Source organism: Streptomyces sp. NBC_01217 (assembly GCF_035994185.1).
Classification (GTDB): domain Bacteria; phylum Actinomycetota; class Actinomycetes; order Streptomycetales; family Streptomycetaceae; genus Streptomyces.
The window spans coordinates 7,846,294-7,961,636 of record NZ_CP108538.1 but is presented as its reverse complement, the minus strand read 5'-3'; the positions used below and the strand labels follow the sequence as shown (position 1 = coordinate 7,961,636).

The following is a 115,343-nucleotide window of genomic DNA, read 5'->3' as shown; positions in this document are numbered from 1 at the left end:
ATGCGATGATGGTGAACGCAGCGCGCAAAAAGGACTCCGGGGAACGAAACGACCTGGAGGCAGGGATGGCGAAGTACCTCGCCTCCGAGTACTGCAAGGAAGTCGTCGAGGACGCCTTCCGGATCCACGGCGGTTACGGCTTCTCCAAGGAGTACGAGATCGAGCGCCTCTACCGGGAGGCCCCGATGCTGCTGATCGGTGAAGGTACCGCCGAGATCCAGAAAATGATCATTGGGCGCCGACTCCTCGAGGAGTACCGGTTCCAGGGGTGATCGTCCCTTTCGAGGTGATTTAGCCGCGAAGAAGATCACACCCTGTCATCCTCAGGCGGTGTCTTCAAGCCGTTCGACTCGGCTGCTGGCTTGCCCAGTTGCGGCTCGCAACCGATAACATCGCCGGAAAAGCCGCCGTCCCCCGTTGCCAGCGCGGCATCATCCGCTACGAAGGTCATCCATGCCCGACAGCCAAACCTCTGCACCACGCGGCGGAGTCCGCCTTGCGCGCGGAGCTTCGCCGTGGCTCCTCCCGACCGTTGCCACCGCGGCACTCAGCCTCACCCGGGCCCGCAGGTCCGGACGCTGGGCCGCGGTGGCCGTGCCCACCACCGCGCTCGCGGCGGGCATGCTGTGGTTCTTCCGCGACCCCGAGCGCGAGATCACCCAGGGCCGGGTCATCTCCCCGGCCGACGGCGTGGTGCAGAGCATCATGCCGTGGAAGGACGGGCGCACCCGCGTCGCGATCTTCATGAGCCCGCTGAACGTCCATGTCAACCGTGCCCCCCTGGCCGGCACGGTGACCTCGGTCGAGCACATCCCCGGTGGGTTCGTTCCGGCGTTCAACAAGGAGAGCGAGAACAACGAGCGCGTTGTCTGGCACTTCGACACCGAGCTCGGTGACATCGAGATGGTGCAGATCGCGGGCGCGGTCGCCCGTCGCATCGTCCCTTACATCCCGCAGGGCACGAAGGTGGAGCAGGGCGAGCGCATCGGTCTGATCCGCTTCGGCTCCCGGGTCGACATCTACCTTCCGGAAGGTATCGATGTCGCGGTCGAGGTCGGCCAGGCCACCACCGCGGGGGTGACTCGAATTGACCGTGATTGACCCTGACACGCAGGCCGGCTGGGTGCCCGAGGCGGAGTCCGAGGAGGACGCCGGCGAGGACATGCCGCTCTCTCTGCGGCTGTCGATAGCGGACACCCTCACGCTCGGCAACGCCACGTGCGGTTTCATGGCGGTGTACTTCACCACCACCGGAATCCTCATCCCGCACCTCACGGGCAGCGACGAGAGCGGCATGGCGCGGCACTCCGCGGCCACCGCCGTGATCCTCATGCTCATGGCCGCGGTGTTCGACCTCTTCGACGGGCTCGTGGCACGCAAGCTGCGCTCCTCACCTATGGGGGCCGAGCTGGACAACCTCTCGGACCTGATCAGCTTCGGACTCGCCCCGGCGTACTTCGTCCTCGTGTACGGCATGGTCGCGGACGACGCATACCAGCGGGTGTCGGCGCTCGCAGCGATCGTCGTACTGCTGGCGGTGGTGCTCAGGCTTGCGAGATTCTCCTGCGTGACCATGAAGGACGGCATGTTCCAGGGCATGCCGAGCCCCTTCGGAGCGCTGACGGTCGTCTCGATCGTGCTCCTGGAGCTGCCCTTCGTACCGACGCTGCTCGCGATCGTCGGAGTGGCGTGGCTGATGGTCAGCCGGGTCGAGTACCCGAAGCCGCGCGGGGTCCTCGCGGTGGCGATGCTCAGCTGGATCGTGGCCGCGATGGGGCTCCTCGCCGCGTGGGCGTTCGACGCCCCCGGCGGTCAGCTGCTCCTCCAGACCGGCTGCGCGCTGCAGGTGGTCCTGGGAGCGGTCATCCCGCTCTTCGCGACGGCACGGCGGGTCAACACCTTCCGCGGCAACCGACGTGAGGCACGGGCGACGCAGCTGCCTTAGTGGTACCGAAGACACATGAGAAGGGCCCCGGGTGTTCCCCAGGGCAGATTCTCGGGGTCCTCGCAACACCTGATGGCTTACGTGGTCGTCAGTAGATCACGCAGACGCTCGGCTGGAGTTTTCCAGCCGAGCGTTTTGCGTGGGCGGCCGTTGAGTTGCTGAGCGACGTGTTCGAGGTCTTCGGGGCTGTGCACGGACAGGTCGGTGCCCTTGGGGAAGTACTGCCGTAGCAGGCCGTTGGTGTTCTCGTTCGATCCGCGCTGCCAGGGTGAGTGCGGGTCGCAGAAGTAGACCGGAACACCGGTGGACACGGTGAACTGCTTGTGCGCGGCCATCTCGCAGCCCTGGTCCCAGGTCAGCGAGCCGCGCAGGTGCTCGGGAAGGGTCTGGATCAGGGGCACCAGCACGTCACGGACTTCCTCGGCGGTGTGCCCGCCGGGCAGGTGGCCGAGCATGACATAGCGGGTGGAGCGCTCGACCAGGGTGACGATCGCGCTCTCGTTGCGGGTGCCGACGATCAGGTCGCCTTCCCAGTGGCCGGGAACCGCCCGGTCTGCGACCTCGGGCGGCCGCTCGGAGATCATCACCATCTCGTCGACGAACCGGCGCGTTCGCTGGTCCGGGCTGCGGTGCGGCTTGCGGCGGGTGCGCCCGGTGCGCAGCGCTGCCGCGACTTCACGGCGCAGTCCGCCACGGGCCTGCACGTAGATCGCCTGGTAGATCGTCTCCGGACTCACGCGCATGCTCTCGTCGTCGGGGAACTCGGTGACCAGAGCGTGACAGATCTGCTCAGGTGACCACTGCTGCTGCAGCTTGTGGGCGACGTAATCACGCAGCGGACCGTCCGTAGCGAGCTTGGACGCCTTGGGCCTCGGACGGCTCTTCGCCCACGCCCGCTGTGCCCGGTGCGGCTGATAGACGCCCTCGACCGAATGGGCGTCGATCTCCCGCTTGACCGTGGAGGCCGGTCGGCTCAGCGCTCGCCCGATCGCCCGCAGCGATTGACCCTCACGACGCAAGTCAGCGATCAACTCCCGCTCCGCCACCGTCAGGAACCGGTGGTGCAGCTCGGCCTCGACCGCCGCAACGGACGGCTCCCGCGATGCGGCACTGGTGGTTGTCACACCGGTCTTGTAATCGATCCGGCGCCCGTCCGGGTGCAGGCGCGCGCCGTTGCTCTTCCTGATACCACGGTCCCAGTCCCGCGCAGTGCGTTCATGGACCCCGACCAGTGCCGCGGCCTCCCGCTGCCGGACCCCGGACGCGCGAAGCCTGTCGTACTCCACTCGCCCCGGATGCCCGGCCGCGCCCGGCTTCCCACGCCCACGCACGCCGGCTTTCCGCGCCCACCCGGCCGCCGTGTGACGGCTCACCCCGACCACCCGAGCAGCCCCCGCGACACTGCCGTTCTCCCGGTCCAGCGCCTCGAAGAACCTCACCTTCAAGCCCTCAAAATCCACGATCCCCGCAACTCCCTGAAGACCAGGGTGTTGCGGGGATCGCTAGAACCCGCCCAGCACCCGGGGCCCTTCTGCGTGTGCCGGTCCTTCTGTGTCAGCCACGTGTCCGGCCTGCGGCGGCGGGCTAAGGTTTCAACAGGGGCGCACCGAAACGCCCGGGAACGTCATGCACCGACACCACAGCGCACCGGACAGCACCCAGGAGCTCCTGATCACCCTCGGGCGCCTGGTCGATCAGGCGTTGGAGAACATCAGGCTCCAGCGGGCCCGGGCAGAGCTGGGCATGGCGCTGCAGCAGCACATGCTCCCCGACTCGCTGCCCGAGTTTCCGGGTATCCGGACCGCGGCCCGGTATTCGCCCTCGCAGGACGGTCTGGCCGTCGGCGGCGACTTCTACGACGCGTTCGCGATGAAGGACGGGGCGGCCGGGATCGCCATCGGTGATGTGCAGGGGCACGGTGTCGAGGCCGCCGCGTTCATGGGTGAGGCCCGTGCCAGTCTCCGGGCCCTCGCCAGCGTCACGGTCGACCCCGGCAAGGTGCTGGCGTGCGCCAACGAACTGCTGATCTCGATGGGCTGTGACCTGTTCACGACCTGCTGTCTGCTGAGCATCGTCCCGCGGACCGGTGAGCTCTGCGTCGCCCGCGCCGGACATGTCCCGATCGTCTGGGGCACCGACGACGGCGACGCGGGCATCTCCCTGGACGCCGGCGGGGTGCCCCTGGGAATTCTGCCGGGCCAGCAGTACCCCGTGACCCATCGGCGGCTGAGGCAGCCCGGGTATCTGGTCCTGGTGACCGACGGGGTCGTGGAAGGGCCGAGGTACGCGATCGACGAAGGGCTGGCCGCGGTGGTCGCCGTGGTCGGTGCTGCGGACGGAGCCGATCCCGGCGAGCTGGCCTCGCGCGTGATCCAGGTGACGGACCTGACCGGTCACGAGGACGACGCCGCCGTCCTCGTCGTCCGCTACGACGGTGTGCCGGACGGCGGCTAGCGGGACATACCTCGTGCCTCGTACGTCCGTTTGATCAAAGTGGCGTCGGCGTGCCTGACCGTTCGCGACGCCCCGACGTGGTGTCTGATGCTGCTGTGGTGGACAGCGCTCGGCTCCGGCAGCACACGACCACGGTCCTGACGTACCTGGCGGTGGTCGTCTGCTACTTCGCGACGGCCCGGCTGGGGCTGCTCCAGCAGCTGGTCCGCGGCCAGGTCACACCGCTGTGGCCGCCGACCGGGATCGCGGTCGCGGCGCTGCTCGTGTTCGGTGTGCCGATCTGGCCCGCGATCGCGCTCGGCGCCCTCACCGTCTTCATCGGGCCTTCCGTGCTGCCCGTACTGGTCATCGCGGCCGGAAACACCCTCTCCCCGCTCTGTTCCTACCTGATACTGCGCCGCGCCGACTTCCACAACGATCTGGACCGCTTACGGGACGCGCTGGCGCTGGTCTTCCTCGGCGCGCTGGGCGGCATGCTGATCAGCGCGACCGTGGGCACCGGCATCCTGGTCCTGGCGGGGGCGCTCCCAGCCAGTGGCTTCTGGCCGACCTGGTCGGTCTGGTGGACGGGCGACGCCATGGGCGTCATGGTCGTCACGCCGTTCCTGCTCGTCCTGCGAAGGTTCCGGTGGCCGCGCGGCATCGGCCTGCCCAGGTGGGCCGAGGCGGCCGCGCTGGTGGCGTGCACGCTGGCCGTCACGCTCGTGGCGACCCAGACGGCCAGAACCTCACTGCTCTTCCTCGTGTTTCCCTTCCTGATCTGGGCCGCCTTCCGCTTCGAGCAGGCCGGCGCCGCGTGCTGCGCGCTGGGCGTGTCCGTCCTCGCGGTCCTCGCCGCCGGGCGGATGACCGGCCCCTTCTCCGACCACGGTCTGCTCACCAACATGATCACGCTCCAGGCGTTCAACGGAGCCACGTCGCTGACAGCTCTGCTCCTAGGGGCGGTCGTCACCGAGCGGAACCGCACCTACCAGGAAATCAAGCGACTCTGTGCGCAACTCTCCGAGAAAGTGGCACATCGGGACATCTGACTCACTCCATCGGCCGTACGGAGCGTGCACATACCCGCGATCCGCAGCAGGCTGAGGGGCGACGGCACCGCGACGAAGGCAACCGGACGCCGAGACTCGGGCGGACGGGCGCCGTAAGAGGTGGAGCCATGCCCCATGTGTCTGCGAATGTCCATGTGTCCCGCCCCGCCGACGAGATCTTCTCGTTCCTCCGGGACCCGCGGAACCTGGCCGTGTGGTCATCGAGCATAGATCAGGTGATCGAGGGCCCGATCAGGACGGAACTCGGCGACGAGTACACCTGTAAGTTCCCTGGCCGACGACGGGCGCACCGCCTCACGTGCACCGCGAGCACGCCCGTCGAGTATCTGGCCTTCCGCGGTGCGCGCATGTGGACCCCGCTCGGCCGCCACTCGCCGGAACTCGAATTCCGGCTGAGTCCGAGCAGGCGGGGAACGATGGTCAACGTCTCGGTCAAGCCGCATCTGGACGGCGGCATGATCATTCTTGCCCCGTTCGTGACGATGGCGTGGCGGCGCGATCTGCCGGTGGAGCTGCGGTGTCTGGCGGAGTTGCTCGCCGATGAGGAGCGGCCTGACGCGGAGGCCGATGACGGGGAGGGGGCGGCGCCCTCCTTGGGGTGACGTGGTGGGGTGGGAGTGCCCCTTCCCGAAACCGGGGATCCGCCCCGGGCTCCGGTCCTCAAACGCCGGACAGGCTGGAATGCACGGCCGTCCGGTGTCCGAGGACCGCTCGCCGCGGGCTACAGCAGGAAGTCGCGCGCGATCGCCTCGGACGCCCGTTCCAGTAGCGGTCCCGCCTGGGCCATGGACACCGCGGGGTCCGGTTCCAGGTCCGTGAGGGCGTACGCGCGGGTGATGCCCGCGCCGGTCAGGGCCTCCGGTGGCAGGGTGAGGCGGCCGCAGACCGCCACGACCTCGACGCCCGCGGCGCGGGCCGCCGCGGCGACGCCTGCCGGGGCCTTGCCGTGGAGGGTCTGCTCGTCGAGGGAACCCTCCCCGGTGATCACCAGGGTGGCGCGTGCCAGCGCGGGGGCGAAGCCAAGGACGTCGAGCATGACCTCGATGCCGGGGCGGAAGCGGGCGCCGAGGGCGACCAGTGCTCCGTAGCCGATGCCGCCCGCCGCGCCTGCGCCGGGCAGCCGGGCGTGGTCCGGGCCCAGGACGGACGCGTAGTGGGCGAGCGCGGCATCGAGGGTCGCGATGTCGTCCTCGGTCGCGCCCTTCTGACGGCCGTAGACCTCCGGGGCGCCCTTCGGGCCCGTCAGCGGGTTGTCCACGTCACTGGCGAGGATCAGGTCCACGTCGGCCATGCGCGGGTCGAGGCCGGACAGGTCCGCCTCGGCCAGGGCTGCGAGGCCGCCTCCACCGGGGCCGACGGGCTTTCCGTCCGCGTCCAGGAAGCGGGCGCCGAGCGCCGTCAGCATGCCCGCGCCGCCGTCCGTGGTCGCGCTGCCGCCGACGCCGAACACGATCGTCCGGGCGCCCGCGTCGAGCGCCGCGGCCAGCAGTTCGCCCGAGCCGTACGTCGTGGCCGTGAGCGGGGCGAACACCCCTGCGGGGAGGTGCTGGAGGCCCGAGGCCTCGGCCATCTCCACCACCGCCGTGGTGTCGCGCAGCGCGTACGCCGCGGTCACCGGATCCCCGAGCGGCCCCGTCACCCGCGCCTCGCGGCGCTCGAACCCGGCGGCAACCGCCGCCGCCACCGTGCCGTCGCCGCCGTCCGCCACGGGCAGGGTCTCCACCCGCACTCCGGGGACGACACGCCGCAGCCCGGCCGTCACCCGCTCCGCGACCTGCACGGCCGTGAGCGAACCCTTGAACTTGTCCGCCGCGACGAGCACGCGTGCGGTCTCCATCACTGCTCCGTCCGCCACCTTGAATCCCTTGCTTTCGAACAGGCAGTCGCGCCGCCCCCGACCCTATCCGCAGCCGATACCCGCTGCCCAGAGCCGTCGTCCGACGGGCTGCGCCCCTACTACGCTGCCCGCGTGACCACCACTGATTACGCCACCTACATCGCGGGGCTCCCCCGCGTACTGGCCGCCGCGGCCACCGTGTTCCGGGACGCCCAGGGGCGAGTGCTGCTCGTAGAGCCCAACTACCGGGACGGCTGGGCGCTGCCCGGCGGAACGGTCGAGTCGGACGAGGGCGAGAGTCCCCGGCAGGCCGCGCGGCGCGAGACGACCGAGGAGATCGGGCTCGACCGGGAGCCGGGGCGGCTGCTCGCGATCGACTGGGCACGCGGCCCGAAGCGGCCACCGATCGCCGCGTATCTGTACGACGGCGGAGTGCTGGCCGAGGCGGAGTTGAAGACGATCCGGCTGCCGGAGGAGGAGCTCCTGTCCTGGCGACTGGTCGAGCGCGACGACCTGGACCGCTATCTGCTCGGCGGTCTCGCACTGCGTCTGAGGGCGGCGCTGGACGTGCTCGACTCCGGTGGCGGCGCGGTGGAGCTGGAGGACGGCCGCCCGGTGGCCGGCTGAGCCACGGACCCGCTCGCGCACGGCCCGTACTCCCGTTGCACACCGCCGTCTTGACAGTTCGTCAGCCAGTAGCCCGGACGACGGCTTCCGGGCACCCGCGTTCATGTGTCATTTGTCCGCAGTGCACGGTCGACCGGCATCATCCGAACTCCACGACAGCGGAGGGATCATGCGTACGCACACGGGACACCTCGGTGGGCTGCCGGCCACGATCGTCGCAGCGTTCGTCTGTACGGCAGTTCTCGCCATGTCATCGACCGCCGCCGCCACCGCGGAACCGGCCGCCGCCCCGGCCGCACACCGCGAGGTGCCGCTGTCGGTCGACGGCGGCGCCTGGCAGTCGGGTCATGTCCAGGGCATGGCCATCGACCGGCGCAAGGGCTTCATGTACTTCTCGATGACCAACCTGCTGGTCAAGACCGACCTCAAGGGCAATCCCGTCGGCTCGGTCACCGGGTTCACCGGCCATCTCGGCGATCTGGACTTCAACGAGAAGGACGGCAGGGTCTACGGCTCCCTGGAGTACAAGGAGGCGAAGTCCTTCTACATCGCGATCCTCGACGTCGACCGCATCACCAGGATGAACATGGACGCCCAGTCCACGGGTGTCGTCTCGACCGTCTACCTCGAAGAGGTGGTGAAGGACTTCACCGCCGACATGAACGGCGACGGCGTCTTCGACGGCGACACGGGCGGTACGCCCGACCACCGCTACGGCTGCAGCGGCATCGACGGCGTCGCGTTCGGCCCGGCCTTCGGCGACCGGCGCGGCAAGCGCGGTGAGCAGCGGCTGACGGTCGCGTACGGCGTGTACGCCAACACGGGCCGCACGGACAACGACCATCAGGTGCTGCTCCAGTACGACATCACGCGGTGGAAGAAGTACGAGCGCCCGCTGACCGAATCCGCCCCGCACACCAGCGGCCCGGCACACGTCGGCGGCAAGTTCTTCGCGTACACCGGGAACACCACGTACGGCGTGCAGAACCTGGAGTACGACGGGTACAGCGGCAACTGGCTGATGGCCGTCTACAAGGGCGCCAAGCCGGGCTTCCCCAACTACTCCGTCTTCGCGCTGGACGGTGCGGGAAAGCCGGTGCGCGGCCCCGTCCGCGGTCAGCAGCGGCCGGAGCGCGGTCTGCTGCTGCCCCTGCTGCGAGAGGGGGCACGCGATGCCGCGACCGGCACGTACGGGTGGCCGGTGCCGGGGCAGTACGGCCAGTACGGGCTGGTCTCGCTCGACGACGGGCGGTTCTACGTCGGGCAGAGCGGCACGGTCCAGGAGGGCGGCGTCACCGAGCAGACCGCCCGCGCCGTGCTGAACACCTGGACGGGTCTGACCCCGTCACCGTTCAGCCCTGTCGGTCCCGCGGCCTGACGGCTTCCCGCGGGCTGCCGGCGCCCGCGAGCCGGACCCCGGCACCGGGGGAAATGGTCTCGCGGGCGGCGGTGGACGCTGCGTACGCTCGTTCCATGACTCTCGTCGCGATCCTCAGCGGCGCCGGTATCTCCACCGACTCCGGCATCCCCGACTACCGCGGGCCCAATGGACTTTGGCGCAAGGACCCGGAGGCCGAGAAGCTCGTCACGTACGACTTCTACATGGCCGATCCGGAGATCCGCCGCCGCTCCTGGCAGATGCGCCGCACCAGCGCGACCTGGGGCGCCGAGCCGAACGCGGCCCACCGTGCGGTGGCGGAGCTGGAGCGGTCCGGCACCCCGGTGCGGGTGATCACCCAGAACGTGGACGGTCTGCATCAGCTGGCAGGTCTTCCCGCCCGCAAGGTCGTCGAACTGCACGGGACCGCGCGCACGGTGGTCTGCACCCGCTGTCATGCCCGCTCCCCGATGGACGAGGCGCTGGCCCGGGTGGAGGCGGGCGAGGCCGACCCGCCGTGCACGGTCTGCGGCGGCATCCTGAAGTCGGCGACGATCATGTTCGGTGAGCGGCTCGATCCGGTGGTGCTGGGCGAGGCGATGTCGATCGCCAAGGCCTGCGAGGTGTTCATCGCGGTCGGTACGACGCTGCAGGTGCAGCCCGCCGCCTCGCTGGCCGGGATCGCGGTGGACAACGGGGCGCGGCTGACCGTGGTGAACGCGGAGCCGACGCCGTACGACGCACTGGCCGACGAAACGATCCGCGAGCCCATCGGTACGGCGCTCCCCGCGCTGCTGAAGCGGCTGAGCTCGGACACGGATACGGGTACGGGCTCCTCCGGTCCTGGCTCCGCGGGCTGAGGGGCCGAGGGGCCCGGGAGTGTCAGAGGGGGGCTGTAGGTTCCCCGCATGACCGAACCTTCCTCCCTCGACTCCACCCGGGCCTCCTACGACACCGTCGCCGTCGACTACGCCGCGCTGTTGGCCGACGAACTGACGGACAAGCCCTACGACCGCGCCATGCTGACCGCCTTCGCCGATCTCGTGAAGGCGGGCGGCGGCGGGCGGGTGGGCGATCTCGGCTGCGGACCGGGCCGCGTCACGGTCCATCTGCGCGATCTCGGGCTGACCGCGTTCGGCATCGATCTGTCGCCGGGCATGATCGCGGTGGCCCGCCGGACGTATCCGGACCTCACGTTCGACGAGGGGTCGATGACCGCTCTGGATCTGGCGGACGGCAGTCTGGCCGGTGCGCTCGCCTGGTACTCCCTCGTCCACACACCGCCGGAGCAACTGCCGGACATTTTCGCCGAGTTCCACCGTGTGCTGGCCCCCGGCGGCCATCTGCTGATGGCTTTCAAGGTCGGTGCCGAGTGCGTGCGTCTGGAGCAGGCGTACGGTCACACGGTGGCGCTGGACGTCTACCGGTTCCCGCCCGACGACGTGGCCGAGCTGCTGGTGAAGACCGGGTTCCGGGTACAGGCCCGGCTGGTCCGCGAGGCTGACTCGCGGGAGGGCACCCCGCAGGCCTTCCTGCTGATGGTCAAGCCCATGGCTCCGTAACGGGCCCACCGCCGGACAGGGGCCCCGGATCGAACATTTGCGCTGCCCCCGTCGGTCGTGGGGTAGAGTGGATGGCTGCGAAGGGGAGTAGCCCCGAAAACCGGTCGTCGACACACTGGAGCCCCCGGGTTCCCGGTGGCCGGGCCCGTGGATCGTCACGGGCGGGCGAGACCTTCGGTCAGGTATGACACGCCCGCGCCCGTGGGCGCTGACGTCATGCCGGGCCGAGTGGTCCTCCGGACAGCCCGAGTGGCGCTTCGCGAAGGCCCGGGGCCCGGCTCTCACAGAAAGCCACCCGGAATGCACCTCGACCCCCTGGCGATTCTCACCGCCTTCGGGCTGATCTTCCTCGCGGAACTCCCGGACAAGACGATGTTCGCGTCGCTGGCCATGGGCACCCGCATGCGGCCGCTGTATGTCTGGTTCGGCACGTCGTCCGCGTTCATCGTGCACGTCGCCATCGCCGTCGGGGCGGGCAGCCTGATCGGGCTGCTGCCCGACTGGACCGTCAAGCTCGTCTCGGCCTCCCTCTTCGCGTTCGGCGCGTTCATGCTGCTGCGCAACGGCGGCGGCGGGGACGGCGACGAGGCAGGCACCAGGACGGTGACCGGCTTCTGGCCGGTCTACTCGACCGCTTTTATGGCGGTCTTCATCAGCGAGTGGGGCGATCTCACCCAGATCACCACGGCCAGTCTGGCCGCGAGCAACGGCACCTGGTCCACGGCGATCGGGTCCGCGGCCGCGCTGATGTCCGTCTCGGCACTGGCCCTGCTCGCGGGGCGGTTCATCGCGAAGCGGGTGCCGCTCAGGACGGTTCAGCGGATCGGCGGGCTCTGCATGCTGGGGCTGGCGGTCTGGACCCTCGTGGAGATCTTCACCGGCTGACGTCTCCGCCGAATCGGCGCGGCTTGCGGACGGGCTCGGGATGTGGTCTTCCCGAGCCCGTCTTCGTCTCCTTCGCGCTCTTCGTCTTCGTCGCGTTCTTCGTGTTCGTCGTGTTCTTCGTGTTCGTCGTGTTCTTCGTGTTCGTCGTGTTCTTCGCGCGGGCGGCGTCAGAAGAGCGCCGGGGCGTCGTCCTGCGTACCGTTCTCGAAGGCCAGCAGCCGCTGCTTGCGGTCGAGCCCACCGCCGTAGCCGGTGAGGCTGCCCGAGGCGCCGATGACACGGTGGCAGGGGACGATGATGCCCACCGGATTCTTGCCGTTGGCGAGGCCCACCGCCCGTGAGGCGCCGGGTTTGCCGAGGATTTCGGCCAGTTCGCCGTACGAGCGGGTCTCGCCGTACGGAATCCGCTGGAGCTGCGCCCAGACGCTGCGCTGGAACGGGGTGCCATCCAGATGCAGCGGCAGGTCGAACTCGCGCAGTTCACCGGTGAAGTAGGCGTCGAGCTGGCGGATCGTCTCGGTGAAGGGACGTGGGTCCGGGTCGCCGAAGGTCTCCTCGGGCGGGCGGTGGCGCTGGCCGGTCATGTAGAGGCCCGCGAGGACGCCGTCGGTGGCGACGAGGGTGAGCGGACCGTACGGACTGTCGACGACCGTGTGCTGCCGGGTCGCCTCGCGCGTATGCGTCGCGGTAATGACTGGACTTCCCAACTCTCTCATGCGGGCAGGTGGTTGATGGGGTGATCGTCCACGGTCCAGAGGTACTGGACCGCGTACGCCCGCCAGGGACGCCAGGCCGCCGCGCGGGCGGTGAGCGCTGCGGGCGTCGACGGGAGGTCGAGCTCCACGGCCGCGCGCCGGATGCCGAGGTCGGTGGGGAGGAAGGCGTCCGGGTCGCCGAGCGCCCGCATCGCGATCACCTCGACGGTCCAGGGACCGAAGCCCGGCAGGGCGGTCAGTTCGGCCCGGGTCTTCTCCCAGTCGCTGTCGGTGCCGAGGCGCAGTGAGCCGTCGGTGAGTGCGCCGAGGAGTGTGGTGAGGGTGGTGCGGCGGCTGCGCGGGAGGGCGAGCTGTTCGGGGTCGAGCCCGGCGAGGGCCCCGGGGGTCGGGAAGAGGTGGGTGAGGCCGCCCTCCGGGTCGTCGACGGGGAGGCCGTGGGCGGTGACCAGACGGGCCGCGTGGGTGCGGGCGGCCGCGGTCGAGACCTGCTGGCCGAGCACCGCCCGTACGGCGAATTCAGCACCGTCGACGGTACGCGGCACCCGCCGGCCCGGCGCCTTGTCGACCAGGGGGGCGAGCAGCGGATCGGCGCGCAGCTGTTCGTCGACGGCCACCGGGTCGGCGTCCAGGTCGAGCAGCCAGCGGCAGCGGCTGATCGCGAGGGTGAGGTCGCGCGGATCGGTGAGGGAGAGCCTGCAGGCGACGTGGTCGGGGTGCGGGGTGAGGGCGACGATGCCGTGTCCGTAGCGGAGGGTGAGCGTGCGGCGGTAGGCGCCGTCGCGCCACTCCTCGACGCCGGGGACGGCGGTGGCGGCGAGGTGGCCGAAGAGGTTGGTGGGGTTGAGCGGGGCCCGGTACGGCAGTCGCAGCGCGATCACGCCCGGAGTGGGTGACGGTGCCGTGGACCGGGCGGCGCGGCTGCGCAGCTCGCCCGGTGCGAGTGCGAAGACCTCACGGACGGTGTCGTTGAAGGTACGGATCGAGGAGAACCCGGCGGCGAACGCGACCTCGGCCATGGGGAGTCCGGTCGTCTCGATGAGCAGTCGCGCGGTCTGGGCGCGCTGCGCCCGGGCGAGGGCGAGCGGGCCGGCGCCCAGCTCGGCGAGGAGCTGGCGTTCGATCTGCCGTGCGGAGTAGCCCAGCCGGGCGGCGAGGCCGGGGACGCCCTCGCGGTCGACGACCCCGTCCCGGATCAGCCGCATAGCGCGGGCGACGGAGTCGGCGCGCGCGTTCCACTCCGGGGAGCCGGGGCTGGTGTCGGGGCGGCAGCGCTTGCAGGCCCGGAATCCGGCCTGCTGGCAGGCGGCGGCGCTTGGGTAGAAGGTCATGTTCTCGACCTTGGGCGGTACGACGGGGCAGCTGGGCCGGCAGTAGATCCGGGTGGTCAGGACCGCCGTGAAGAACCAGCCGTCGAAGCGGGCGTCCTTCGACCGGACGGCCCGCACGCAGCGCTCGGTGTCGGTGTACATGGCTCAAGCATCGGCCACCGGGCACCCGGGGGCTGGCGGGAATCCGACATCAAGCTTGCGCTGCCAGGAACTCGGCCGCCCGCCTTGGAAGTTTATTGAATATGATTTTCATTTTGTATAGCGTGAGCATGTCCACTTCACCTCACCAGGAGGTTCGATGTCCGCCACCCTGACGCGCGCCATACTCTTCTCCGGCGCGGTCGCCGCCACGATCGGACTGGCCGCCGCCCCGGCCCAGGCCGTCCCGGTCACACTCTCCGAGGGCCATGTCGATGTCGTCGACATCGCATACGAGGGCGGCACGCTCGAACTCGGCCTGCACGACGAGACCGGCACCACCCCGGTCGAGCGCGACCCCGCCGAAGTCACCCTGCACGTCAGGCCCGAGGCCGAGACGACCGTGCCCGGCATCGCCGCCTACTCGTTCCTCGGCTCCCCCGGCGACCCGGTGTGGATCCTGCCGCAGACCCAGAACACCGATCTGCTGTACGCCGGCTGGGCCGCGCACGAGGTCCCGGCCGGCGCCTTCCGTAACGACTCCGTACAGCTGAAGCTGACCGCGGTCAGCGGCCCGGCCGATGTGAGCGTGTACGACGTCAGCCAGGGAACCCCCACCAAGCGGTTCGACAGCGGTGACGGGCTCCCCGACACCGTGACCGTCCCCGCGGGAACCCACCACCACACCAACTGGGCCTTCGAGGCCGAGGGCGACTACACCCTCACCTTCCAGGCCACCGGCGAGCTCATCAATGGCACGACCGTGAACTCCGCACCCGTGACCTACCACTTCACGGTCGGCTGACCCCTCCCACCCCGGCGGGCGGCTCCTGAGACGTCAGGCGCCGCCCGCCTTCCGGCGCGCTCCACACTTGGTAATGGAATCCATTTTCATGTAACTTTTGAGCCCGCCCATCGAACCAGGAGACCGACATGGCCGTTCCCAAGCGGAAGATGTCCCGCAGCAACACCCGTCACCGCCGCGCCCAGTGGAAGGCCGTCACCCCGCAACTGGTGCCGGTCACCGTCGACGGCGCCACCTATCGCGTACCGCAGCGGCTGGCCAAGGCCTACGAGCGCGGGCTGCTGCGCCCCGAGGGCTGAGCGCATGACGCACGACCGACTGCCCGTGACCGTCCTGTCCGGCTTCCTCGGCGCCGGCAAGACCACTCTGCTCAACCATGTGCTCGCCAACCGCGAGGGCCTGCGCGTCGCGGTGATCGTCAATGACATGAGCGAGGTCAATATCGACGCCGCGCTCGTGCGCGGTGGCGAGGCGGCTCTGTCGCGCACCGAGGAACGTCTGGTCGAGATGACCAACGGCTGCATCTGCTGCACCTTGCGCGACGATCTGCTGGAGGAGGTCGACCGTCTCGCCCGCGAGGGCCGTTTCGACCACCTCCTCATCGAGTCGAGCGGCATCTCCGAACCGATGCCCGTCGCGGCCACCTTCGCCTTCCCCCGCGACGACGGCGCCACCCTCGGCGATCTCGCCCGCCTCGACACCATGGTCACCGTCGTCGACGCCGCGAACTTCCTCCCGGAATTCCAGGGCGGCGACGGGCTGGCCGAGCGCGGGCTCGACCAGTACGAGGACGACGAACGCACCGTCAGCGACCTGCTCATGGACCAGATCGAATTCGCCGACGTCATCGTCCTCAACAAGCTCGACCTGGTCGACGCGGATGCCGCGGCCCGGCTCCGGGCGGCCCTCACCCGGCTCAACCCGGTGGCCCGGATCGTGCCCGCCCTGCACGGGCGGGTGGACCTCGGCGAGGTGCTCGGCACGGGGCTGTTCGACCTGGAGCGGGCCCAGCAGGCCCCCGGCTGGGTGCGGGAGATCAACGGCGACCATGTGCCGGAGACCGAGGAGTACGGCATCTCCAGCACCGTCTTTCGATCCGGACTCCCCTTCCACCCGGGCCGGTTGTGGTCCTTCGTCACCGAGGGGCTCGACAGCGGGGACTTCGGGCAGATCCTGCGCTCCAAGGGCTTCTTCTGGCTGGCCTGCCGGCCGGGGGTGACCGGCCTGTGGTCGCAGGCCGGAGCCGTCGCGCGCTTCGAGCCCTCCGGAGCTCGGGACGCGGACACCTGCCAGGGGCAGGAGCTGGTGTTCATCGGCACGGAACTGCGCGCCGAGGCCCTGCGGGCGGCCCTGGCGGGCTGTCTCATGGCCGAGGGCGAGGCCCTCCCGTCCGTCGACCCGTTCCCCGTATGGGACACGCACGGCATCGACGACGCCTGCGAGCACGAGCATCCCGGACTCGTGGCTCAGGTCTGAGAGCCGCACATGGCGCAGCCCCGGTGACCGACTCCCGGTCACCGGGGCTGCGCCATGTCGTACCCCTATGCGGGGATCCTCGTCAACTCCCCAGATTCCACAGCGGGTTGGCGACGCCTTGCGACCAGCAGCCCATGCCGGGGAGCGAGGAGCCAGCACAGGATGAACACACCCGTGACCACGAGGACGATCAGACCACCGGCCGCCAGGTTGCAGGCGTACGACAGATACAGCCCGGTCACCGCGGACCCCGCGCCGATCGCGGGGGCGAGGGCCATCATCACGCCGATCCGGTCCGTCAGCAGACGCGCGCACGCCGCCGGGGTGATGAGCAGCGCGAGCACCAGGATGTTGCCGACCGCCTGGAGGGAGATCACCACGGTGACGGTGACCAGCGCGTACAGGACGATGTCCAGCGCGAAGACGGGCAGCCCCGCGGCTTTCGCGGTCTCCCTGTCCAGGCTGACGGTGACCAGCTCCTTGTGTACAGCTCCGGCCACCAGCAGCAGGGTCAGGCCCATCACGCCGACGGTGATCACATCGCCGTCGCCGATGCCGAGGATCTGGCCGAACAGGAACGACTCCAGCGAACCGCTGTAGCCGGGGGCGGTGCTGAGGACGACGATGCCCAGGCCGAAGGCCGCGGCGAAGAACACTCCGATGACGGTGTCCTCCTTCAGCCTGCGGTTCTGGGAGAACACGGCCACCGCGAGCGCGGTGAGCAGACCGGCCACCATCCCGCCGACGACCAGGTTGAACCGGAACACGAAGGCGATCGCCACACCGGGGAACACGGAGTGGGACACGGCGTCGCCGATGAAGGCCATGCCACGCAGGACGACATGGCTGCCGACGACGCCCGAGACGATGCCGCACATGACCGCGACGGCGAAGGCACGCTGCATGAACAGGTGCTCCCACGGACCGGCCAGGAAGTCGATGACGCCGTTCACCGGGCCACCCCCAGGGAGGTCAGCAGCTGATCGGACCTGGCCACACCGAAGGCGCGCAGCCAGACGGCGGGATCCCTCAGGGTCTCGGGCGGGCCGTCGGCGATCACCGTCCTGTTGAGCAGGCACAGCCGCCCGGCCATGTCCGCCGCCGCGGGCAGGTCGTGCGTGGTCATCAGCAGGGCCTTGTCCTCGGTGCGCAGTTGCAGGAAGAGGGAGGTGAGGAGTTCCTGGGTGGGTACGTCAAGTCCGGTGAACGGCTCGTCGAGCAGCAGCAGTTCCGGGCGGAGCGCCAGGGCGCGGGCGACCAGTACGCGCTGGCGCTGGCCACCGGAGAGCTCGCTTATGGGGCGCCGACGCAGGTCCGTCATCGCCACCCGGTCGAGCGCCTCGTCGACGGCCTCGTGGTCGGTACTGCCCGGGCGCCGCAGCCAGCCGATGCGGTGGGTCCGCCCGGTCAGGACGGCCTTCTCCACGGAGAGGGGGAAGTCCCAGGCGAACTCGTGGCGTTGGGGAACGTAGCCGACCGTGCCCCGCCCGCGGTCGGCGGGCCGGCCGCCGAGGCGGATGGTGCCCGTGCGCGGGGTGAGGAGGCCCAGGACGGCGCGGAGAAGGGTGGTCTTCCCGGCGCCGTTCGGGCCGATCAGTCCGACCAGTTCACCGGCCCGCACGGTCAGGTCGATGTTGTTCAGGGCGAGTCGTCCGCCGAGTTCCACCGCCAGGGACCGTATCTCCAGTGCGGGCGTTCGGGGGGTGAGGCGCGCGGTCATCGCTGGTCTCCTTCCGGGCTCGCGCCGCCGGGTGGTGAGGGCTGTTCGGCCCGGACCCGGCGCCACACCAGGGCTCCGGCCGCCGCGGCCACGGCCGTTGCGGCTCCGATGCCCCACCAGAGGGGCGCGGCCGGCCCGTCCGGGTCGTACGGCTTGCGCTCCGCCCGCCGGTCGCCCGATGCGGGCTCGGCTCCGGCTGTGGGTCCGGCTGCGTCTCCGCCCCCGCCTCCGCCTGCGGCGGGCTCGGCAGCGAACGCCTCGGCCGGGTCCTGCGGTCCGACGGAGAACCGGAGGGTGCGCCTTCCGGAATGGTTTCTGCCGTCCTTGGTCCTGGCGCTCATCGTCACGTCGAGGAGGTAGGTGCCGGGCTCGGTGAAGGCCCAGTTGCCGTGGACGTGGCTGTTGACCTCGATTCCGGTCTCCTGCGGGAATTCCTTCCGCCCGTCGAAGAGGATCGTCGGAGTGCCGAAGCTGCCGTTGAGGAACAGCACGAAGTCCCCTGGCCCTTCGACGCCGTTGAGCCGCCAGTTCACCTCCCGGTCGACACTGGCGGCGACCTCGGGCTCCTGGCTGTTCCAGCCCGGCCACAGCACGCCGTCCCGCTGGACCTGCGGCAGCAGCCACACCCGGTCACCGGGGTTTCCGAGGAAGGCGAACTCCTTGTTCTCGGGTACGTCGACCGCCGCGGTGTCCTTGACCTGCAGCACCACGTCGGAGGTGTTGCGCCAGACCGCCGGCCTGGCGGTGTCGTCGCGGATCTGCACGGTCCAGGTGCCGTGGTCGAAGCGCGGGCCCATGTCGATGTGCCCGTCACCGATGACGGTACGGCCCTTGCCGGTCCCCGGTGCGGCGTCGGCCTCGGCGCCCGGGGGCGGCGATTCGGCGGCCGTCGCGGGCAGCGCCGCCGACAGGGCGAGGAGCAGAGCTGCGGGGATCGTTGCCGCGCTTGTGCGTGCTGTTGTGTTCCGCGTCATTTCTTCGTGCCTCCGAGGCAGGAGCGGAGCTCGTCGGCGTTGTGCCGCATCATGTCGGTGTAGTGCCGGGTCCGCTGGTCGAAGGCATCTCCGTACAGCATGCAGACCTTGACGTGCTGGTCCTCGGCCACCTGGTCGAGCACGGTGGCGCGCTGCACCAGATTGGGTTCCATGAACACGGCCGGAACCTTGAGGTTCCTGATGGTCGTCGACAGCTTCTCCACGTCGTCCGCGCTGGGTTCCTGTGCCGGGTTGGGGACGACGAAGCCCGCGACGGTCATGTCGTAGGCCTCGGCGAGATAGCCGAAGGCATCATGCGTGGTGATCAACTGCCGTTCACCGGAGGGGATTTCGGCTATCCGGTCCCGCACGTACGCGTCGACGGCGTCGAGTTCGCCCTCGTAGGAACGGCTGTTGGCCTCGTACGTCTTCGCCCCCTCGGGGTCCTGCTTCTTCAAGGTGTCGCGGATCAGCTGCACATACGCCTTGGCGTTCTGTACGTCCTGCCACAGGTGCGGGTCGATCTCGCCGTGCACATGCTTGCCCAGGACGGCCTGCGGGAGCTGGTGGATCTCCGCGCCGGGGGTCCCGAGGAAGGCGAACCGCTTGTCGCCGGGGACCTTCTCCAGCGCCCGGTTGGGCACGTCGATGACGACATCGCCCGGAGGGATCTCCTCCTGCACTCTGCCCTTGGTGCGCAGATCGGTGAAGGCGGACATCCTCCCGCTGTCGATATCGACCGTCAGGTCGGTATGTCCCTCGTCCAGGATCGTGTCGCCGGGGCCGGCCACGGTGTGCGGGTCGACTCCGACGGCGAACGTGAAGGTGCCCTTGCCGAGCTGCTGCGGCGCGGTGCTGCCGGCGCTCTTCGCGCCGGCGGCGTTCCTCAGCCGTGCCTCAAGGGTCAGCCGGTATACGCCGGGTTCGGTGAACGCCCAGTTGAGATGCGTGTGTGCGGCGGGCGGCAGGCTGGTGACGTCCTTCCCCGTAAGGCCGTCCGCGGAGTCGAAGTAGATGTCCGGCTGTCCGAGCGACTCCGTCAGATAGGCGATCAGTTCACCGGGGCCCTGCACGTCGGTGGCCGAGAGGAGGACGTCGGACGAGCGGGTCGCACCGCGTGCCCCGCCCTCTCCGCGTACCCGCAGACCGAGCCAGAGGACGTCCAGGCCGACGTCCTCGACCAGCGGGATGACGTGCGCGCCATAGGTCTCGGACGCCTCGGCGAGGGAGACGTTGGGGGTGCCCTTGCGGGCGTTGGAGTCGACCGTCTTGATCAGGGCGTGCTCTTCGAGGAGCAGGTGGTTGGTGAAGGTGACATCGGCCTCGGAGACCGTGGTCGCGTCGGCGGGGGTGGGTTCGTAGGAGTGCGGGTCGCCACCGGGCGGAACGATCGAGTCGACCTGGACGCGGTCGCCGCCGACCTCACGGACCAGGTCGGCGAGGATCTCGGTGGTGGTCACCACCCGCAGCACCGCGTCGGGATTGTCGGGCCCGGCGACCGGGCGGGCATGGCCGGTGCAGCCGGTCGCGGCGATCGCGAGTGCGGCGGCGGTCGCCAGGGCGCGTATGACGGGTCTGTGCACATGCATGGTGAAGGGACTCCCGAAAGGCAGGGGGCCGGCGCCGGGAGGAGGATTTCCGGCGCCGGCCCGGGGAAGAGCGCCCGCGGCTCCGGAGCGGGCCGCAGGCACCCGTTCAGGACGGGACGGCTTCGCCGCCGGCTGTGGCGACGGCCGCTGTGCGGCGCCGGCCGGAGCGGCTGACGGCAACGGCCGCCGCACCGCCGATGACCAGTACGCCCGCGCCGAGGGCGAGCGGAACGGCCGCCCCGCCCCCGGTGTGGGCGAGGCTCCCGCCGCCGGTCGTGGAGGTGCTGCCGCCACCGGTCGTGGAGGCCGAGCCTCCATCGGAGCGGGAGTCGCCCGGTCCGGCCGAGCCGCCGGTCGGGCCCGATGAGCCGTTCGAGGCCCCGTCGTCGCTGCCACCGCCCGGGGTCACCGCGTTCGGGTCGACATCACCGACCGCGAAGGTGAACGTACGCGTATCGGCGGTGGTCCGGCCGGACGGCAGCGTTCCGCTGAGCTGGAAGGTCACCTTGTAGGTGCCCTGCTCGCTGAAGCCCCAGTTGGCGTGGGCGTGCACCCCGAGATCGACCTTCCGGGTGTCCGGCAGGCCGTCCTTGCTGTCGTAGAGGACCTGCGCGCCGCCCAGTCCCGCGGTCTCCCAGATCGCGAGCGAGCCGGGCCCGGTGACCCGGGTCAGCTTCATGTCGACGGGGCCCTTGAGATCCCCGCTGCCCAGGGCCTCGGTGTTCCATCCGGCCCACACCACGCCCGGCTTCTGCACCTGCGGGACCAACCAGAAGTCGCTTCCGGCCCGGCCGAGGAAGGAGTACGCGCCGGCGGCGGGCACCTTCTCCTTCGCCTTCCGGCTGACGTGCAGAACGACGGAGGACGGCTCACGCCAGATGACGTCGGCCGGGTTGCGGCTGTCCTTGAACAGGGTCCGCAGCCTGCCTCCCACCATCTTTCCGGCGATCGCATCCACATGACCGTCGTCGATGACCACCTTCTGGGCGGCGATCCCGGAACGGTCGGCGACGCCGGCAACTGACGCCGGAGTCCGGCTTGTTCCCGTACGTGTGCTCGACGCACCACCTGATGCCGCGCCTTGGTCTCCGGTCGGGGACGGCGCAGGCACGGGGTCCGCTTCCGGCGGCTGCGGGGCGTCCTGTCCGGCGACCCGGACGGTCCACTCGGTGGTGGCGGTGGCCGTCCTGCCCGTAGTCAGCCGCGCGGTAGCCTTCGAGGCGAGGCGGTACTCGCCCGGTTCCGTGAACGCCCACGCCACCCGGCCGCTGTCCGCTGCCGGGAGCTCCTGGGCGTCGGGAAGGCCGTCATGGCTGTCGAACAGCACCCGCGGCGCAGTCGGTCCGGCCGCGGGTGAAGCGTCCTCGGGCGGCTCGAACACCACCACGTCGCCCGGTCCTTCGAAGCCGGTGAGCGCCCACTCGACCTTGCTCTCGGTGAGCTGATCGGCGGGGATGCCGGAGGTGTCCCACGTCGGAGCCTGCGTACCGGCCGTCCGGCCGTCGAGCACCCAGACGGGGCTGTCGGGCTTGCCCAGGAACGCGTAGTCGTCCCCGCCGGGGACGGTGGTCCTGGCGTCCGGCCCGACTTCCAGGCCCGCTGCGGGCGCACCCTCCGAAGGAGCGGCGCCACCGTCCGGAGCGTCCCGCAGCAGGTCCAGTGCCAGCTTCTGGTCCTTCAGGGCGATGACCACGTTCGCCGTACGGGCGGGCTGCGGCTCGACGCCGCCATCGGGTGTGTCGGCGAACGCCACCGGTGACAGGCCCGCCGCCAGGGCCGCGGAGCCGATGACTCCGGCTGCGGCCCACCGTGAACTCCTGGGAGATGTCATGGGGTTGACTGCTCCTGCTCGGGACGGACGGGCTTCGGCTCGGGCTCGCCCCCTCATGAGGCCACCGCCCGGTCCGGGGAGCCCGTGGATGCCATGCGCGCCTTTCGCCGGTGCACGTACAAGGCCGTACCGGTCCCGACGACGAGCAGGGCGGCACCGGCCGCCCCCAGCGGAACGGCTACTCCCGAACCGGTCGCGGCGAGCTGTCCGTGCGGCGAGGTGCCACCGGCCGCGCCGCCGTCGGTACGGCCGCCACCGGTCGTACCACCATCCGTGCCGCTGTCCGCCGCACCACCATCAGCGCCACCCTCGGTCGAACCACTCTGGGCCGAGCCGCCTTGCGTGCCACCGTCCGTCGATCCACCCTGCGTGCCACCCTCGGTCGAACCCCCCTCTGTGCCACCGTCCGTCGAGCCACCCTGCGCGCCGCCGGTATCGCTGCCCCCGTCGGCAGCGCCCCCGTCGGCCGCACCACCGACACCACCCCCATCAGTGCTGCCAGCATCCGTGGACCCGCCATCGGTGGACCCGCCGTCCGCGGCTCCCCCGTCCGTCGTCCCGCCGGTCTCTGCGCCTTCCCCGGGCAGAGTCACCTCCGCCGGGTCGACGTCGCCGACGGCCATCGTGAAGACCTGACTGTCGGAGACCTTCTCGCCCGAGGCGAGCTCGGCCCCGAAGGTGAACGTCAGCCGGTAGACGCCCTCCTCGGTAAAGGCCCAGTTCGCGTGCTCATGGGTGCGCGCGGGGACCTTGTACGTATCGGGCAGCCCGTCGCGGGTTTCGAACCGCATCAGCGGCTCGCCGAACGGCGACCAGCCGAAGACCAGCAGCTCCCCCGGGCCCTCCACCTCGTCCAGCGAGAGGTCGAACTTCCCCTGGATGTCGGCGGATTGAAAGGCCTCCGTGTTCCAGCCGGCCCACAGCACCTCGGGGTTCTGCGTCTGCGGGATCGAGTAGTAGGTGTCGCCCGGATCCCCGATGAAGGCGAGTCCGTCCGCCGGGTCGGGGATCGTCTCCCTGCCCTTGGACGTCAGATGCATGATCACCGAGGTCGGCTCACGCCACACGACGTCGCTCGTCCTGCTGTCCCTGAAGAGCGTGCGGAACTCCCCCTCCACCAGTCGTGGCGCGACCGCGTCCACATGACCGTTGTCGATGACTGTCCGTTCATCGAGCACATCACCGGGATCGGCATCCACCGCCGGAGCCGCCGCGTATGCGACCGGCCCGGCGTCCACTGGCGTACCACCACCGACGGACCCCACCGAAACGCACCCGGCCGCCACCAGGGCCAGCACCCCCACCACACGCGCGGACCGCGTCATTGATCTCATCGCCCCTCATCCGCCCCAGATTTCCTACGTGAACACGACAACGCTATGCGTAATGGCAATCATTTTCAAATAAAATCGAGGATCGCCCCTCCGGACCCAGGCCCCGGAGGGGCTCACATCACCAGGAGGACTTGGTGACCCCGGGAAGGAATCCGGCATGGGCCTGCTCGCGCACACGGACGCGGGAAAGACCGAACTTCCGCAGATGCCCGCGCGGCCGCCCGTCCACACTGTCCCGGTTTCGCACGCGGGTCGCGCTGGCGTTGCGGGGCTGGCGCCGGAGCTCGTCCACGGCGGTGCGGCGCTCGGCGTCCGTGGAGGACGGCCGACGGATGATCTCCTTCAACTCGGCACGACGGGCGGCATATCGCCCGACGACCGCCTTGCGCTTCTCGTTCTGCGCGATCTTGCTCTTCTTGGCCATCAGACCTTCACACCCCTGGCGCGGATACGGGCGACGGCCGCCTCGATCCCGATGCTGTCGACGGTCTTGATCGCCTTGGCACTGAGCGTCAGCCGGATGTTCCGGCCTTCGCTCGGCAGCCAGTACCTCTTGCGCTGGATGTTGGGGTCGAAGCGGCGCGATGTGCGCCGGTGCGAGTGCGAGATGTTGTTGCCGAAGCCCGGCTGGGCGCCGGTCAGTTGGCAGTGGGCGGACATGGTGCTACCTGCTCTCCGCGGCGGACCGCTTGTTGGAAATGGAAATCATTGCCATATAGTAGCGCCCATGGCTCGCAACGAACTACGCCCGGTCGTCAAACTCCGCTCCACCGCGGGGACCGGCTACACCTACGTCACCCGCAAGAACCGCCGGAACGACCCCGAGCGCATGGTGCTGCGCAAGTACGACCCGGTCGCCCGCAAGCACGTCGATTTCCGCGAAGAGCGCTGACCGCTCCCCCGCCCGATTCAGAAGGACACCCCGCCATGAAGCCCGGAATCCATCCCGCGTACGGTCCCGTCGTCTTTCGCGACAAGGCCGCCGGTTCCGCCTTCCCCTACATCGACTACAAGGACACCGATCTGCTGCGGAAGTTCATCTCCGACCGCGGCAAGATCCGCAGTCGCCGAGTGACCCGGGTCACCGCCCAGCAGCAGCGACAGCTCGCCCGGGCGATCAGGAACGCCCGCGAGATGGCCCTGCTGCCCTACGCGAACAGGTGACGGCGCAAGCTGCGTGCGTTCGGCGGAAGACGGGAGGCACAGGTACGGTCCGGCGGACGCACGCAGTGACCTCGCGTGCGCGCCGCGCCCGTCAGCCCCGAGCGGCCGGAGCCGTACGGACGGCCCGCCTCGTCGGCCTCAGCCGCCAGGGCGCGCGGGTCAGCAGCACGGTTCACGCAGCGTAGTGGACGCGTTCGGCCTCCTGCGCGGGGGATCGTATGCTGCGTAATCGACGAGCCGCCTTTCGGGGCCATCACTGATGGGCCCTGTTCCGCCTGGGTCCGTGGGGGCCGTGGTGCGCGGCCGGGGAGAGGAGGACTGATGGGCATGGGACCGACCACCGCCGAGGTCCCGGACCAGCTGAAGCGCGCCTGGACGGCACCGTGAATCGGGAGGGGGCAATCGCAAGCGGGACATCGTTCGGCCGGATGTTGCGGGAGTTGCGGCAGAGCCTCGGCTTGACGATTGAGGAGCTGGCCGAGGCGTCGGGTGTTTCGGGGCGCGCGATAGGTGCCATGGAGCGCGGGCGCAGTCTGCGTCCGCATCGTGGGTCGGTTACCGCGCTCGCACAGGGTCTGCAGTTGGACGAGGCGGCCCATGCCGAGCTGCTGGCCGCCGCTCGGACTGCCCGCCCGACCGCCCGGACTTCCCTGTCCGCAAAAACCTCTCCGTACACGCTGCCCAGAGGCGCCGGGGACTTCGTGGGGCGGCACGCCGAGCTGGCCGTGCTGCGCGCCCTGGCGCAGCGGGCCGCCGAGGAACCAGAGCCTCAGGAGCAGGGACGGCATACCGCTGCACCGCCGGTGGCGGTTGTGTTCGGTGCGCCCGGGAGCGGCAAGACGACCCTGGCGGTGCGGCTTGCCGAGGAGTTCGCTCCCTCCTTTCCGGACGGGGCGTTTCTCCTGGACATGCGGGGCCTGGAGGAGCAGCCGCTCCCCGCCGATGAGGCCGTGCTGCGGTTGATGGGCGCGTGGGGCACGGGTGATCTTGCCGTGGCGCAGCTGAGTGCTGAGGAGCGTCTGACGCGTTACCACGCGGTCACGGCCGGGCTCCGGGCGGTGCTGGTCCTGGACAATGCCGGCAGCGAGGCTCAGGTCAGACCCCTGTTGCCGCGCGAGGGGGGTGTGCTGATGGTGGTGACCAGTCGCCGTGCCCTGGCCGGTCTGGAGGGAGTGCAGCGCGTGGAACTCGGTCCACTGACCGAGCAGGAGTCCACCTCCTTGCTGCGTGCCGTCGTCAGCGACGGACGCGTGGACGCGGAGCCGGAGGCCGCACGCGCGGTGACCGAGTTGTGCGGGCACCTTCCCCTGGCCCTGCGCGTGGCAGCGAACTGGGCCGCAACCCGCACGAACTGGAGCCTGCAACGGCTCGCCACCCGGCTCAGCGACGAAGATCGCAGGCTGGATGCCCTCAGCTCCGGTGACCTGCGTGTCAACTCCGCCTTCTCCCTGTCCTACTCGCGCCTTGCTCCTGGTGCTGCCCGGATGTTCCGGCTGCTGTCGCTGGTGCCGGGGGGCGATTTCGGGATGCCGTTGGCGGCCGTCCTCGCGGGCGCGTCGCTGCCGGATGCGGAAGACCTGCTGGAGGAGTTGCTGGAGGCGGGACTGCTGATGACCTCCCGCGAGGACCGCTACCGCTTCCACGACCTGCTGCGCCTGTACGCGCGGGCCCGGCACCGTGCGGAGGACGACATGGAGCAGTCCGCGGCCGCCTCTTCCCGTCTGCGGTCCTGGCTGCTCGACACGGCCGTCGTCGCCGGCCGCTGGTACGAGCCGGGCTACGGTGCGCCGCCGCCGGACCCCACCCGCCTGGTCGCTCTCGACGACCCCGAGCAGGCGATGCGCTGGCACAAAGCGGAGAGCGACAACTGGCTGACGGCCTTCCGCGAGGCCGCCGAGGGCGGTGAACACGCCAGAGTCACCGAGGTCGCGGAAGCCATGCACTGGTTCTCCGACCACTGGGTGTCCGGGGGCCACTGGGTCGATACCTACGAACGCGCCGCCCGGGCCGGAGCGGCCCTCGGCGATGCCGGACTGGAAGCCACCCACCGCAACCACCTCGCATGGGCCCATTGGGTAGGCGGCCGTCATGACGAGGCGGTCACCGCCGCCACGTGCGCGCTGGATCTCGCCACGGGCTGCGGGAACGTCGTCCAGCAGGCCTGGGCTCTCATGTATCTCGGCTGGCTGCAGAACCTGGACGATGATGACTCGCCCGCCGCCGAAAACCTTCTCCGTGCCAGGGAGCTGTTCACCCGGGCCGCCGAGATCAACGGATACTTCTATGCGGCCACCGCGAGCATCAGCCTGCTGGAGAAGGTCGACCGGGCGCAGGAAGCCGTCAAGACCTACCAGGAGGTCATGGACGCTCTCGCTGATCCGTGCAACCGCGACCGCATCCCGCCGAACATACGCGACACCACCACCTTGATCGCCATCTACAGCGTGTCCTGCGTCCATCTCAACCAAGGGCGCTGGCCGGACGCGGTCGACGCTCTGCGTTCCATCCACGGGCAGTTCGACACCCGCGGATTCGACCTGTACGCCGGCAAGGTCCACCTCTACCTGGCCCACGTCCTCGCTCGACTCGGTGAAGGCGCCGAGGCCGCCGGTGAGTACCGCACCGTGCTGACGCTGGAGGACCGCATCCCCTCGGCCATGCTGGAAGAGGCCCGCGCAGGCCTTGACGCCCTTGCCGCCGGCCGGCCGTTGCTGCCGACCCGCTTCGAGTGACAGGCGACCGGCAGATGCACGTTGTGCAGGTCTTGCGGCGTACAGCACGGTGTGCCGCCACCTGACGTCGCAGCCGGCCGTCACGCCCCAGCACCGCCGACGGGCCCCCGTCCATCCGGCAGCCCTTCGCTGGAAACGAAGTAGAAGGCCGGCAGAACGATGAACACGCCCAGTGCGATCAGTGGGGAGATCAGGCCTCCCAGTACTCCGGCGACGGCGTAGGCCAGCGCTCCGACCCAGGAGCGGAGGCGGCCGTGCGGCACATAGGTGGGCTCGACTTCCGGGTCCATGAGCTCGGGGTGGCGGCCGAGGTGGTGATAGAGGACCAGCCAGCTCAGACACATCACCGATGCCAGGGACGCGTACAGGATGACCGCCACCCGCGCATCCGAGCCGGAGTCGTCGGACCGCAGCGCATCGGCGACCACGCCTGTGGGGAAGGCGAGCGCCGCCGTGGTGAACAGCACGAAGAAGTTGGCCGCGTGCAGACCCCGGTCCATGCTGCGGATCCGCACGAAGGCCTGGTGATGGTTGAGCCAGATCACGGCGACATAGCTGAAGGAAGCGAAGTAGCCGACGTAGGCGGGCCATTGCGACACGAGAGCGTGCGCGAGCCGGCCGGGCCGGTGCACGGGGGCGGCCAGGCCGAGCACCAGGATGGTGACCGCGATCGCGAAGATGCCGTCGCTGAAGGCCTCGGCACGGGCCGTCTCCGAAACGGAGAACCGCCGGACCGGAAAGCGGTGTTGGGACATTGCGGCTCCTTGGATCGTTGGGCCGTCGAGGCGGCGCGGTCGTTCGGGCAGCGCGTCAGGCGCTTGTGGTGTGTGGCGGCTGCCGCCGCGCGACGGCGCGGCCCGCCACCGTGTTCATCCTGTTCTGCAGTGCGGCGGCCGCCCGTGCCGGCCCCACCACCGACATCTGGAGCTGCTGGGCCACATCGATGTGACCGGCGGTCCAGATCATCCTGATCGCCGTGCTGGTGCCCTGCCCGCCGCCGTCGAAGAGGTCCCGGCGTACCGCGTTGATCAGTCGCTCGTCCGCGGTCTCGTCCCGGGTCAGCCGTTCGGGCACCTCGCCGTAACCGGACAGGGCCCGCGCCGCCTCCTGGTACCACTTGCAGACCTGCAGCCCGGACCGGACGATATCGGCGCGCGCCGTGGTGTGGTCGCCCGTCGGACCGTCGTCGTCCTGTTCCCAGAGGTCGACGATGGCGTCCGCGGTCAGCCGCAGCACGGCGACCGTTGTCATCAGCGCCGTCACGTCCGCCAACGCGATGTGCTTGGTGCCCCGTTCGGCAAGGAAGCAACGGAAGGCGTCGTCGAGCCGCCGGGCCGCCGCCGCGGCGTTGCGCCGCTCGTCCTCCGGTGTGGGGGCGGCCGGCACGAGCCCGTCGGAACGGGTCACCCCGTACTCGATGGCACGGCTCAGATAGCCCGCGCTCTCCGCGAACGCCTCGGCCGTCGCCTGGCCGAGGGCCGCTCCGGCACCGCGAGGCCAGAACAGCATGCCGACACCGACGCTCACCGCGCAGCCGATCGCGATGTCCTCGAATCGCACCAGCCCGATCGTCCAGCCGGCCGGTTCGATGATATTGAACAGGATGAGCAGGGCAGCGGTGAACCCGGCCTGGCCCGCGGCGAACGAGATGGCGGTCGGGGCCAGCCCGGTGAACACGATGGCCGGCGGGAGCAGAATCCAGAACACCGTGGTGTTGGAACCCAGGGCGAAGATCAGTCCGCTGCCCACGATGATGCCGACGACGGTGCCCAACAACGCGCGCAGAGCGTTCTGACCGGTGAGCAGCGCGTTGGAACGCAGGACGGCCAAGGTGCCGAACACCACCCAGAACGAGTGTTGTACGCCGGTGACTTCGGCCACGAGGACGGCCAAGCCGAGGGCAAACGCGCCGCGGAGGCTGTTGTGCAGCCAGACGGAGTGGGGCTCGATGTGGGCACCGGCCCGTTCCTGTGCCGACGACAGCGGGGAGGAGACGCCATCAGGCTGTCGACCGAGCGCACGCTCCCACCACCGGCGGCTGCGTGCGGCGACGCCGAGTTCGATGTTCTCGGCGATCGAGCTGACGGCGAAGCTCATCTCCTGTGCGCGGAAGCTGGGTTCGAGCGAGCTGATGAACCCGGCGACGACGGACTGCGACTGTCCGTCCGTGGCGACAGGCGCGGGCAGCGCAGACGTCACCGCACGCTCCATGGCTGTGCGTGCGTCCCGGAGCCGCTTCTGATCCAGCCGTGGCGCGGTGGGGTCTGCGTCGTCCGATTCCAGCCGGTCGGCCCCCCGCTCAAGCAGGTCCGCCGCCACGAGCACGACTTCGCACACCACCACGTCGGAGGGCGTGGCAGGGCCGCCGGGGGGCATCCGCTCCAGGATCTCCTCCAGCCACACCACCTCGTCGACCAGCCGGACGAGCGTGCGCGCCTCTGTGGTCAGCCCGGTCGGCCGGTAAGGGGTGTCGAAGAACGACTTGCGCAGCGCAGTCACTGCGGCGGACGCCTCGGCCACCAGTTCGTCCAGGACCACCCGGCGGTCGGCGGCGAAGCCACCACGCACACAGCCGACCTCCGCGCGCAGCCGCTCTGCGAGCAAGGAGCAGGACCGGGCCGTCGCGAGCCGCAGTGGCCCGCGCACGGGCGCCGGCCACAGCACGGTGATCGCGATCAGGGACGCCGCACCCGCCATCAGATATCCAGCCAGACGGTCCGGGATCGACCCCACGGGCCCGGGCAGCGTCACCGCCAGAATGAAGCCGGCCAGCAAAGAGGTCGACGAGCCGGCGATCACCGAGCTGACGACACCCGAGAACAGCACTCCGAACCCGACCAGCGCCATGATCACGGCGGCCATCCACACCGATCCGGAAACCAGCGTCCCCAGGCAGACCAGCACCGCTCCCGCGACCACGAGCGAGCCCTGCGCAGCAAGCCGTTCGCGCAGCGGACCTGCGAAGTCCACGAAGAGCAGCAGAGAGATCGAGCCGAACGCCGAGAAGATCGCCATCGTCACATTGCCGATGCCCTCCACGCCGAAGGCGAAGAGGCCGGGCGCCACGATTCCGGCGCGGCACGACCGGCGCAGTGCGGCCAGTCCCGCGTCGCGGGTACGCAGCGACTTTACGACGCACACGGGCAGCCTCCTAGGTCGACGTCGCAGTCAGTGCCGTCAGTGACACCTGCGGGCCGACGCAACTCCGCACCAGGGTGGCCACGGCCGTTCCGCGGCCGAACAGGATCGGCTCAGCCGCCGTGCTCGCTCCCCCTCACACCCGGATCCGCTGACTCCCACACACTAACCTCGTGTGCCGGCGGCCTCTTGACCGCCCGCGCACGGAATGTTGCTCGCCGATGCACTGCGAGTCCCGTACTCATGTGTGCGCTGCGGGGCATCACAGCATGCGCTGCCGGACAAGCTGTGTCCCGGCTGGACGCCTAGCGTCGACCGGGTATACATAGCACCGCACCGCAGGAGGCCGATCATGACCACCACTTCCCAGCCCGTGAGCGGCAGTCAGCCATGGCTGCACCAGAAGGGCGAGGTGATCCAGGAGTTCGGGACCGTCAAGCAATTCCCGGTCGCCCTGTCCTACGAGGCGCGGATGTACTCCTGCCAGCGCCTGAACAAGGTTCTGGCAGACACTCAGATCCTCTACGGCCTCTACAAGAAGCATCACTGGCTGATGCGCGGCGCGACCTTCTACCAACTGCACCTGGTCCTGGACAAGCACGCGGGAGAGCAGCTGGAAATCGTCGACACCATCGCCGAACGCGTCCAGTCCCTGGGCGGCGTCGCGGTGGGTGACCCCCGGCACGTCGCCGAGATCACGTCGATTCCCCGGCCTCCGAACGGCGTGGAGGAGGTACCGGCGATGCTCTCACGACTGCTCGAGGCCCACGAGACCATACTCATCGATGCCCACGACGCCGCCGCCCGGACCGCTGAACTGGGGGACGACGGCACCAACGACCTGCTCGTCTCCCAGGTGATCAGGACCGGCGAACTGCAGGCGTGGTTCCTCGCCGAGCATCTGGTCGACACACCTCTGGTCCGTACCTGACGGATCCCCGACTCCGTCCGGAAGGACGCGGCCCCCGCAGCGCTCACATACCGCTGCGGGGGCTGACGGCCCGGCTCGCCCGGGTCGACGGTGGTCAGTGAGGCAGCACGGTGCCCAGCCACTGCAGGACCTCGGGGGTCACGGGGTCGGTTATGTCGGCGAACTCGTCATGCTTCTTGAGGAACTTCGCCACGTAGGGGCAGACCGGCACGATGCGTTTCCCCGAGGCGCGTACGTCGCTCAACGCCTGCTGTACGAGTATGGAGGCCAGGCCCTGCCCGGCGAAGGCATCGTCGATTTCGGTGTGGTAGAAAACGCGCTGGTCGTCGCGGTCGCGGTACGCGGTCAGGCCTGCGGCTCTGCCGTCGACCAGGATCTCGTAACGGTGTTCGGGATCCACTCGCTGGACAGTCGGAGCGGCGGTGGGTTGCGTCATCGTTTGCCTTTCAGTGGTGCGTCGGGTTCTTTCGCGGTGCGATGGTGGCGTTGGGAAGGGCGGGCGCGGGAAGACGGTCGCCGTCGTAGCCGTCGACCCTGCCGAAGCGGTCGGATGCGCTCTGCCACGCCTCTCTGGCTTCGGCGATGTCGTCGTGGCTCCGGCCGATGAAGTTCCACCACATGACGATCTGTTCCTCGAACGGCGTCCCGCCGAGCAGGACCACCCGAGCGGCGTCATCCGTCTCGTTCACCAGCGTGAGCGTGTCGCTTCCCGTGCCGATGTAGCCCAACTCCGACGGGTGCAGGACTGTTCCGGCGATACGGACGTCCCCGTGGTCGACGAGAAGGCCGTGCTCGAAGCCGGCGTCGACGGCGAGTGTGGTCGTCGAGCGTGACTCAAGGACGAGTTCGGCACCGAGCAGGGGCGTGAAGGTCCGCACCGGAGAGGTGTCACCTGCCAGCGCCCCCAGGAACACTCTCACTTCGGCTCCGTCCACCCGGACCGGGCTCGGGACGTAGTGCTGGAAGTCACGCCCGGTATGCCGGTGTTCTCCGGGAAGCGCCACCCACAGCTGGACGCCATGGAGGACCGTGGTGCGGGCGGTGGAGACTTCCGTGTGGCTGATGCCGTACCCACCCGTCATGAGGTTCAGCTCACCGGGCCTCACGAACGCATGGCTGCCCATGCTGTCCCGGTGCTCGATCTCCCCGCTGAACAGCCAGCTCACCGTCTGAAGACCCGTGTGCGGATGCGGCGCAACGTCCATACCACCCGTGTCGGTGACGTCGTCGGGGCCGTAGTGGTCGACGAAACACCAGGCCCCGATCAGCGTCCGCGCCCGCTGCGGCAGCGTACGCCGCACCGTCATCGCCCTCGGACCACCCAACGGGACATCCCGCGCGGAGAGGACATCGACCTTCGGCACATACTCACCGTGGCCCGAGACCCCGCGGCCCGGTTCGGTGGGGTTCCTGTCCCTCCCGATGTTGCTCATTTGGTCCAGGCGGCGTTTGACGCCGAGAGGCGGTACGCGGCCAGGGACGTCACCGCAAGCAGCACGAACACCAGCCCCAAGGTGAGGGTGAGTTCGTTGTGCTGCAGGAGCACGGCGCCGACCAGGGCTCCGAGGAATATAGCCAGTACGGAAAGGATCCGCCGACCCGGCCGGGGTGCCGACCCGCCGGCCGCGGTCGAGTCCGCGGCCAGTCCCGTCAAGGTCAGGGTCAGTACGGTCGTGGTCAGGTCCGGGACGCCGAGGCGCCGGGCGGCCGCGTTCTGCAGGCCCATGGCGAGACCCAGGAGCACGATCAGGGTGTACCGGACTCCGGTGGCCACCTCGCCGGCCGAGTCCGCTGCCGCGATGACGGACGCGGCGACGAGCACCGCCTCCAGCGCCGTGGTGATGGCCAGCAGCCGCCCGCGGTGTGCCGCGAACCGGTTGGCGAACCGGCCTCCGGCCAGCGCGCCGGCGAGGAACGCGGCCATCGACACGACGGAAGCGAGTGCGGACAGGCCTTCGGCGCCTGCCAGCGCGAACCCCAGGAAGACGACGTTGCCGGTCATGTTGGCGACGAAGACGTGTCCGAGGCCCAGATAGCTGACGGCGTCGACCAGACCTGTCGCCACCGTCAGTATCAGCATGAGCGGTGGCAACGGGCCGTGTCTGTCCTCCTTGGGAGGGGCCAGCGTGTGGGCCACGTCAGTCAACAGCTTGTGCATACCGAGTTGTTCCTTCCGAGACAGGGGGGCGATGCAGCAGCACACGGGTGAGCAGTCCGCTGGCCGGACCGAGCACGATGACCGCGAGGGAGACCCACAGGGGCCAGGGGGTCAGCCCGAGCAGATGGTCGAGCGACCAGTGGCCGGGGCCGGTGAGTGCCAGCACCGCGGAGATGGCGACGAGGACCATCGGGTATTCGTAGCCGTCGTGCTGGACCCAGAGCCCGTTGTGCCATTTGACGGTGCCGGCGACTGTCATCACCCCCATGGCGGCCATGGCCGCCATGGGGGTGAGCAGGCCGGCCGCCAGGAACAGGCCGGCGCCGATCTGGCTGCTGCCCGCGGCGAGCGCGGTGAGTCTGCCGCCGCGGAAGCCGTCGTGGCGGAACTCCTCGGTCCCGCCCGCCAAGCCGTTGCCGCCGAGCCGGAAGCTGACTTTCTGTACGCCGTGTCCGGCGATGAGGAGGCCCGCCACCAGTCGGAGGACCAACAGTCCGGTGTCCATTGTGTTCCTGCCTGTTCCTGGCATTTCGCCGTTACTCAGGTGAGTCGTTACTCAGGTGAGTCGTTGCTCAGGTGAGTCGTTGCTCAGATGGAGAGGTCAGCCGGCCGCGTGGGCGCCGATGACGGCCTGCGCGTAGACCAGGCCCAGGCCGTAGGCACCGCCGTGCTCCTTCACCACCTCCGTGACGGGGACGTACGTCTCCGTCCGCGCCCAGTCGCGCTGGAGCTCAAGGAGCACCTGCACCCAGGTCACCGGAATCGCGCCTCCCTGGACCATGCGCTGGATGGCGTGCTCGTGCGCCTGCGGGCTGACGCCACCGGACGCGTCCGTGACGACGTAGACCTCGTACCCCTGAGAGATGGCGGACAGCGTCGGCAGTACGACGCAGACCTCGGTCCACAGCCCGGCGATGACGAGCTTCTTGCGGCCGGTCGCCTTGACGGCCTCGACGAAGTCGATGTCCTCCCAGGCGTTCATCGTGCTGCGGTCGATGATCTTCTGTCCGGGGAAGACATCGGCCAGCTGCGGCATGATCGGACCCGAGAAGGACTCGGCGGCCACGGTGCTGAGGACCACCGGAACCTCGAACACCTTGGCCGCCTTGGCCAGGCCCAGGGTCGAGTTGATGATGGCGGTGCGGTCGCCGCTTCCGGTGCCGAAGAACATCTGCGGCTGGTGGTCCACGAACAGCACAGCGCAGTTGTCGGGGGTCAGCAGGTCGGGGCTGGGTGCTGCGGTGACCTCGGAGATGTTGACCACGAGAGGGCCTTTCATGAGTGATGTGATCGCGGACGGGCGTCCGCTGCTGAACGCGGCCGTCCGTTCGACGGCGCGCAGGTGGTGTCCCGGGAGAGGCGGCTCGTGACCGGGCCCCTCCCGGGAGGTCAGAACGAGAAGCAGGGGTCGAAGACCGTGCTCTCGGTATCCGGGGCCATGCCTCGCCGGGCGCGCCACTGCCGGTGCTGTTCGGACTCCGCCGCCGCCTCGCCGAGCAACTCGGCCTGGCGGGCGCCCGACAAGCCGGTACCGGGTGTGGCCTGGTAGCCGCCGAAGTGCGCGACCGGGCTCCATGCGGGGCTGACCGGTGGCAGTTCCTCGTCGAGGCCTTCGTACTCGGCGGCGGCGTAGACGATCCGGCCGCCGACCACAGTCAGGAGGGACTCGATGTGCACGATGTCCGGCTCGGGCACGGCGAAGTAGTCCTCGGACAGGACCGCGAGGTCGCCGAGGTGGCCCGGGCGCAGGACGCCCTTGATGTCCTCCTCGCCGGTCAGGGCGGCTCCGGCTTCGGTGAACATCGACAGCGCCGTCTGCCGGTCGACGCGGTTGTGCGGCGGGCGGACGATCAGGTCACCGACCGTACGGCCCGTGATCAGCCAGTGCAGGGCGACCCACGGGTTGTAGGTCGAGACCCGGGTGGCGTCGGTGCCTGCACCGACGGTCAGACCGCGCTCCAGCATGGCCCGGACCGGAGGGGCGTCCGCGGCGGCGCCGGGGCCGTAGCGGCGTACGAATGCCTCGCCCTGGAAGGACAGCCGGTTCTGCACGGACATGGCGCCGCCGAGGGCGGCGATGCGGTCGAGGCTGTCCGCGGAGACGGTCTCCGCATGATCGAACAGCCACCGGTTTCCGGCCGGGAAGAGTCCTTCCGCGGCCAGCTTCTCGAATATCGCGAGATCGCGTCGGATGGTGTCGTCGTAGGTGGCGTGCAGCCGGAATCCCCAGCCGTTCTCCATGAGCAGACGTACGGCCTTCTCGAATTCTGTCTCATAGCCGGGCGCGAGTTCCGGTCGCGGCTGGGCAAAGTTCTCGAAGTCCGCTGCCGCCCAGGTGAGATTCTCCCCCGCACCATTGAGGCGCAGCCATTCGTCCCCGTCCTCGGGCCGGGCCATTTCGATCCAGCGGGCGAGGTCGTCGATTTCCTGACCGGCGGTCTGCGGGAAGAGGTGATAGGCGATGCGCAGCGACAGCTGACCGGTCTTGGCCAGTTCGACGACCGTGCTGTAGTTGTCGGGGAAGTTCTGGAATCCGCCCGCTGCGTCGATGGCCGACGTGAGCCCGAACCTGTTCAGCTCCCGCAGGAAATGGCGGGTGGAGGTCTTCTTGTCCTCGTCCTGGAGCACCGGGGCCTTGGCCAGGGTCGAGTAGAGGATCAGCGCGCTCGGGGCGGCGAGCAGCATACCCGTGGGCTCACCGTCCCTGCCCCGTACGATCTGGCCGCCCTTCGGGTCGGGGGTGTCCCTGGCGTAGCCGGCGGCTTTGAGCGCGGCCCGGTTGAGCACCGCCGACTGGTACAGGTGCAGAACGAACACCGGAGTATCGGGCGCGGCGGCATTCAACTCGGCGACGGTCGGCAGCCGCCGTTCGACGAACTGCTCGGCCGACCATCCCCCCACCACCCGAACCCACTGGCCCTTCGGCGTGCGGGCCGCCTGTTCACGCAGCATCGCCAGACCCTGACGCAGCGTGCGGACGCCGTCCCAGCGCAGCTCAAGCACGTAGTTGAGCCCACCTCGAATGACGTGCAGGTGGGAATCGTTGAGGCCGGGAATCACCCGGCGGCCGAGAGCGTCGACCACCTTCGTGCCCGCGCCGACATGGCCGGCCACGTCGTTGTCGTCACCGACGACCGTGACGACGCCGTCACGGATGGCGATCGCCTCGGCCTGTGGACGACCCGGGTCTCCGGTGTGGATCTTCGCGTTGCGGACGATCAGGTCCGCGGCGTTGTCGGTGGTGCTGGGAACCAGCCCACCGACCGGCATCGTGGACACCTTTCAACAACCTCCTGCGGATTAAAACGGCGTAAATTTGCGTACGCATCGACTTCGACGCCAGGCTATTTCGAGCCGAAGTACCCGTGTGTCCCCGCAGTGCACTGCATCGTTTCCCACAGTGCACTGGCCCCCATTACCGTGCGCTGTCGGATCAGTGCCTGTGCGCTGGGGGGCAATCCCCGCCGTCTTCAGGGATTTAGCGTGGTGTCCGAAGGCTCCGCAGGCCCAAGTGTCCGGGGAGTCACCCCGCCGGAGAGACCGGCGCATCACAGGAAACTCAGGAGATTCACATGTCCGATGTCGTAAAGCCGGTTGTGCCTGTACTGGAGTCGGCGGCCGCCGCTTTCGTCGAAGCGACCGCGAACCCGCCCTACCTGTTCGACCTTTCGCCGGCCGAGGGCCGCAAGGCGGTCGACGAAGTGCAGTCCGGTGAGATCGACAAGCCGGCTGTCGACGAGGAGTGGATCACTGTCTCCGGCGGTCCCACCGGCAGTGTCCGCGCGCGCATCGTCAGGCCCGCCGGCATGGAGGGGACCCTGCCGGTGATCCTCTACATCCACGGCGCGGGCTGGGTGTTCGGCAACGCCCACACCCACGACCGCCTGGTGCGCGAACTCGCCGTCGGCGCGAACGCCGCCGTGGTCTTCCCCGAGTACGACCTCTCCCCGGAGGTCCGCTACCCGGTCGCCATCGAGCAGAACTACGCGGTCGCGCAGTGGGTCGTCCAGCAGGGCGCCTCCAAGAACCTGGACGGTTCACGGCTGGCCGTCGCCGGTGACTCCGTCGGCGGCAACATGAGCGCCGCGCTGACGCTGATGGCCAAGGAGCGCGGCGACGTGTCCCTGCTCCAGCAGGTGCTGTTCTACCCGGTCACCGACGCGAACTTCGACACCGGCTCCTACCACCAGTTCGCCACCGGCTACTTCCTGCGCCGCGACGGCATGCAGTGGTTCTGGGACCAGTACACCACCGACGAGGCCGACCGCGCCCAGATCACCGCCTCCCCGCTGCGCGCCACCACCGAGCAGCTCACCGGGCTGCCGCCGGCCCTGGTCATCACCGGCGAGGCCGACGTGCTGCGCGACGAGGGCGAGGCCTACGCCAACAAGCTGCGCGAGGCCGGTGTCCCCGTCACCGCGGTGCGCTTCCAGGGCATCATCCACGACTTCGTCATGCTCAACGCCCTGCGCGAGACCCATGCCGCCCAGGCCGCCATCGCGCTGGCCGCCGACACCCTGCTCACCGCGCTCCACACCGCCTGACACCGCGTTCCGCGCCGGCGTCCGAAAGCCCCCGACAACAGGGAGAACAACCCGACCATGACCACAAACACCACGCCCACAGCCGTGCTCGTGCACGGAGCCTTCGCAGACGCCGCCAGCTGGACCGGGGTCATCGCGGAACTGCAGAACCACGGCATCCCCGTGGTCGCGCCGCCGAACCCGCTGCGCGGCCTGGTGTCCGACGCCGCGTACATCGCCTCCGTCGCTGCTCAGATCGACGGTCCGGTGGTGCTTGTCGGCCACTCCTACGGTGGTGCGATCATCTCCGTGGCGGGCACTGCGGAAAACGTCGTCGGGCTGGTCTATGTCGCGGCCTATGTCACCGAAGAGGGCGAGAGTCTGGGCGAGTTGCAGGGCCGTTTCCCCCTCTCGCCGCTCGTCAGCAACCTGAAGGAGGCGACGTATCCCGTAGCGGGATCGGAGCCTGCGGTCGAGGTCACCATCAAGGCCGAGGCGTTCCCGGACATCTTCGCCGCCGACGTCCCGGCCGCCGCCACCAAGGTCCTCGCGGCGGGGCAGCGCCCGCTGGCCGCCTCGGCGTTCACGGAGACGGCTCCGGCCGCCGCGTGGAAGACCAAGCCCTCCTGGGCACTCGTGGCCGGCGCGGACCAGGCGATCAACCCCGAGGTCGAGCGTTTCGGCGCGAAGCGGGCCGGAGCGACGACCGTCGAGATCGATGGCGCCTCGCACGCCGTGGCCGTGTCCCGGCCCAAGGAGGTCGCCGGACTGATCCTCGACGCGGTACGCGCGACGAGCTGACGAACTGACGGGGCGTCAGGCAGTCGACTCCCGTACGGACAATGCAAGTACGGACAGGGCCCGGCAGCGGCACAACACCCAGCGCAGGGGTGCCGCACGGGCTCGGTCCGGAGGAAGTCGCCCCCGGCGTCGGTGTTCCCGGACCGGGGGTCCGGCTCGCCGATGTCAATCGGCGATGAGCTCACGGACCATCCGGTGCTTGACGACACAGGGGACCTTGTCGAGCGGTGGCGGGGCCCCGGGACCGGGGGACGGCCGCGTGTCCGAACCTGCGGGCGGGACAGTCGCGCCCCGGGGCGGACGAGCCGGGCTCCGCGGACGCGACCACGTATGACTGCTGTGACAGGGCCTCTTACCTCTCGCCGGCTTCGACCGACGCGAGTTGCCAAGAGGCCCTTCCCTCATGCGCCCCCGGCGGGAGCGTCCCGGTCAGCTCGTGGGGCTCATGCGCGCAGTCGCCTGCCACTCCCGAGGAGTGGTGCCGTAGGCGAGCCGGAAGACACGGCTGAAGTGGGAGGAGCTGGTGAAGCCCCATCGATGGGCCACAGCCGCCACACTCGGTGCGCGGGGCGTTGCCCGTGCCAGTTCCATCCGGCAGCGCTCCAGGCGCTGCTGCCGGATCCACCGGCCCACGGTGATGCCCTCGAACTCGAAGAGCTTGTGCAGATACCTGACTGAGACATGGTGGGCGGAGGCGATGCCCGCGGGAGTCAGGTCAGGATCCCCCAGGTGCCGCAGCACGTGCTCCTTGATGCGGAACAGCATGGCATGGGCGGCCTCGGGTGCCTCTGGTCTCAGCCGCCCTTGCCGCTCCTGGATCAGGCAGGCCAGCAGATCGCAGGTGATCAGAGCGAGCCTGCGGCCCTGGGTCGGGGTGAGCGACTCCGTCACCCTGGTCAGGTGCTCCAGGTGCCCGGCAAGAAGAGCGGACGAGGCCCCGTCCCGGCCGAAGGCCGTGGCGGTCACCGCCCGTAGTTCGTCGTCGGTCACTCCCAGAACGGATCTCGGGAAGTGGAACGAGGTGAATCTGAACGTCTGGCGCATCGTCTTGCTGAAGGGCCGCCTGGAATCGGAGAGCGAGAACTGCCCGGGGCGCACCACCGCTTCCCGCCCGTCCTGCGAGCGCGCGGCGATGCCCTGATGCAGGAGCGTCAGCATCAGATATTCCTTACCGTCCCTCGCGACCATCCGTGGGCTGCGCACGACCGTCTGTGATCCGGCCGTGACCGTGGAGACCTGCATGGCGCCCAGCTGACTGCTGCTGATCGTCGCCGTCGAAGGAACTTCTTCGTGCAGGGTCACATCCAGAGGGACGAACGTTCTCGATACGGCGTCGTGCCAGAAGCCGGCCCGGTCCGACGGGGGCAGGAGAGAGGTCGACAGATTCAACGACACGGCAACTCCTTGGCGAGGTCGTGCGGCCGCGCAGCCGCCGCGGCCGTCACGGGACTGCTACGCAGGGAAGCAGCGCGCGGCACTCCCTGTCACAGAACAGAGGCAACCCGAGGGAGTCGGGCCGCCTGTCCGATCACATCGCGCCCGCACAGGAATGACCAGGAAGAACTACAGGCAGAACTGCGCGGACCATGGCGTCGTTCTGCCTGTCGCGCAGGACGGCCTCCGGCATCCGATCACCGTCGCACCGGTGAGGGACCGCCCGGCATGAGCTGCCCGAACGGGCATGGTGTGTGCCCTCACGGTGTGAAGCACCAGGTCGCGGTGGACCGGTGGGTCCTTGCGTTCCTAGAGTCGATCGCCGGTCCCTGGGGAGGACACCGGCCGGGTCGCAACCCGTCCACGACAGGAAACCGCGACTCTCACAGAGAAGCAAGGGCATGAGCGTCAATCAGGCAGGACCGGGAACCGGCCCACGGTCGACGGCGTCCGCCCGCCCTGCTGCGGCGGGGAACGGCGGGCGTCACGGCGCCCCCCGCCCGGAGGCGGCTCGTACTTCTGCCCACCGCGGCCGGTCGCAGGGGATCCCGGCAGGGCCTCCCCCCTCGTCCCAGGGCGGCGGGGTCACGGCACCGGCCGGGGAAGAGGCGCCCGGCCACCCCCGGGGCCACGGAGGGGCGAGCGGCACCGGGAGCTCCCCGTTCACGGCCCACCGCGCGGGCGAGGGGTGGCTGATCTGCCCGGCCGGCCCCGTGGATCCGCGCGCCCTGACGTTCACCGCGGGCCTGGCCCGGGACCCCGAGTGCACCGTCCTGGTGGTCGACCTGCCCGACGGGGCTGACGACGGGACGCTCGAAAGCCTCGCGCAGGAGGTCCCCCCGGGCCACGGCAGCCTGAGACTGGTCTTCGGCCGGTCGCCTCGCCTCGGCGCCACGACGGTGGCCCGGTGGCTCGCCGACCGGCTGGGCAGGACGGTGATCACCGCGGCCGGGGTCCCGCTGCCGATCCCGGGCGGTGGCCTGTTCATCGGCTCGGACCGCGGCCCGGGATGGGTGCGTTGCGAACCGGGAGCGCCTCAGACGCCGGACCCCCGGGGCTTCCCGAAGCCGTCCTGGGAGTACGCCGTGCCCGACAGGCCCTGGTCGCTCGGCACGACCGCGGCGGAGCCGCTTCCCGCCGGGGCCTGGCTGCGTCCGGCGCAGGAGAGCGCGGCCCAGCAGCACCACCGGAAGCGTCTGTACGGTCAGCTGCGGGTGTCCTGCGAGTTGCTCACCGTGGTGGTCGGTGTTCCCGGAGCGGCGGCGCTGCCGCTGGCGGACGTCGTGCGTTTCTGGCAGGGCCTGCCCCCGGACGTCCGGCCGGCGGTGCGGTTCGTCTGTTATGGGCCCACGCACCTCGTCGGAGGGCGGCACTTCGGGGATGTGCTGGCCCAGGTCGTCGGCGAACCGGTCCGTCTGTACAACGGAATTCCGGGGGGAGGCGACATGAACTCCGGTGAGGTGCTGCTGGTGGGGGAAGGCGGCTCGCCGGCCCGTCCGCTGCGGGCGCACGAGTTCGTCCACCTGCCGCCGACCGACGCCGCGCGGGCCTCCGCCGCCCTCGTTCGCGGTGGCACACGGGTGGCCGCTCGGGAACCTTCAGGAGGTCCGTCCCGGGACCCACCTCCTCGCGGTGGACGCGGTCGTCGAGGTGGTGCCCAGCGGCCTGTGGGTACGGCTGCCGCAGGCCCCCCCGTACGCGGCCGAGATACGTGGCGCCGCACCGGACCCCGGCCATGAGCGGATCCTGTGCGACGCCGGTTCGGAGGAGGAACTGCCCCGGCTCAGACGGCTCGCGACAGATCTGATGAGAAGCCTCCCGCCCGAACTGCGCAGTGCGACACGCTTGGGTGTCTGCCGCCCCAACACTTCTTCCGGCGGCCGGGCCGCTGTCACGCCGACACCGCGGGCGGGCTCTCTCCCCGCACCCGGGGACAACGGTGCGGAGCCGTCAACTCGGGGACTTACAGGCGATGTTCGACCGCATTCCGTCCCGGGCGCCGGGAACGAGGGTGCCGTGTCCGGCGCGGCCGAGGAACTGCGACAGCTGCGGATGCTTCCCGTGCACAACGGGGCGACGGGCCTGCGGGCGACGCTCGACGATGCGATGCGGCGCTCAGGGCCGATCCCGGCATTCCGGGCGTCGTCATGATGCGGGAGACCGACCCTGGCGAGACGTCACCGGCGGAAAACCCGAACCACCCCCTTCACCCACCCCGTGCGTCGTCTCGCCCGAGGTGTCCTGAGTACCGACACCGTTGTCCGCCAGTGCCCAGGACGCACCCCCCAGAGCGACAGCCACAACGGCCACAACACCGCCCGCGATAATCCGGTTCCGGATGAACACACTCACTCCTGCTCGGTCTCATAAGTCATGGATCATGGACTGGTTCTCGGCTCGGAATCCGCAGGTCGGCAGACGCATCAACCGGACCCGCTCGACAAGCCCGGAACGGTCCACGACGGACGCCGCCCAAGCCGATCATTGGAGAAGCGGAGGGGACATGACAGAGGGGTACCGGGCTGTCTGCCCGGCGAGCCACTCTCTTCGCCCTCTCGGCCACATCGCCGACACCGCCGCCGAGACTGTGCGACCCGCCGGACACGGTGCACGCGTTCTGCACGGTGAATCGTCAACGTCTCTGAGACGTAGGCTTGTTCACCGTCGCGCCATGGGCCGCGTTCCGTGCGACGGGCGCCATGTCATCTTGTGCACGAGCCGCCGTACAAAAGGGCAGTGCCCGCCCGGCGGGATTGCGGGCCGTCGAGCGCGCCTGCTGTGATGGCGACGTCAGTGCGGCACCTCTCCCGGGCGTCGGCAGTCGTCGAGGACAGGCCGTGCCGGCAGTCGGGTGAATGTCTTTCGCAATCGATTCGCTCGTGCTGCCCGTACCAGGTGTGCGCTGCCGGGGCGAGGAGTTGGGAAGCGCAGTACAGGACGGGGGTGGGGGTGCGTGGCCTCCCGGCCAGGCGTGCTCCGCGGACTTCCCGCGTGTCCGTATCCGACCACGGCGACCAGTGAGAAGGGCATGAGCGAGACCCCTGACGGGCCCACAGGTCCGGAGTTGCCCACTGGAGACCACCCGCGCGGCACCGGTTCGGGCACAACCCGGGCGACGGCCGTGGACGCGGCAGCCCGTAGGCGTACCACTTCGCCGGGTGACGGCCGGTGAGCCGGTGGACGACCGGCCTCGGCGCCATGGCGTCGCGGGCTCCAGAGGGCGGTCGGTGAGGATGCAGTGTGAGGACGCCGTCCGGATGTACGGACGCGGCGACCGATGCCGGCCGACCGGCAAGCACGCCGGACACGCTAGTGACCCACGCGGGCAGGCATGCCCGCTCCTGGGAAACAGGGGCTGTCGGGGCACGACTCCTGCACCAAGGAACGGCCGACACTGTCGCGAAAACGCGATGAGCGCACGAGTTCACACAGCGGAGCACTGCCGTGCGTCAGACCTGGTCAGCCTTGTCCGACCACTGATCCAGCAACTGCTGAGCCGCTTTGCCCCTACTGATGTCGTTGGCCCCGGAATAGGACCGCACAGCGTCCCGCGCGAACAGTACGGCCTCTCCTTCCTCACCCAGTTCCTTCAGTGCCCGCGCCTTGCTGAGGGCGGCTGAACCACGAAGCGCGGGAATTCCGACCCGGGAGTCCAGCGCGAGCGCTTGTTCTGCCGTCTGCTTTGCCACCTCCCAGTCACCGAGTTCCAACAGCAGGAGCGCTTTGCTGTTGAGGGCTCTCATCGCGGTGCAGTCGGCGATGTGCCCCACGGGGGCGGTGCGCGGATCGTTGACCAGGTCCACAACGATGTTCAAGGTGTCAACGGCCTCCTCAAGACGCTTGAGGCCACCCAGGTGGCGGGCCAGAGCGAGCTGAGCCTGCGCGTATCCCTCCTTGTCACCGGCTGCGGCGAACAGCTCCGCCGCCCGCTGCGCCTGCGGGATCGCGTCCGTGTGCTCTGCCAGTTCCGCTGCCGCGAAGGTCTGGAGGACCAGGGCCCAGGCCTCCTGGACCGTGCCCCCTGCCTGCCGAGCGAGCGCTTCGGCTTCCTTGGCCAGGCTCAGGCCGATGTCCGGTTGACACCGGCAGAACGTGTAGGTCCAGGACAGGTAGTTGACGTGAGTGGCTTCCAGGTCGGCGTCGCCGATCGCGTGGGCCGATGCGCGTGCCAAGGCGAACACGGTGTTCCAGTGGCCCCAGAAAGCCCAGCGGTCGGAGAACCAGTGCATGGCTTCCGCCACGTCCACCACGATCCTGTGCCGGCCGGCGTCAGCAGCGTCGTGGAGTGCTGCCAGCCAGTTGACACTCTCCGTCTGCAGCCAGGCCTGGGCGGATTCCCGGTCCGGGAGGTCGACCAGAACATCGGAAGCAGATGTGGTGGACGTCGGGCTCACGCCTGGCTCGAACAGTTGCCCGGCCGTGCGGGCCGTGTCCAGAAGCCAGGTGTTCATCGCCGACCGAGCGGCCTCCCACTGGGCCCGGGGTTCTTCGTCGAGCAGACATCGGTGGGCGTACAGACGGATGAGGTCGTGGAAATTCACGCGATCACCGGTGCCGGCGCTCAGCAGGCCCAGCTCGATGAGTTCGTCCATCATCTGCTCGACCTCGTCCAATCGGAACGAGGTGAGTACGGCGCCCAGGGTGGAGGAGAAGTCGGGGCCAGGGACGAGGGAGAGCCGCCGGAAGAGCAGCCGGGCCGAACCGGAGAGCTGTTCGTAGGACAGCGTGAAAGCGGATTTGACCTGGAGGTCTCCGGCGGAGAGCCGGTCCAGGCGCAGGTCCTCCGCCGACAGCCGGTCCGCCAGGTCGGCTGCGCTCCATGCCGGTCGGCTCACCAGCCGGTTCCCCGCGATGCGCAGGGCCAGGGGAAGCCCCCCACACAAGTGCGCGATGCGCTCAAGAGCATCCCTGTCGCGGCTGCCGGGGGTGGCGCGGAGCCGGTGTGCGGTTATGGACTCCAGAAGGGTGGTGGAGTCCGTCTGGGGCAGTGGCGACAGAGGCAGACGTCGTGCATGCTCCAGGCCGGTCAAGGCACGACGGCTGCCGATCCAGAAGGTGGAGCGGCCCGCGCCCGGCAGCAGTGAGCGCAGCTGTGTTTCGTGGGCGGCGTTGTCGAGGAGCACCAGGGCCTCCTTGTCCCGGACAGACCGGCGAAACAGCGTAAGGCGTTCCTCACGGTCCGTGGGCAGCTCCGGCCCTCGTACGCCGAACGCCCCGAGCAGGCGGGCCAGCGCCTCATGCGGGTCGAGCGGGTGCGCGTCCAGCCCACGCAGATTCAGGTAGAAGCACCCGTCCGCGAACCGGGCGGCAAGATGGTGAGCGGCCTGCACCAGGAGTGCCGTCTTACCCAGACCCGGCGCCCCGGAGATCACCAACGTCCGGATGGTGGACTCTCTGCTGTTCCGGGCGAGCCACTCGATCTCCGCGGTGCGACCGGTGAAGTCAGGCAGGGCCGGTGGCAGATCGCACAGGCCCAGTGCGGCGGTCCGTTCCTTGTAATTGCGGCGCCGTCCCTCTCTCGCGACGTCCAGCAGGTGGTCGGTATCCTTCTGCCCGAGGCCGAGTGCCTCGGCGAGTGCCCGGACAGTACGGGTCTGGGGGCCCAGGCTTTTGCCCCGCTCCGCGTCACCGATCGCACGGTCGCTGACTCCGGAGGCCTCGGAGAGCTCCTCAAGCGTCATACCCGCGGCATGCCGGAATCCTCGCAGCAGCGCACCCAGCGTTTCCGGTGGAAGAGTCACGGCGCCTGCTCACTCCTTCGATGCGAGCATGCATTCTATCCAGCGCGTGACAACGCCCGACCCACGGGAGCGTCGGCCCGACCGCCTCGCGCACAGTCCAGGAGATGGCGGGTTGAGAGTGTACGGCCCCGGTCGCCCTGGCCTGCATCACCAACCGTAGCCCTGCCGTCCGGCGATTTCGAGGCGCGTCACACCTGCGTGCGGGACGCACCGATCGGCCCGGTGCGGCGGGACCACACGGCATGGCTGCCGACCGCGAGGACGGCCAGCACCACGGTGGCCGCGCAGGTCGCCGCGAAGACCGATCCGTAGCCGTGTCGAGTCATCCCCGCGGTGAGAGCGGTCGCGGCGGAACTGCCGAGAAAGACGGAGCAGACGAACACCGACACGGTCGTCGCCCGCGCGGCCGGTGCGACATCGGTGGCCCATCCCTGGAGCGACGAGTGGAGGAAGGCGTTGGATGTGCCGATGAGAACCGCGGTGACCGTCAGGGTCACGACGCTCTGAGAGAGACTCGCCAGGAGAAAGGCGACGAAGAGTGTGGCACTGCCAATGCCGATCATCACGGTCCGCCCGACGCGCGCCACCGTCCGTTTGGCCAGGTGGGCACCGCCGATGATCCCGACGCCGTACATCGCGCCGAGGACCCCCGCCAGCTCGGTGGACAAACCGTCCCGCTCCAGCGCAGGGACGATGTAGGTGAGGATGCCGAGCAGAATCGCGCCTTCGAGCAGCCCGAGCCCGTAAGTCCACAGGGGCCAGGCGGTGAAAGCACTGCGGACATCGTGTCGTGTTCCACCACCGGCCGGAAGCCGGACCCGCCGCAGCAGCACCAGGAAGGCCGCGGCCCCCACGGCGGTCACGGCGAAGACGACGCGCCAGTCCACCCAGACGGCCAGGGCGCCGGCTGTCAGTGTCGCGACCGTCGTCCCCAGAGCGGTGAAGGTCTGGAGGTTGGATATCTCGCGGGCCCTGGCCGCGCCGGTATAGGAATCGCCGACGATGGTCAGCATGCTCGGGAACAGTGACCCGACGAAGAAGCCGGTCACCGCCCGGGCCACCAGGAGTGCGGCAAATCCCGGGGCGGCGACGCTCGCGACGCTGCCGAGCACGGCACCCACCAGGGCCAGTCGCAGGACCCTCAGGCGGCCGAGACGATCACTGAGCAGGCCCCATACCGGCTGCCCGAGCGCGTACAACAGGACATAGACCGTCACCAGTTGCACGGCGCTGTAGAGCGACACCCCCTCCTCTTTGATGATCAGTACGAGCATGGGCGCGGTCGCGAACCGGTCGTAGAAGGAGAGGAAGCCGGCGGCGCGCATGAGGGGAGCCGGGAGAACGGCTGCCGTAGGCGGTCGCGACGCCGCCGGGCGAGTGCGCGGCCCAGAGGCTCCGCCCGCGTCGGGAGGCGCGACGCCCGGGTCCCCCGGTTCACCGTGCAGCGGTTTGATGTCGGACATGGTTCACGTGACCTCTCGTGGTGGTATGGGCGGGCGGATCGTCACTGTCGTACGCGCTACCGGGGCACGCGCTCGGGCCGATACAGCCGGTCGGCGGCCCGGCCCAGCCGGAGAACGGCCGTCGGTGTGCGGTCCAGCAGATCAAGGTCCTGCTCTTGCAGGGCGACGACCAGAGACGTCTCGGGCAGCGCACGGGCGAGCGCCGCCAGGAGTGCCTCGGCGGTAGGGCGGTCCAGACCGGCAGTGGGTTCGTCCAGCAGCAGGATCGGTGGATGCCGCAGCACGGCACGTGCCGTGGCGAGGCGTCTGCGCTGTCCTTGGGACAGCAGGCGCCCGCCGGGGCCGACCGGTGTGTCGAGCGGCAGTGCCGACAGGTCCACGACGTCCAATGCCGCCCGTAGCGCGGCGATGTCGGCCGACGGTGCCGCCTGACGCAGATTGGCTGCCACCGTGTCGTCCGCCAGCCAGTCGTCGGCCTCGACCAGGGTGACTGCCTCCGCGACCGTCCGGGCCGGCAGTTCGTGCACGGGGACACCGTCGAGGAGGACCGTGCCGGCCGGGGCCGGTATGCGCCCGGCCAACTGGCCGAGCAGCGTCGACTTCCCGCTGCCGTTGGGACCGGTGACGAGGACGACTCCGGGGCCCCTCAGCACCATGGTGAGTTGCGACGGTGAGCCGGTGACCGGGAGGCCGGTCGTTTCGAGGCAGCCGGCGCTCGGCTGCGGTTTCCCGCTGGTCTGTTGTTCCCCGGTGGCGAGTGGAGCGAGTCGCCGGGCCGCGTCACCGGCCTGCGCCAGGTGTTGCAGCAGCTGGGGAAGTCTCTCCAGAAGCTCCCATCCGGCGGCCAGCAGCAGTACTTCGCCCACCACGACGGCGATCGGCTGAGCGGGCGCGACGCACAGGGCGATCACCAGGGCAGCGGCTTGGCCCAGTGCGGCAAGCAGACGCAGTGCCAGACGGCCGCGCCGCTCGACCCGGGCAGCGGCCCACTCTGCGGACTCGACGGCGGCCACCGCCTCCGTCGCTGTCCGCTGGACCCGCGGCAGCGCTCCCAGGCAACGCAGTTCGTTGAACGCGGCCCGGCTGCCGAGCAGCACCGTGCCGAGTGCGGCTCTGGACCGGGCAGCGGCTGCCAGGAGATCCCGCGCAGAGCGGTGGGCCTGCCGGACGCAGGCGAGGCCGGCTGCCCAGACCACCAGTTCCACCGCCCCCAGGGCCGGATCGGCCCACAGCAGCAGGGTCTCGACCAGGCAAGCCGTGACGATCGCACCCGCCAACGGTGCGACGGCGTTTGCGGGCAGGCCCGCGACGGCCTCCACATCGGTGGTGAGCCGGGTGAGCAGGATCCCGTCGCGTTGTCCACGCAGCTCTCGCGGTGTGAGGTGGGCGGCGCCGCGGGCGAGCCGGGTTCGCAGAGCCACCGACGTGGTCAGCAGCGTCCGATGGCTGACCAGGCGTTCGAGATAGCGCAGAGCGGTGCGGGACAGGGCCAGCACGCGCACGGCGCCCGAGGGGTACATCCAGGACCAGGTGGTGTTCGCCTGGAGAGTGACCAGGGCGCAGGTGGTCAGGAACCAGCCGGAGACACCGAGCAGTGCGGCGCCGCTGAGTTCTCCCGCCGTGGCCAGCAGCATGCCCGTCAGGAGGGTGCGGCGCGGGGCCGCAGTGCGCAGCAGCCGCCAGGCTCCGGTCCGCTTCATCGGGCTCTCCCGTGGTCCAGCCGGATGACGTGGTCCGCCAGCTGCAGCAGCACGGGGCTGTGGGTGGCCAGCAGGACGGTGCGGTCGCGGAGCAGGGTTCGCAGCGCCGATACGACTCGTTGTTCGGCTTCGGGGTCCAGGTGAGCGGTAGGTTCGTCCAGGCACAGCAAGGGGGCGTCCCGTAGGAGGGCCCGGATGAGCGCGAGCTGTTGGGACTGACCGGACGACAGACCGGTGCCTCGTTCGCCCAGTGGTGTGTCCAGCCCCTGTGGCAGCGCGGCCAGGAGGTCGTCGAAGCCGAGGGAGGTGACGGCGTCCAGCAGATCGCGGTCGCTTGAGGTGGGACGGGCCAGAAGGAGGTTCTCGCGCAGGGTGCCGGGCAGCAGGTGGGCCGGCTGGCCCACCCAGGAGACGCGGCTGGGGTCTGCCGGGACGGGGCGTCCGTTCAGCAGGTGCAGCGCGCGTCCGCCGTGAGGGGCCAGCAGGCCCGCCGCGACGGCGAGGAGGGTGGACTTGCCGGCCCCGCTGGGTCCGGTGACGGCGAGGCACCGCATGGGTTCGAGGTTCGTGCTGACGCGGTCCAGGGCGGGGGTTGTCCGTCCGGGGTGCTGAACCGTGACGGCTGTCAGTCTCACTCCCGGGGGTGCCGCCGCCCGTCGCGTCGGTCGGGCGGGTTCGCCGGATGGCACGGCGGTCTCGCCGGGTGCGTCCAGGATCGGGGCCAGCAGCTCGGCGGCAGCGGTCGCCCGGGCTCGGGCGTGGTAGCCGGCGGCGAGTTGCCGGGCCGGAGTGAAGTAGGCGGGTACCAGTACGAGGACGAACAGCGCGGCGGACAGACTCATGTGGTCGGGGACGACCGGCACGTGCAGGTAGTCGAGAAGGACCAGACCGCAGTAGGTCGCCACCACGGCGAGTGTGCCGGTGATGAGGAGTTCGACCCAGGCAGTCGACAGGAAGGCGATCCGCAGCACCTTCTCCGTACGTTGGGCGACTTCCTGGTCGTCCCGGGCGAGCGAGCCGGCCGCCTCGTCGTGTGCGCCGAGCCCGACCAGGGTGGGCAGGCCGCGCAGATGGTCCAGCAGCCGGGCCTGGTGGTGGCGGATCGCCGCGAGTTGGGCATGGACGGCTGCCTGGGTTCCCAGGCCGATGACCTTCAGGTTGGCAGGCAGCAGCGGGGTGGCTGCCAGCACGAGCAGGGCCACGAACCAGCTGCGGCAGGCGACCGCGGCCAGGATGATGCCGCTGCCGAGCAGCATGGTCGTACGCGCCGGCAGGTAGTCGGTGAGCCAGTCGGTCAGCTCGTCGACCTCACCGCCGATGGCCTGGGCCAAGGACGCATCGTCCGGGTTCGTGCGGGCCGGCCCTCGGGCGGGCAGCGCCGTCCTGACGAGCCGGCCGCGCAGGGCTTCGCGAACCGCCCGGGCGCCACGGGCGGCTGCCGCGTCACCAGCGGCCAGCAACCCGGCGCGCAGCGAGACGCCGACCGCGATCAGGAGGGCGGGAAGCGGTACGGCCGTTGCGAGGTTCTGGTCGCCCCGCAGTGCGGACAGGCCACGCTGGGCGCCCCAGGAGAGTCCGAGCGCCCAGATGACGGCGCCCAGTTGGGCTGCGCCGCGGAGAAGTCCCGCACGGCGCAGCTCCGGCCGGCCGACGCTCGCCCAGTCCTTCAACCCGGCGGACACCGGGTCCGCGGCCCGGTCCGCGGCCAACTCGTCCAAGAGCACGGCCGCAGTGCTCACGAGCGCGTCTCCGCCCCGGTGGTCGCGTCGAAGTACCCGGCTCGCTCGTCACGGCGGTCGCCCGTGATCCAGGCGGCCAGTGCTGTGCAGCACAGAACAGCGACGCCGATCGGGTCGATCCAGTCGGCTACGCCGCCGAATACGTCCTGGGACACGCCGACGGCCGCTGTGCCGAGCACGATCAGCAGGGTCCGGCGCATGATCGTCCGGGGCGTGCCGGTCCGCTCGTGTGAGGCCGTCGGGGGCTGGGCCCGGTCACGCAACGGAGGCAGGGGGCTTTCCACCGGCGCGGTGTATTTGCCGCGGAAGCTCTGCCAGGCATAGATGTTGTAGGCCAGCACGAACGGCATGCTCAGTCCGACGCCGAGGACCAGGAACAGCTCGGAGGAGTGCGGACTCGCGGCCTGATGGACAGTCAGCGCGGGGGGCACGACGACCGGTACGGAGACAGCCACCAGCCCCAGTAGCCCGCATACGATCAACGCGGCCACAGCGGCGAACGGCCGCCAGTCGGGTCGGCGGCCGAACGCATGCCAGGCGACGGCGCAGGCACCGGCCGCACCCGCGACGGCAAGCCAGAAGAACACGGCCCGTGTCGGCTGTCCCAGGTGGAACTGCTGCGGGTCCGCACTCCGCAGTGTCAGGCCGAGCACGACTGCCATGGCCGCTGTGACCAGCAGCAGGAACCGTCCGGTGCGGCGGGCGCCCGACCGCGACCAGCCTTCGGTCTTGTCCTGCAGCCATGCGGCGCCGGCGAGCAGATGGACGGCGACCAGGCCGAGGGCGCACAGCACGCTGTAGAGGCTGAACCAGCCGAAGGCAGCGCCCTGGAAGGTGCCGTCCCGCTGGGCAGGGCCGGTGAGTACGGTGCCGAGGATGAGGCCCTGGCACAGGGTGGTGGCGAGCGACGCCCCGCCGAACAGCAGCGCCCAGCCCCGTCGGTAGCCGCCGGCCGCACTCTGCATTTCGAGGCCCAGCCCGCGCAGGATGATGGAGATCAGCATGACGATCAACGGCAGGTAGACACTGGGCAGCACAACGGCGTAGGCGCCGGGCAGGCCGGCCCAGAGAACGACGCCGGCGAGGATGATCCAGCTCTCGTTGGCGTCCCACGCGGTGGCGACGATTTCGCTGTACTGCCGTCGGCGCTCCGGCCGTGCGGCCAGGCTGAGCATGCCCACCCCGAGGTCGTAACCGTCCAGGACGACATACATGGCGAGCGAGAAGAGAACCAGGGCGTAACTGACGTACTCAAGCAACGAGGGCCTCCGATACATCGGGCGTGGCAGGCCCGGTGGGCGGTGCCTCGGGCCCCGCCTTGACCGTGCGGACGATATAGCGGGCCCAGATCGCCAGCAGGGCACCGTAGAGCAGGACGAAACCGGCCAGGCTGCCCGCGACTTCGAACGTGTTCAGGTGCGACACCGCGTCCGCGGTGCGCAGTTGGCCGTACACCACCCAGGGCTGTCTGCCTGCTTCCGCGGTGATCCATCCGCCGGTGATGGCGATGATCCCGGCCGGGGTCATCCACACCATCCACCGCAGGAAGCGCGGGGAGTCGAACAGGCGGCGCCGCATGCGCAGGACCAGCCCCGCGAAGGCCGTGCCGAACATGATCAGCGCGGTGAAGTACATCGCACGGAACCCGTAGAAGGTGGCCCACATGTCGGGACGCTCGTCGGGAGGGGTCTGCAGCAGTCCGGGCGTCTTCGTTTCGCCGCTCAGGTCCTGGGCGATGACCGAGCCGAGATAGGGAATCCCGACGTGGAACGCGTTCTCGCCCCGGTCCGTGTCGGGGACGACGAGCAGGTTGTAGCCGTTGTTGTCGCTCTCCCAGTTGCCCTCGAACGCCTGAAGCTTCGCGGGCTGGTGTCCGCCCATGAAGACCGCCGTGCCGTCTCCCACGTACAACTGCACCGGCATCAGGACGCCCAGCACGCCCAGTGCGATGGAGAGACAACGGCGGGCCATGGGCTGGGCGTTGACGCGGTTCTTGACCAGGTACCAGGCGGAGATTCCGCCGACGAACCAGGCGGCGCTGATCAGCACGGCCAACAGCATGTGCGGGAAGCGGTGGGCGAAGGCGGGGTTGAACAGGATGCTGATCCAGTCCTCGGCCTGGAACTGGCCGTCGGCCTTCCGGTAGCCGACCGGGTCCTGCATCCAGCTGTTGGCCGACAGGATCCATGTGGTCGACAGCAGCGTTCCGATGGCGACCATCCAACTGGCCAGGGCCATGGTACGCGGGCGGATCCGTCCGTCCCCATAGAGCATGAGGCCGATGAAGCCCGCTTCCAGGAAGAACGCGGTGATCACCTCCATGCCGATGGTGACGCCGACGACCGGGCCCACCGCGTGGGCGTAGATACCCCAGTTGAGGCCGAACTCGAAGGTCATCACCGTGCCCGCGACCACGCCCAAGCCGAAGCCGACGGCGAAGATCTTCCTCCAGAACCGGAAGATCTGCAGGTACAGAGGGTTCCCCGTGCGGACGTAGACCGTGTAGACGACGGCGAGCAGTACGGAGAGCCCGACAGTGAGTGCGGGAAAGGTCATATGGAAGATGGCAGTGATCGCGAACTGCCATCGAGACAGTTCGACGACCGTGGACGAAACCATGGCTGCCTCCCGGGAGAGCGGCGTCTTTGCTGGACATCGGACATGGGCCGGGCCCGCGCGCGCTCGACGGAGTCGGGGGCACGCACCGGATGCGCCGACCGGGCGCAGCACCGCGTCACCACATGCTCTCGGGGAGCGGCCGGTTGACGCATCGGCGCATACGGCGGCGGTGCTCACCGGCCGTGCAGGCGGTTCCTCCGGCTCTCTGCCGCACTGACAACGCTAGACGGTTGACGGTGTGCGGTGATTGCCTCTGGGCGCCGTGCGCTTGCACGACACTGCACACCTGCGGGCAGGCTGCCGACGGCTTCGGCGCCCGCCGCCGGGCAGGTGGTGCCGCGGCGGCGGACGCCGGGGGTGCGGCGGGCGGCCCGTGTCGGGGCCGCCCGCCGCCGGTCCTATTCGCCGGGGGTGATCCGGGCGGCCAGGATGTTGGGGTCGTTGTTGGTGAAGTAGGCGCCGCTGGCTATGTAGGCCTTGTTGCCTCGTACGGCGAGGGAGGTCGGGTTCTCCAGTCCGTCGGCGCCGGTCAGCACCACGGTGTGGCTGCCGTCCGGCCTGACGAGGGCCACCTCGTTGTCCGAGTTGATCGCGGCCAGCAGCGTGTCGCCGCCGCCCGTGAACGCGAAGTCGTCGATGTTGACGAGACCGGTGGCCCTCGTCCCGACCGGGCCTGCGGCACCGTTACGGCTGATCGGGATGCGCAGCACGGTGCCCTTGTCCAGGTTGGTCACCCAGGCCGCGCCGTTGTGGATCTTGATGCCATTGGCGCCCAGGAACCCTGCGGGGGCCAGCTCGGGTGCCGTGGCCCACTTGGTGGCCCTGCCCCCGGTCGCCGGGATGCGCCAGATGGTGCCCAGCACCGAGTCCGCCGCGTACAGCCGGCCGTTCTTCTCGTCGAGGGCCAAGCCGTTGGGCAGGCCGTCGGCCGGGAGCGCGGCGATGCGCTTCGGGGTGCCGCCGGGGCGCAGCCGCCACAGGCCGGTCAGGTCGCTGCTGCCGGTGGCGTACAGGAAGTACAGCGTCCCGTCATGGGCGCGGACGATTCCGCCGAGGAACGGCGACGACAGCGCGGGGGTGATGGCGCCCGCCGGCGGCTCCGGCACTGTGGCGAGGATGTGCACATGGCCGTCGGGGCTGACGCGCGCGACCTGACGGCTGTAGGCGAAGGTGACGTCCACGCCGCCCCCGGGCTCCAGGGTGATGTTCTCCGGCCGCTGTCCGGCAGCCATGTCCAGGTGGGACACGAAGTGCTTGCCGGCTACCGATTCGGCGCCGACGGCGGGCGCCGGGCCGGCGGCGGTCACGGCGAACACCGCAGCAACGGCCGTGACCAGTAGGCCGGTTCGCTTCCCCATGGTGATTCTCATCATGCAATTTCACTTTCTGGTATCAGGCGGATATCGCCATCGATCGAATCGAAAGAATTGACTGAACGTTCCATCGGTGTGGTCCTGTGCGGAGGCAGGGGCGACCGTCAGCCGACGAACCTTTGCCGCAGTTCGCCGATGCCCTGGATGGAGCTGACCAGTTCGTCGCCGTCGGTCAGCCAGCGCTGCGGCGAGCGGCCGAGGCCGACGCCCGCCGGGGTACCGGTGAAGATGACGTCACCCGGAAGCAGCGGAAGCACCCCGGACAGCTTGGCGACGATGGAGGGGACGGAGAAGATGAGCTGCCTGGTGCGGCCGCGCTGCACCTCCTCACCGTTGATGGCGCAGGTCAGCTCCAGGTCGTCGGGGTCGTCGAACTCGTCCGGGGTCACCAGCCAGGGACCGGTCGGGGTGAAGCCCGGGTACGACTTGCCGAGGCTGAACTGGGGAGCCGGACCGCTCATCTGGATGATCCGCTCGGAGATGTCCTGGCCGACCGTCAGGCCCGCCATGTGGCTCCAGGCCTCGGTCTCGGACACCTGATACGCCCTGCGACCGACGACCACCACCAGCTCCACCTCCCAGTCGGTGTGGCCATCCTTCGGCAGTGCCACCTCCGTGACCGGGCCGGTGATGCTGGTCGCGAACTTGGTGAAGACCGGCGGCATGCCTTCGGGCGTGGTGAACCCCGCCTCGGAGACGTGTTCGTGGTAGTTCAAGCCGACGGCCAGCAGCTGACGGGGGGCCGGTGCGGGCGCGCCTAGGTCCGCCGGGTCGAAGGGAACGCCGCTGCCGAGATCGGCTTGCGCGGCCCAGGTCCGGAACTCCGCCCAACGGTCGTAGACCGCCTGCGGGTCAAAGGAGAAGAGGTCGTCGCTGGCTTGCTGGACGTCGACCGCCCGGTCGGCGGTGACCACCACCAGCCGGCCGGCGAGATTGGCGATACGCACGATGTGCTCCTGATGCGATGGGATGCGGAGAACGGACCACGGGCGGGGCCACGCCGGGGTTCATACGGGGGGACGGGTGGCGCGTTCGAGTTCGAGCAGGACGGACTGGTACGGGCGGCCCGTGACGTACTGCATGCCGATCTCGCACGTGCGATTGGCCGACAGATAGGCGTCGAACGTGCCCGCCGTGACCTCGGCGGCCTCATGCACCGTCGCCGTCTCGGTCAGCTCCTTGTGCAGCATTCCCCTGTCGCCGGCGAAGCCGCAGCACTCCGCGTAGACGGGCACGCTGACGTCGTGCGCGATGAACTGCGCGACGGCGCGCAGCTCTTCGACATCGCCGAGGTGCCGCATCGAACAGGTCGGGTGCAGCACCGCGCTGTCAATCCGGTTGGTCACCTTCAGGTGCGGCAGCAGCTCGGTGGCGGCCCAGACGATCGAGTCCACAATGGTGAGAGCTCGGTGCTTCTCCTCGTTCTCGGGCGTCAGATACGGCCTGATCTCGTGCCCGATGCCGAGTGTGCAGGACGAGGCGTCGACGATGAGCGGCAGACGTCCGCCGTCGGTCCACTCCCAGGCCTGTTCGACGATGCGGTTCGCCATGACCGTGTTGCCGTCGTCGTAACCCTTGGAGTGCCAGATGGTGGCGCAGCAGGACCCGGCCATGTTCTGCGGTACCCAGACCGGCCGCCCGGCCCGGCGTGAGACCTCTACGATCGCCTCGGGCAGAGAGGGCTCCTGCGGCCCGTCGGGACCGGCGAATATCCGGTTGACGCAGGCCACGTAGTAGACGGCGACAGCGGACCGGCGGTCCGTGTCGGGCAGTTGCGAACGTGCGGGAGACGGCAGGCCCGGGATCCATTCGGGCACCAGGTCGGGCGAGACCGCCTTCCGCACGGCTGAGGTGACGCTCCCCAGGAGCCGGTCGCTGACGTGGTCCGCGACGCCGAGGGCGGTCCGCACCGACGACTCCACGAGGGAGAACCGCTCCGCGACACGGGCCGCGTTCCGTTCCTCCCGCGCCGAGTGCCGCTGGTGGCGGAACCCCTTCATCATGGCGCCGGTGTCGATCCCCACCGGGCACGCCATTTTGCAGGTCGAATCGCCGGCGCAGGTGTCGACGGCGTCATATCCGTAGGACTCCAGGAGACTGTCCATGACGGGTGAACCGACGGGCTGACGCATCATCTCGCGCCGCAGCACGATCCTCTGGCGTGGTGTGGTGGTGAGATCGCGGCTCGGGCAGACCGGCTCGCAGAAACCGCACTCGATGCAGGAGTCGGCGACCTCCTCGATGGTGGGGATGGTCTTCAGACCCTGCAGATGGGCTCGGGGGTCGCGGTTGAGCACCACCCCGGGGGCCAGTACCCCTTCGGGGTCGAAGAGCTGCTTGACCCGCCACATCAGCCCGGTCGCGTGCTCGCCCCACTCCATTTCGAGGAACGGCGTCATGTTGCGGCCCGTGGCGTGCTCCGCCTTGAGCGAGCCGTCGAAACGGCGGACCACCATGGCGCAGAAGTCGTCCATGAAGACCGCGTAACGCTGCACGTCCTCCGGGCGCGCGGCGTCGAACGCGAGCAGGAAGTGCAGGTTGCCATGGGCCGCGTGGCCCGCGACCGCGGCGTCGAAGCCATGCCCGCGCTGTAGTTCGGACAGGGCCTCGCAGGCCTCCGCCAGCCGTGAGGGCGGCACTGCGAAGTCCTCGGTGATCAGTGTCGACCCGGCCGGGCGTGCCTTGCCCACCGCTGTCATGAAGGCCTCGCGGGCGTGCCAGTACGTTCTGATCGTGCCCGGGTCCTCGACAAAGAGGTTGGTGACGGACGCCACCGGGGCCACCAGCGTCAGCTTTTCCAGGACACCGGCAGCGGCCTCCCGGTTGGCCTGGTGGGCCGACTCGTCAGGAGCGCGGAACTCCACCAGCAGAGCGGCTGCCTCCTGGGGCAGATCGGCCCAGTCCGCGGGAACTCCGTCCACGCTCGCGCAGGCGCGCAGGGTGTTGCCGTCCATCAATTCCACTGCCCGCGCCCCGGCACCGTTGAACAGCGGTACTGCCGCTGCGGCGGCCGTGAGGTTGGGGAAGAACAGCAGCGCGGTGTGGGTGAGACGGTCCAGGGAGACCGTCCTGAACACCGTCTCGGCGATGAAGCCCAAAGTGCCCTCGGAGCCGACCATCAGCCCGCGCAGTATCTCCACCGGGGTGAAACCGTCGAGGAAGGCGTCGAGGCGGTAGCCATTGGTGTTCTTCAGCTCGTACTTCGCGCGGATCCGGGCGACGAACACGCTGTCGCTCTCGATCTCGGCCTTCAGCGCCAGCAATCCCTCACACAGCTCGGGCTCGGCCTTCCGAAGACTTGCGTCGGCATCGGGAGCCGCGGTGTCGACGGTCGTCCCCGACGGCAGAACAACGGTGGCGGAGTCGAGCAGTCGGTAGGAGTTGCGGCTGACTCCGGCGGTCATGCCCGAAGCGTTGTTGGCGACGACCCCTCCGACGGAGCAGGCGCTTGAACTGGCCGGGTCGGGGCCCATCAGCCGGCCGTACCTGGACAGCGTGATGTTGGCGCGTCCCACGGTCGTGCCGGGTTTGATCCTGGCCTTGTCACCGCCGTCGAGCACCTCGACACCGGTCCAGTGGCGGCGCACGTCGACCAGGATGTCCTTGCCCTGCGCCTGGCCGTTCAACGAGGTCCCGGCCGCCCGGAAGACGATCTCGCGCCGGTGCTCATGGGCGTACCGCAGCACCGCGGCCACGTCCTCGACGCTCTCGGCGATCACGACCGCCTTGGGCACGAATCGATAGGGGCTGGCGTCCGAGGCGTACTTCACCAGGTCCGAGAGCGAGTGCAGCACCTTGTGTGAACCCAGTAGACGGACCAGGTCCTCCCGCAAGGTGTCCGGTGTGCCCGAAGCCCTGTCGTCCGGCACCCGGTCGGTGGCCGGACCTTGAGTACTCGGCGGTCGCAGCTTCCCCGGATCCGGCTCAAGCAGTGTCATGTCGCTCTCCATTCGATCAAAGAATTCCCGGCCGGCCGCGCGTTCCGAGACGCTCGTTCCGCACTGATCAAGTCGGCCGGGCCATGCTCATCGGATTGGGGGTATGCAACGCGCCGAACGAACCCGGACTGCTTGGCCGCCCCCTGGAGGACGGCCCGCCCTCGGACGATTGGCCGCAGAGGCAGCTCAGTCGTCCTGGTGGACGGAACGGACGGCGCGCAGGATCAGATCGGTGACGCTCGCGGGGTGGGCGAGCATCACCAGGTGCGAGGAGTCGACCTCGACGGTGGTCATGCCGGCCCGCTCGTAACCGAAGCGCTCGACATCGGGGTTGATGGTGTGGTCGGACGAGGACACCAGGCCCCAGGAGGGCTTGGTCTCCCAGGCCGCGGCCGGGGCCTCCTCACCGAACGCCTGGGCGGCCAGCGGACGTTGGGAGACTGCGAGGACGGCAGCGAGGTCGGGGTCTACGTCGGCGGCGAAGATGGACGGGAACTTGTCGATCCGAACCGAGACGTCGGTGCCGGGAGTGGTCGAGCCCTCGATCGGGAAGGGGGTGTAGACGAGCGCGGAGGCAAGGTCGGAGTCCGGGAAACGGCCCTGCAGTTCGCCGAGGCTCTCGCCCTTCTGAAGGGCGTAGCCGGCGAGGTAGACCAGCGCCTGGACGTTCTCCTCCATGCCGGCGACCGTGATGACGGCGCCGCCGTAGGAATGCCCCACCAGCACGACCGGCCCGGGTATCTGCCGGACGATCGAAGCGATGTAGGCGGCGTCGCCGATCAGGCTGCGGTTCGGCACGGCCGGGGCCACTACGTCCAGTCCGCGAGCGATCAGTTCGGGGATGACGCGCGCGTAGCTGGAGGCATCGGCAAAGGCGCCGTGGACCAGCACAACGGTCGGATTACCGGGATTGGACATGGGGGAACTCCCTTTAGGTGGTGGTGTGTTCGGCTGACGTCGGGGTCGTCGGCCGGGGGGTGGTGCCGGTCCGCACTGAGCGGCCCGGAGCGTTGTGGCGGCGGAACCGCCGGCTGCGCGGGAACGTCGAAGGGGGCCTGGCCGACGGCCGACCGCTGGGGGTCAGCCGCTCCAGTCCGCCAGGAAGTCGAGGAGTTGCGCGTTGACCACGTCGGGGCGTTCTTCCTGGCAGAGGTGTCCGCACTGGGGAATGGCCGCACCACGGACGTCACGGGCTATTCCCTTCCAGACCTGCAGGACGTCGTAGGCCTTCCCGACGGCGCTGAAGTCCTCCCCCCACATGGTCAGCACCGGGCAGTCGATGAGTTGGTCGGCGTCCTCGCGGTCCTGGGCGACGTCCTGGGGCGCGGCACGGTAGTCCATGCAGGATCCGCGCACCGCTCCGGGCTGCTGGTAGGCGCGCACGTAGACCGCGATCTCCTCGGGCGTGAGCATGTCGGGGTTGTACGACCAGCTCCGGTAGAAGTGGGTGAGCCAGACTTCCTCACGGCCCGCGATCAACGCTTCGGGAAGGTCGGGCACCCCGAGGAACGTGAAGAACCAGTAGCCCTGCCGGGCGAGGTTCACGTCATAGGTATCGGCGATGACCCGGGTGGGAATGTTGTCCATGGCGACGAACCGGTCGATCCGGTCGCGGTGGTCCTTGGCGAACCGGGTGCCGACGCGAGCGCCGCGGTCGTGGCCGATCAGGGCGATCCGCTCATGGCCCAGATGGTCCATGAGCGCGAGCAAGTCGTTGGCCATGGTCCGTTTGTCATAGCCGGAGGCGGGCTTGTCCGTGTCCCCGTATCCGCGAAGGTCCGGCGCGATCACGGTGAACCGCTCGGCCAGCACCGGTATCTGCTTCCGCCAGCCGTACCAGGTCTCGGGAAAACCGTGCAGCAGATAGACCGGCGGCCCCTGGCCCGCGCTGACCCAATGCTGTTTGATTCCGTTGAGTTCGGCGGTGTGGTGCGTAACGCCCGTCAATTCTGTCATCAGTGCTCACTCTTGGATTCGAAGGGAAGAGACGGGGCGCCCTGTGCCGTACCGGAAATTCGCGCCGCCGGATGAATCAGTGACGACGGACGCCCAGTACCCGCTCATCGCGTTCCGCCTCCGTGTAACCGCCCCAGACGCCGTAAGGCTGGCGGGAATTCTCGGCGAAGAGACCGCAGGGGGCGCTGACCGGGCAGGCCCGACAGATCGCTCGCGCCGCCTCTTCCCGCCGCCGTCGTGCACGACCCCGTTCACCATGGGGCGAGAAGAAAACGGAACTGTCCATGCCGCGGCACGCGGCGTCGGCTTGCCACCCCCACGTTTCAAGAGTGGGATTCGTCCGGGACTTCACGAAAGCCTCCGCTCGATGTTCCACATGGCCATTCGTTCTGCGGCCCCATCAGTACGGTAGTGACGGCTGGACGCGGCACTTGCCGTTCGCTGCACCCGAGTAAGTCCCCCAGCGCACTGTTCGTCCCCTGAAGCCCCTGAAGCTGCGCGGGAGCGGACGCGGCACGCCGATGGCAGTACCGGTGGACGCCCAGGCGGCAAGGCCTGCCGTGAGCAGTCCGACGTGTCCGGGGTCTGCATGGCGACGGATGCAGCCGACCACGCACGATCCGGACATTCAACCCATTCTATGGCACGCCTCCGAGGGTGGCACCACTTCACCGACCATCGACTCCGCGCAGGCGGATTACCCGAAGGATTCATTCACCTTTGCTCGTGAGTTCGACCACGGCACGGTCGAGATCGATATGGAGACTCTCCGTACCGGATGGCACCAGCATGAAGGTTTTCGACAGAAACATGGTGACCGCGGAAACCGCGATCTCGACCAGCGCCGCTCCCGCGGCGGACCTCAGCACGATGCGCATGGAGTGCGGACGGCATCCGTGTCTGGGAAGGACAAGAACGTCACCGACCCCGGTCGGCCGGCGCAGGCCCTCTGCGAGCAGCGTGCGAGCGAACACCCAGGTGACGGGTTTCTTCTCCGACACACCGAGGGAAAGGCGCACGGCGTAGGGGTCGGTCATGTCGTAGTGCAACTCCGCGGGCAGCGGCACCGGAATTTCCTCCGGGAGGCTGACGTGTACCGTCACCGCACACATGGCCGCAGTAAGTGGCTGCCTCATTCAATCCCCCACAATGCTCATGGAAACGGCTTTTCTGTGAATGAGGGTAAAACGCCGCGCCCGGCCCAGCTTGCCGGAGAAGGCACGGAGCGTTGTCCGAGAAAGAACGGTTTCCGAATTTTCGTCTCAAGGGCTGGACACCGCCGCATCGCTCCGGACGAGATCGATTCGGCGTGCCTCCGGTAAGCGCCGCCGGATTCACCCGTCGCCCGGGGACAGGCCCGGTGAGCTCAGCTCCCGGTGCTCGACTGGGTCTTCTCGCGGTGTTCGGTGGTCCAGTGGGGAGGGTGGTGCCGAGGACATGAGCACCTTCTTGAGCGGTGTGCCGGGAAGCCGGCTCGTGTGGGATGGAAGCGCCATGTGATGGCCCGCAGCGTCTTCGATGCGGTTACGCCAGCTAAAGCACTGTCACGGCCCTCGCGCTTCCTCATTCGAGGGGATGGCGCCAACTGGTGCGCTGTCAGGCGCGGATGGGTGCGCTGAAGAGCCATTTCACCGTTTGGCGTCTTACTAGCCTGGCTGCCGTTCCCACGACATATCGTCTCAAGGAGTGCCATGCCGAAGCAGACCGTTGCCGAGCAGTACGTCGACCTCCTGGCACGCGCCGGTGTCAGCCGGATGTACGGCGTGGTCGGCGACAGTCTGAACCCCGTTGTCGACGCGGTGAGACGGCATGACGACCTTGAGTGGATCCAGGTCCGGCACGAGGAGGTCGCGGCCTTCGCCGCCGGCGCCGAAGCACAGCTCACCGGCCGACTGGCCGCCTGCGCGGGCTCCTGCGGGCCGGGCAACCTGCACTTGATCAACGGCCTGTTCGATGCGCATCGGTCGATGGCACCGGTCATCGCGCTGGCCGCGCAGATTCCCAGCAGCGAGATCGGCACGGGGTACTTCCAGGAGACACACCCAGACCGGCTGTTCGAGGAGTGCAGTCACTACTCGGAACTGATCTCCTCACCCCGGCAGATGCCCAGGGTTGTGCAGACGGCGATCCAGCACGCTGTCGGCCGGCGCGGGGTGTCGGTGGTGGCCCTGTCCGGCGACGTCGCCGGGGAGAACTCCCCCGACGGCGGGGCCGAACTCGCGATACCGCTGGACCGGCCCACCGTGCGTCCGGGCGACCAGGAACTCGCCCGGCTCGTACAACTCGTGGATGCCGCCGAGAAGGTGACGGTGTTCTGCGGCCGGGGCGTCGAGGGCGCCCATGCCGAGGTGATGGCCTTTGCCGAGAAGGTCAAGGCCCCGGTCGGGCACGCGCTTCGCGGCAAGGAACACATCCAGTACGACAATCCGTACGACGTCGGCATGTCCGGCCTGCTCGGATACGGTGCCGCGTACGAGGCGATGCACGAGTGCGACCTGCTGTTGCTCCTCGGCACCGATTTCCCCTACACGGACTTCCTGCCCCGCAACGTCAGGACCGTGCAGATCGACTTGCAGCCCGAACGGCTCGGCCGACGTACACAGTTGGACTTCGCGGTCTGGGGGGACGTCCGCGAGACGCTGAGGTGTCTGACCCCGGCCGTGCGCGAGAAGTCGTCCCGCCGGTTCCTCGACCGGATGCTGGACCGGCACGTACACGCACTCGAAGGCGCCGTCGGCGCCTACACCCGTGATGTCGAGAAGCACACCCCGATCCATCCCGAGTACGTGGCATCGGTGCTCGACGAGGAAGCGGCCGACGATGCGGTCTTCACCGCGGACACCGGAATGTGCTGTGTGTGGGCAGCGCGCTACCTGACACCGAACGGCCGTCGCCGCATCCTCGGTTCCTTCGTCCATGGATCGATGGCCAATGCTCTGCCCCAGGCCATTGGCGCGCAGTTCCTCGACCGCGAGCGGCAGGTGGTGTCCCTTTCGGGTGACGGCGGGTTCTCCATGCTGATGGGCGACTTCCTCACGCTCGTGCAGTACGACCTGCCGGTGAAGGTGGTCGTCTTCAACAACTCCTCTCTCGGCATGGTCGACCTGGAGATGATGGTGGACGGGCTGCCCCCGTACGGAACCTCTTACTCCCACACCGATTACGCGGCCATCGCCACCGCAGCCGGTGCGCGCGGCATCCGGGTCGAGAAGCCCGGTGAGGTACGCGACGCCCTGCGCGAGGCCTTTTCCCATGACGGACCGGCGCTGGTCGACGTGGTCACCGACCCCAACGCGCTCGCCATTCCGCCCAAGATCACCTCCGAACAGATCAGCGGCTTCGCTCTGTCGGCGAGCCGCGCCGTCCTCACCGGCGGAGTCGGGCGCATGATCCAGCTGGCCCGGTCCAACCTGCGCAACATCCCGCGCCCGTGAGCGCCGTGCGGGGGTCCGGAGACCTGGCCCTGCGGCCGGGGCGTTGTGGCCCGGCCGCAGGGCCGTCGCTCCCGAGGGAGTCCGTCGAGGGGACGACGGATGGATGCGTCAGCTCGTCACCACGGCGCCGGTCCCCTCCCTCATCCGTGGCTCATCGGGCGATGCCCGCGGCCCGTACCACCGTCTGCGTGACGGTGTTGCCGCGGCTGTCCCCGGCGTGCACCCTCAGCGTCAGGTACTGCGCCGACTTCGGCGCTTTCAGTACGGTGGCGACCTCGCCGTTGCCCCGGCCGGTGAGGCGGGCCGTGGTCCAGGTGGCGCCGTCGTCGTAGGACAGTTCCACCTTCCGCGTGTGCAGAGCGGTGCGTGGACCGCCCGCCACATGGACCGGTGTGACGAGCAGCGTCGCGGCAGGAGCCGCTCTGCCGTCGTCGGAGGTGGGCAGGGTGTAGTCCAGCTGTACGAGCGGGAGTTGTTCCGACTCGTCCGCGCCGCGAGGTGCGGCCGAGGTGAACGTCCACTCGGTGCGGGTGGAGGTCGAGTACGGGAACTCGGCCGTGGCGTCGCGCGTGGCCGCGTGCACCACCCTGTAGGTGCCCTTCGCCGTGGGCACGGTCGCCGCCACACCGCTCGAACCGGTGGCGAGCAGGGTGCCGCCCCGGTACAGCTCGGTCCTGTCCGTGCTCTCGGTGCTGTCGAACGCGGTGTAGTTGGCGTGGTTGCCGCCGGAGTCGCCCCAGGCGGGGACCGTGACGTCGATCCGGTCGCCGGTGCGGGTGGGTGGCTGGACGCTGCCGTTGATGCGCGGCCGGGTCACCGTGCCGAACCAGTGCACGTCCGTGGTGCGGCCCGCCGGGTATCGGACCTGGTCGGAGGCGCTGAACACGACCGGGTACAGCTGCGCCTCCTCGGACCAGGAGAACGTGCCGTCGGTGCTCACGTAGTCGGTACGGTGGGTGCCGGCCGTGCTGAGCCGGGTGGTGGAGACGTTGTACGTCGTCCACGGGTGGATGTCGTAGCGGTTCTCGTACACCTCCCGGCCGTTGGGGTTGCGCAGTCGCGTCTCGACGCGGGCCAGCTGTCGGTCCTTCGGTGCGTAGGTGGGGTCGGAGGGGATGCGTCCCTTCCAGGTGCGGACCAGGTCGTACAGGTAGTCGGTGTCGGGGTGGGAGGCGGCGCGCAGAGGCACACTGCCCGACGGGCTCGCGCCGACCCGTGAGATCAGCTTCTCGCCCTCGGTGCGGGACAGGCCGACGACCTCGATGGTCGACCTGATGATGGGCTGACGCAGCCGTCCGTCGAGGTCGTGGACGAACAACAGCAGCTTCACACCCGCCGCCTGCGCGGCCCTGATCTGGTCGTCCGCTGTGTCCTCGTCGTCGGAGTCCCAGCGGACGACGGCGGCCTTCCCCGTGGCGTCGATGCCTTCGTAGTCCGCCGCGAGGCCCTCTCCGGGGTGGATCAGGTCCAGGTCGTGATCGCCCTCTGGGAGCTTCGCCGAGCCGGGCATGATCCACAGGTCGTCGAACTCCTGCGGGCCCGCGGTCACCGACAGCAGCGGCTCCTGGTTCCGCCAGCGGGCCGTCAGGTACTGCTCGCCGTCGTTGCCCGGCGCCACCGGGGCCGTCCAGATGCTGTCATAGCCGTCACCGATCTCGACGCTGTCGGTCATCGAGCTCCCGTCGCCGAACTCGCGGTGGTAGTCGAGGCGCCGGGCGAAGTTCTCCGTCTTCCGGGGAGTGACCGCGGTGATCTGTCGCAGCTTCGTGCCGTCGAGCACCAGGTCGGTGTCGCCGGTGATGTCCACCTGCGGGAGGACCAGGCGCGCGTATCCGGCCGAGGACTCGCCGTGCGTGCCCTCGACGCGGAAGTCGGCGTAGACGGTGTACCGGCCGGGCGGCAGGAGGTCGTCGGAGGCGCCGTCGCCATAGACGTTGCTGCCCGCGTACTCGTCGCCTTCGCGGAAGAAGGTGAGGTTGCCGCTGGTCGGCTCGCCCGAGCGGCCGGTGATCTCGGTGCGGACGTGAAAGAGCTGCTGACGGGTGCTGACGCCGAGCAGAGTGCGGGTGCGTACGGTGCCGTCGACGGACGCGGTCAGCCGGCCGGTCCACCTCCGCAGTTCACCCGCCTTGTCCACGTCGGTGGTGACGTTGACGCTCGCGGTGCCGTGGGCGGGGACCTCCAGTCGGTCCTGGGAGACGGCGAAGACGCCGGCCGGGACGCCGGGCGCGTCCACGGCCAGGTCCACGGTGACGGTCTCGTCGCTGGTGTTGGTCCAGGTGGCCGCGGTCTCGACGGTGCTCCTGTCCGCGCCGGGCGAGTGGATACCGGCGTCCGCCTTGCCGGTGGCTGTCAGAGTCTCCGTCGCCGCCGCGGCGGCGTCGACCCGGCCGTTGCCGCCGTCGTCGACGGTGATGGCGGGCGTGGGATGCACCGTGCTGACCAGGGCGTCCTTGATACGGCCACCGGTCCAGTCAGGATGCGCGGCCGCCACGAGCGCCGCCACACCGGCCACGTGCGGGGTGGCCATGGAGGTGCCACTGGCGCTCACGTAGGAGCCGGTCCCGTTTGCCGCGTACTGGGACCTGGCGGCCAGGATGCCGACACCGGGCGCAGTGATCTCCGGCTTCAGGGCGTCGTCGCCGTACCGCGGCCCGCGACTGGAGAAGTCGGCGAGGGCGTCCGTGGAGTCGACGGCACCGACGGTCAGGGCGGCATCGGCGGTGCCCGGCGACCTGACGGTCTGCGCGTCGGGGCCGTTGTTACCGGCCGCGATGGTGAAGAGCGCGCCGGTCTCCTCGCTCAGTCGGTTCACGGCCCGGGCGAGCAGGGTGTCGCCGTCGGCGTTCTCGCTGCTGCCGAGGCTCATGCTGATGACCCTGGCGTGCACGTCCCGCGCGGCCCACTCCATGCCGGCCAGGATCCAGGAGTCGTACCCCGCGCCCGCGTCACTCAGAACCTTGCCGACGTGCAGGTCGACGCCGGGCGCGACGCCCTTTTCCCTGCCGTCGGATGCGGCGCCGGTGCCGGCGATGGTGGAGGCGACGTGCGTACCGTGGCCGTTGCGGTCGGTGACGTCCTCGCCGGGGACGAAGCTGTCGCTGTCCTCGACGGCGTCCTTCAGATCTGGATGACCCGGGTCGTAACCGGTGTCGAGGACGGCCACGTCCACGCCCTCGCCGGTGTTGCCCCCGGACCAGACCTCGGGGGCGCCGATCTGGCCGACCGAGTCGCTCAGCGTGGCCTGCGCCCTGCCGTCCAGCCACACCTTGGCGACGCCGCCCCCGAAGGCCGGCTCCGCGTCCTGGGCGGCGCCCGCCACGGCGGTGTCCGTGTCGGCTCCGGTTCCGGTCAGGGCGGCCCACAGCGCGTCGCCGTCCTCACGGTCTGCCGCCAGCGCGACGCCGTTGACGCTGGTGAGCGGGCGAACGACGGTGGCACCTCCCGGTATCGCGTCGCCGCGTCGGCGCAGGGTGGCCGCGCCCGCCTCCTTGCCGCCGTAGGTCACGATGAGCGGCAGGCGGTCGAGGTGAGCGTCGTCGTAGCCGTCCGCCATGAGCCGGGTCACGTTGAACAACTGCTGGTCCAGGGCTCCGGCCGCCAGGTACGGGCGAGCCGATTCGGGAAGGACGTAGGTGTCGCCGCCCACGGTCATCACCCGTGCGCCGGTGGGCCGGCCGTCGGGACTCTCCACGGTGATGGTGCCGGGGCCGTCGCCGGCGGCGGGAACGACGGTGACCTTGTCTCCGGTCAGCAGGGTCACAACGGACGCGGCAGGTCCCGCAGAGGTCTTGGCAACGATGTCGGACTGCGCGGAGGTTGCCGCACCGAGGGCTGAGGAAGTGTCTGCGGAAGCGGTCACTTGCGGGGTCGCCGCGGTGACCAGGAGGGCGGCAGCGAGCATGAGCAGGCGCCGCCGTCTTCCGGAAGGATGATGTGTCAACGGGATTCCCTTGACTCGTATGGTCCTACAGGCCGTCGGGAATGTAAGTCCTGGACCACGATCTTGGGAAGCCTCGATGTCGACGTTAGCGTGCCGTCAACTCATGTGAAACAAAAGTGGGTTCGCCGGTCAGATCCAGCCGCGGCGGGTGGCTTCCATGGCGAGCTGGAAGCGTGTCTGCGCGCCGAATCGACGCATGAGTTTGGTGATGTGGCGCTGGACTGTGCGTTCGCTCCATACCAGGGCTCTGCCCGCCGACTTGTCGGTGGCTCCCGACGCCAGCAGCGTCAGCAGCTTCTCCTCCTCCTGCGACAACCGCTCGGGGCCGTCCTCGTTCATGAGCGGCGTCGACGGCCGTATCTGCACGCTTCGCTCCCACATCGACTCGAACAGTGCCACCAGTGCGTCGAGCAGGGGCGAGGGGTGGATGACGTACGAGGCGGTCACGGCGTTGTCACCGGGACGCAGCAGGGGGAGCATGGCGATCCGGTCGTCGGATATCGCGAGCTTGGTCGGCAGGCCGGTGGCGATCCGGGCTTGTTCTCCGAGGCGTATCCCCGTCGTCACATCCTCCAGCCACCCCGGCAGTTCGAGCACCGAACTGTCATAGAGCACCCGGTACTTGACACCCCGTCCGAGCAGTTCGAGTTCGATCCCATTGGGCTGGGAGTGGCCTGCGGCCGCGGCATACGGTGGGCAGTCGAAGCCCCGTATCTGCGTACGGCTGGCCCGCTGCATCTGCACCCAGTTCCGGTTGACCTCGTCCCGGCCCGATATGACCTCGACGAGTTCCCCGGGATGCGCGAAGCGGCTGCCCGCGCGATAGAGGGCCATGAGGTTCGAGAGTTGGGAGCGCACACCGTTCAACGCCCCCTCCCGTTCGCGTAGTACGGCCTCCAGACCGCTGTCGGGTGGGACCGCGACGTAAGTGACGGGCCGCCCCGGCGTCGTCGATGCGAGCCCGAGGTCGACCAGTGACCGCAGCGAACGGCTGGTCGCCTGTGCGGTGAGATGGCAGTCACCCGCGAGTTCCGCGGCGGTGGCCTGTGTCCTTCGGATCAGGGCGTCGTACACGGCTTCGTCGCGCTCGTCCAGGCCGATCGGTTCCAGCATGGTGTGTCGCCTCGTCCCACGTTGTGTATGCCTGTCATTTTCATGCCAGCTGACGGGAAGTCGCCGCCGGTTGATCTTGTCAGGAGCTCGCGGCGGATGTCAGCGTTCGACCAGCTACGTGATCGGCCCGACAACACGACGTGGACACACGTCGCAGAAGGGGTGCCCCATGCCGCTCCCGGCCCGTCCGCCGCGCGGGCAACATCGCTGCAGAGCCTTGTTGTCCGCCCTGGGCATATGCACCACCGTGCTGACAGCCGCTCCTGCGATGGCGCAGGACACCGTCCCCGGTCCGTCCTCAACGGCGGCCGTACGAACAAAGATCGACCCCGTTCTGCTGAAGCGGATGAACACCGCCGAGGCACGCGGTGACGGACGCATCGAGGCGGCCGTCGTCCTCCAGCAGAACTCCGGAGGCGCGGCGTGGGGCGACACCACGGCGGAGGTGCGCCGCGAACTGGCCGGCGAGGCCGAGTCCGACCAGGCCCCGATCGTGGACCTGGTGGAGGCTCGCGGCGACCGCGTGCTCAACACGTTCTGGCTCAAGAACATGGTTCTGGTCGAAGCCACGCCGGACACCTTGGCCGAACTGACCACGCTGGCCCCGGTCGACCACGTCATCCCCAACTTCACTCTTGAAACCCCGCCCGGCGAAGCCGTGGAGAAGAGCAGCTCGGCCATCGCGCGCGCCACCGCGCAGGCGACCACCTGGGGCCTGGCCAAGATCGGCGCCGACAAGGTGCAGAGCGAACAGAAGATCACCGGCGACGGGGTCCGCGTGGCCGTCCTCGACACCGGCATCGACATCAACCACCCGGACCTGGCGGGCAAGCTGGCCGGTGACGACCCCGACGACGCCACACACCCCGGCGGCTGGATCGAGTTCGACGCCGACGGCAAGCCGGTACCGGGTTCCGTACCGCACGACAGCAGTTACCACGGCACCCATGTCGCGGGCACCATCGCCGGCGGAGACGCCTCCGGCACACAGATCGGTGTCGCGCCCGATGTGGACCTGATGGGTGGACTGGTCATCCCCGCCGGCAGCGGAAGCCTCGCACAGGTGATCGCCGGCATGCAGTGGGCCATCGCCCCGTACGCCGCCGACGGCACCCCCGCCGGGAAGCCCGCGGACGTTGTCAGCATGTCACTCGGCTCCGACGGCTACGCAGACGAACTCGTCGAGCCGGCCCGCAACATCCTGCGCGCCGGCATCTTCCCGTCCTTCGCCATCGGCAACGAGTGTCTCCAGGGTTCGGCGAGCCCGGGCAACGTCTACGAGTCCGTCTCCGTCGGCGCGACCGACTCCACCGACAACGTTGCCGACTTCTCCTGCGGAGAGGTGGTCAGGAAGAGCAGTTGGAGCGCCCCGCCCGCCGAATGGCCCGACTCCTACGTCGTACCCGACGTCTCCGCACCCGGGGTCGACGTCCTGTCGACCCTGCCGGACGGCGGCTACGGCACGCTCAACGGTACCTCGATGGCCACTCCGCACGTGTCCGGCACCGTCGCCCTCATGCTCCAGGCGCAACCGGACCTCTCCGTCGACGAGGCCCTGTCCATCCTCACCGGTACGTCCTTCTTCGACGACCGGTACGGTGCGCGCCCCAATTCCCGCTTCGGCTACGGTCGCATCGACGCCTACGCGGCGGTGACGGAGGCGTCCCTGCGCAGCGGTGTGCGGGGCACGGTCACCGACGGCAGGACCGGGAAACCGCTGGCGGGTGTCACGGTCACGCGCACGGACACCGGCCGCAGCGTGACCACGGACGAGGAGGGACGCTTCTCGCTCCGGCTCGCGCCCGGCACCCACGACCTGGCACTGTCCCGTTTCGGGTACGTGGACACGCGGACCCGGCAGCAGGTGCGCACCGATCGCTACAACGACGTCCGCCTGGAACTCGCACAGACCCGCCGGGGGACGGTCACCGGCACGGTGACGTTCGAACCGACCGGCGCGACCGTGCCCGGCGCGACCGTCAGCGTCCTGGACGTACCTGACGACCTGACCGCGGTGACGGACCACAACGGCCGCTACACCATCCGGGACGTACCCGTCGGCTCGTACCAGGTCAGGGCGAGCGCACCGGGCACCTCCCGGTCCAAGCCCCTGGCCGTGAAGGTGGACGGCCGGTCCGGCACGGCCCGCAACGCCCGTCTGGTGCTGCCGCGCCCGTCCGCCACCGATCGCGTGTCCCTCACGACGCAGGGCAGCCAGGCCAACAACGACGCGTGGTGGCCCAGGGTGAGCGACGACGGCCAGGTGATCGTCTTCGCCAGCCCTGCCTCCAACCTCGTCCCCGAGGACACCAACGGCACTCTCGACATCTTCGTGACCGACCGGGGCACCCAGACCACTGAGAGGGTGTCGGTCTCCTCCGACGGGGCCCAGGGCAATGACTTCTCCCTGACCCCGACCCTCAGCTCGGACGGCCGCCACGTCGGTTTCAGCAGCGGCGCCGACAACCTCGTCCCCGGCGACACCAACCGGCAGACCGACGCCTTCGTCCACGACCGGACGACCGGCGCCACGGAGCGGGTGTCGGTGGCCTCGGACGGCACACCGGCCAACGGCCTGTCGTCGGCACCTTCGCTCAGCGCCGACGGCCGCTACGCCGTGTTCAACAGCGACGCCGACAACCTCGTGTCCGGCGACACCAACAACGCCACGGACGTGTTCCTCCACGACCGCCGGACGGGCACGACCGTCCGCATCTCACAGGCCGAGGGCGGCACACCGGCGAACGGCTCCTCCCGTGAACAGTCGATCAGCTCCGACGGCCGCTACGTGGCCTTCCAGAGCGCAGCCGACAACCTCGCGCCGGACGACACCGACGGCACGATCGACGTCTTCGTGCACGACCGTGTGACCGGCACCACGACACCGGTCGACGGCCCCGACGGCGAGAACACCGGTCCGCAGATCAGCGGCGACGGTCACACGATCGCGTTCAGCAACAACTGGCAGATCTACGTCCACGACCTGCGCACCGGCGAGTACGAGCAGGTCTCAGGCACCCGCGGCGGCGAACCGGCCGACGGCTGGGCCTTCGCGCCCTCCCTCGGCGCGGACGGCACGAAGGTCGCCTTCTACAGCGATTCGACCAACCTCTCCCCCGGCGACACCAATGGCAGGTCGGACGTCTTCGTGCGCGACCGGACCGCCGGCACCACGACCCGGGTCTCGGACGGCCTGGAGGGCGCCGAAGCCGACGGCATCTCGGACCTTCCCGCCCTCAGTGGCAACGGCCGTTACGTCGCCTTCGAGAGCACCTCGGCCAACCTCGTCGGTGACGACACCAACCGTCACTCGGACGTCTTCGTCCACGACCTGGTCGCCGGTCCCGAGCCGCTCTTCGCGCTAAGCGATCTGTCCGTGACTCCGTCCCGGGCGCGGCCCGGCACACCGGTCCGTGTGACGGCACGCATCAAGAACGTCGGCGAGGAGACGGGAACGTACTCCGCTGTCCTGTTGGTGGCGGGAGAGACCGAGCAGCAGCGTTCCGTCACGGTCCGCACCGGCAAGGAGGCACGCGTGCATTTCACCGTACGCCGCAATGCCGCCGGGACGTACAGCGTCGGGCTCGGCCCGCTGACCGGGCAGTTCACCGTACGCAGGTGACCGAGCCGGCCCGGTTCTCCCCGAACCGGGCCGGCATGACCGGGTCGTGAATGCCGCAGTCGCCCAGTGGGTCATTCGGCGGATTTCCCGGCACCGGCGATCGGCGGCTCCTGCTCCGTCGGACGGGGCATGGGTCCGTGTGCGTGACCGGGGTGGTCCTCAGCAGGGAGCTCCCAAGGCCGCCTCGACCGTCCGGCGGAAGGTGGGATACGTGCGGATCATGTGCTGGAGCCGGTCGACGGGGACCTACGCGTGGACGGCCGTGTGCGGGCAGGGGACGACCGTGTCAGGGGCGGACGGTCGCTCGCGCGGCGTCGCGGATGACGTCGGTCACCACGCCGGGCCGGGTGATGAGGGACAGGTGACCGGCGTTGACCTCGGTGATGTGAGCCCCCGCACGGTTGGCCATGGCCAGCTGCTCAGCCGGGGGGATGACGTGGTCGGCCGTTCCGACCACGGCCCAGGAGGGGATGGTCTTCCAGGCGGGCGTACCGGAGGGCTCGGATCCGGCACTGACCGCGAAGGGGCGCTGACCGGCCGCCAGGAGCTGGGCTTGAGCACTGGGGACACCGTTGGCGAAGCAGTCCGCGAATCCCCGATAAGCGCCGCCCGGCGCGACCTTGAGATAGGCGTCGTAATCGCCCTCAGGCGCACCGGGGTACTGCACCAGGTTCAGGAACGTCGACGGGTCGGCGGTGACGCACGAACCCGGCTTGGCGGCGTTGATCTCGAATACGGTCTCGCCCTGGGCGGGGATGTAGGCGTCGTCGTAGACCAATGCCTTGACATTGGGATTGCCCGCCGCGGCGTTGGTGATGACCACGCCGCCGTAGGAGTGGCCCGCCAGGACGACCGGGCCCTTGATGGTGGCCAGGTAGTTCTTCAGGGTCTGCGCGTCGTAGTCGACGCCGCGCAGCGGGTTGGGCGGGGCGACGACGGTGTATCCGTCGTGCTGGAGGCGGCTGATCACCGGGTTCCAGCTCGACGCGTCCGCCCACGCACCGTGTACGAGGACGATCGTCGGCTTGGGACCGCGGTCCTTCGCGGTGGTGGCCTGCGCGGCCTCCTGGGTGGCCGGCACCAGCGCCCCGGCGACGGCCAGGGCGCATGCGGCGGCCAGCACATGGGACTTGCGCAGTCGTCTTCCTCGGAATCGCATGACGGAAGTCCTTTCGGTGGCCCTGTCATGGGCCGTGTGAGGTGAGGTCACCGAGCGCCGGCGCGGCATCGGTGCAGATACGGTGTCGGGCACGACCAGGACGGTGAGACCAACGCAACGGTGCGTCCCGGGGAGGTCCTGAGAGGCAGCTCGCCCCACGTCGTGGCCTTCGCTGTTACACCGGTCCATCCGGCAGAACGACCCGGATCACATGCAAAGTGCTCCGGTGCCGTTGCTCACACGCTAGGACCCCGGAGTGAGCAGTAGTCGCCCACACGTGCACCGCCGCTGTACCAGCAGTGCACGGAAGGCAGCGTCCCTGCCGAGTGACGGGATTGCATGAAAATGCCGGTGCGCTGTGAGTACGGAATCCCTGCACGGAGCGGCACACTCTTCCGGCCCCAACGTGCCTCGGTCGGGCCGCCCGCCACTCAGAACCGAGTCGGCGACGACCGCCGGCCGGCAGCAAGGGTGTCCGGGCTTGCGCGCGCCGCTTCACCGTGAGCGAGCCGGGGTGGTCAGGGCGTCATCGAGAAGCCGCCCGGTGGGATGATTCGAGGTGTGGTCGGTCTCGTAGGGAAATGGCAGCCTCGTTCGTCTGTCCGGGAGTAGGCATGGATCTGCGTCAGATGGAGGTTGTCGTCGCAGTCGCCGAGGAAGGCGGGTTCACGGCGGCCGCGCGGCGTCTGCATGTGGTCCAGTCGGCGGTTTCCGGCACCGTGCGCGCACTGGAGAAGGAACTCGGAATCCGGCTGTTCGACCGCACCACGCACCGGGTGGTCCTGACCACGGCCGGTGAGGACTTCGTACCCGCCGCCCGTGCGACCCTGCGGGCGGCGGAGCAGGCACGGGCAGCGGCCGACGCCGCGCGGGGCGAGCTGCGGGGGCGGGTCACGGTGGGCACCATGCAGGGCGTCTGGGGTGACCTGCACCGTGCCCTGGCCGCTCTGCGGGCTCAGCACCCGCGCGTGGTGGTCAGGCTCCGGCAGGCGGCGGTGACCGACATCCGGGAGATGCTCCGTGACGGATCGGTGGACTTCGCCGTGGTGGACTTCGACCGCCAGCAGCAGCGCGGGCTGGTGACCCGGCTGCTGGCGCGTGAGGAGATGGTCCTTGCGGCCTCACCCGCCCGCTCCTTCAGCAGGGCCGACCAGGTCACCAGCGCCGAGGTCGCCGGGATGCCGTTCATCGACTTCGCACCGGGCTGGGCGGTCCGCTACGCGGTGGACCGGACCTTCCGGGCCGCCGGAGTCGAACGCAGCACGGTCTACGAGGTCAACGACATCGTCGCGGCGTCCGAACTGGTCCGGCACGATCTGGGGGTCTGCGTCATGCCGGAGTCCATCGCCGCCCGCTTCCCCGACCTCGCCCTTCGCCGGTTCGACCGGCACGTGCCGCGCTGGAACGTGATGGTGGTGCGGCCCGAGGGAGAAGTACCGCCTGCGGTCGCCGCACTGCTGCGGCACATTGTCTGACGGTTCGTCTGCTGCGTCGTGCCGCACCGTCAGGATGTCCCACGCCATCGTCGGCTGAGGCGCCTCATACCGGGTGGCTCTGCCGTGCAGGTGGAGCTGCCGGCGCTCACACAGCTGCGCGCCCACTGATTGGGCGGACATTCCCAGGCGGACCAAAAGTGCCTCTACCGCTTCCACGCCGGCCACCTGGACGGGGTCCCCATGGTCATCTCCAGAAGAGATGACTGACATCCGGAACCATCGCGGTGGGTGAGGAAGCAAGGAGAGCCGCCCAGCGCTTATCCCCCTGAGAGCAGCGAGGATGCCGCTCGATCGTCGCCAAGCATTCTGCCGAGCCGGGCCAACCGGCTCCCCGTCCCGAGGAAGGTCCCCGTGTCCCAGTCATCCGCTTCGCGCACGTCAGACGGTGCCGCGACCAGCACCCCACCCACCCAGGGTGTGCCGGGTTGGTTGGTTGTGCTTCTGGCCGTTGCCTCCGGTATGACCGTCGCCAACCTGTACTACGCCCAGCCCCTGCTGTCCACGCTGAGCGGCGTCTTCCACACCGGCACGGCCACGGCCGGTGCACTGATCACGCTCACCCAGGTCGGCTACGTGATCGGCATGCTCTTCCTGGTCCCGCTCGGCGACCGCCTGGAAAAACGCAACCTCGTCACCGCCCTCCTGACCATCACCACCCTCGCCCTCCTCGCAGCCGGACTCGCCACCAGCTTCCCCATGCTGCTCATCGCCTCCCTGATCAGCGGCGCCACCTCCGTCGTCGCCCAGATCCTGGTCCCCTACGCCGCCGGCCTCGCCCCCGACCACACCCGCGGCCGCATCGTCGGCCGCGTCATGAGCGGCCTGCTCACCGGCATCCTCCTCTCCCGCACACTCAGCAGCCTCGTCTCCGACCTCGCCGGCTGGCGCACCGTCTTCCTCGGCTCCGCCGCCCTCATGGCCCTCCTCGCCATCGCCCTGCGCATCACCCTGCCCCCGCACGCCCCCACCACCACCATCCCCTACCACCACGTACTGCGCTCCACCATCCAACTCCTGCGCACCCACCCCCCACTCATACGCCGCGCCCTCTACCAAGCAGCCATGTTCGCGGCCTTCAGCGCCTTCTGGACCTCCATCTCCTTCGTCCTCACCGGCCCCCACTTCCACTACACACCCACCGGAGTCGGCATCTTCGCACTCGTCGGCGCAGCCGGCGCAGCCATCGCCCCCACCGCCGGACGCTGGGCCGACCACGGCCGCACACACCCCATGACCGCCATCGCCCTCGCCACCGCCGCCATCGCCTTCGCACTCGCAGGCCTCGGACAACACAACATCATCCTGCTCGCCCTCGCCGCCATCCTCATCGACATGGCCGTCCAGACCACCCTCATCCTCGGCCAGCACACCATCTACCAACTCGACCCCCACGCCCGCGCCCGCCTCAACAGCGCCTACATCGCCATATTCTTCATCGGCGGCGCAATCGGCTCCCAACTCGGATCCACCCTCTACAACACCCACGGCTGGACCGGACTCACCATCCTCGGCACCGCCCTCCCCCTGCTCGCCCTCCTCTACTGGACCACCGAACGCCACACCACCCGACGCAAGGCCGCCCCTGCTTCCAGGTGACGGTTGCCGCCCCGGTCAGCGCCGGCCATGAGAAACCAACGGGCACGGGGTGACTCCGAACCCGGTGCGGCCCGAGGAGGACGAGCGGCCTGCAAGACGGCGAACGGGCAAGCCGTCCGCCAGACCGGCCCTAGTTAGCGTATTCACGCGATGTGTCGGCCCGAGCCCGCTGGCAGGCTGCCCGGAAAGCAGACCGCCCGAGAGGTAGAGATCATGGCGCCGAATTCATGGACGCAGGAACCCGAGCAACTCTCGGGCACCTTCTACACCACGGATTCGGCGCCCACCCACCAGAAAGAGACGTACTGGCGCGAAGCCCTGTCCCAGACATTCGCCGCAGTAGACATTGTCGTCCCGGACGGGAACTGCTCGGGAACCATCCGAACGTCCTGGCTGGGCCATTTGCAGGTCACCACGGTGGACGGCGGTCCCATGCGGGCCCAACGGACTCCGCGGCTCATCGCACGAGGTGATGACGAGCAACTGGTCGTCAAGCTCTTGGCCAGGGGTGTCGCCACGGTCGAGCAGGACGGCCACGAGGCCGACCTGCAACCCGGGGAGATCGTCTTGTGCGACATGGCACGCCCGATACGGATGGAATTCCCCCATCCGTTCCAGACGAAATCGCTCATCCTGCCGCGGCGGCTCCTGGGGCTTCGAGAGACCGACCTGCGGCGGATCACGGCGATACCCCTCCGCCCCGGCACAACGATGGGCTCACTGCTGCCCCCTTTTGTGACCAGGCTCGTGGACACGGCGGCAACGTGCGCGTCGCATACCGGTGGGATGCTGGCCGGCACCGTCATCGACCTTCTCACCATGCTGGCCGAGGAACGGCTTCGCCAGGAGGCGGGTGACGCGCCGAGCGTCACCCGGCTGCTGGAGATCCAGACGTTCATCGACCGGCACCTCGCCGATCCGGACCTGGCGCCGGAGGCCATAGCCCACGCCAACCAGATCTCCGTCCGCTACCTGCACAAGCTCTTCCAGACCGACGACATCACCGTCAGTCAATGGATCCAGCGCCGCCGGCTGGAGGAATGCCGACGCGAGCTGGCCCGCCGCGAGGCGGCGAGCCAGACCATCGCCGCGGTGGCTCGCAAGTGGGGATTCACAAGCGCCTCCCATTTCAGCCGGACGTTCCGGGCGGCTTACGGGATGTCCCCCGCCCAGTGGCGGGATCCTGCGGTACGAGCGCCTCGTGTGCCCTCGTTGCCGAATGACGCGTCAAGGGTGCCGGAGGCCTCGGGGGCGCAACGATGCCGGCGTTCCGGCCTGCCCCCGGTCCGGCGTCATGTTCACCTCGCCGGCCAGGGGGCGTCCGAATAATTGATCTTGTGGCTGGTCGTGGTGAGCTGCCGGATGCGGCGTGGGATCGGACAGCCCCGTTGTTGCCAGAGGCGGATTCGCCGACCGCTGCCTCGCCGGACCCCGCCTCGCCTCGCTCATTCTCCGGCCCCGCCAGCCATGTTCCGCCCTGAGCCCCGCAAAGCCCGGTCCGGCTCCTGCCTGCGTGAGCGCGACTCCGGCCACTCGACCCATGCACCGGATGTACGCTGGGCTGCCATTCTTGCGACAGTGGACAGTCGGCGCGCCGTCCGTGCCTGCCGGAGCCGCCACCCGGCGCCCACGGGCGATGCCGGGGCGCGGAGTCACCATTTCGCATGGGCAGAGCCCGGCTCCGGCCGACGAGTGCGGATCGGGAGGGACGAACGTGGCGGGGTCCGACAGATCGCTGTCCCGATCCGGTCTGCGCGGCCGGGAGGGCGAGCTCGAAGGGCTGCGGGCACTGATCGCCTCGGTGGCCCGCACCGGAAGCGGCGCGCTGGCCCTGATCCGGGGCGAGCCGGGCATCGGCAAGACCACACTGCTCGCCGAGGCCGTCGCCGGGGCCGGGGCAGCAGGATTCTCGGTCGGCCTCGGCAAGGCCGATGAGCTGCATCACATCGTGCCGCTCTCGTCGCTGGCGGCCTGCATTCTGCACGGCGATCAGCCGCTGCTGTCCGGCGATGCCCTTGTCGATCTTGAGCGCAATCACGATCAGCGGATCTGGCTGGTGGAGCGCCTGGCGGAGGCGATCGAGGTCAGAGCCGGCAACGTGCCGATGCTGATCGCCCTGGACGATGTGCAGTGGGCCGATCCGCTCAGCCGGTTCGCCCTGAAGCAGCTTCCGGCGCGCCTGCGGACCTCGCCGGTTCTGTGGATGCTTACCGGACGGCAGGGACCCGATGGGCCGGCGGAGGAGATCGTCGCAGCCGCGACAGGGGAACTACCCACGATCACCGTGCAATTGGGCCCGTTGTCCTGCTCGGCCATCCGTCAACTGGCCGACGACACCCTGGGCTCATCCGTTGACGAGCGGGTGAGGGACCTGCTCGACGGAGCGGGCGGGAACCCGTTCCTGGCGGTCGAGATGCTCGCCGGACTGCGGGCCGCCGACAACTCGGGAGAGATCGTGCCCCCGGGGCTCGTGGTGGGCGTGCGAGGCAGACTCAAGTCCCTGCGGCCCGGCACTCTGCGCTTCCTCCAGATCGGAGCGGTGCTGGGACGCAGGTTCAGTTTCCACGACGCCGCCGCGCTCTGCGGCCGACCGACTGCCTCGCTGATCGATGCGCTCGAAGAAGTGGTGGGGGCCGGACTCCTGAACGATGACGGCGACCATCTGGCCTTCCGGCATGACCTGCTGCGCCAGGCGGTCTACGTCGGCATTCCGCCGTCGGCCCGGAAGGCACTGCACCGAGAGGCAGCCAACCACCTGGTCTCCGTGGGCCACCGGCCGATCGACGCGGTGTCGCACATCCTCAGGGGCGCCCTGCCCGGAGACGAGGAAGCGGTGGCGCTGTTGCGGCGAGCCGCTGACGACGCACTGCCTGTCACGCCCGGCCTCGCGGCCGACCTCATGACACGCGCACTGGAGTTGGTGCCGTCCGCACGGCCGTTGAGCTTCGAGGTGGGTGAGCAGGCGATCGTGTGCCTGACGCGGGCCGGCAGGAGTCGAGAGGCGCTGTCGACCGGCGATCGGCTCCTGGCCTCAAGACCGCCCCTGGCGGCGTTCGGTCGGCTGCAGGCCGCCCTCGGCGGGGCGCTGTGGAACATGGACCTCGCCGACGAATTGCGCCGCCGGGCCGAAACGGCCATCGCGGTCGGGGGCGCCGCCCCGGAGGTCGGTGCGAGGCTGGCCGCCCTGCGCGCGCTGGCCTTGTCCCGGGGTGATGATCTTGTCGCGGCGCGTGAGGCCGGCGAAGACACGCTGCGTGCCGCGATCGAGATCGGCGACCGGGAGGCACACGTCCTGGCCCTGTCCGGACTCGGCGAGACCGCGCTCAACGCGGGTGAGCCTGCCATCGCACTCGGGCGCTTCACCGCGCTCACCGCCGTCGATTCCGCCTTCCTTCCCGAGGAGATCGTCGCGTACCAGCACCTGGACGACTTCGAGTCCAGCGAACGGCTGCTCTTGCGGGCAGCGGGGAATTCCGGCTCGCCCCGCCAGGCGATGCTGCTGTGGGCACAGGGCCAGCAGCATCTGGAGCTTGGCAGGCTCGACGACGCGGAGGCCGACTTCGTGACAATGGAGCGGCTGGAAGACGACGTACAGGTACCCGTCCAGCAGGTCAACGCTCGCGTGATCCGTTCCCGGATCGCCCTGCTGCGCGGCGACCGGGAAGCGGCCCGGCAGCACCTGGCCGCAGCGCGAGAAGGACTGGCCGTCAGACCGAACCCGGGGAACACTGCCGCGGTGCGCTTCCTGGAAGCGGTCCACGCCGAGGTCGACGGAGACACCGGACTTGCCCTCGTAAAGATCCGGCAGGTGCAGGAGGAAGGTTCCTTCATGCGCTGGCGGCTGTTGCGTACCTGGGTCGATTCCGCGATACGCATGGCCCTGCGAGGCGCGGATCACGAACTGGCCGCGGAACTGGCCGCACAGGCCAAAGCCCACGCCGGACGTAACCCTGCCGTGCCTACTGCCACGGGCATCGCGGCGCAGGCCCACGGGCTCGTCAATGGCGATCTCGCCCTGCTCGAACACTCCGTGGCACTACTCAGGGCAAGCCCTCGCCCGCTGGTCAGAGCCGCCGCATACGCCGACCTCGGACAGGCCCTGTTGACGGCAGGCCGAAAAGCTCGGGCTGTGGAAGCCCTGACGCACGCCCACGGCATATTCGCCGAGTCGAGCGCCCACGCCGCCGCGGCACGCGTACAGAGCTGCCTCGATGGTGCCGGGGTCCGCAGCCGCAGGACCGCGACCCCGCAGCGCCCCGTCCAAGGATGGGGCGCCCTGACTGCCTCGGAGAAGAAGGTCGCGCGCCTCGTCGCCGAGGGTCACACCAACCGGTCGGTCGCCGGCCTGCTCACCGTCTCCCCGCACACGGTCAACACCCACCTGACCTCCGTCTTCCGCAAGCTGTCGGTCAACTCCCGAGTGCAGCTCGCCAAGCTCGTCATGGCCTTGGCCCTGCCCGACAACTGAGCGGACCGGGTGGTACGTTCACGCGATGCCCGCGACCGCCGATCGCGCTTGGATGGAGGACCCCACTCAGTCAGAGGCCACCGACATGCAGAGACCCACCTCCGTAGCACCGACCATCGTGCTCGTACATGGAGCGTTCACCGACGCCTCATGCTGGGCGGGGATCACCAGCCTCCTTCACGCCGCCGGACTGACCGTGCGCGCCCCCGCGAACCCGCTGCGAGATCTGGAGCGGGACGCCGCCTACCTCAGGAGCGTGGTGCGCCGGATCGACGTACCCGTCGTACTCGTCGGCCACGGCTACGGCGGCGCGGTCATCACCCATGCCTCTACCGACACCGACAACGTCGTGGCGTTGTGCTACGTGGCTGCGTTCGGCCTGGATCACGGGGAATGCGTCCTGGACGTCACAAACCGCTTCGCCCCGACGCCCGCGACCGATGCGACCTTCACCGCCACCCTGCCCGCCCGGATTCCCACCGCCCCGGAGAGCGAGCTGTATATCCGCAGGGACCGGTTCCCCCAGGTGTACGCCGCCGACCTGCCGCCACGCGTCCAAAACGCGATGGCCGTGACGCAACGCCCGATCGCCAGGAGCGCGCTGACCGGTAGATCGGGCCCACCGGGATGGGCCTCCAAACCGTCCTGGTACGCCATCGCGACCGCCGACCAGGTACTCAATCCCACCGCTCAGCGGTTCATGGCGCAGCGCATGGCGGCCACCGAGTACTTGCTGGACGGTTCGCACGCCGTTGTGCTGTCGCAGCCCGGAGCCGTAGTGGCGATGATCACGGAAGCCGCCTCGCAGGGCTCTGGTCACGGCGATGGCGAGGGGCATCCACAAATCTTCTGAGCAGGTGGAGGAGTCGACCGCAGAGTCCTTTCGGAAGTGCACCCTCCCCCCGCGCCCCTGGTGCGCCCTCCCCCGGCCATGCCCTGGCGGTCAGCAGGGTCATATAGCATCCCTTCGAACAAAAGACGCCGGTATGGACCGTCTCATCGGCGCCCCGGACGCCTGGCCTTCGCCAGGCTCCCGCTGATCGAGTCGCGGTGGACGTCCGGGACTCCGGCCGCGGACGTCACTCGTGAAAGGCATCAGCATGATTTCCCCAGTCAGGCCGTCGGCACGGCGGATCACCGCCCTCCTCGGAGCCATCGCCCTGACACTGACTGCCGGCGGATGCGGCGGCGGCCCTGGAGCCGGACCCGCCACAGAGAAGGTGACCTCCATCACCGCTCTGGACTACTACACCGACGCGACCGAACACGCGCAGTGGGACAAGCGGCTCAACGCCTGCGGCAGGACCGCCGGCGTAAAGGTCGAGCAGAGCAGTGTTCCGGGAGCGTCGCTCATACCCAAGACCCTGCAGCGGGCGTCGTCGCGGACCCTTCCCGACCTGTTGATGCTGGACAACCCCGACCTGCAGCAGATCGCACAGACCGGCGCGCTGACCCCGCTGGACCAGTACGGCATCGACTCCAGCGGCTTCGCCGAAGGCATCCTGTCTGCCGGCACCTACAAGGGGAAGGTGTACGGACTGGCGCCCACCGCCAGCACGATCGCCCTCTTCTACAACAAGGACATGCTCTCCGAGGCCGGTGTCGCCGTACCGAAGACCTGGGACGAGCTGAAGGCGGCAGCGGCCGAGCTGACCGGCCCGGGACGCTACGGCATGGCGGTCGACGCGAACGCCACGTTCGAGGGCACCTGGCAGTTCCTGCCCTTTCTCTGGTCCAACGGCGGGGACGAAAAGCACTTGGACACGCCGCAGGCCGCGCAGGCACTACAGCTGTGGGTCGACCTGGTGAAGAGCGGATCCATGTCGAAGTCGGTGCTGAACTGGACCCAGGCCGATGTCCACGACCAGTTCACGGCCGGCAGGACAGCCATAATGGTCAACGGTCCCTGGCGGATCTCCGCGCTGAACAAGGACAAGAACCTGCACTGGGGTGTGGCCCCCATCCCCGTCCGCCAGAAGGGGCAGACCCTTGTCACACCGCTCGGCGGTGAGGTGTGGACGGTCCCGCAGACCGCTTCCAAGGCCCGGCAAAAGAAGGCCGCCCAGGTACTCGCGTGCCTGAACGACTCCACGCACATGCTCGCCCTGGCTGAGCAGAACTTCACCGTGCCCTCCCGCGCCCCGGTTGCCTCCCGGTTTGCCGAGCGGGTCCCTTCGATGCATGCCTTCGTCGACAGCGTCGAAGGGGCGCGAGACCGGACCGGCGAACTCGGCGTCGAGTGGCCCGGAGCAGCGACCGCCATATACACCGCGATCCAGTCCGCGCTGACGGGCGAGCAGACGCCGGAGGAAGCACTCAAGCATGCGCAGCAAATGGCGAACGGTGCCTGATCTGTTCCCGGCCCTCCGGATGAGCACCGTGCGGGAAGACAGCGCCGACGCCGCCGAGACAACACCCCCCGTCGGCGCGGAGCAGCAGGACGAGGACGTGCACAACAGGGACCGGACCGTGGCCCGGGCACGTGTCCGGGAGTCGATCGCCCACTGGATGTTCGTCCTCCCCGCCGCGGCATACCTGCTGCTGTTCTTCGGCTACCCGCTCGTCAAGAACGTCGTGATGAGCTTGCAGCAGTACACGACCACGACCTTCTACACCGGTGCCGCGCCGTTCGTGGGGCTGCAGAACTACTCAGAGATCCTTTCGTCGGACCTGTTCTCCGAGGCCGCGCTGACCACGGTCCTGTTCACCGCCGGCTCGATAGTCGGGCAGTTCGCGTTCGGCCTGGCCTTTGCCCTTTTCTTCCAGCGTCGCTTCCCGCTCGGCGGCATTCTGCGGTCTCTGCTGTTGCTGCCGTGGCTGCTGCCGCTGGTCGTCTCCGGAGCGACGTGGAGGTGGATGCTCGACACCGACAGCGGGGTCGTGAACGACGTGCTGCGCAACCTCCACCTGTCGTCCGGCGTACCGTGGCTCACCGGCACCTCACAGGCGCTCGTGTCGGTGACCCTCATCAACATCTGGGTCGGAATCCCCTTCAACACCACGATCCTCTACGGCGGCCTGCAGGAGATCCCGACGCACCTGTACGAGGCGGCGAAGCTGGACGGTGCCGGTCCACTGGCGTCGTTCCGCCATGTGACCTGGCCACTGCTGCGGCCCGTGGTCGGCGTCGTGCTGGTGCTGGGCGTGGTCTACACGGTCAAGTTGCTCGACATCATCCTCGTGGTGACGGGCGGAGGACCGGCCAACGCGACGCAGACCATCGCCACCCACTCCTATGACCTGGCCTTTCAGCAGTTCGACTTCGGACGCGGCGCGGTGATGGGCAACATACTCATCGTCATCTCGCTCGTCTTCGCCATCGTCTACCTGCGCGCCAACCGGCGCGCCCGGAACAGCTGAGCGGCGACCCCATGAAGCGCGCAACCAAACGTGGCTGGCCGTCCACAATCATCGGGATCGTCCTGCTCGCACTCATGCTGTTTCCCGTCTACTGGATGGTGAATGCCTCCCTCCAACCCACCGGACTCCCCCTGCAGGGAGACTGGTTCCCCTTCCACCCGGACTTCGGCGGATACGCCACTGCACTGCGCGATCAGGGGGACAATCTCGCCACCAGCCTCGTCGTGTCTCTGGGTAGCGTTGCGCTCAGCCTCGGGCTCGCCGCCCCTGCGGCCTACGCGCTGGCCCAGTTCCCCGTCCGAGGGACCGACCTCGTGCTCTTCGGCATCCTGATCACACAGATGGTGCCGAGCATCGCCGTCGCCAATGCCCTCTACGTCGCTTACAACGACCTGGGACTCCTGAACTCCTACCTCGGGCTGATCCTCGCGGACTCCACCGCCGGGGCCCCCTTCGCGATCATCCTTCTGCGGTCGTCCATGCAGGGCATTCCCCGGGAGATCATCGAGGCCGCGCGAGTGGACGGTGCCGGGAGGCTGCGCGTCCTGCGCGCCGTGGTGCTCCCGGTGAGCGCGAACTCATTGATCACTGCCGCCCTCTTCACCTTCCTCTTCACCTGGAGCGACTTCCTCTTCGCGCTCACTCTGAACACCACGGATACCGTGCAGCCGATCACCCTGGGCATCTACCAATACGTCGGCGCTCACACGAACCAGTGGAACGCCATCATGGCCACCGCGGTTCTGGCATCTGTCCCGGCGGCCGTGCTGCTCGTCGTCGCTCAGCGTCACGTCGCCGCCGGCGCCGCCGACGGAGCCATCAAGTAGCGGGTGGCACTGCACAGAGGGAACACACCCTGTGCACTGGCGTTCAACAACGACCCGCGGGCCGACCTTAGTGTCAGCACGTAAGCAGCTGTTTCCCGCGCCGGCCATGCCGAGCGCCGTCCCGTGGGAATTGACGACGCCTTCGCCGGCCAGGGGCCGTCCGCACCTCTGATTCGTGAGTCGCTCAACGACGTGCACGGGCCGGACATGCGCATCGTCGATCCACTCATATCCGTGTCATATCCGTGCAGGAGGTCCCATGCCTGTCGTTCTCTCGACCACGCCGCTGTCTCCGTCCGAGCGGGCGGATTGTTGGCACGAAGCGGTCTCGAACACGTTCATACCGCTCGGGGTGAAGCTACTGGAGCATGAACCCTCGGCGGGGACGATATCGAGCGAGCGGTTCGGTTCGCTGCAGATGGCCGTGGTACGGGCAGGCCCACAGGTGGTCACGCGCACTCCACGCCTGATCTCCAGGGACGGCGAGGAGTGGATCACCGTCGCACTTCAGCACAGCGGGAGCGCCGTGCTCGAACAGGACGGCAGACAAGTTCTCCTGCGGCCGGGTGATTTCGCCATGTCCGACTCCGGCCGGCCCTTCCGGAAGGCACTGCCGGAGGAGTTCGGTTTCACAGCATTCCACCTGCCCCGTAAGGATCTTCGAGTCCCTGAGCAGGACCTGCGGGCGCTGACCTCCACCGTCTTCCCCAGCAACGGAAGCAGCAGCGGACTGGTGGCAACGTACCTGACACGCCTGGCTCGGGGTATGGGGACCTTCGATGTGTCTGTCCGACGCAGGCTGGGCACCATCGCGACGGACCTCCTGGCCTTGCTCGTCCAGGAGCGGTCCGGAAAGCTGAATCCGCAGGTGCCGGACTCGGCCAACGCCGTGCTGGCGCTGATCAAGGAATACATCGTTCGGAATCTGTACGATCCCAGGCTGTCACCGGAGGTGGTCGCGGCCGCGCACCACGTCTCGGTCCGGTGTCTCCACAAGCTCTTCGAGCATGAAGAGACCACTGTGAGCCGCTGGATCCGGCAGCAACGACTGGAGCGTTGCAGGCGGGATCTGTCGCAGGCGGCGGGTATGACCTCCACTGTGGCGGCGGTCGCCCTGCGCTGGGGCTTCGTGAGCCCCAGCCACTTCAGCCGCGTCTTCCGCGCCGCTTATGGTGTGTCGCCCCGCGAATGGCAGATGGCCGAGCAGACGCGTCGAGGCGGCCCGAAGCAGAAGCGCGGGAAGCTCGTGCCGTCGATGACGGGCTCGGAACGGCGGGGTGAAGAGGCCGCCGAGGCAGCCTGAGGGCTGTGGATGGCAGATCCACGTGCAGGCGGCGCGAGAGCACTCGATGGCCGAAGATCAGCCGGCAACCGGGGCATTGGTGACCGGGGAGCCGACGCTTTACGCTGCCAGTGCCCGCCATTCGCTGGGGGAAATGCCGTAGGCGTCCCGGAAGGCCCGGCTGAAATGCGACGGGCTGGTGAAACCCCAGCGATGCGCCACAGCGGCCACCGTGGTCCTCCGGTTGGACATCCGGCCCAACTCGTGCCTGCAGGAGTCAAGCCTCCGCTGCCGCACCCACAGGCTCACCGTGGTGCCCTCATTCTTGAAGAGCTTGTGCAGGTAACGGACGGAGATGTGCTGCGCGCGCGCAATCGATTCCGGTGACAAGTCCGGGTCCGTCAGATGCTCTTCGATGAAGGTGCGGATCCGGCACAGCATCACGCTGCCGGCCTTCGATGTGTCGGATGCATCCTCATTCCCCGTGTCCTGAAGAAGTGCCATGACGAGTACGGCGATGAGATCCACGGCACTGCGCGCGAGCCGGTCCCCGATCAACGAACCGTGGAACTCCGCCTCGGCGGCGAGCGCGGACAGGAAGTCCGATGTCAGCGCGCCCATTCCGTCGCCGCCCGGCACAACCACCCCCACGACGCGGTCCAGGTCCGACGCCGAAATCCCCAGGTAGCAGCGAGGTATACGGAAAACCGTCATCCGGCAGTCGTCGCCGAACTGCCGGAAGCGGCGCCGAGCCGGATCGCAGAAGACGATGTCGCTCGGCTCCAGGAAGACCTCGTCCCCGTCCCCCGTGATCGCGACCGCCCCGCGGGCAATCATTCCCAGGTACAGGAATTCATCGTCCCTCCCGTCCGGCACCGTAGAAACGATCTGGATGCATCCGTATTCAACACAGCGGACGGAAGAGGGATTGTTCGGTTCCGCCATTTCGGGGACGCGTGACATCACTGACTTGGCCATAAGATCTTCTCCACTGCAGCACGGAGGGCAGCAAGGTTCGAGGAAAGGCGAATGCGCACATGCCCAGCCGGGGCATGGAAATGAGTCGGTCATCGACATTTCAGGAATGGATGGTGTTCTGGTAGCGCACGGCCGCAGTCGGCACGCCGGCGTCGCGCAGCTCGGCGGCGTACGCCTCGCCCTCGTCGCGCAGGACGTCCGCCTCGGCGACGATGACCAACGCCCGCGGCAGCCCGGCCGGCTCCTCCGGGTTCGCCCGTAGCGGTGAGGCGGTGATCTGCGCGCGGCCGCTTCGAGAACCGGTTCGGCTGTGGAACATGCTGCTCTTCCCATGTACAGGACGTGCCGCCGCAGGCGGCCTCACATCCTTCACCCTGGCAAGCGCCTGTTCCCCAGGCATCAGTAATTTGACGGTCGATTTCTGACGGCCGCGCGAACAGGCGCGCGGCCACCGCCTGCGTCGTACGTGGAGTCGGCCGTCAGCGCCGGTCGGACAGGGCTTCTCCGAGGAAGCGGCCGCCCTGCCTGATCGCGGCCCGCGTGATCGGGCTGTTCCGCAAGGGGTTCAGGGAGACGAAGTCGTGCACCGTTCCCAGATAGCGAACTGCGGTCACGGGCACGCCTGCCAGCCGCAGCGCGCGGGCGTACTGTTCGCCCTCGTCCCGTGCGACGTCCGCTTCCGCCGACACGATCAGGGCGGGAGGCAGTCCCGCGAGGTCGGCCGTGCTTGCCCGCAGCGGCGAGGCCGTGGGCTCGGCGAGCTCACTCTCCTCGTCGGTGTACTGACGCCAGTACCACTCGACGGCCGCGCGCGTCAGGAGATAGCCGGACTCGAACTGTTCTCGCGACGGGGTGTCGGCATGCGGGTCGGTCATCGGGTAGTAGAGCAACTGCGCCCGGATGCGGGGGCCGCCGCGCTGCTTGGCCAACATCGTGAGCGCCGTGGCCATGGTCGCGCCGGCGCAGTCACCGGCCACCGCGAGCCTCCGGTCGTCCAGGGCCAGTTCGGCAGCCTGCTCGACCACCCACGTCAGTACCGCGTACGACTCCTCCAGCGCGACCGGATACCGGGCTTCCGGGGTGCGGGTGTACTCGGGCACCACGAAGGCGGCGGCACTGGTGGCTGCCAGCTCGCTGATCAGCCGTGCGTGGGTCCGGGCGTCGCCGAGCATCCACCGACCGCCGTGCATGTACACGACCACTGGAAGGGGACCGGTCGGCCGCGTCGGCCGGAACATCCAGAAGCCGACGAGCCCGGAGGGACCCACAGGCGCCACCCTGAACTCGGCGTCCACGTCGAAGTCGTCGAGCGTGTGGCCCTGTATCTCCAGCAGTGCCTGCCGTCCGTCGACAGGGCCCAACTGGTGCAGATAGGGCGGTCCGGCCGAGGCGTCGACGAGCCGCTGAACGAGGGGGTCGAGGACGACGGCAGGACGGTCGTGTCCGCCGGTGTCCGTCGCGGAATCGGAGTTCACGGGCTTCCCCACATAACGATCAATCGCCTCTAGGCTCCCCCGACGGCCACGAGACATGAGGCTGCCCGTGGAAGCACCACCGTACGGCTCACCATAGCGGTCACCAATCTTCGAAGAGACCGCGGAGCTGGTTGCGGCTGCTGACCCCCAGCTTCGGATACACGTTGTAGAGGTGGGAACTGACCGTACGAGGGGACAGCATCAGCTGCTCGGCGATCTCCCGGTTGCGTAGCCCCCGTGCCGCCAGCCGTACGATCTCGCGCTGCTGGGCGGTCAGCTCCGCCAGCGGGTCGGCCTGGGTGGGCGCGGTGGCCACGCCGCTGGCCCGCAGCTCCACGCGTGCCTCCTCGGCGAGGCCCGACGCGCCCAGCCGGGTGAACGATTCCAGCGCCGTGGCCAGGAGCGGACGGGCGTCCAGAGGGCGCCGCCGCCTACGCAGCCACTGCGCGTAGTGGAGCCTCGCCCGTGCCCGGGCGAGCGGCCACTGATCACCCACCGGGTTGACCGTGGCGAGCCGGAAGTGGTGTTCGGCGTCCTTGGGCTCGCCGGTCAGCGCGGTGGCGTGGTGCAACAACAGGGTCATCCGGGTCGTCGGCTGCGGCCCGATCGCGGCGCGCACCGCCTCGACGATGCGTGCCGTCTCCTTCTGCCGACCCGTCCGCTGGGCGGACGCCGCGAGGTCGGCGACCGAGTGGCGGGACAGGAAGAAGTGCACAGGTTCGCCGTCCTGCCCGAACAGTGCCCGGAAGTGACGGAACGCGCCGTCGAAGTCGCCGACCGCCGCGGCACCGGTGCCGGCGGCACGCAACAGGCGTGCGTGCGTGGCGCGGTTCTCCTCCAGGACCACCGTCGTCCATGCGGGGTCGGACGGTGTGTCGACGGCCTGACCGCGCAGGGCTCGCAGGGTCGTTCGCAGCGCCGCGACGTCGATCTCCAGATGCCTCAGCTTGTGGACGGCCGCCAGCGTCGCGGACTTCTCCAGAAGCGTGTCCGCCTCGGTCCACCGCCCGGTGTCGATCAGCGCCGAGCCCATCGCCGCGAGAGTGGTCGCGGCAGGGCCCAGGGAGCCGTACGCGGACAGCATGGCGTACGCCTGCCGGAAGGACTCCACGGACAGGTCGGACTCGTCGGCGTACCAGGAGATGCCGCCGAGCGCGAGCAGCCGGGTCAACTCCGCGGCTCCCGCCGTCGGCTCAGACGTGCCCGGGCGTCGGCGCAGACGGCTCAGCAGCTCGGGGGCGTCGGACGGGTCGGCTCCGGCCAGGGTCACGGCCCGTACCGCGTCGGAGGCACCGGCCGTCGCCGGCTCGAAGTAGGGCGTATCACTGTTCCCGGTCTCGATCCCGTCCAGGAGAGCTGCGACCGGACGTCTGAGCTCCGGCAGACCCGACTGGAACGCCACCGACTGGAGCGTGGACACCAGAGCCAGCACGGTCGCACTTTCCCGGGGCAGGTCCGGCTCCAGCCTGCTCATCACCACCTGGAACGCCTGCCGCTGGTGGCCGAGCAGCGACAGGGACATGCCTGCGCCGCAGGCCGCGAGGCACAGCAGGTCCGGGTCCTCGGTCAGCGCAGTGACCTCGTTGTAGAGCTCGCCTACCCACGTAGGGTCACCGACGCTGTTGGCGGCATGGAGAGCCCTGGCATACCGGCGCGCCCGGCCCTCGGTCGTCGGGCTGCACTCGGCGGCCCGTTCCAGCGCCTGTGCCGCCGCGAAGATGCCGCCGCGCCGCTCGGCGAGCTCGGCGGTGTCCTCCAGGGCCGCCGCCACGGACTCGTCCTGGCCGAGGCATGCGGCGGCCAGGTGCCAGGCCCGGCGGGCGGGATCGGCCGCGAGGGCCGCCGCCAGGTCCCTGTGGGCCTGCTGCCGGAGATGGACCGGAGCTCCGTGGTAGGAGCCCGCGCGCGCCAACGGATGCCGGAAGACCACTCGCCCGTCCACCACGGTCACGAGGCCGGCCTCCTCGGCCGGGGCCCATGCCCCGAGATCCGGCCCCGCGTCGGCGGCGGCCATGATCGTGCCGAGGTCTTCGTACTCCGACGCCGCGGCGTACAGGATCAGCCGCTGGGTCGTCTCCGGGAGGCCGCGCAGGCGGGAGGCGTACAACGCCTGGATGCGTTCCGTCTGCGGCAGCCCGCTGCCCGGCAGTGCTCCCGTACCGCCTGTTCCGGCCGCGCGGCAGAGTTCGATGACGGCCAGAGGATTTCCGCGGGCCTGACGCAGCAGCTCGATCCGTGTCCGGCCGGTGGGCACCTGTCGCTGGGCGTCCAGGAGTTCGGCCGCTGCCCGTTCGGTCAGCGGCCCCAGGCGCAGAGTGGGAAGATCCGCCGCGACGCCGTCCGGGGGAGTCTGCCCGCGTGCCGCCAGCAGCACCGGCACAGCCTGCGCCCCGATACGGCGCATCACGAAGCCCAGAATGTCGAGCGAGTCGCGATCGAAGTGCTGGACGTCATCGACGGCCAGCAGAATGCGCTGCCGGCGGGAGACCTCGGTCAGCAGCGTCAGGACCGCCATATGCAGCGGCATCGGGTCGAGCGGTCCCTCGGCGGGAGCGATACCGAACGCAGTTTCGAGCGCTCCTCGCAGATGGTCGGAAAGCGTGCCGACATCGGGCAGGAGAGGGAGAAGCAACTGATGCAAGGACGCGAAGGACTGCCGCGATTCCGCCTCGCTGCCCTGGGACGCCAGCACGAGCATTCCGTTGTCCCGCGCGTGGTCGGCGGCTGCCGCCAGCAGCCTCGACTTGCCGGTGCCGACCTCACCGAGCAGCAGCAGCGTCTGCGGTTCGCCGTGCCCCGCCTCGACGATGTCCAGGACCTGAGAGATCTCGGCCTGCCGGCCGACCAGTGGTGTGACGGCCACGGGAGGGCGCGTGACGCTATGCCTAACCCCCATGCTGGACCTCGGTCACGACGACCGTGGAAGACGTCGGGAGGACGTCATCGAACGGTTGGCGCGCGATGGTTCCCTCCTTCTGCATTCCCGGAGCCTCACGACGAAACCGCCATGCTTCGCAGGCGTCCAAGATCTCCTCAGCGGCATCGGAGAGCGCGCTCATTTCGTACGCCGATCGTTGACCTTCTCAGGGGTGATTTCTCCGTACATATCCTATAACAGCCCAGGCCAGCGCCTTGTCGATGAGCGTACGAGGTGTTGCCTGCAAGAAGAGCAGGATGCGGAATTCGCCGGTTCACGAACTCCACCGGATGTGCCCCCGGTCGGTGGGGTCTCAGCGACCTCCGGAGAAGGTCCCACATGTGGTCCGGAACATCCGGCCGAAGTGGGCGAAACTCGTCCAGACCCAAAGCATGCCACCGAAATGGTGGCGAAACCCGCAGCCTCCTGACGCCCCCGGCTCGGTCGGCGAATCCGTGTGCCGCTCGGTGGCCCGCCGGGGTCGGCCTCAGTCGAAGCGCAGGTCGGAGAGCTGCCGTTCGAGCACGGTGATGTCGTCCTCGGGCGTCTCCTCGACCGGGCGGGCGGCCATCAGAGCGGCCAGCTCGCCGCCCGCCCGCCGTATGCGTGCGGGCAGGCCCTCGGTGTACTCGTCCCCGCCGGATCCCCAGTCTTCGGACGCCGCGTACACCGCGGTGGGCACGACAGTGGCGCGCAGGTAGGCGAAGAGCGGGCGCAGGGCGTGCTCAAGGACCAGGGAGTGGCGGGCCGTGCCTCCCGTCGCCGCGACAAGGACCGGCTTCCCGGTGAGGGCGTCCGGGTCGATCAGATCGAAGAAGGACTTGAACAGCCCGCTGTAGGAGGCGGTGAACACGGGAGTCACGGCGATCAGGCCGTGGGCGCCCGTCACCGTGTCGATGGCGGCGGCCAGCTGGGGCGACGGGAAACCCGTCACGAGGTTGTTGGCCACGGCGACTGCCAGTTCCCGCAGCTCGATGACGTCGACCCGCACGTCATGACCCCGGGCGGCGAGGTCGGCGCGGGCCGACTCGGCGAGACGGTCGGCGAGCAGGCGTGTGGAGGACGGGGTGCTCAGCCCCGCGGACACGGCGACGAGGTTCATGCGGCGGACACCTCCTGAACGGTCCGCAGCGACTCGTGGGTGGGAGCGTCCGGCACGTCGGCCGGGCGGCCGATCGCGAACTCCTTCCGCAGCACGGGCACCACCTCTTCGCCGAGGATGTCGATCTGCTCCAGGACGGTCTTCAGGGGCAGACCCGCGTGGTCCATCAGGAACAGCTGCCTCTGGTAGTCGCCGACCGACTCACGGAAGGACAGCGTCCGCTCGATGACCTGCTGGGGGGAGCCCACCGTCAGCGGAGTCTGCTCGGTGAACTCCTCCAGCGAGGGCCCGTGCCCGTAGACGGGCGCGTTGTCGAAGTAGGGGCGGAACTCTCGTACGGCGTCCTGGGAGTTCTTCCGCATGAACGCCTGTCCACCGAGGCCGACGATGGCCTGCTCGGGCCGGCCGTGCCCGTGGTGATCGAACCGTCGCCGGTAGAGCTGAACCATCCGCCTCGTGTGCTCGACGGGCCAGAAGATGTTGTTGTGGAAAAAACCGTCGCCGTAGAAGGCCGCCTGCTCTGCGATCTCGGGCGAGCGGATCGAGCCGTGCCAAACGAACGGCGGTACGCCCTCCAGCGGCCGGGGCGTGGACGCGAATCCCTGCAAAGGCGTGCGGAACCTGCCCTCCCAGTCCACCACGTCCTCGCGCCACAGCCGACGCAGCAGCGCGTAGTTCTCCTTGGCGAGGTCGAGGCCCTGCCGGATGTCCTGGCCGAACCACGGATACACCGGGCCGGTGTTGCCGCGCCCCATCATCAGGTCGACCCGGCCGTCGGCCAGGTGCTGGAGCATCGCATAATCCTCGGCGATCTTCACCGGGTCATTGGTGGTGATCAGCGTCGTGGCAGTGGAAAGGATCAACCTCTCGGTACGGGCAGCGATGTAGCCGAGCATCGTGGTCGGCGACGACGGCACGAACGGCGGATTGTGGTGCTCGCCGGTCGCGAAGACATCCAGGCCGACCTCCTCCGCCTTCAGCGCGATGGCGACCATCGCCTTGATGCGTTCATGCTCCGACGGGGTACGGCTGTTGGTCGGATCGGGGGTCACGTCCCCCACAGAGAAAATTCCGAACTGCATGGGGCCTCTTCGTTCCGGCAACTGTGTGGATGCCGGAAATGTAGGCACCAGTCGGACGACTTTCATGCCTGTGCGTGCAGGAGAATTTGCCCGTCAGCGCCCTCTCGCATCCCGCGTGGCGGGCCGCCCGCTGTGCGACCGCGAGCGTGCGGCATCGGGCCCATGACCGCTGTTTTGGCTGGTCATGGGCCCACGGTGTGAATGACCCATCGGGCGTCGAGTTTTCCGGCGGTCGTGGCGACCGCCTGGCCGGTGCGCAGGTACCGGGGTGACGGTGACGGCCTCGGGTGTGCGCATGCGGACATGATGCCGCGTCCCCGTCGGCCCCGCGGTGTTCAGCTCGCCCGCAGCCTGCGCCAGACGGCCTTCGCCGCATGGTGTCCGGACATGCCGTGCACGCCCGGTCCGGGCGGAGTGGCCGAGGAGCACAGGAACACCGCCGGATGCGCCGTCGCGTAAGGCACCCGTGCGAGCTTGGGCCTTATCACCGTCTGGAACCCGGAGAAGGCGCCGCACGCGATGTCGCCGCCGACGTAATTGGCGTTGCGCGCCGCGAGTTGGGGCGGCCCGGCGACCGCCCGGGCGAGCACCAGGTCGCGGAAGCCGGGGGCGAAGCGCTCCAGTTGCCGTTCGATGACGTCGGTGGCGTCGCCCTCCCAGCCCGCCGGGACATGTCCGTACGCCCAGAAGACATGCCGGCCCTCGGGCGCGCGGGACGGATCGACCAGGCTGGGCTGTGCGGTGATCAGGAACGGCACGCGCGGGTCACGGCCCGCGACCGCGGCGCTCAGCGCGGAGTCGATCTCGCCGGCCGTGGGTCCGATGTGGACCGTGCCGGCCCGGCGGGCCTCCTTCGCGGTCCAGGGGACGGGGCCCGACAGCGCGTAATCGATCTTGAAGCAGGACGCTCCGTACCGATAGCCGCTGTAGGCACGGCCCAGCCCGGCGATGCGGGCGAGGGCGGTCGGTGAGGTGTCGAAGATGTAGGCGCGGGCGGGCGGGAGTTCGTCGAGGCGCTTGACCTCCGTGCCGGTACGGATCGTGCCGCCCTGTTCCCGTATGTACGAGGCGAGGGCGTCGGAGATGGACTGCGATCCGCCGCGCGGCATCGGCCAGCCCTTCTCGTGCGCGGCGAGGGCGAAGAGCAGGGCGATTCCTCCGGTGGCCACGCCGTTGACGGGGGCTATGGCGTGGGCGGCGAGCCCGGCGAACAGGCCGCGCGCCTTCTCACCGCGGAAGCGGCGGGAGAGCAGCGTCGCGGGCTGGAGCGCGTCGAGCCCGAATCGCACCCAGCGGTACGGGTCACGGGGCAGTCCGTCCCACGGGGTGCGCAGGAAGTCCTGGGCGAGGGTGTCCCAGTGACCGAGGTACGGGGCGACGAGTCTGCGGTACGCCCCCGCGTCCTGGGCGCCCAGCGACATGGCGCTCTCCCCCACGGACCCGTTGAGCACGGCGGCCGAGCCGTCCGGGAAGGGGTGGGCGAGCGCCAGCTCGGGCTGGAGCCACTCCAGGCCGTGCGCGGCCAGCGGCATCCCGGCGAACGCGGGCGAGCCGATGCCAAGCGGGTGGACGGCGGAACAGGGGTCGTGACGGAAGCCGGGGAGGGTGAGCTCCTCGGTACGGGCACCGCCTCCGACGGTCCCGGCCGCCTCGAAGACCTCCACGGCGAAACCGCGGCGGGCCAGTTCGGCCGCGGCGGTCAGTCCGTTGGGCCCCGCCCCCACGACGACAGCATCAAGCATCGACGGCACCTTCGGACTCCTTCGTCAGCCGATGGCCAGGACTCCAAGGATATTCCGGGGCACCGACAACGCGGCCGCGGGTAGGGTCGCCCCGCGATGAACAGACCTGAACTGCAGTGCCTCGTGCTCGACTGCTCCGATCCCGTAGGTCTCGCCCGGTTCTACCACCGCCTGCTCGGCGGAGAGGTCAACCGGCCGGACCCGCGGTGGGCGCTCGGCGACGACTGGGCGACGCTCCACACGGAGGCCGGGCTGGTCCTCGCCTTCCAGCGGGTGGCGGACCACCGGCCGCCGCGCTGGCCGGATCCGGCGCATCCCCAGCAGTTCCACCTGGACTTCGGCGTCCCGGATCTGGACGAGGCGCAGGAGCGGGCCGTGGCGGCGGGAGCGACGGTCCTGGACGACGGAGCGGGCTCGGGGCGCTCATGGCGGATCTACGCGGACCCGGCGGGGCATCCGTTCTGCCTGGTCAGGCACGGCAACGGCGCGGCGTGAGCGCACCGGGGCCCGTCAGTCCCGCTGAATGGGACCTCGGGCGCCCGGCGGTAGGTCAGGCTTCGCCGCGCAGCGCGTGAAGGACGCGTTCCACGGTCGCCTCGTCTCGGGCCGCCGTGAACGGCAGGGCGTTGCCGCCGGTGATACGGAACGGGGCGCCGGAGAGTGTGGCCTGGGCGCCGCCCGCCTCGGTGACCAGGAGCAGCCCCGCCGCGTGGTCCCAGGCGAACTCCCAGTTGAAAGCAACCGCATCCTGGTCGCCCCGGGCGACGGCCAGGTACTCCAGACCCGCGGAACCGCAGGGGCGGGCCTTGATGCCCTCGGTGCGCAGGCCGAGCAGGGCGCGCTTCTGGGCGTCGCTGGTGTAGTCGGGGTGCGACATCGCCACACGCAGCACGGCACCGGGCTCGGGCGAGCCGGAGCGTATCGGTTTGCCGCCCAGCGTGGCACCGCGGCCACGGACCGCGATCGCCATCTCCTCCAGCGCCGCGGCGTACGTCCACGAGGCGAGGAGTTCGCCGTGGTGGGCGAGGGCGACCAGGGTGCAGAAGCCGGGTTCGCCGCGGACGAACTGACGGGTGCCGTCGACCGGGTCGACGATCCACACCGGTGCGTCGCCGCCCAGGGCGTCGTACACCGTCGCATCGGCGTGGACCGCCTCCTCGCCGACGACCACCGAGCCGGGCAGGAGCCCGGTCAGGGACGCGGTGAGGTGTTCCTCGGCACGGCGGTCCGCGATGGTGACGAGGTCGTGCGGGCCGCTCTTCTCGACGATCTCGTGAGCGGCGAGCTGCCGGTAGCGCGGCATGATCTCGGCGGCGGCCGCTGCGCGGACCGCTGCCTCGACCTCGGTCAGGTCCCCGGCAAGGAATGCATCGATCATGACCCCAGCTAAGCACGGTCGCCCGGGTACGCGACGACCTGGTCATGACGTGAAGGTGGCCGGTCAGCGTCCGACGGCGTACCCCTGCATGCCGCGCGGGTTCGCGGCTGCGGACAGCACTCCGGTCTCCGGGTCGCGGGCCACGGCGCACATCCGGCCCTCGGACCACGGGTCACCCACGGTGACGTCATGGCCGCGGCGGCGCAGTTCCTCGACGACCTCCGGGTCCATGCCCTCCTCGACGGTGACGCTGCCGGGGCGCATCCCGCGCGGGAAGAAGGAGCCGGGGAAGCTGTCGTTGTGCCAGTTCGGGGCGTCTATGGCGCCCTGGAGGTCGAGTCCGCCTCGGACCTCGGCGCGCAGCGCGACGGCAAGGAAGAAGTGGACCTGCCACTGGTCCTGCTGGTCGCCGCCGGGCGTGCCGAACGCCATGACGGGAACGCCGTCGCGCAGGGCGAGGGAGGGCGTGAGGGTGGTGCGGGGGCGGCGGCCGGGGGTGAGGGAGTTCGGCAGGCCTTCGTCGAGCCAGGCCATCTGGAGACGGGTGCCGAGCGGGAAGCCGAGCTCCGGCACGACCGGGTTGGACTGCAGCCAGCCGCCGCTGGGCGTGGCGGAGACCATGTTGCCCCAGCGGTCGACGACGTCGACGTGGCAGGTGTCCCCACGGGTCGCGCCGTCCTTGGCCACGGTCGGCTCGCCCACGCCCGCCGCCGGGATGCCCATCGCGTCGAAACCCGCCTCGCCGGAGGCGACGGCGTGGGCGTGCCCGCTGAGCACGGGGGTGCGGCCGTCCGGGCTGCCGGGACGCAGTTCGCGCGAGGCCTCGTCGCTGATGAGGGCGCGGCGCTCGGCGTTGTACGGCTCCGAGAGCAGGGCGTCCAGGGGTACCTCGGCGGCGTCGCCGTACCAGGCCTCGCGGTCGGCCATGGCGAGCTTGCAGCCCTCGATGAGCAGGTGGACGTAGTCCGCGGAGCCGTACCGCGGCAGCTCGGCGGGGAGCAGGGCGAGCTGCTGGAGGAAGGCGGGGCCCTGACTCCAGCCGGCCGCCTTGGCGAGCGTCCAGCCGTTCCAGTCGTACGTGGCGGGCGCCTCGTAGGACGCGGACCAGTCGGCCAGGTCGGCGGCGGTGAGCGTGCCGGTGTGGCGGGAGCCGCTGGTGTCCATGGTGGGGCGGGCGGCCTGGCGGACCAGTGCCTCGGCGATGAAGCCCTCGCTCCAGATCCTGCGGGCGGCGTCGATCTGGGCGATGCGGTCCTCGCCGCCGGTCTCCTGCGCCTCGGCTATCAGGCGGCGCCAGGTGGCGGCGAGTGCGGGGTTGCGGAACAGCTCGCCCGGCTTCGGCGACTTGCCGCCCGGCAGGTAGACGTCGGCGGAGGACTGCCACTCGGTCTCGAAGAGTTCGCGGACGGTCTCGACGGTCTGGCCGATCCGCTCGACGGGTGCGTGGCCGTCCTCGGCGTACCCGATCGCGTACCGCAGCACCTCGGCGAGGGTCTTGGTGCCGTGGTCGCGGAGCAGCAGCATCCAGGCGTCGAAGGCGCCCGGCACGGCCGCGGCGAGCGGCCCGGTGCCGGGGACCAGGTCGAGGCCGAGGGAGCGGTAGTGGGCGACGGTGGCACCGGCGGGGGCCGGGCCCTGGCCGCACAGCACCCGCACCTCGCCGTCCTTCGGCGCCAGGATCATCGGCACCTCGCCGGCCGGTCCGTTGAGGTGCGGTTCGACGACGTGCAGGACGAATCCGGCCGCGACGGCGGCGTCGTAGGCGTTGCCCCCGTCCTCCAGGACGGCCATCGCGGACTGCGAGGCGAGCCAGTGGGTGGAGGACACCATGCCGAAGGTGCCCTGGAGAGTGGGCCGGGTCGTGAACATCGCGCCTCACCTTGCTGTTTGTACGTGCCAAGCGGACCGATCACGGCTCACGACCGGGCCCGGGGAGGCTCTGGGGAGTTCGCGCCCGCCGGCTCGTTCACCTGATCGGCGAGCAGGCTATCGATCGCCCGTCGCCCCTTGCGACCCGCCTCAAGGACAACTGAGCGTACGTGCGCCGGAGCACATGGGCCGCGCCCACCGCAGGCGAACCGCGGCGGGCGCAGCCCTGTCGCCTGCTTGGCGATCAGTACGAGGGTTGCGAGTACGCCGAGGCTGTACGTGGTGCCGCTGCCCCCTGTGAGGGCTTCGGAGCCGGGCTGCGCGACCGGATTGGCTCCTTCGGCCCAGACAGAGGTGTCCGTGACGCGGTACCACTGCTTTCCACTGCCGGGAGAAGGAAGCGTGAAGTCGACCGCCCCCGACCCGCCGTTGTACGCCACGTACAGCGCACCGGCGGGGTCGCCGAGCTCGGTCCCGTCGATCCGCCAGGCCGGCGCGTGGTTGTCGGCGTTGTTCCAGTAGGCGCTGTCGGGGGCGGCGCCGGTGGGGGTGAACCAGTTCAGCCGGCCCATGCCGTTGCCGTTGGTGTCGGACGCGGTGCAGAAGTCCGCGGGCCGCAGCGCCGGATGTGCCTTGCGGAAGGCGAGCAGCCGCTGGGTGTAGGTGCGGAACGTGCTCTCGTCGGTGTCCCAGCTGTAATCGAGCCAGTTGGCGGCGGAGTCGAGGTTGTAGGGGTTGTTGTTGCAGCGCAGACCGCGCAGGGTCTCATCACCGCCGCTCATCATCGGCGTACCGGCCGAGAGCATGAGGAACGCGAAGCCGTTGCGGGCGGCTTTGCGCTGGTCCGTCGCCGCGCTGCCCTGGTCCCAGGACATGAACGGCGCAGGCGACGCCTTCGCCTCCGGCTTCCTCCTCGGCCGGCTCGGAGGCGAGGAACCGCGGCGCTGCGCCCGGTACGGAGCGGTGGCCGGAGCGTACGCCTGCACCGTTCCCTCGCTGCGCACCGACGCCATCTCACGCACCGAACTTCTTACGCGTGTGGCTGAGTTGGAGCTCGCATCCACATCTGAAGGGCATTCCGGGCGGGGAGCCGACAGCGATCCGCGACGTGCGGATCGGTATCGGCGCTCTGCAGCTTCCCCCCTCTATGAGGCCATGCCCCGGGGCCGGGCCATGGATCAGTCCCGCCGTGTGGTGTGGGGCAGGGAGAAGTAGGCCGGGCGCGCCTCGCCCAAGGAGGCGTTCTCGGGCGCGTCGGTATTGATCAGCGCAACCATCAGCGGAGTACTGCCGACCGGACCTGCGGACCCGGCACGCAGCCGATACCGATCGGTGCGCACCGCGTCGCGGGCCAGCGGGGCACCGCCCTCGTAGAGCTGGGGCGGCATGGCGTCATTGGCGATACGCAGCTCCGCGCTGCGCCAGACGCCCGCCCCGTTCTCCCAGCGTTCCAGTACGAAGCCGTCCGACGGCGGGCGTTCGTTTGCCGGCGTCCTGTCCAGGAGGATCTCCATCTGGAAGGCGAGCCGCAGATGTCCGTACGCCTGGGTGTTGCCGTTGCGCAGGGTGACAGTGAACTCCTGGGCGGCCCCGCCGCGCACGAGGTCGAGCCGGCCGCCTTTGGTGGCGACCGTCATCCGCAACCGCGTCGGCTTCGGCGCGGACGGTTCCTGAGCTGTGGCAGGGCGGGTGACCGGCGAGGCCGGGGAGCCGCTCTTGATACCGCTCGGCCGCGCAGAGGTGGGGGACGCAGAAGTGGAGGGCAGCATGGAGGCGCTGTCGCTCGCTGTGGGCGAGGCAGACGTCAGAGCCGGCCCCTCCGCGGCCGTTGCCGGACTCTGCGACTCGTCCGACGCGACACAGCCGGTGAGAACAGCAGCCAGCAGTACCGTCGACGTGCCGGCCACGCACATTCGTACGCCTCGCATCGCCACCCTCGCGAAATCCGTCTCAGCAGGGCGTTCAACCTAACAACGCGAACATGCCGGCTGAAGCGACGTCCGACAACGCTTCGGCTCTCACGGAAAGACCTGGCGGCCGGAAGCGTCGGGGCCCGGAACCCTGATCTGGGTCCGAAGCCCTGGAGCCGCACCGGCTCGCAACGCCCGACGGGCCCGCCGCGGTGCGCCGCCTCTCCAATATGTCCCGAACTCCCGCCGCGTCGTGACCGATTGGTCCGCGAGGCCGCTGGCCCGTGTGGTCGGCCGATGACACACTGACCGCCGATCCGCCGAAGGAGTCCACTGTGTCGATGATCCGCAACCTCCGCAGAGCGGTCCGCCGTACCTACCGGCGCACCGTGGACCTCAGCCATCCGGCGCGGTCACCGCTCGGCAGCGCGGTGGTCAACTGCGTGGTCTATCTGGATGGCGTACGGCAGTTGGGCGACTGCTCGGCCGACGAGGCGCTGCGGCGGGCGCGCAAGTCGGGCGACGGCTTTGTCTGGATCGGTCTGCACGAGCCGACGCAGCAGGAATTCGCGGGACTCGCCGAGCTGTTCGGCCTCCATCCGCTGGCAGTCGAGGACACCGTCCACGCGCATCAGAGGCCCAAGGTGGAGCGGTACGACGACACACTGTTCGCCGTCTTCAAAACCGTCAGATATGTCGAGCACGACGAGCTCACCGCCACCAGCGAGGTGGTGGACACCGGCGAACTCATGGTCTTCACCGGCCCCGACTTCGTCATCACCATCCGGCACGGCAGCCACGGCTCGCTGGGCCCCCTGCGCGAAGCTCTGGAGACCACGCCCGAACAGCTGGCCAAGGGGCCCGCGGCGGTCCTGCACGCCATCGCCGACCATGTGGTCGACGACTACCTCCATGTCGCCGACGCCGTCCAGAACGACATCGACGCCGTCGAGACCGCAGTCTTCACCGAGCACGCCGGCCGCGGCGACGCGGGCCGGATCTACCAGCTCAAGCGCGAGCTGCTGGAACTCAAACGGGCCGTTGCGCCGCTGGACCGGCCCGTGCAGCGGCTCTCCACCCAGCCCATGCCGCTCATCGGTCCGGACATCCGGGCGTACTTCCGCGACGTTGCCGACCACCTGGACCGCGTCACCGAGCAGATCGCCTCCTTCGACGCGCTGCTCGACTCGATCCTCCAGGCGCATCTCGCGCAGGTGACCGTCGCCCAGAACGAGGACATGCGCAAGATCACGGCGTGGGCCGCGATCGTCGCTGTGCCGACCATGGTCTGCGGCGTGTACGGCATGAACTTCGACCACATGCCCGAACTGCGCTGGACGTACGGCTACCCGCTCGTCCTCGGCGTCATCGCCGTCGCATGTTTCGTCATCCACCGGGGCTTTCGCCGCAACGGCTGGCTCTGACCCGGGAGCTGGGCGGGAGACGAGCCGCGGGGCTCGGCTGCGGCCGCGCGGCTGGGCGTGCCTCGCGCTCCACCTGGCGGTTCCGGCGTACGCCGTGCCACGTCCGGCGCACCTGCCGGGGAGAGCCGTCGTCGTCGGTGACGCAGCGGGCCTCTCCCTGCTGATCACGGCCTCTGGCCTGATACTCGCTTCCACAGCGCGGGAACGTGCCACCCGTCCCCGCGAAAGGGTGCCGTGCCCGGGTGAATCCATAGCGCGGCAGCATAAGAGCAAATAGGCTGTTTTGTGCCGAGGGCCGGTTTGCAAGAGACCTCGCCCGGCCAGGTACCACCTGATTCGGAGCCGCCACACGGACCGAACTCAGGCGCGTTCCCTTCTGGAGGTTTCTGTCATGTCCGATTGGCGATCGCGTGCGGCCCGGGCGGGTAAGTGGCCGCTGAGCCCGGGCGGACACGGGCCGGACCCGGCCCCCGAGCATTCGATGGATCCACGCGCGGAGCAGGAAGAGCCCCCCGCGTCGCTGGCCCGCAGCGTGGTGGACGCGGCGATCTACCGCGACGGGAGGCGGATTGCGACGCCCTCGACGCTGGAGGAGATCTACGAACGGCTTCCGGGGGAGCCGGGCACCATGGCGTGGATCGGGCTGTACCGCCCTTCCCCCTCGCAGCTGTGGGAGGCCGCGGAGCAGTTCGGGCTGCACGAGCTGGCCGTCGAGGACGCCATCGTGGCCCACCAGCGGCCGAAACTGGAGCGCTATGGGGACACGCTTTTCGTCGTGCTGCGCTCGGCCCGGTACATGGACGAGGCCGAGGAGGTGGACTTCGGGGAACTCCATCTGTTCGTCGGCCCCGGATTCGTCCTGACCGTACGGCACAGCCAGGCACCCGACCTGGCAATTGTCCGCAAGCGGCTGGAGGCCGACCCCGAGCTGCTGGCGCTGGGCCCGGAAGCGGTGCTGTACGCGATCCTGGACGCGGTGGTCGACGGTTACGCGCCCGTGGTGGCCGGCCTCCAGCACGACATCGACGAGATCGAGACCGAGGTGTTCGGCGGCGACCCGAAGGTCTCCCGCCGTATCTACGAGCTCTCCCGCGAAGTCGTCGAGTTCCAGCGCGCCACCCGGCCGCTCCTGACCATCATGCGCGGGCTCGAAGCCGGATTCGAGAAGTACGGCACGGACGAGGAACTTCAGCGATACCTGCGTGACGTCGCCGACCACGACACCACCGTGGTCGAGCGCGTGGACAGCTTCCGCGAGATGCTCGGCGACATCCTCACCGTCAACGCCACCCTGGTCAATCAGGCCCAGAACGAGGAGATGAAGCAGCTGGCCGAGGCCGGCCACGCACAGAACGACGAGATCAAGAAGGTCTCCGCCTGGGCGGCCATTCTCTTCGCACCCACCCTCATCGGCACCGTCTACGGCATGAACTTCGACCACATGCCCGAGCTGCACTGGACTCTCGGATACCCCTTCGCCATCGCCCTGATGGCCGTGGTCTGCATCGGCCTGTACGTGGTCTTCAAACGCCGCGACTGGCTCTAGCAGTTCGAGCACTGTGGTCGTGGTGGTCGATCGGTACCGGACGATCAGTACCAGTCGTCACGCCTGGGCGGTTCGCAGAGTTCGAAGACCACCTCGCCCGTGTCCGGATCGTCACCGGCCACCGGGCGCACCCGCGCGCCGACCGACACCTGGTGCGGCGGGGCGCCCACGACACGGCAACGGAACACGAAGCCCTCGGGAAGCCGGACGAGGGACTCGTTGCGTGCCGCGTCCGTGTAGCGATGCACGACGCCGGTCCGCACCACCACGCCCACACCGGCGCTGAGTTCACGCTTCAGATCGCTTGACGCACACACCGGGCACAGCAGCCTCCGGAAGGAGGCCGTGCCGCACCAGCGGCACCGGTGATAGTGCAGGCCGGCTTCCTCATGCACCGTCTGCACGGTGCCACTTGATGACTGGGACACGTTTCGACCCCCTGCGCTCGGCTCGGATGCGCCATGTCTGCGCGTCGGCGCGTCCGCACCATAGGGCACTGAGTGCCGAGACGTAAAGACACTCAGTGCCATGCCGAGGTCGGTCCCGGTGTCAGCCCTGGCCGATGGCCGACTCGATCTGCTGCACGACGCGCCACATCGGGGCGCCCTTCGTGGCGACCATGACGACCACGTCGCCATCGGCCGAGGCCGAAGACGCACCCCCGGCCGGCGCACTCCCCCACACCCGGCGCACCACCCCGAGGGCGTGATCCACCGCGGCCTCCGCATCCCCGTCACCGCCCGAGCGCAGCCAGGTCCGCAGCCCGTTGTTGTGTGCGGCGACCACGGACGCGGCGATCACCTCGGCCCGCAGCGCACCGTCCCCCGACTCGCCGTAGCGGCCGCGGAGATAGTCGGCCATCGTCTGCTCGTACCGGCGCACCACGGACAGTTCGTAGGTACGCAGTCCGGGCACCTCCCGGGTCAACCGGTAGCGCTGGACGGAGAATTCGGGGTTGGCGGAGTACATGCGCAGCACCAGCCGGGCCGCGTCGCACACCGCGTCGACCGGCTCCGCGTCACCGGCCTCCGCCAGGAACGCGGTCATGTCGGCGAGGCAGCGCTCATGATCCGGGAAGACCGCGTCCTCCTTGGAGGGGAAGTACCGGAAGAACGACCGGCGCCCGACCCCGGCCCGCGCCACGATGTCATCCACCGTGGTCTGCTCGAAGCCCCGCTCCAGGAAGAGCTGGAAGGCCGCCTCGGCGAGCACCTCCCGCATGGGGGGCTTCTTCGCTGGTCTGCGTGCGTCAGTCATGCGGGGAACGTAGCACCGGAAGCCCCTTTATGGCACCAGGTTCCTTTACAGAGGGTACTGAGTACCATACTGTCGTCCATACGAACCACACCGAGGTAGGAGAGCCGGCGTGAGCTTGAGGATCGTTGTCTGTGTGAAGTATGTGCCCGATGCCACCGGTGACCGGCATTTCGCGGATGATCTGACGCTGGACCGTGAGGATGTCGACGGTCTGCTGTCGGAGCTGGACGAGTACGCGGTGGAGCAGGCGCTGCAGATCGCGGACGGGGCGGACGATGCGGAGATCACCGTGCTGACGGTGGGTCCGGAGGATGCCAGGGACGCGTTGCGCAAGGCGCTGTCGATGGGTGCGGACAGGGCTGTTCACGTCGAGGACGACGATCTGCACGGTACGGACGTGATCGGCACGTCGCTGGTGCTGGCCAGGGCGATCGAGAAGGCGGGCTACGACCTGGTGATCTCGGGCATGGCGTCGACGGACGGCACGATGGGTGTGGTTCCCGCGCTGCTGGCCGAGCGTCTGGGTGTCCCGCAGGTCACGCTGCTGTCCGAGGTCTCTGTCGAGGGCGGGGTCGTGCGGGGCCGCCGTGACGGCGACAGCGCGTCCGAGCAGCTGGAGGCCTCCCTCCCGGCGGTGGTGTCGGTGACCGACCAGTCGGGCGAGGCACGCTACCCCTCGTTCAAGGGGATCATGGCGGCGAAGAAGAAGCCGGTGGAGTCCTGGGACCTGGAGGACCTGGAGATCGAGGCGGACGAGGTCGGCCTGGCGGGTGCCTGGAGCGCGGTCGACTCCGCGGCGCAGCGCCCGGCCCGCAGCGCGGGCACGATCGTCAAGGACGAGGGTGAGGGCGGCAGGCAGCTGGCCGAGTTCCTGGCGGGTCAGAAGTTCATCTAGCCCCCTTGTCCGTTTCCGTTCCGTCGTTTCTTCGCAATCTGCAGGAGATTGAAGTCCCATGGCTGAAGTTCTCGTCTATGTCGACCACGTGGACGGCGCCGTCCGCAAGCCCACTCTGGAGCTGTTGACGCTGGCGCGTCGGGTCGGTGAGCCGGTCGCGCTCGCGCTGGGCGCGGGTGCGGCCGAGACCGCGTCGGTGCTGGCTGAGCACGGTGCGGTGAAGGTCCTGACCGCGGACGCCCCCGAGTTCGCCGATTATCTGGTCGTGCCGAAGGTGGATGCGCTGCAGGCTGCGGTCGAGGCGGTGTCCCCGGTCGCGGTGCTGGTTCCGTCCTCCGCCGAGGGCAAGGAGATCGCCGCCCGCCTCGCGGTCCGGATCGGTTCCGGGATCGTCACCGACGCGGTGGATCTGGAGGCCGGTGAGCAGGGTCCGGTGGCCACGCAGTCGGCGTTCGCCGCGTCGTTCACCACGAAGTCCCGTGTCACCAGGGGTGTCCCGGTCATCACGGTGAAGCCGAACTCGGCCCCGGTCGAGGCGGCCCCGGCCGCGGGTGTGGTCGAGACCCTGCCGGTCGGCTTCTCGGCGCAGGCCACCGGCACGAAGGTTCTCTCCCGCACCCCGCGCGAGTCGACGGGGCGCCCGGAGCTGACCGAGGCCGCGATCGTGGTGTCCGGTGGCCGTGGCGTGAACGGTGCCGAGAACTTCGCGATCATCGAGGCGCTCGCCGACTCGCTCGGCGCGGCGGTGGGTGCCTCGCGTGCCGCGGTCGACGCGGGCTGGTACCCGCACTCCAACCAGGTCGGCCAGACCGGCAAGTCGGTGTCCCCGCAGCTGTACATCGCGTCGGGTATCTCCGGCGCGATCCAGCACCGGGCGGGCATGCAGACCTCGAAGACGATCGTCGCGATCAACAAGGACGCCGAAGCCCCCATCTTCGACCTCGTCGACTACGGCGTCGTCGGCGACCTCTTCCAGGTCGTCCCCCAGCTCACCGACGAAGTCAACACCCGCAAGGCCTGACCCACCGGTCCGAGCAGTCCGGGCCTTCCGGAAAGGGCCTGCTCACGCCGGGACTCCCGCCCTCTGAAGCCGCGACACGGTGGTTTCCCTGGTGGCGTAGTGGACGTACTCACGCTCCAGCCGGAATCCGGACGTCCAGGCCAGCAGGCGGCTGGGGCGGTTCCCGCGGGAGCAGGACCAGCTCGCGGTCCGACCGCGGGCGGTGATGTCCGCGCACAGTTCGGCGACGCAGGTGTGGGCCAGGCGTCGGCGGCGGTGCTCGGGGACGGTGAAGCAGGCGACGTCCTCGTACGCGCTGCCGAGGAAGTAGGTGCATGCCACAGCGAGGATCCGGTCCTTATGGAAGGCGGCCCGGCCGAGGCCGGAGGCGGCGAGGCCCGAAGGGCCGTTCCACCCGGCGTACAGCCAGGCCGCGGCAGGTCCGAGCGCGGCGAGCGCCCCCGCGTCTTCGGGAACGAGCCGGCGCACCGTCACGCCCCGCGGTGGCCTGGGTGCCGACGCTGTCGCCGGGGCGCGGTGGACGTACACCATCCGCTCCCCCGGCACGATCCTGCGGAAGGACGCGCCCAGGGCCGGCAGGAAGCGGACGGGCGCCTCGATGTAGCTTCCCGTGAGCGGGACCAGCGAGCCGGGGGCGAGGGCGCGCGGGTCACCACGCAGCAGCACATGGTCCGCGCAGCTGACGGCGACGGCCCGCGGCTCGACGGCGCGGTCCGCCCACCACTGTCCGGCTCCGGTGCGCAGTACGTGTTCGGCCAGAGCGGCGGGGCCCGGCGCCCCGGTGGGGAACCACCGGGCGAGGTCGGGAAGGCTGTCCGGCCGAGGCCGGGGGCGGAGCCGGCCTTGCGGCTGGATCTGAATCTGGATCATGGGTGAGAAACCACCTGCTTCGGGTGCGGGGCGGCCCTGTCACCGGGCCGCCCCGCACAGGGCTTAGTTCTGACCGGCCTTGCTGCCGTGGTTGGCCTTCTTCTTGCGACGCGCCTTCTTCTTGCGTGCGCGCTTCGACATCTGTGCCTCCTTCAGGCGTTCTGGCCGACGAGCAGGGAGGCGAGCTTGTTGAGCCGCTGGACGGTGCGCGTCTCGGTGGCGGCCGGGGCCGGCTCGACACACCGGTCCCGGTCGTAATAGGCGCCGTTGACGATCTCGGTCGCCGGGTCGCACAGCCGCACCACATGTGCGGCCCCTTCGGCGGCAGTGGCTCCCGTGAGGGAGTACAGGGGCAGCAGAGCGGTGTCGCAGATGCCGGGGTGGACCGAGACCGCGGTCACGCGCGGGTCGGCGGCGAAGACCGTGAGGGCCAGCTGCGACTGGGCGTAGGCGGCGAGGCGGGAGTAGTTGCGGGAGCGGTTCGGGTCGCTCCACTGGACCGAGGCGGTGCGGTGCAGCGAGGACGAGACGCTCACGACCCGGCCGCCGGGGGCGCGGGTGAGGGCCCGCTCCAGCAGCTGGGTGAGCAGGTAGTGGGCGAGGAAGTTGACCTGGAAGGTGATCTCGTTGCCGTCAACGGTGACGGTGTGCCGCTCAGGGGCGGCCATGGCCGCGTTGTTCACCAGGACGTCCAGGGCCGGGTGCTCCTCGCCGACCCGGCGGGCGAGTCGCCCGACCTCTTCGAGACGGGTGAAGTCGGCCCCGAACGGGCGCAGGAGTCCGCTGTCGATGCCGGCCACGGCGACGAGTTCGTCGGACGCCGCCCGCGCCTCTTCGGCGGTACGGCCGTGCACAAGAACGGTGGCGCCGCGCTCGGCAAGCAGGCGCGCGGTCTCCCGGCCGATACCGGCGGTGGCTCCGGTGACCAGCACGGTCCGCCCGGACAAGGGCAGCTGGGAAGAGGGGGAGGACGGGGAAGAAGACATGATCGATTCCTGGAAACGGGCAGGGCCGCGCGGCCCTCTGCCTGCTTTCGGGCAGGGAAAGTGCGTCGGCCATGCGGAGAATGGTGGTGCGTCACGGCCGCCGACGGCCATGGCCCGCTTACGGAGGGGCAGGCCGCCGTCAGGCGTTCAAGGGCGAGTGCGTCACCGCACAGGCAGGTGAGCAGCGCGCAGGACCGGAGCCGCCGTATGCGGTGGCCGGTCGTCGTGGCGCAGGCTGCTGTTCACACCGTTCATCCAACTCGCCCGACCGTGAGGAGTTCAAGAAGACCGGGCTGTCCTTGACACCCCTCTGACGAGCGTTGCGGCGGAGCAGGCCGTGCGGCAGAAGCCGGAACGCCGCTGCCGCACCGCACCGCATCGCGTCGCACCCGCATGCCGGTGTTTCAGAGACCGATGTCGCGGCCGTTGATGTCGGCGAGGGATTCGCGGCGGACCAGCAGCCGCGCGCGGCCGTCGTGGACGGCGACGACCGGTGGGCGGCCGACCGCGTTGTAACTGGACGCCATGGAGAGGTGGTAGGCGCCCGCGACCGGGACGGCCACCAGGTCGCCCGGGCGGATGTCTCCCGGCATGGTCACATCGGCGGCGAGCACATCGCCCGCCTCGCAGTGCCGGCCGACGACGGTCGCCGTACGGGGTTCGGCCGTCGAGCGGCGGCCGATGAGCCGGGGTGCGTAGCGGACTCCGTACAGCGCGGGCCGCGGGTTGTCGCTCATTCCGCCGTCCACGGCGACGAAGATCCGGTCGCCGGTCGTCTTGACCGCGAGGACCCGGTAGAGCGCCACGCCCGCGGGCCCGACCAGCGCGCGGCCGGGTTCGACGGTGAGCCGGGGCACGGGGATGCCGGCCGCGGCGCAGCTCGTGACCAGTTCGCGGCGGATGCGGGCGCCGAGGGCCGGTATGTCGAGCGCGGTCTCCCCCGGCCGGTAGGCGACGGCGTGACCGCCGCCCAGATCCAGCTCCGGCAGGACGATCCCGTGCTGGTGGCGGATCTGGGCGAGCAGCCCGACCACCCGTCGCAGTGCGGTCAGGTAGGGCTTGACCGTGGTGATCTGCGAGCCGATGTGGCAGTGCAGTCCGACCAGTTCCAGCCGTGGCTGGTCGAGGATCCGGGCGATGGCGTGCTGGGCACTCCCGTCGGTGATCGACAGTCCGAACTTCTGGTCGTCCGTACCGGTGCGGACTGCGGCGTAGCTGCCCGCGCTCACGCCCGGGACCACGCGCACCAGCACCTTCTGGCGGGCGCCGGGCGGGATGAGCGCGGACAGTCTGGCGATCTCCCACGCACTGTCGATGACGATCCGTCCGACGCCCAGGCGCAGTGCGGCGCTGAGGTCGGCCGGGCTCTTGGCGTTGCCGTGGAGCACGATGCGCTCGGGCGGGAAGCCGGTGGTGACGGCGAGTTCCAGCTCGCCCGCGGAGCAGACGTCCAGGCCGAGGCCCTCCTCCTGCACCCAGTGGAGGAGGGCGCGGCAGAGGAACGCCTTCGCCGCGTAGACGACGTCGGTGTCCGGGAAGGCCCGCAGATAGGTGCGGCAGCGTTCCCGTACCTCGCCCTCGTCGAGGAGATAGACGGGGGTGCCGAACCGTTCGGCCGTCTCGACGAGCGAGACACCGCCGACCGCGACGTCTCCGCGTGCGGCGAGCCGCGCCGAAGCGGGCCAGACGGACAGATCTGCGGCATTGCCCGGCGGTACGGGCGCTGTCGGCGCAATGGGCGATACCGGAGACGGTGCGGGCAGTCGCGACAGCCCCGGCAGTTGCGATGATCCCGGCAGTCCCGGCAGTGACGTGGTCATGGAGTTCCCTCAGCCGTTCGAGAGGTTGACGCAGGAAATGGGCTCGGGGTGCTCGGCACACTGATTCCCGGACATGGCACTCCTCCTGGAGACTGACGCATCACCCCGGACCTGCCGGCGGACCGCCGTGCACCAGTGACGGTATGCCCGCCGGTCCGGGGTGGAGTCGCCCCATTAGCGGCCCTTTGATCCGGCGCTCACGGCCCTTGACGGCGATTTGACGACGACGGTCGTGCGAGCGGTGGCGGGCCATCGCGCCGGAGGGTGCTGCCTCACCGCTGCGGGACGGGTTCCCCCGCCCGTCCGGCCCGGAAGGGCCCGAGTCTCCCGGTGCGTGTCAGACCGGCGATCGCGGCTGCGCACAGCACGCCCACGGCGCACAGCACGAGCCAGGGCAGTCGCGGCTGCTCGGCGGAGGCATCCCACAGCGCGCCGGTCGCGAGGTTCCCGGCGGTGATCCCGACGCCCGAGATGGTGTTGTACAGGCCGTAGTGGGTGGCGACCAGCCGGTCACCGGAGAGCCTGACGACGGTGTCCATCTCGAACGGATACACCAGGGCCGTACCGAGGGCGAGCAGGGCGGCCGCGAGGAACAGCGGTACCAGGGCGGCCGCCCGGATCAGCAGTCCCCCGCCCCCGGGCGGCGCGCCCGCGACAACGAGCGGTGCGAAGGCACCGCCCATCAGCACCAGTCCGTACACGACGGACCGGGCCGGAGACCAGCGCGCCCGCGCCCAGGCGGTGATGCGCAGCTGCCCGGCCGCGGCCACACCCGCCGATACGGCGAAAAGTGCCGTGGTGACGCCGTCCCCGCTCCCGGGCGCCACCCGCTGTGCCTGCAACGGCAACGCGAGATAGACCTGGAAGGACAGGACGTACGAGCCGATCATCGCCGCGGAGAAGAGCAGGAAGGGACGGTTGGACGCCACTGTGCGCCAGTCGGCGAGCACTCCCCGGCGCCCCTCGGCCTCAACCGCCGGGCGGCCGCGGTCGGGCAGGGCCTTGATCTGTACGAGAGTGAGTCCGAGGAAGAGCAGTGCCGCCACGGCGCACACCACCCGGAAGTTCAGCGCGATCAGGGCCAGGCCGACCAAGGGGCCGACGAACATGCCGACTTGGTAGAAGACGTTGAACAACGCGAACGCCTCCACGCGCCGCTCCCCCGCTTCCCGTGCGAGGTAGGCCCGGACGGCCGGGTTGAACAGCGCCCCCGCGAAGCCCGTCAGCGCCGACGCGGCGATCAGCGCGGGCAGCGAGTCGACGAACCCGAGCAGTCCGAAACCGGCGGTCCGCAGCACGCATCCGGCGATGATGACGCTCTTGCAGCCGAGCCGGTCCGCGAGCGTACCTCCGATGAGGAACATGCCCTGCTGGCTGAAGTTCCTTGCGCCGAGGACGAGTCCGACCGCCCAGGCGGCCATGCCCAGGCCGCCCGACAGGTGGATCGCGAGGTAGGGCATGAGCATGTAGAACGCCGTGTTGATGGTGAACTGCTGGACCATCAACAGCCGTACGGCCCCGTCGAAGGAGCGGAACTGCGAGGCGAGTTCCCTCATCGTGCGACCGCCTCGTCCGGGTGCGGTGCGGTGATGTTCACGCAGCGCGTCCAGCGTTCCACGGCGCGCTCGCCGGGACGGTCGATCTCGTCGGGGTCGTCGGCGGGCGGGTGTGAGAGGAGGTCGTGGTCACGGCAGTAGTCGTCGCTGTAGACCGTGTCCCAGTAGCGGTGGATTCCGTCGGGGAAGACCGCCGCGATCCGGGTGCCCGGGGCGTGCGTGCGGGCGAGCCAGCCTGCCACCAGTGCGACGGCGCCGACGCTCCAGCCGCCGCTCGCGTAGTGGTGCCGCGCCAGCCGTCGGGCCGCCCACACCGCCTCGTCGGGCGCGACCCAATGGGCCTCGTCGAAGGCGGCGTGGTCGACGTTGCGCGGATGGATGCTGCTGCCCAGGCCCCGCATCAGGCGTACGCCCGCGGGCTGGCCGAAGATGGTGGAGCGCACCGAGTCGACGCCGACGAGCCGCACGTCCGGTGAGATCGCGCGCAGGGCACGGGCGATCCCGGCCGAGTGCCCGCCCGTTCCGACGGCGGCCACCAGGATGTCCACCCGGCCGAGCTGCACGGCGAGTTCGAGGGCGAGATTCGCGTACGACGCCGGGTTGTCCGGGTTGTGGTACTGATCGGGGCACCAGGAGCCCGGATGCGCGGCGAGCAGGGAGCGGACGCGCTCCCTGCGTGCCTGCTGCCAGCCGCCGTCCGGGCTCGGTTCCGCCACCGCCTCAACCCGCGCGCCGAGGGCGCGTAGTTGATGGACCATCAGTGGCTCCATGCCGGGGTCGGTGACCAACGTGACCGGATGTCCGTAGGTGATGCCCGCGAGCGCGAGACCGAGTCCGAGGGTCCCGCTGGTGGACTCGATGACGGGTGCTCCGGGCCGGAGTTCCGCGCGGGCCCGGGCGGCCGCAACCATGTGGAGGGCCGGGCGGTCCTTGATGCCGCCCGGGTTGGCGCCCTCCAGCTTGGCCCAGAAGCCCCGGCCGGCAGGGGTGAAGGGGCTTCCGACCCAGAGGACCGGGGTGTTGCCCACCATGCCGGCTGGGGTGCGGCGGGGTGCACCCGCCGGTTCGGGGAGTTCGTGTGCCGCCACGAAGGCGTGCACGTCGTCGGTGGAAATGCTGCGCAGGGCAGCGGTCATGTCGACCTGGTCTTTCCACGGCCGCGAGCTGGGTCGGGCCGTCGCGTGAGAGCGGTACGGGTGCGGGCGGCTCGTGCGGGCGGTCGCGCGGGGGCGGCCGGGCGCACCGAGCCGTGTCACGTACGGCTGACGCAGACCAGTCGCAGCAGATCGAATCCTTTGGGGGGTGGCGGACCATCGGCCGCGCGACCGGTGGCACGGCGCCGCGAGGGATCCGAGGTGCCCGCCTGCAGGAGTCCGCACGCGGCCGGGGTGAGCAGCAGCGCCACGAGGAGGGGCAGCCCGGACCGCGTCGGCGCCTCGCCGAGGAGGACCACCGCATCACAGCTCCCGCCGGGCGCGGCTGGATGGTGCCCCGCTTCGGACACGTCGCAGCCGGTGGTCCGCGCCGCGTACGAGGCGGGCCGCGCGTCCTGTGCGTGGGGGGCTGCCACGGACAGCGGACCCGTGAGGGGCGACACATGGTGTCCGTCCTGCGCCTGCACACCGCAGATCAGCACGTGGGCCACGGCGGCGATCGCCAGGCTCAGGAGCAGAGTGATGACGAGGCGGCGGACACCCGGCCCCGGGGCAGCGACGGACGGCACGCCGACGACCGTAGCGCCGAACCCGAAGCATTGCGCGCTTATGGAGGCGGCGTGGTGCGTCATTCAGGCCCTGAGGTTCTCAGGGGCGGACGAGGACCTTCAGTGCCTCGCGGTCGGCTCGGCGTCCGGCGCCGGGCAGTCCACGGCGCGAGAGCGCCGTCCGACTCCCACTCACGGCAGGCTCAGGCAAGGGTCTCGACGCTCTGTTCGGCCCAGATGGTCTTGCCCTCATAGGTGTAGCGCGTGCCCCAGCGCTGGGAGCACTGGGCGACGAGCAGCAGCCCGCGGCCGCCCTCGTCGGTGTTGCGGGCATGCCGCAGCCGTGGTGAGGTACTGCTCCCGTCGGAGACTTCGCAGGTCAGGAAGTCATCGTGGATCAGCCGCAACCGTACGGGGGCCTTGGCGTGCCGGATGGCGTTGGTGACGAGTTC

General features: G+C 69.6%; 93 protein-coding genes and 3 pseudogenes (2 of these 96 only partly in view). 38 read left to right on the top strand and 58 right to left on the bottom strand.

The features are described 5' to 3' along the window. The 3 genes from OG507_RS35585 to pssA form a co-directional block, all read left to right on the top strand. Nucleotides 1-272: the 3' end of an acyl-CoA dehydrogenase family protein gene (locus tag OG507_RS35585; protein ID WP_327371209.1), read on the top strand. Its footprint begins 934 nt before the window's first position; the window shows 272 of its 1,206 coding nt (coding positions 935-1,206); its start codon lies off the left edge, out of view; it ends in the stop codon at nucleotides 270-272. Nucleotides 273-453: 181 nt separating this feature from the next. Continuing rightward, the gene (locus OG507_RS35580) at nucleotides 454-1,101 is read left to right on the top strand and encodes a phosphatidylserine decarboxylase (RefSeq protein WP_327371208.1); all 648 of its coding nucleotides are present in this window, start codon (nucleotides 454-456) and stop codon (nucleotides 1,099-1,101) included. Next, the gene (pssA, locus tag OG507_RS35575; protein ID WP_327371207.1) at nucleotides 1,088-1,945 is read left to right on the top strand and encodes a CDP-diacylglycerol--serine O-phosphatidyltransferase; all 858 of its coding nucleotides are present in this window, start codon (nucleotides 1,088-1,090) and stop codon (nucleotides 1,943-1,945) included. Before OG507_RS35580 ends, pssA begins: the two co-directional genes overlap by 14 nt. Before the next feature lie 77 nt (nucleotides 1,946-2,022). On the opposite strand, the gene OG507_RS35570 is transcribed toward pssA, so the two are convergent. Beyond that, on the bottom strand, nucleotides 2,023-3,231 hold the full coding sequence (locus tag OG507_RS35570; RefSeq protein ID WP_442811097.1) for an IS30 family transposase: 1,209 nt from the start codon (nucleotides 3,229-3,231) through the stop codon (nucleotides 2,023-2,025). 340 nt (nucleotides 3,232-3,571) lie between these two features. Between OG507_RS35570 and OG507_RS35565 the strand changes: the two genes are divergently transcribed. The 3 genes from OG507_RS35565 (at nucleotide 3,572) to OG507_RS35555 (ending at nucleotide 6,053) form a co-directional block, all read left to right on the top strand. After that, complete coding sequence (locus OG507_RS35565) at nucleotides 3,572-4,399, top strand: PP2C family protein-serine/threonine phosphatase (protein ID WP_327371206.1); 828 nt, start codon at nucleotides 3,572-3,574, stop codon at nucleotides 4,397-4,399. A gap of 95 nt (nucleotides 4,400-4,494) precedes the next feature. After that, nucleotides 4,495-5,430, top strand: a complete 936-nt coding sequence (locus OG507_RS35560) for an MASE1 domain-containing protein (protein WP_442811071.1) — start codon at nucleotides 4,495-4,497, stop codon at nucleotides 5,428-5,430. Nucleotides 5,431-5,558: 128 nt separating this feature from the next. Next, complete coding sequence (locus tag OG507_RS35555) at nucleotides 5,559-6,053, top strand: SRPBCC family protein (protein ID WP_327371204.1); 495 nt, start codon at nucleotides 5,559-5,561, stop codon at nucleotides 6,051-6,053. A gap of 119 nt (nucleotides 6,054-6,172) precedes the next feature. Here the strand turns inward: OG507_RS35555 and OG507_RS35550 are convergent, their stop codons facing one another. Beyond that, complete coding sequence (locus OG507_RS35550) at nucleotides 6,173-7,288, bottom strand: glycerate kinase (protein WP_327371203.1); 1,116 nt, start codon at nucleotides 7,286-7,288, stop codon at nucleotides 6,173-6,175. A 132-nt stretch (nucleotides 7,289-7,420) separates the two neighbouring features. Here OG507_RS35550 and OG507_RS35545 point away from each other — a divergent pair, with 132 nt between their 5' ends. From OG507_RS35545 to OG507_RS35525, 5 genes are all read left to right on the top strand, one after another. Beyond that, nucleotides 7,421-7,915, top strand: a complete 495-nt coding sequence (locus tag OG507_RS35545) for an NUDIX hydrolase (protein ID WP_327371202.1) — start codon at nucleotides 7,421-7,423, stop codon at nucleotides 7,913-7,915. A gap of 169 nt (nucleotides 7,916-8,084) precedes the next feature. After that, on the top strand, nucleotides 8,085-9,293 hold the full coding sequence (locus OG507_RS35540) for a hypothetical protein (RefSeq protein WP_442811070.1): 1,209 nt from the start codon (nucleotides 8,085-8,087) through the stop codon (nucleotides 9,291-9,293). 95 nt (nucleotides 9,294-9,388) lie between these two features. Then, nucleotides 9,389-10,153, top strand: a complete 765-nt coding sequence (locus OG507_RS35535) for an SIR2 family NAD-dependent protein deacylase (RefSeq protein ID WP_327371201.1) — start codon at nucleotides 9,389-9,391, stop codon at nucleotides 10,151-10,153. 48 nt (nucleotides 10,154-10,201) lie between these two features. After that, nucleotides 10,202-10,855 (top strand): class I SAM-dependent methyltransferase, encoded by a 654-nt coding sequence (locus OG507_RS35530; protein WP_327371200.1) that lies wholly within the window; start codon nucleotides 10,202-10,204, stop codon nucleotides 10,853-10,855. 300 nt (nucleotides 10,856-11,155) lie between these two features. Then, nucleotides 11,156-11,740: a TMEM165/GDT1 family protein gene (locus tag OG507_RS35525; protein WP_327371199.1), complete on the top strand. Its 585-nt coding sequence runs from the start codon at nucleotides 11,156-11,158 to the stop codon at nucleotides 11,738-11,740. A gap of 167 nt (nucleotides 11,741-11,907) precedes the next feature. On the opposite strand, the gene OG507_RS35520 is transcribed toward OG507_RS35525, so the two are convergent. Together OG507_RS35520 and OG507_RS35515 are read right to left on the bottom strand one after the other, a co-directional pair. Further along, complete coding sequence (locus tag OG507_RS35520) at nucleotides 11,908-12,432, bottom strand: methylated-DNA--[protein]-cysteine S-methyltransferase (protein ID WP_442811127.1); 525 nt, start codon at nucleotides 12,430-12,432, stop codon at nucleotides 11,908-11,910. Between the two features lie 20 nt (nucleotides 12,433-12,452). Beyond that, on the bottom strand, nucleotides 12,453-13,925 hold the full coding sequence (locus tag OG507_RS35515; RefSeq protein WP_327371197.1) for an AlkA N-terminal domain-containing protein: 1,473 nt from the start codon (nucleotides 13,923-13,925) through the stop codon (nucleotides 12,453-12,455). A 157-nt stretch (nucleotides 13,926-14,082) separates the two neighbouring features. Here OG507_RS35515 and OG507_RS35510 point away from each other — a divergent pair, with 157 nt between their 5' ends. The 3 genes from OG507_RS35510 (at nucleotide 14,083) to OG507_RS35500 (ending at nucleotide 16,203) form a co-directional block, all read left to right on the top strand. Then, on the top strand, nucleotides 14,083-14,727 hold the full coding sequence (locus tag OG507_RS35510; protein WP_327371196.1) for a choice-of-anchor M domain-containing protein: 645 nt from the start codon (nucleotides 14,083-14,085) through the stop codon (nucleotides 14,725-14,727). A gap of 128 nt (nucleotides 14,728-14,855) precedes the next feature. Then, the gene (gene rpmF / locus OG507_RS35505) at nucleotides 14,856-15,026 is read left to right on the top strand and encodes a 50S ribosomal protein L32 (protein WP_327371195.1); all 171 of its coding nucleotides are present in this window, start codon (nucleotides 14,856-14,858) and stop codon (nucleotides 15,024-15,026) included. Between the two features lie 4 nt (nucleotides 15,027-15,030). Beyond that, the gene (locus OG507_RS35500) at nucleotides 15,031-16,203 is read left to right on the top strand and encodes a GTP-binding protein (RefSeq protein ID WP_327371194.1); all 1,173 of its coding nucleotides are present in this window, start codon (nucleotides 15,031-15,033) and stop codon (nucleotides 16,201-16,203) included. Nucleotides 16,204-16,268: 65 nt separating this feature from the next. On the opposite strand, the gene OG507_RS35495 is transcribed toward OG507_RS35500, so the two are convergent. The 8 genes from OG507_RS35495 to rpmB form a co-directional block, all read right to left on the bottom strand. Next, nucleotides 16,269-17,156, bottom strand: a complete 888-nt coding sequence (locus OG507_RS35495) for an anchored repeat-type ABC transporter permease subunit (RefSeq protein ID WP_327371193.1) — start codon at nucleotides 17,154-17,156, stop codon at nucleotides 16,269-16,271. Continuing rightward, nucleotides 17,153-17,923 carry an anchored repeat-type ABC transporter ATP-binding subunit gene (locus tag OG507_RS35490; RefSeq protein ID WP_327371192.1) on the bottom strand — a complete coding sequence of 257 codons (771 nt, stop codon included), beginning with the start codon at nucleotides 17,921-17,923 and terminating at the stop codon, nucleotides 17,153-17,155. The genes OG507_RS35495 and OG507_RS35490 overlap by 4 nt, the downstream gene beginning before the upstream one ends. Then, nucleotides 17,920-18,897 (bottom strand): TIGR03773 family transporter-associated surface protein, encoded by a 978-nt coding sequence (locus OG507_RS35485; RefSeq protein ID WP_327371191.1) that lies wholly within the window; start codon nucleotides 18,895-18,897, stop codon nucleotides 17,920-17,922. Before OG507_RS35485 ends, OG507_RS35490 begins: the two co-directional genes overlap by 4 nt. Beyond that, a complete protein-coding gene (locus OG507_RS35480; protein ID WP_327371190.1) occupies nucleotides 18,894-20,486 on the bottom strand; it encodes an anchored repeat ABC transporter, substrate-binding protein in 1,593 nt (530 codons plus the stop codon). The genes OG507_RS35485 and OG507_RS35480 overlap by 4 nt, the downstream gene beginning before the upstream one ends. A 106-nt stretch (nucleotides 20,487-20,592) precedes the next feature. After that, complete coding sequence (locus OG507_RS35475; protein WP_327371189.1) at nucleotides 20,593-22,317, bottom strand: TIGR03773 family transporter-associated surface protein; 1,725 nt, start codon at nucleotides 22,315-22,317, stop codon at nucleotides 20,593-20,595. Between the two features lie 53 nt (nucleotides 22,318-22,370). Continuing rightward, the gene (locus OG507_RS35470) at nucleotides 22,371-23,642 is read right to left on the bottom strand and encodes a choice-of-anchor M domain-containing protein (RefSeq protein ID WP_327371188.1); all 1,272 of its coding nucleotides are present in this window, start codon (nucleotides 23,640-23,642) and stop codon (nucleotides 22,371-22,373) included. Nucleotides 23,643-23,769: 127 nt separating this feature from the next. Continuing rightward, nucleotides 23,770-24,075 (bottom strand): 30S ribosomal protein S14, encoded by a 306-nt coding sequence (rpsN, locus tag OG507_RS35465; protein ID WP_327371187.1) that lies wholly within the window; start codon nucleotides 24,073-24,075, stop codon nucleotides 23,770-23,772. Further along, on the bottom strand, nucleotides 24,075-24,311 hold the full coding sequence (gene rpmB, locus OG507_RS35460; protein WP_327371186.1) for a 50S ribosomal protein L28: 237 nt from the start codon (nucleotides 24,309-24,311) through the stop codon (nucleotides 24,075-24,077). The genes rpsN and rpmB overlap by 1 nt, the downstream gene beginning before the upstream one ends. A 67-nt stretch (nucleotides 24,312-24,378) precedes the next feature. Here rpmB and rpmG point away from each other — a divergent pair, with 67 nt between their 5' ends. The 3 genes from rpmG (at nucleotide 24,379) to OG507_RS35445 (ending at nucleotide 27,547) form a co-directional block, all read left to right on the top strand. After that, on the top strand, nucleotides 24,379-24,543 hold the full coding sequence (rpmG, locus tag OG507_RS35455) for a 50S ribosomal protein L33 (protein ID WP_327371185.1): 165 nt from the start codon (nucleotides 24,379-24,381) through the stop codon (nucleotides 24,541-24,543). Nucleotides 24,544-24,578: 35 nt separating this feature from the next. Next, on the top strand, nucleotides 24,579-24,815 hold the full coding sequence (rpsR, locus tag OG507_RS35450) for a 30S ribosomal protein S18 (RefSeq protein WP_327371184.1): 237 nt from the start codon (nucleotides 24,579-24,581) through the stop codon (nucleotides 24,813-24,815). 428 nt (nucleotides 24,816-25,243) lie between these two features. After that, complete coding sequence (locus OG507_RS35445) at nucleotides 25,244-27,547, top strand: helix-turn-helix domain-containing protein (protein WP_327371183.1); 2,304 nt, start codon at nucleotides 25,244-25,246, stop codon at nucleotides 27,545-27,547. Between the two features lie 80 nt (nucleotides 27,548-27,627). Here OG507_RS35445 and OG507_RS35440 read toward each other — a convergent pair whose 3' ends face one another. Beyond that, a complete protein-coding gene (locus tag OG507_RS35440) occupies nucleotides 27,628-28,302 on the bottom strand; it encodes a TMEM175 family protein (protein ID WP_327371182.1) in 675 nt (224 codons plus the stop codon). A 55-nt stretch (nucleotides 28,303-28,357) separates the two neighbouring features. Next, nucleotides 28,358-30,688: an FUSC family protein gene (locus tag OG507_RS35435; protein ID WP_327371181.1), complete on the bottom strand. Its 2,331-nt coding sequence runs from the start codon at nucleotides 30,686-30,688 to the stop codon at nucleotides 28,358-28,360. 349 nt (nucleotides 30,689-31,037) lie between these two features. On the opposite strand from OG507_RS35435, the gene OG507_RS35430 reads away from it, so the two are divergent. Then, entirely contained in the window at nucleotides 31,038-31,616 is a 579-nt protein-coding gene (locus OG507_RS35430) for a Dps family protein (protein ID WP_327371180.1), read from the top strand. 94 nt (nucleotides 31,617-31,710) lie between these two features. On the opposite strand, the gene OG507_RS35425 is transcribed toward OG507_RS35430, so the two are convergent. The 6 genes from OG507_RS35425 to OG507_RS35400 all read right to left on the bottom strand — a co-directional run bounded on the left by OG507_RS35425 (nucleotide 31,711) and on the right by OG507_RS35400 (nucleotide 37,044). After that, on the bottom strand, nucleotides 31,711-32,052 hold the full coding sequence (locus tag OG507_RS35425; protein WP_327371179.1) for a GNAT family N-acetyltransferase: 342 nt from the start codon (nucleotides 32,050-32,052) through the stop codon (nucleotides 31,711-31,713). Nucleotides 32,053-32,062: 10 nt separating this feature from the next. Further along, complete coding sequence (locus OG507_RS35420) at nucleotides 32,063-33,049, bottom strand: pirin family protein (RefSeq protein WP_327371178.1); 987 nt, start codon at nucleotides 33,047-33,049, stop codon at nucleotides 32,063-32,065. Continuing rightward, entirely contained in the window at nucleotides 33,046-33,774 is a 729-nt protein-coding gene (locus OG507_RS35415; protein ID WP_327371177.1) for a YoaK family protein, read from the bottom strand. Before OG507_RS35415 ends, OG507_RS35420 begins: the two co-directional genes overlap by 4 nt. Further along, entirely contained in the window at nucleotides 33,755-34,279 is a 525-nt protein-coding gene (locus tag OG507_RS35410; protein ID WP_327371175.1) for a DoxX family protein, read from the bottom strand. Before OG507_RS35410 ends, OG507_RS35415 begins: the two co-directional genes overlap by 20 nt. A gap of 96 nt (nucleotides 34,280-34,375) precedes the next feature. Next, nucleotides 34,376-35,053 (bottom strand): hydrolase, encoded by a 678-nt coding sequence (locus tag OG507_RS35405; protein ID WP_442811069.1) that lies wholly within the window; start codon nucleotides 35,051-35,053, stop codon nucleotides 34,376-34,378. 110 nt (nucleotides 35,054-35,163) lie between these two features. After that, nucleotides 35,164-37,044 carry an amidohydrolase gene (locus OG507_RS35400; RefSeq protein ID WP_327372210.1) on the bottom strand — a complete coding sequence of 627 codons (1,881 nt, stop codon included), beginning with the start codon at nucleotides 37,042-37,044 and terminating at the stop codon, nucleotides 35,164-35,166. Nucleotides 37,045-37,346: 302 nt separating this feature from the next. Between OG507_RS35400 and OG507_RS35395 the strand changes: the two genes are divergently transcribed. Beyond that, a complete protein-coding gene (locus OG507_RS35395) occupies nucleotides 37,347-38,318 on the top strand; it encodes an alpha/beta hydrolase (RefSeq protein ID WP_327371174.1) in 972 nt (323 codons plus the stop codon). Between the two features lie 57 nt (nucleotides 38,319-38,375). Further along, entirely contained in the window at nucleotides 38,376-39,098 is a 723-nt protein-coding gene (locus tag OG507_RS35390) for an alpha/beta fold hydrolase (RefSeq protein ID WP_327371173.1), read from the top strand. A 429-nt stretch (nucleotides 39,099-39,527) separates the two neighbouring features. Here OG507_RS35390 and OG507_RS35385 read toward each other — a convergent pair whose 3' ends face one another. Beyond that, entirely contained in the window at nucleotides 39,528-40,493 is a 966-nt protein-coding gene (locus tag OG507_RS35385) for a helix-turn-helix domain-containing protein (RefSeq protein WP_327371172.1), read from the bottom strand. A gap of 752 nt (nucleotides 40,494-41,245) precedes the next feature. On the opposite strand from OG507_RS35385, the gene OG507_RS35380 reads away from it, so the two are divergent. Then, nucleotides 41,246-42,271 (top strand): hypothetical protein, encoded by a 1,026-nt coding sequence (locus tag OG507_RS35380; protein ID WP_327371171.1) that lies wholly within the window; start codon nucleotides 41,246-41,248, stop codon nucleotides 42,269-42,271. 1,710 nt (nucleotides 42,272-43,981) lie between these two features. On the opposite strand, the gene OG507_RS35375 is transcribed toward OG507_RS35380, so the two are convergent. From OG507_RS35375 to OG507_RS35315, 13 genes are all read right to left on the bottom strand, one after another. Beyond that, the gene (locus tag OG507_RS35375) at nucleotides 43,982-46,273 is read right to left on the bottom strand and encodes a helix-turn-helix domain-containing protein (RefSeq protein WP_327371170.1); all 2,292 of its coding nucleotides are present in this window, start codon (nucleotides 46,271-46,273) and stop codon (nucleotides 43,982-43,984) included. A 188-nt stretch (nucleotides 46,274-46,461) separates the two neighbouring features. Then, a complete protein-coding gene (locus OG507_RS35370; protein WP_327371169.1) occupies nucleotides 46,462-47,598 on the bottom strand; it encodes an MFS transporter in 1,137 nt (378 codons plus the stop codon). A 194-nt stretch (nucleotides 47,599-47,792) separates the two neighbouring features. Beyond that, on the bottom strand, nucleotides 47,793-49,436 hold the full coding sequence (locus OG507_RS35365; RefSeq protein ID WP_327371168.1) for an ATP-binding cassette domain-containing protein: 1,644 nt from the start codon (nucleotides 49,434-49,436) through the stop codon (nucleotides 47,793-47,795). Further along, nucleotides 49,433-51,175, bottom strand: a complete 1,743-nt coding sequence (locus tag OG507_RS35360; protein ID WP_327371167.1) for an ABC transporter ATP-binding protein/permease — start codon at nucleotides 51,173-51,175, stop codon at nucleotides 49,433-49,435. The genes OG507_RS35365 and OG507_RS35360 overlap by 4 nt, the downstream gene beginning before the upstream one ends. Next, nucleotides 51,172-52,434: a cytochrome d ubiquinol oxidase subunit II gene (locus OG507_RS35355; RefSeq protein WP_327371166.1), complete on the bottom strand. Its 1,263-nt coding sequence runs from the start codon at nucleotides 52,432-52,434 to the stop codon at nucleotides 51,172-51,174. The genes OG507_RS35360 and OG507_RS35355 overlap by 4 nt, the downstream gene beginning before the upstream one ends. Then, a complete protein-coding gene (locus OG507_RS35350) occupies nucleotides 52,427-53,794 on the bottom strand; it encodes a cytochrome ubiquinol oxidase subunit I (protein WP_327371165.1) in 1,368 nt (455 codons plus the stop codon). The genes OG507_RS35355 and OG507_RS35350 overlap by 8 nt, the downstream gene beginning before the upstream one ends. A gap of 398 nt (nucleotides 53,795-54,192) precedes the next feature. Then, a complete protein-coding gene (locus OG507_RS35345; protein WP_327371164.1) occupies nucleotides 54,193-55,152 on the bottom strand; it encodes a hypothetical protein in 960 nt (319 codons plus the stop codon). Between the two features lie 119 nt (nucleotides 55,153-55,271). Continuing rightward, the gene (locus OG507_RS35340; RefSeq protein WP_327371163.1) at nucleotides 55,272-56,114 is read right to left on the bottom strand and encodes a fumarylacetoacetate hydrolase family protein; all 843 of its coding nucleotides are present in this window, start codon (nucleotides 56,112-56,114) and stop codon (nucleotides 55,272-55,274) included. Between the two features lie 60 nt (nucleotides 56,115-56,174). Continuing rightward, complete coding sequence (locus OG507_RS35335) at nucleotides 56,175-59,105, bottom strand: FAD-binding and (Fe-S)-binding domain-containing protein (RefSeq protein ID WP_327371162.1); 2,931 nt, start codon at nucleotides 59,103-59,105, stop codon at nucleotides 56,175-56,177. A 186-nt stretch (nucleotides 59,106-59,291) separates the two neighbouring features. Next, nucleotides 59,292-60,023: an alpha/beta fold hydrolase gene (locus OG507_RS35330; RefSeq protein ID WP_327371161.1), complete on the bottom strand. Its 732-nt coding sequence runs from the start codon at nucleotides 60,021-60,023 to the stop codon at nucleotides 59,292-59,294. Nucleotides 60,024-60,185: 162 nt separating this feature from the next. Further along, nucleotides 60,186-61,061, bottom strand: a complete 876-nt coding sequence (locus OG507_RS35325) for an alpha/beta fold hydrolase (protein ID WP_327371160.1) — start codon at nucleotides 61,059-61,061, stop codon at nucleotides 60,186-60,188. Between the two features lie 76 nt (nucleotides 61,062-61,137). Continuing rightward, entirely contained in the window at nucleotides 61,138-61,413 is a 276-nt protein-coding gene (locus OG507_RS35320) for a WhiB family transcriptional regulator (RefSeq protein ID WP_327371159.1), read from the bottom strand. 358 nt (nucleotides 61,414-61,771) lie between these two features. Then, nucleotides 61,772-62,173 (bottom strand): SsgA family sporulation/cell division regulator, encoded by a 402-nt coding sequence (locus OG507_RS35315; RefSeq protein WP_327371158.1) that lies wholly within the window; start codon nucleotides 62,171-62,173, stop codon nucleotides 61,772-61,774. Between the two features lie 579 nt (nucleotides 62,174-62,752). Between OG507_RS35315 and OG507_RS35310 the strand changes: the two genes are divergently transcribed. Continuing rightward, complete coding sequence (locus tag OG507_RS35310) at nucleotides 62,753-64,495, top strand: pyruvate dehydrogenase (protein ID WP_327371157.1); 1,743 nt, start codon at nucleotides 62,753-62,755, stop codon at nucleotides 64,493-64,495. A 151-nt stretch (nucleotides 64,496-64,646) separates the two neighbouring features. Here OG507_RS35310 and OG507_RS35305 read toward each other — a convergent pair whose 3' ends face one another. Beyond that, nucleotides 64,647-68,399, bottom strand: coding sequence for a S8 family serine peptidase (locus OG507_RS35305; RefSeq protein ID WP_327371156.1), 3,753 nt, complete (start codon nucleotides 68,397-68,399; stop codon nucleotides 64,647-64,649). Nucleotides 68,400-68,567: 168 nt separating this feature from the next. Then, nucleotides 68,568-69,551 carry a helix-turn-helix transcriptional regulator gene (locus OG507_RS35300; RefSeq protein WP_327371155.1) on the bottom strand — a complete coding sequence of 328 codons (984 nt, stop codon included), beginning with the start codon at nucleotides 69,549-69,551 and terminating at the stop codon, nucleotides 68,568-68,570. 268 nt (nucleotides 69,552-69,819) lie between these two features. On the opposite strand from OG507_RS35300, the gene OG507_RS35295 reads away from it, so the two are divergent. Continuing rightward, nucleotides 69,820-73,173 (top strand): S8 family serine peptidase, encoded by a 3,354-nt coding sequence (locus tag OG507_RS35295; RefSeq protein WP_327371154.1) that lies wholly within the window; start codon nucleotides 69,820-69,822, stop codon nucleotides 73,171-73,173. A 286-nt stretch (nucleotides 73,174-73,459) separates the two neighbouring features. On the opposite strand, the gene OG507_RS35290 is transcribed toward OG507_RS35295, so the two are convergent. Continuing rightward, nucleotides 73,460-74,332: an alpha/beta fold hydrolase gene (locus OG507_RS35290; protein WP_327371153.1), complete on the bottom strand. Its 873-nt coding sequence runs from the start codon at nucleotides 74,330-74,332 to the stop codon at nucleotides 73,460-73,462. Between the two features lie 614 nt (nucleotides 74,333-74,946). On the opposite strand from OG507_RS35290, the gene OG507_RS35285 reads away from it, so the two are divergent. From OG507_RS35285 to OG507_RS35245, 9 genes are all read left to right on the top strand, one after another. Beyond that, a complete protein-coding gene (locus OG507_RS35285; RefSeq protein ID WP_327371152.1) occupies nucleotides 74,947-75,807 on the top strand; it encodes a LysR family transcriptional regulator in 861 nt (286 codons plus the stop codon). A gap of 438 nt (nucleotides 75,808-76,245) precedes the next feature. Beyond that, nucleotides 76,246-77,424: an MFS transporter gene (locus tag OG507_RS35280; protein WP_442811126.1), complete on the top strand. Its 1,179-nt coding sequence runs from the start codon at nucleotides 76,246-76,248 to the stop codon at nucleotides 77,422-77,424. A 213-nt stretch (nucleotides 77,425-77,637) separates the two neighbouring features. Next, a complete protein-coding gene (locus OG507_RS35275) occupies nucleotides 77,638-78,753 on the top strand; it encodes a helix-turn-helix domain-containing protein (RefSeq protein ID WP_327371151.1) in 1,116 nt (371 codons plus the stop codon). Nucleotides 78,754-79,138: 385 nt separating this feature from the next. Next, nucleotides 79,139-81,892 (top strand): helix-turn-helix transcriptional regulator, encoded by a 2,754-nt coding sequence (locus tag OG507_RS35270; RefSeq protein WP_327371150.1) that lies wholly within the window; start codon nucleotides 79,139-79,141, stop codon nucleotides 81,890-81,892. An 85-nt stretch (nucleotides 81,893-81,977) separates the two neighbouring features. Then, entirely contained in the window at nucleotides 81,978-82,745 is a 768-nt protein-coding gene (locus tag OG507_RS35265; RefSeq protein ID WP_327371149.1) for an alpha/beta fold hydrolase, read from the top strand. A 247-nt stretch (nucleotides 82,746-82,992) separates the two neighbouring features. Beyond that, nucleotides 82,993-84,243, top strand: a complete 1,251-nt coding sequence (locus OG507_RS35260) for a sugar ABC transporter substrate-binding protein (RefSeq protein WP_327371148.1) — start codon at nucleotides 82,993-82,995, stop codon at nucleotides 84,241-84,243. Between the two features lie 19 nt (nucleotides 84,244-84,262). Next, a complete protein-coding gene (locus tag OG507_RS35255) occupies nucleotides 84,263-85,252 on the top strand; it encodes a carbohydrate ABC transporter permease (protein WP_442811125.1) in 990 nt (329 codons plus the stop codon). 11 nt (nucleotides 85,253-85,263) lie between these two features. Further along, entirely contained in the window at nucleotides 85,264-86,079 is an 816-nt protein-coding gene (locus OG507_RS35250; RefSeq protein ID WP_327371147.1) for a carbohydrate ABC transporter permease, read from the top strand. A gap of 259 nt (nucleotides 86,080-86,338) precedes the next feature. Next, nucleotides 86,339-87,382 (top strand): helix-turn-helix domain-containing protein, encoded by a 1,044-nt coding sequence (locus OG507_RS35245; protein ID WP_327371146.1) that lies wholly within the window; start codon nucleotides 86,339-86,341, stop codon nucleotides 87,380-87,382. A gap of 99 nt (nucleotides 87,383-87,481) precedes the next feature. Here OG507_RS35245 and OG507_RS35240 read toward each other — a convergent pair whose 3' ends face one another. The 8 genes and pseudogenes from OG507_RS35240 to OG507_RS35205 form a co-directional block, all read right to left on the bottom strand. Continuing rightward, complete coding sequence (locus OG507_RS35240) at nucleotides 87,482-88,339, bottom strand: helix-turn-helix domain-containing protein (protein ID WP_327371145.1); 858 nt, start codon at nucleotides 88,337-88,339, stop codon at nucleotides 87,482-87,484. Nucleotides 88,340-88,445: 106 nt separating this feature from the next. Next, nucleotides 88,446-88,643: pseudogene (locus OG507_RS35235) on the bottom strand (alpha/beta hydrolase fold domain-containing protein); the annotation flags it as partial. Between the two features lie 175 nt (nucleotides 88,644-88,818). Further along, nucleotides 88,819-89,814 carry an alpha/beta hydrolase gene (locus tag OG507_RS35230; protein ID WP_327371144.1) on the bottom strand — a complete coding sequence of 332 codons (996 nt, stop codon included), beginning with the start codon at nucleotides 89,812-89,814 and terminating at the stop codon, nucleotides 88,819-88,821. 100 nt (nucleotides 89,815-89,914) lie between these two features. Continuing rightward, nucleotides 89,915-92,677 (bottom strand): AAA family ATPase, encoded by a 2,763-nt coding sequence (locus OG507_RS35225; RefSeq protein ID WP_327371143.1) that lies wholly within the window; start codon nucleotides 92,675-92,677, stop codon nucleotides 89,915-89,917. A 541-nt stretch (nucleotides 92,678-93,218) separates the two neighbouring features. After that, complete coding sequence (locus OG507_RS35220; RefSeq protein ID WP_327371142.1) at nucleotides 93,219-93,833, bottom strand: FMN reductase; 615 nt, start codon at nucleotides 93,831-93,833, stop codon at nucleotides 93,219-93,221. Then, entirely contained in the window at nucleotides 93,830-94,915 is a 1,086-nt protein-coding gene (locus OG507_RS35215; RefSeq protein ID WP_327371141.1) for an LLM class flavin-dependent oxidoreductase, read from the bottom strand. The genes OG507_RS35220 and OG507_RS35215 overlap by 4 nt, the downstream gene beginning before the upstream one ends. 185 nt (nucleotides 94,916-95,100) lie before the next feature. Beyond that, nucleotides 95,101-95,238 (bottom strand): annotated as a pseudogene (locus OG507_RS40565) (macro domain-containing protein); the annotation flags it as partial. 12 nt (nucleotides 95,239-95,250) lie between these two features. Continuing rightward, on the bottom strand, nucleotides 95,251-96,666 hold the full coding sequence (locus OG507_RS35205; RefSeq protein ID WP_327371140.1) for a phytoene desaturase family protein: 1,416 nt from the start codon (nucleotides 96,664-96,666) through the stop codon (nucleotides 95,251-95,253). An 87-nt stretch (nucleotides 96,667-96,753) separates the two neighbouring features. On the opposite strand from OG507_RS35205, the gene OG507_RS35200 reads away from it, so the two are divergent. Beyond that, the gene (locus OG507_RS35200) at nucleotides 96,754-97,152 is read left to right on the top strand and encodes a VOC family protein (protein ID WP_327371139.1); all 399 of its coding nucleotides are present in this window, start codon (nucleotides 96,754-96,756) and stop codon (nucleotides 97,150-97,152) included. Nucleotides 97,153-97,207: 55 nt separating this feature from the next. On the opposite strand, the gene OG507_RS35195 is transcribed toward OG507_RS35200, so the two are convergent. From OG507_RS35195 to OG507_RS35185, 3 genes are all read right to left on the bottom strand, one after another. Further along, entirely contained in the window at nucleotides 97,208-98,035 is an 828-nt protein-coding gene (locus OG507_RS35195; RefSeq protein ID WP_327371138.1) for an inositol monophosphatase family protein, read from the bottom strand. A 63-nt stretch (nucleotides 98,036-98,098) separates the two neighbouring features. Beyond that, the gene (locus tag OG507_RS35190; RefSeq protein ID WP_327371137.1) at nucleotides 98,099-99,904 is read right to left on the bottom strand and encodes a gamma-glutamyltransferase family protein; all 1,806 of its coding nucleotides are present in this window, start codon (nucleotides 99,902-99,904) and stop codon (nucleotides 98,099-98,101) included. Nucleotides 99,905-99,951: 47 nt separating this feature from the next. Beyond that, entirely contained in the window at nucleotides 99,952-100,476 is a 525-nt protein-coding gene (locus OG507_RS35185) for a hypothetical protein (RefSeq protein WP_327372207.1), read from the bottom strand. A 298-nt stretch (nucleotides 100,477-100,774) separates the two neighbouring features. Here OG507_RS35185 and OG507_RS35180 point away from each other — a divergent pair. Continuing rightward, nucleotides 100,775-101,119, top strand: a pseudogene (locus tag OG507_RS35180) (PfkB family carbohydrate kinase); the annotation flags it as partial. Here the strand turns inward: OG507_RS35180 and OG507_RS35175 are convergent. After that, nucleotides 101,083-101,541, bottom strand: coding sequence for a hypothetical protein (locus OG507_RS35175; protein ID WP_327371136.1), 459 nt, complete (start codon nucleotides 101,539-101,541; stop codon nucleotides 101,083-101,085). The pseudogene OG507_RS35180 and the gene OG507_RS35175 overlap by 37 nt on opposite strands. 614 nt (nucleotides 101,542-102,155) lie before the next feature. Between OG507_RS35175 and corA the strand changes: the two genes are divergently transcribed. Both corA and OG507_RS35165 read left to right on the top strand, forming a co-directional pair. Further along, nucleotides 102,156-103,238 carry a magnesium/cobalt transporter CorA gene (gene corA, locus OG507_RS35170; RefSeq protein WP_327371135.1) on the top strand — a complete coding sequence of 361 codons (1,083 nt, stop codon included), beginning with the start codon at nucleotides 102,156-102,158 and terminating at the stop codon, nucleotides 103,236-103,238. A 391-nt stretch (nucleotides 103,239-103,629) separates the two neighbouring features. Beyond that, nucleotides 103,630-104,784, top strand: a complete 1,155-nt coding sequence (locus OG507_RS35165) for a magnesium and cobalt transport protein CorA (protein ID WP_327371134.1) — start codon at nucleotides 103,630-103,632, stop codon at nucleotides 104,782-104,784. Nucleotides 104,785-104,828: 44 nt separating this feature from the next. Here the strand turns inward: OG507_RS35165 and OG507_RS35160 are convergent, their stop codons facing one another. Continuing rightward, nucleotides 104,829-105,179, bottom strand: a complete 351-nt coding sequence (locus tag OG507_RS35160; RefSeq protein WP_442811068.1) for a hypothetical protein — start codon at nucleotides 105,177-105,179, stop codon at nucleotides 104,829-104,831. A 154-nt stretch (nucleotides 105,180-105,333) separates the two neighbouring features. Next, complete coding sequence (locus OG507_RS35155; RefSeq protein ID WP_327372206.1) at nucleotides 105,334-106,005, bottom strand: TetR family transcriptional regulator; 672 nt, start codon at nucleotides 106,003-106,005, stop codon at nucleotides 105,334-105,336. A 145-nt stretch (nucleotides 106,006-106,150) separates the two neighbouring features. On the opposite strand from OG507_RS35155, the gene OG507_RS35150 reads away from it, so the two are divergent. Further along, entirely contained in the window at nucleotides 106,151-106,936 is a 786-nt protein-coding gene (locus OG507_RS35150) for an electron transfer flavoprotein subunit beta/FixA family protein (protein WP_327365863.1), read from the top strand. Between the two features lie 58 nt (nucleotides 106,937-106,994). Beyond that, complete coding sequence (locus OG507_RS35145; protein WP_327371132.1) at nucleotides 106,995-107,957, top strand: electron transfer flavoprotein subunit alpha/FixB family protein; 963 nt, start codon at nucleotides 106,995-106,997, stop codon at nucleotides 107,955-107,957. 42 nt (nucleotides 107,958-107,999) lie between these two features. Here OG507_RS35145 and OG507_RS35140 read toward each other — a convergent pair whose 3' ends face one another. From OG507_RS35140 to OG507_RS35110, 7 genes are all read right to left on the bottom strand, one after another. Then, nucleotides 108,000-108,827 carry a GNAT family N-acetyltransferase gene (locus OG507_RS35140; RefSeq protein ID WP_327371131.1) on the bottom strand — a complete coding sequence of 276 codons (828 nt, stop codon included), beginning with the start codon at nucleotides 108,825-108,827 and terminating at the stop codon, nucleotides 108,000-108,002. Nucleotides 108,828-108,979: 152 nt separating this feature from the next. Further along, nucleotides 108,980-109,813 carry an SDR family NAD(P)-dependent oxidoreductase gene (locus tag OG507_RS35135; protein ID WP_327371130.1) on the bottom strand — a complete coding sequence of 278 codons (834 nt, stop codon included), beginning with the start codon at nucleotides 109,811-109,813 and terminating at the stop codon, nucleotides 108,980-108,982. A gap of 404 nt (nucleotides 109,814-110,217) precedes the next feature. Continuing rightward, nucleotides 110,218-111,633 carry a diaminopimelate decarboxylase gene (gene lysA, locus OG507_RS35130; RefSeq protein ID WP_327371129.1) on the bottom strand — a complete coding sequence of 472 codons (1,416 nt, stop codon included), beginning with the start codon at nucleotides 111,631-111,633 and terminating at the stop codon, nucleotides 110,218-110,220. Nucleotides 111,634-111,905: 272 nt separating this feature from the next. Next, nucleotides 111,906-113,189, bottom strand: a complete 1,284-nt coding sequence (locus OG507_RS35125; RefSeq protein WP_327371128.1) for an MFS transporter — start codon at nucleotides 113,187-113,189, stop codon at nucleotides 111,906-111,908. Next, a complete protein-coding gene (locus OG507_RS35120) occupies nucleotides 113,186-114,325 on the bottom strand; it encodes a PLP-dependent cysteine synthase family protein (RefSeq protein WP_327371127.1) in 1,140 nt (379 codons plus the stop codon). The genes OG507_RS35125 and OG507_RS35120 overlap by 4 nt, the downstream gene beginning before the upstream one ends. A gap of 116 nt (nucleotides 114,326-114,441) precedes the next feature. Beyond that, the gene (locus tag OG507_RS35115; RefSeq protein ID WP_327371126.1) at nucleotides 114,442-114,912 is read right to left on the bottom strand and encodes a hypothetical protein; all 471 of its coding nucleotides are present in this window, start codon (nucleotides 114,910-114,912) and stop codon (nucleotides 114,442-114,444) included. 182 nt (nucleotides 114,913-115,094) lie between these two features. Further along, on the bottom strand, nucleotides 115,095-115,343 hold the 3' portion of the coding sequence (locus OG507_RS35110; protein WP_327371125.1) for a SpoIIE family protein phosphatase. The gene runs 2,304 nt beyond the window's last position; the window shows 249 of its 2,553 coding nt (coding positions 2,305-2,553); its start codon lies beyond the right edge, outside the window; it ends in the stop codon at nucleotides 115,095-115,097.

What these genes read in the sequence shown, in the direction of transcription:
- OG507_RS35580 (WP_327371208.1), top strand. Translation starts at nt 454, where the DNA reads ATGCCCGACAGCCAAACCTCTGCACCACGCGGCGGAGTCCGCCTTGCG.
- OG507_RS35565 (WP_327371206.1), top strand. Translation starts at nt 3,572, where the DNA reads ATGCACCGACACCACAGCGCACCGGACAGCACCCAGGAGCTCCTGATC.
- OG507_RS35555 (WP_327371204.1), top strand. Translation starts at nt 5,559, where the DNA reads ATGCCCCATGTGTCTGCGAATGTCCATGTGTCCCGCCCCGCCGACGAG.
- OG507_RS35550 (WP_327371203.1), bottom strand. Translation starts at nt 7,288, where the DNA reads ATGGAGACCGCACGCGTGCTCGTCGCGGCGGACAAGTTCAAGGGTTCG.
- OG507_RS35540 (WP_442811070.1), top strand. Translation starts at nt 8,085, where the DNA reads ATGCGTACGCACACGGGACACCTCGGTGGGCTGCCGGCCACGATCGTC.
- OG507_RS35535 (WP_327371201.1), top strand. Translation starts at nt 9,389, where the DNA reads ATGACTCTCGTCGCGATCCTCAGCGGCGCCGGTATCTCCACCGACTCC.
- OG507_RS35530 (WP_327371200.1), top strand. Translation starts at nt 10,202, where the DNA reads ATGACCGAACCTTCCTCCCTCGACTCCACCCGGGCCTCCTACGACACC.
- OG507_RS35525 (WP_327371199.1), top strand. Translation starts at nt 11,156, where the DNA reads ATGCACCTCGACCCCCTGGCGATTCTCACCGCCTTCGGGCTGATCTTC.
- OG507_RS35515 (WP_327371197.1), bottom strand. Translation starts at nt 13,925, where the DNA reads ATGTACACCGACACCGAGCGCTGCGTGCGGGCCGTCCGGTCGAAGGAC.
- OG507_RS35510 (WP_327371196.1), top strand. Translation starts at nt 14,083, where the DNA reads ATGTCCGCCACCCTGACGCGCGCCATACTCTTCTCCGGCGCGGTCGCC.
- rpmF (WP_327371195.1), top strand. Translation starts at nt 14,856, where the DNA reads ATGGCCGTTCCCAAGCGGAAGATGTCCCGCAGCAACACCCGTCACCGC.
- OG507_RS35500 (WP_327371194.1), top strand. Translation starts at nt 15,031, where the DNA reads ATGACGCACGACCGACTGCCCGTGACCGTCCTGTCCGGCTTCCTCGGC.
- OG507_RS35490 (WP_327371192.1), bottom strand. Translation starts at nt 17,923, where the DNA reads ATGACCGCGCGCCTCACCCCCCGAACGCCCGCACTGGAGATACGGTCC.
- OG507_RS35485 (WP_327371191.1), bottom strand. Translation starts at nt 18,897, where the DNA reads ATGACGCGGAACACAACAGCACGCACAAGCGCGGCAACGATCCCCGCA.
- OG507_RS35480 (WP_327371190.1), bottom strand. Translation starts at nt 20,486, where the DNA reads ATGCATGTGCACAGACCCGTCATACGCGCCCTGGCGACCGCCGCCGCA.
- OG507_RS35475 (WP_327371189.1), bottom strand. Translation starts at nt 22,317, where the DNA reads ATGACATCTCCCAGGAGTTCACGGTGGGCCGCAGCCGGAGTCATCGGC.
- OG507_RS35470 (WP_327371188.1), bottom strand. Translation starts at nt 23,642, where the DNA reads ATGACGCGGTCCGCGCGTGTGGTGGGGGTGCTGGCCCTGGTGGCGGCC.
- rpsN (WP_327371187.1), bottom strand. Translation starts at nt 24,075, where the DNA reads ATGGCCAAGAAGAGCAAGATCGCGCAGAACGAGAAGCGCAAGGCGGTC.
- rpmB (WP_327371186.1), bottom strand. Translation starts at nt 24,311, where the DNA reads ATGTCCGCCCACTGCCAACTGACCGGCGCCCAGCCGGGCTTCGGCAAC.
- rpmG (WP_327371185.1), top strand. Translation starts at nt 24,379, where the DNA reads ATGGCTCGCAACGAACTACGCCCGGTCGTCAAACTCCGCTCCACCGCG.
- rpsR (WP_327371184.1), top strand. Translation starts at nt 24,579, where the DNA reads ATGAAGCCCGGAATCCATCCCGCGTACGGTCCCGTCGTCTTTCGCGAC.
- OG507_RS35445 (WP_327371183.1), top strand. Translation starts at nt 25,244, where the DNA reads ATGTTGCGGGAGTTGCGGCAGAGCCTCGGCTTGACGATTGAGGAGCTG.
- OG507_RS35440 (WP_327371182.1), bottom strand. Translation starts at nt 28,302, where the DNA reads ATGTCCCAACACCGCTTTCCGGTCCGGCGGTTCTCCGTTTCGGAGACG.
- OG507_RS35430 (WP_327371180.1), top strand. Translation starts at nt 31,038, where the DNA reads ATGACCACCACTTCCCAGCCCGTGAGCGGCAGTCAGCCATGGCTGCAC.
- OG507_RS35425 (WP_327371179.1), bottom strand. Translation starts at nt 32,052, where the DNA reads ATGACGCAACCCACCGCCGCTCCGACTGTCCAGCGAGTGGATCCCGAA.
- OG507_RS35420 (WP_327371178.1), bottom strand. Translation starts at nt 33,049, where the DNA reads ATGAGCAACATCGGGAGGGACAGGAACCCCACCGAACCGGGCCGCGGG.
- OG507_RS35415 (WP_327371177.1), bottom strand. Translation starts at nt 33,774, where the DNA reads ATGCACAAGCTGTTGACTGACGTGGCCCACACGCTGGCCCCTCCCAAG.
- OG507_RS35410 (WP_327371175.1), bottom strand. Translation starts at nt 34,279, where the DNA reads ATGGACACCGGACTGTTGGTCCTCCGACTGGTGGCGGGCCTCCTCATC.
- OG507_RS35405 (WP_442811069.1), bottom strand. Translation starts at nt 35,053, where the DNA reads ATGAAAGGCCCTCTCGTGGTCAACATCTCCGAGGTCACCGCAGCACCC.
- OG507_RS35400 (WP_327372210.1), bottom strand. Translation starts at nt 37,044, where the DNA reads ATGCCGGTCGGTGGGCTGGTTCCCAGCACCACCGACAACGCCGCGGAC.
- OG507_RS35395 (WP_327371174.1), top strand. Translation starts at nt 37,347, where the DNA reads ATGTCCGATGTCGTAAAGCCGGTTGTGCCTGTACTGGAGTCGGCGGCC.
- OG507_RS35390 (WP_327371173.1), top strand. Translation starts at nt 38,376, where the DNA reads ATGACCACAAACACCACGCCCACAGCCGTGCTCGTGCACGGAGCCTTC.
- OG507_RS35370 (WP_327371169.1), bottom strand. Translation starts at nt 47,598, where the DNA reads ATGCGCGCCGCCGGCTTCCTCTCCTTCTACGACCGGTTCGCGACCGCG.
- OG507_RS35365 (WP_327371168.1), bottom strand. Translation starts at nt 49,436, where the DNA reads ATGAAGCGGACCGGAGCCTGGCGGCTGCTGCGCACTGCGGCCCCGCGC.
- OG507_RS35350 (WP_327371165.1), bottom strand. Translation starts at nt 53,794, where the DNA reads ATGGTTTCGTCCACGGTCGTCGAACTGTCTCGATGGCAGTTCGCGATC.
- OG507_RS35345 (WP_327371164.1), bottom strand. Translation starts at nt 55,152, where the DNA reads ATGGGGAAGCGAACCGGCCTACTGGTCACGGCCGTTGCTGCGGTGTTC.
- OG507_RS35335 (WP_327371162.1), bottom strand. Translation starts at nt 59,105, where the DNA reads ATGACACTGCTTGAGCCGGATCCGGGGAAGCTGCGACCGCCGAGTACT.
- OG507_RS35330 (WP_327371161.1), bottom strand. Translation starts at nt 60,023, where the DNA reads ATGTCCAATCCCGGTAATCCGACCGTTGTGCTGGTCCACGGCGCCTTT.
- OG507_RS35325 (WP_327371160.1), bottom strand. Translation starts at nt 61,061, where the DNA reads ATGACAGAATTGACGGGCGTTACGCACCACACCGCCGAACTCAACGGA.
- OG507_RS35315 (WP_327371158.1), bottom strand. Translation starts at nt 62,173, where the DNA reads ATGTGTGCGGTGACGGTACACGTCAGCCTCCCGGAGGAAATTCCGGTG.
- OG507_RS35310 (WP_327371157.1), top strand. Translation starts at nt 62,753, where the DNA reads ATGCCGAAGCAGACCGTTGCCGAGCAGTACGTCGACCTCCTGGCACGC.
- OG507_RS35305 (WP_327371156.1), bottom strand. Translation starts at nt 68,399, where the DNA reads ATGCTCGCTGCCGCCCTCCTGGTCACCGCGGCGACCCCGCAAGTGACC.
- OG507_RS35300 (WP_327371155.1), bottom strand. Translation starts at nt 69,551, where the DNA reads ATGCTGGAACCGATCGGCCTGGACGAGCGCGACGAAGCCGTGTACGAC.
- OG507_RS35295 (WP_327371154.1), top strand. Translation starts at nt 69,820, where the DNA reads ATGGCGCAGGACACCGTCCCCGGTCCGTCCTCAACGGCGGCCGTACGA.
- OG507_RS35290 (WP_327371153.1), bottom strand. Translation starts at nt 74,332, where the DNA reads ATGCGATTCCGAGGAAGACGACTGCGCAAGTCCCATGTGCTGGCCGCC.
- OG507_RS35285 (WP_327371152.1), top strand. Translation starts at nt 74,947, where the DNA reads ATGGATCTGCGTCAGATGGAGGTTGTCGTCGCAGTCGCCGAGGAAGGC.
- OG507_RS35275 (WP_327371151.1), top strand. Translation starts at nt 77,638, where the DNA reads ATGGCGCCGAATTCATGGACGCAGGAACCCGAGCAACTCTCGGGCACC.
- OG507_RS35265 (WP_327371149.1), top strand. Translation starts at nt 81,978, where the DNA reads ATGCAGAGACCCACCTCCGTAGCACCGACCATCGTGCTCGTACATGGA.
- OG507_RS35260 (WP_327371148.1), top strand. Translation starts at nt 82,993, where the DNA reads ATGATTTCCCCAGTCAGGCCGTCGGCACGGCGGATCACCGCCCTCCTC.
- OG507_RS35255 (WP_442811125.1), top strand. Translation starts at nt 84,263, where the DNA reads ATGAGCACCGTGCGGGAAGACAGCGCCGACGCCGCCGAGACAACACCC.
- OG507_RS35250 (WP_327371147.1), top strand. Translation starts at nt 85,264, where the DNA reads ATGAAGCGCGCAACCAAACGTGGCTGGCCGTCCACAATCATCGGGATC.
- OG507_RS35245 (WP_327371146.1), top strand. Translation starts at nt 86,339, where the DNA reads ATGCCTGTCGTTCTCTCGACCACGCCGCTGTCTCCGTCCGAGCGGGCG.
- OG507_RS35240 (WP_327371145.1), bottom strand. Translation starts at nt 88,339, where the DNA reads ATGGCCAAGTCAGTGATGTCACGCGTCCCCGAAATGGCGGAACCGAAC.
- OG507_RS35220 (WP_327371142.1), bottom strand. Translation starts at nt 93,833, where the DNA reads ATGAACCTCGTCGCCGTGTCCGCGGGGCTGAGCACCCCGTCCTCCACA.
- OG507_RS35215 (WP_327371141.1), bottom strand. Translation starts at nt 94,915, where the DNA reads ATGCAGTTCGGAATTTTCTCTGTGGGGGACGTGACCCCCGATCCGACC.
- OG507_RS35200 (WP_327371139.1), top strand. Translation starts at nt 96,754, where the DNA reads ATGAACAGACCTGAACTGCAGTGCCTCGTGCTCGACTGCTCCGATCCC.
- OG507_RS35195 (WP_327371138.1), bottom strand. Translation starts at nt 98,035, where the DNA reads ATGATCGATGCATTCCTTGCCGGGGACCTGACCGAGGTCGAGGCAGCG.
- OG507_RS35190 (WP_327371137.1), bottom strand. Translation starts at nt 99,904, where the DNA reads ATGTTCACGACCCGGCCCACTCTCCAGGGCACCTTCGGCATGGTGTCC.
- OG507_RS35185 (WP_327372207.1), bottom strand. Translation starts at nt 100,476, where the DNA reads ATGGGCCGGCTGAACTGGTTCACCCCCACCGGCGCCGCCCCCGACAGC.
- OG507_RS35175 (WP_327371136.1), bottom strand. Translation starts at nt 101,541, where the DNA reads ATGACGGTCGCCACCAAAGGCGGCCGGCTCGACCTCGTGCGCGGCGGG.
- corA (WP_327371135.1), top strand. Translation starts at nt 102,156, where the DNA reads ATGATCCGCAACCTCCGCAGAGCGGTCCGCCGTACCTACCGGCGCACC.
- OG507_RS35165 (WP_327371134.1), top strand. Translation starts at nt 103,630, where the DNA reads ATGTCCGATTGGCGATCGCGTGCGGCCCGGGCGGGTAAGTGGCCGCTG.
- OG507_RS35155 (WP_327372206.1), bottom strand. Translation starts at nt 106,005, where the DNA reads ATGCGGGAGGTGCTCGCCGAGGCGGCCTTCCAGCTCTTCCTGGAGCGG.
- OG507_RS35145 (WP_327371132.1), top strand. Translation starts at nt 106,995, where the DNA reads ATGGCTGAAGTTCTCGTCTATGTCGACCACGTGGACGGCGCCGTCCGC.
- OG507_RS35140 (WP_327371131.1), bottom strand. Translation starts at nt 108,827, where the DNA reads ATGATCCAGATTCAGATCCAGCCGCAAGGCCGGCTCCGCCCCCGGCCT.
- OG507_RS35135 (WP_327371130.1), bottom strand. Translation starts at nt 109,813, where the DNA reads ATGTCTTCTTCCCCGTCCTCCCCCTCTTCCCAGCTGCCCTTGTCCGGG.
- lysA (WP_327371129.1), bottom strand. Translation starts at nt 111,633, where the DNA reads ATGACCACGTCACTGCCGGGACTGCCGGGATCATCGCAACTGCCGGGG.
- OG507_RS35125 (WP_327371128.1), bottom strand. Translation starts at nt 113,189, where the DNA reads ATGAGGGAACTCGCCTCGCAGTTCCGCTCCTTCGACGGGGCCGTACGG.
- OG507_RS35120 (WP_327371127.1), bottom strand. Translation starts at nt 114,325, where the DNA reads ATGACCGCTGCCCTGCGCAGCATTTCCACCGACGACGTGCACGCCTTC.